The sequence below is a fragment of the uncultured Microbacterium sp. genome, assembly GCF_947488465.1.
Taxonomy (GTDB): Bacteria; Actinomycetota; Actinomycetes; order Actinomycetales; family Microbacteriaceae; genus Microbacterium.
In genome coordinates, this window is sequence record NZ_CANKZA010000001.1 from 740162 (window position 1) to 855504 (window position 115343).

Genomic DNA, 115343 nt, shown 5'->3' on the forward strand with positions numbered 1-115343 from the left:
GACGACCCTCCCGCGACCCTGTGGCAGCTCTGGACAGGGCAGTCGGATGCCGCCGGCAAGCCGCTCCTGCAACCGCTCGCGGTGCTCGGCGACACGACCCACGGCATGGTCACGACGGGGGTCGTCAAGCTCGAACTGCCCACACTCCCCCGTTTGCGCACCCTCGGGGACGGAAGCACCGACAACCCGCCGCCCATCGACGACGAGGATCTACGGCAGCGGGTGATCGCCTGGCTGCGCGTGTCGCGCCCCGCGGGCAACGACGTCGGCGACGCGATCGGGAGGGTGCTCTGGGTCGGCGCCAACTGCGTCGCCGCCGAACAGGCGCGGACGGCCGCGCCCGAACTGCTCGGCAGCGGCACCGGGGATGCCGAGCAGCGGTTCCCTCTGACGCACTCGCCCGTGCTCGTCGGCACGGTGCACCTGCAGGTCGAAGAGGCCGACGGGTGGACGGACTGGGTCGAGGTCGAGAACTTCGCCCGCAGCGCGCTCGACGACCGCCACTTCACGGTCGACCACGAGAACGGCGCGGTGGTGTTCGGGCGCGCGCGGTTCCCGCAGCTCGGCGAGCGCATCCGCGTGCCGTCGTACCGATACGCCGAGGGAGCCAAGGGAAACCTGCCGCCGCGCGCGATCACCGCGCTCCCGCGGCATCCCGCCGTCACCGTCGTCAACCCCTTCGCGGCGGTCGGCGGAGCCGACGCGGTGCCGCTGCGCGAGGCGCTCGCGGCGATCCCCGCCGAAGTGCATCGACGCGACCGGGCGGTCACACCCGACGACTTCCGCGATCTCGCCGAAGAGATCGTCGAGGTCGCGCGCGCCGAAGCCCTGCCCACCTTCCACCCCGACACCCCCACGGTCGATGCGGCGGGCGTCACGACCCTGGTGATCCTGCCGAAGGTCGACGTGCGCAACCCCGACGCGCCCCTGCCCGACATCGGGCTGCTGCGGCGCGTCGCGACGTACCTCGAACCGCGCCGGCTCGTCACGGCGGAGCTGTACGTCATCCCGCCCGAGTACGTGCAGGTGGCGGTGTCGATCGGCGTCACGGTGCGCCAGGGCTACCAGGTCGATGCCGTCCGGCGCTGGGTCGAGACGATCGTGCGCCAGTACCTGGGCGCGGTGCCGTCCAACGGACCGGACGGCCGAGGATGGCCGCTCGGCCGTACGGTCCGGGCCGCCGAACTCGAGGCCATCGCCGTGCAGGTCGAGGGCGTCGAGTACGCCGAGGGCACCCGGCTCGCGCTGGTGACCCCCGCGACCGCGACCTCGCCGCGCTACGTCGTCGAGCGCGATGCGATCACCCTTCAGACGTGGCAGCTGCCCGAGGTGGTCGCGGTCGACGTCGCCCGCGGCGCTCCGCGCACCCCCGGAACGACCGCGGATCCGGCCGGCGGCCCCCTGACGCCGGTGCCCCTCCCGCCGGAGGTGTGCTGATGAACGGCGACCGCGGGATCGCCCTGCTGGCGCACGAGGGCCAGTGGGCGCGCTGCGCGCACGAGCACACGGTGCTGCTGCCCGGCGGCGGGGTCGGCCTCGACTGGGCCCCCGCGCCCGCAGCCCGGCCCTCGCGGTGGGATGCCGAGGGCGAGCGGTGCGTGCCGCCTCGCCCGCTCGCTCCGACGTGCCCGTCGGGCATCGCGCACGACCGCTGGTGCCGCACGTGGCGCACCCGCCCCGAAGAGGGCGTCGTCGAGGTGACGTCGCACGCGGCGGCGCCGGTCGCGAACTGTCCGGGAGGGCTGCGGCGCCCCACGGGCATCGGGATCGACAGCCTCGATCGCCTCTACGTCGCCGAGTCGGCGGGCCGCGCCGTCATGATCGCCGATCTGTGGACGGGCCGCGTGGTCCGCCGCATGACGATGCCGGGCCGTCCGGTCGACCTCGCGGTGAGGGACGTCGACGGGGAACCCGGCGCGGTCGTGCTCACCCGGTCACCGGCGCGTCTTGTCGCGATCGACGGGAAGCGGCGCCCCTGCGCCGACCTCCTCCCCCTGCGCCGGCCGTGCGCGCACCCCGGGCTCCGGCCCGCACGGGTCTGCTTCCTCTCGGGACGCATCGTCGTCCTCTGGCGCGGAGACGGCGAGGCCGTCATCGCCGACCAGAACGGCGCCGAACTGCTCGACGAGCCGAGTGCCACTGACATCGCCGGAACCCCCGCCGGGCTTCTGGTCGTCGCCTTCGCGCCGGGTTCTCCGTTCCGGCGGCTCCTCGAGCGCGACGGCGCGCTCATCGAGGACGAACCACTCGCGGCCGAGGACTACGACGGCGGTGCCGTCACCGTCGACCCCGCCGGCCGCGTCGTCTACACGACCGCGACGGGCTCGCGGTCGACACAGGGCCCGCGATCGCGCCATGCCCGCGAGGGCGTCGTCACGACGTACCGGCTCGACAGCGGCCAGTACCGCACCCGCTGGGGTCGCATCTTCGTCGACGCGTGTCTGCCGACCGGCACCGCGCTGTCGATCAGGATGCTGACCTCGGATGCCGATGAGGTGGACGATCCGCTCCCCGCGTCGGCGCCGGCTCGCGGCATCCCCCGCCTGCGCCACACCGACGACACTCCCCCGCTTCCCTCGGCGACGGCACTCGCGGACGCGCAGGTCCTCCGCGTCGTCCCCCGTGGAGAGGTCCCCGCGCTTGCCGCCGCCGACCCCTTCACCACGGGGACCGAATGGACGACGTACGAGACCGCGGTCGCGGCATCCCCCGGCCGCTACCTCTGGGTGCAGCTCGTCATGTCGGGAACCGAGCGCACCTCGCCGCGCGTCCGCGCGCTGCGGGTCGAGCGGCCCGGGCACGCGCTGCTGTCGAGCCTGCCGCGCATGTTCTCGAGCGTCGACGAGCAGGCCGACTTCCTGCACCGGTACCTCATGCCCGCCGAGGGGATGCTGCACGACCTCGACACGGCGGCCGCCGAGCGCCGCACGATCGTCGATCCCCGCACGACCCTCGACGAGTTCCTTCCCTGGCTCGCGAGCTTCGCCGGGCTCGTCCTGGATCAGCGCTGGTCCGAGGAGGCCCGCCGCGCGCTCGTCGCCGAGGCGTTCCCGCTCTTCGCGCGCCGCGGAACCATCGGCATGCTCGAGCGGATGCTGCGCCTCTACCTCGGACGCGACGCGCGGATCATCGAACGCTGGCGGCTGCGGGGCCTGGGCGGCGGGTTCCTCGGGTTCGACCCCGACGGCCGGCTCCACTCGCCCACCGTCGCCGGCACGACCGTAACCACCGGCATGCTCGGGCACTTCACGATCGGCGGCGCACTGCCCGACACGAGTTCGTACGAGCGCCTCGCCCACCGCTTCACGGTGCTCGTCCCCGGCTGCCTCGACGACGAGCAGCGCGAGGTCGTCGACGACCTGATCCGCGCCCACAAGCCCTCCCACACCCTCGGCGATGTATGCGAACTCGGAGACGGAATGCCGGTGGGCCGGCTGCGCCTCGGTCTCACCGCGTATGTCGCGCCGCCCCGCGGGCGATCGGTCAGCGTCGCGGGCCGCACCCGGCTCGGCCAGGGCAGCACCCTCGGCGAGAAGTCCCTCGCGGCGCCCGTGAGCGAGGCCAGGCTCGGGGGGGTGCGTGTCGGATGACCGATCTGCGCATCGGACGGATGACCACCTCCGTCACCGAGTGGCCCGATCCCGATCAGGTGCCGTCGATGCTCCGGCGCATCGTCGACGAGCGGCTCGATGACGCCATGCGGCAGCATCCCCTCCCCGACGGGGAGTGGTGCGTGCAGCGCCTCGACGTCGCCGTCGAGCTGGACCCCGAACGGCCGCTGAGCGCGCTCGAGACCAACTGGGCAGACCGCGTGCTGACGGCGCTGCGCCAGTCGCTCGTGGACGGGTCGACCGACGTCGTGCACTACCGGCGCCCCGAGGACGCGATCGACCACATGCTGGGCGGGCTCGTGGCGGGCGACCACGATCATGCCTGGGCGTGGCGCCTGGTCGGGCTCGTGGGACCGGGCGACCCCGAGCCGGCGGCGGACCCGTGCGGGCTGCTGCTTCTCGTGCTCGGCCGCCTCACGACCGGGGTCACCGGCGCGATCGCGCGGCTGATCGCACAGTCGGGCGTCGCCCGGGTGCACCGGATGCTGGGGAGCGAGGGGTGGCAGAGGCTTGCGAGGCTCGTCGCCGCCGAGGCGCAGAGCCCCTGGGATCCGGCGGCGACGGCGGACGGGCAGGGCGACCGCCGTGCTCCTGCGGCCGCCGTGGACGGCTCGAACACTGGTGCGGGTGTCGCTCGCGACCGTGCCGACGAGCGGCAGTGGTCTGACGACGCGGTGCTCGCGCGGCTGAGCACCTCGGTGGTGGGGCGGTCGGAGGTCGCGGCCGCCTTCCGCGCGTCGGGTCTGCGGGTCGACGCCGACACCCTGCGAGCGTGGAGCGTGCTCGCCCTCGCGGCCACGGATCCCGCACAGCTTCGCCGGTCGGCGGATCGCCTCGAACACCTTCTCGTCGCGGTCGCGGATCGGCTGCAGCCCGAGGCGGCGTCCGGCCTCGGGCTGGGCGCACGCGGCCCGCGCGCCGACGCCGCACGAAGCGCGGCGCGCGCGACATCCGTCAGCGGGTCGGGGTCGCCTCGCGCGGACGACGTCGAGGCGGAATCGCCTGACGAGGCGCCCGCGACCGAGGGACCGGCCTCCGAGTGGGGCGGGCTGCTGTTCCTGCTGAACACCGCGGCGGACGCGGCACTCCCCGACGCGCTCGACGACCGCCCCCTCGTCGATCGCACGGTCGGCTGGGTGCTGCACCGGGTCGGCCGTCGACTCGCGCCCGTCGACGTGGACGACCCTGCGCTCCTCGCCTTCGCTGCCGCCGACGACGTCCCGGTGGACGACGAGGATGAGGGCGAGGTTCCGGCGCTCGATGCCCTCGCACACCGCTGGGCGGCACGGACGGCCGAACTCCTGCGGGGCAGCGCGGCCGACGCGGCAGAAGATGCCGAGCTCGTCCGGCGCATCGCGCACCGCGGCGCGATCATCGAACGCCGACCCGGCTGGATCGAGGCGACCTTCCGCCTCGATGCCGTCGACCTCGACGTGCGCCGAGCCGGACTCGACCTCGACCCGGGCTGGGTGCCCTGGCTGGGGCATGTCGTGAGGTTCCGCTATGAGTGATCGCGGATACCTCACCGCTCGCGTGGGTCAGATGTGCCGACGGATCGCCGCCGTCGTCGACAAGAACTGCACGCCCGAATCCGGCGCGGCCGAGGCTGTCGGCTTCCTGCGCGACTGGGCCGACGCCGCGGACGACGGGGGCGCCCGCACCACTTCCGCCGCCGAGACGCCGCTCACCCGGATCGTGCGCGGGTTCGCCCTCACCGACCTCGAGATCGATCTGCTGATCCTCGCCGGCGTGCCCGAAGAGCACGAGGGGCTCGCGGCGACGCTGCGCACGCTGCATCCGACGGGCGAACCGCGACCGACCGCGGGGCTCGCCGCGCTGGTGTTCGGCGGCGACACCGACACCCGTGCGCACCTGCGCGAGACCTTGACCAGCGGGGCCGCTGTGCGGCACGGCCTGCTGAGCCTCGAGGGGAGCGGGCCGTACTTCGAGCGCTCGCTCGTCCTCGCCGATGAGTTGTGGCCGGCGCTGCACGGGCACGACGCGTGGCCCGCGAGCCTTCGCCGCGTGGCGACCGCCGGCGGTCCGGCGGGAATGGCGTCGTGGCTGATGCTGCCGGATGCGGCGGCAGGCGTGAGCGCCGTGCGGAACGACGAGCGCGCGCTGGTCGCCGTCCTGGACGAGGACCCGATCGTCGCCCGGGGTCGGTGCGAGACGATCGCGACAGCGGCGGGACGCGACCTCGTGGGGGCGACGCTCTCGGCGAGCAGCGCGGTGGCGGTGTCGCTCCTCGTCGCGCACGCCGTCGCGCGCGGCTCGGTCCCGCTCGTCGACATCGACCGCGCCGAGCAGCCCGTCGACGTGCCGCTCGGCGACTTCGCCGGGGCGGTTCTCGTCTCAGCCGCACCGGGGGCGCTCGCGCCACCCCGCGACCGCGCCCTCGTTCGCGTCGCGTCGGGCCCGGCGCCCCTCACGGCGATCCGCGATGCGTGGGCGGCCGCCGTGCCCGGTCTCGCCGATGACGCCGACACGCTCGCGGGACGGCATCCGCTCGATCCCGCGCTCACCGCGCAGGTCGCGCGCGACCTCGGCCTCTCGAGCGAGCCGCCCAGCACCCAGAGCATCACGAGGGCGGTGCGCAGCCGGGCGGCCGTGAACCTGCCTCCCGGAACGCGGCTCGTCGTGCCCGACATCGCGTGGGAGCAGCTTGTGCTGCCCTCCGAGGCGATGGCACTGCTGCACGCCGCGGTCGACCGGCTCTCGACGCAGGCGACCGTCCTCGACGACTGGCGCCTCGCGCAGCTCGCCCAGGCGACCCGCGGGGTGCGGCTGCTCTTCACGGGGCTTCCGGGCACAGGCAAGTCGCTCGCCGCGGCCGCCCTCGCCGCGGCGATCGGCACCGACCTGATGATCGTCGACGTCGCGCGGCTCGTCTCGAAGTGGCTCGGCGAGACCGAGAAGAACCTCTCGGCGACGTTCGACGCCGCCGAACGCACGCGGGCCGTGCTGCTGCTCGACGAGGCCGACGCACTCTTCGGCACCCGCACAGAGATCTCGGACTCGCACGACCGCTACGCCAATCTCGAGACCGCCTACCTGCTGCAGCGCGTCGAGCAGTTCCAAGGTCTCGTCGTTCTGACCAGCAACCTCCGTCAGAACATCGATCCCGCCTTCACGCGTCGACTCGACTTCGTCGTCGAGTTCCCGCTGCCCGACCTGCCGGCCCGGCGAGCGCTCTGGGATCACCTGCTGCCCGAAGCGCTCGGCTCGGTGCGCGGCGCCGACGTCGATCTCGACGCACTGGCCCGCATCTACCCCATTCCCGGCGGCTGGATCCGCAACGCCGCGGTCGCCGCGGCGTTCGCAGCGGCATCCGACGGCGGGATCATCACTCAGCGCAGCCTCATCGATGCGGTGCGCCGCGAGTACCAGAAGGCCTCGACCCCGTTCCCCGGGGAGCCACCAAGGAGACGAGATGACCACGATCGATGAGCGGGCGGGCACCGCCCGCACAGACGGAGTCTCCGACGCGTCCGCGCAGCTCTCGCGTTGGCCGTGGAACGCGCTGCGACCCACCAGAGGAATGCTGCTCGACAGCGACGACTTCGACGTCATGCTGGGCAATCCGCGCGGCAAGCACATGCTCCACAACGCCTGGCTGCACGGCAGCGGGGTGGCGTGGGGGTTCTCGGTCGAGACCAGCGGCGAGTGGGACCTCAAGGTGTCGCCGGGCCTGGGACTGGACGGCATCGGACGCGAACTGCACCTCGATGCACCGCGGTGCATCTCGGTGCAAGGACTGCTCGACAAGGCCGTCGCGGACTGCGGCGGGAGCACCGTCGAGTTCTGCCTGATGCTGAGCTTCGACGCGTGCCTCGACCGGCCCGTGCCCGCGCTCGCGGACCCGTGCGATGTCACCCGCGAGAGCCAGGAGTACTCGCGCATTAACGAACGGGCGCACCTGCACCTCGCCCCCGGCCATCATCGGCGGGTGCGCACCTATCACCGGGTGCGCGTGCTGCTCGGGCTCGATCAGGTCCGCGACGGCGACGAAGCGGGCCGCGAGGCCCTGGCCGCCCGCAACGAGGTGATGGCCGCGCCCGCGCACGATCGCGCCCCGCAGCTGCTGCGGTGGTTCCGCTGCCTCGCGGCACGGGACGCCGCCGACCTGAGCCCGAGCGGCGACGTCTGCGAGCCCGACCTCTTTCCCGTGGACGACGCGGATGCCGGGATCTGCCTCGCCTGCATCCGCGTGAAGGTCCGCGACCAAGGGGGCTGCGCCGAGATCGACGGAGAGATGTCGATCGACGACTGCTGCCGCCGGGCGTTGCTGCCGACAGCGGTGATCCAAGATCTGGTGTGCGCGCTCGCGCCCGGGCTCATCGGCGTCGGCGACCCGCTCACGGCCGTGGGGCCCCAGGCCGTGCCGGGGAGCGTCGAGTGGGGTCATCATCCGCGCGAGTTCACGTTCCGGGTCACCGCCGACGTGCTGCCGGCGACGCTGACCCGAGACTCGGTCGTCGTCAGCTCGCTCTCGCCGGCCGGGTGGGTCGTGGAGGACCTCGACCGGAGGCCCCGGTACGACGCCGATGACAACTCGGTCATCGTCCGGCTGGCTGACCGGCCGGCGCACCCGTTGATCAGGGTGCTGGTCGTCGGCACGGGCGTGACGCCGGTGTACGGCGCGGAGCCCCGGGTTCCCTTCGCGGGAGTGGTGGGCGATGACCCGGGGACGACCGGTCAGGGCCGGGATGCCGTGCTGACCGCGGAGAACCCGTACTGCGAGCGGCCGGAAGAGCACGAGCACGGTGGGCACGAGCACGACAAGCGCGAAGAGCGCGAAGAGCGCGGACGGCCGGAGCGCCGCCGAAACCCGAAGCCCTCCGATTACGAAGGAGATGATGACCGTGACGACCACCACGAGTGACTGTGGATGCCACGACAGCACCGCGTCCGGTTCGACGAAGCCGGCGGCGGCCGGCGTCGCTGCCCGACCGGTGTTCGTTCCGAAGGATGCCGTCATCGGTGCCACACCCGCCGCGCCCGCCGCATCGGCAACCACCGGCACGACCGTGTTCGGCGGGTTCCGCGGCCTCAACCCCCAGGACGGACTGTTCCTGCGCGGCGAGCACCTCGCCGCCATCCAGGATTACTCGCGCGCTCTCACCTCCGCGCTCGCGACCGCGAGTGGGACGGGCATCGTGCACGGGCTGGGCGTCGCCCTCACCGACGACGGACTCGTCGTCTCTCCTGGCCTCGCGATCAGTCCGCGCGGCGGGCTGCTGATGCTGCCGCTCGCGGTCACAATCCCGCTCGACGACCCGCCTCTGCCCGCGATCTCAGACGACGGGTTCTGGCGGGTCGAGCTCCACTGGGCCTCGCGCACGTCGGGATCCGTCCCGGCCTACGGCAGTCTGTGCGCGCGCGACTGCGGCACCGACGGGGCGACGATCCGTCCGTGGCGCGACGAAGGCGTCGAGATCCGGATCGTGCCCGACTCGCTCGACGGGTTCGGCGCTGTCTCGGGCGCTCTGCGGCGCGGCAACTGGCTCTCGTCGGCGTACTTCGAGCGGGAGCGGTCGAACGCACATCCGTGGCTCGTGCCCGGGACGCCCGACGCCGACATCCCCCCGGTCAGCGCCCGCGACTGGGCCGACGCGACGCCACTGCCCGACGAGAGCGGCGTCCCCCTGGGTGTCCTGTACACGAGCGACCCGTCCGAGAGCGGCGGCATCCTGCTGCAGGTCTGGACGGGGCGCCGGCTCGTCGACGGGCCCGCGGCGTCGGCACAGTGGAGGGCGCGGCTCGCCATGCGGCCGTGGCCGGTCTTCCTGGCGCAGATCCTGCAGTTCGAGACCGAGGTCCTCGGGGCGATCCGCTCCGTCGCGAAGCTCGACGCGTCGATCCGGGTGAACCTCGCCGCCACGCACGAGCGGATCGCGACCCTTCTCGACATGAAGACCTCCGTCGCCGAACTGTTCGACACGCTGCAGAACAAGTCGGTCGAGAACCACGCGGGCGTCAAGAAGCTCCACGGCGCGTACGAGAAGGTTCAGGATGCCGCCCCCGCAGAGGCCGACGATTACGCACTCCCGAAGGTCCTCGGCATCGGCGAACTCCCCCCGGCGGGGTATCTGCCAGTCCCCGAGCGCGGGGCTACCGCCGAGGTGCTCGCCGACTTCTTCGGTGACCGTGTCGATGTCGGCATCCGCCAGCTGCGCGCAGACCAGATCGCCGACGAGCTGCTCGCCGCGCAGCACCGCGACCGCATCCCACTGCATTCGTCGGGCGACCCGAAGGTGAAGGTGGACGTCCTCGTCCCGAGCGACCCCGCGGATCTGCCGGCACTGCGCACACCCGCGTACAACTGGGTCGCGTTCGTGCGACGGGGGCCTCAGGCCGAGCAGACCGAGGTGGACATCGAACCCGTCCCTGTTCACGTGAAGGACGTCGGAGAGTTCACCTTCGACGATCCGAAGGCAGTCGGGGCGCTGGCCGAGAAGCTCCGTGAAGACCCCGGCGACGCGATCGGCACCGTCGACTTTCCGATCGATTCGTGGGAGTGTCCGCGCGATCCGATCGCCGAGCGCATCCTCGATGCGCTCACCGGTTTCGACAACACGCCGCAGGCGCTCCTCGCCCTCACGACGGGGCGCCGCGAACTCGCCGCCGTCCGGGCGGGACTGCTATGGATGTCTGTGGACTCGGGCGCGCCGCGGCTTCCGATCCACGTGCACGAGACCGAGGAACCCGAGCGGATCATCATCCTGCTCGGACAGCGCCAGCGCCTGACCGACAACCCGATCGACTAGGGAGCCCTTTCCGTGACAACTGAGGCCGTCTTCGGCGTATGCACGCTGCGTGTCGAGGTGCAGCCCGAGCACCTCCTCATCACGATCACGACAAGTCGGGCATTCGATGCTAGTGCGCAGCGCATGTTCGTGTCCCGCCCCCGGCGGGTCGCCTCCACGCGCGAGGCACTGGAACTCACCGAGGACTTCCTTCACTCCTTCGGGGTTTGGGAGGAAGGACTCCACTTCCCGCGACCGCAGGGAATAGTAGTGCCCCATAAGGTGGTGTAGCCCGCGGTGGCCGGCCTCGTCTTGGACGTGGGCGCGGTCACCGTGTGATCCTTCGAGGAAACTCTCACATCCCACTCGAAAGGCATCATCACGATGACCGCACCTCATATTGTCGACAGTGAAGATAGACAACGTTCGCGGGGGACTTGGCACAAGGGATCTATGGCTTCGCTGGCGCGAAGCCGTCCGTCGTCGACTAAACGACTACCAAACATTCAAACTCCCTGTTCGGGGAGTGAAGTTTCGGTGCTTTACCGGGAGTTTTGGTGGACCTGAGGGGACTCGAACCCCTGACCCCTGATGCAGGTTCAATTCTCGTGCTGCACTAAAGGAGCGGTTGGCGCTTCATCTCCGTGGTCGGCGCGCGCCCGTATCGAAGAGCCGCTCCTTCCGCGACGAGCTCCGTCAGCGGTCATGTCCCACATCGCGCCGACGCTCGTCGCGGCGCAGTTCTATGCGCCCACGAACAAGCTCCCTGTAGACGCTTAGATCGCCGAGACGCCCAGGCACGCCATCTGCCGCCGCAACCTCCATCGGGTTCGAGAGGATCACGCCCTCGCCGACCGCAAAGTCGAGAAGCAACTGGATCGCGTCGCGCGAGGAGGCGGCGGCCTCCTCTGATGCGGCCCGCTGAGCAGCCAAGTGATGTTCGATCCGGTCCACGGTGATCTCGCCGATCGTCAAATCGCCGAACGCCGGCGTGAGCTGCGTTCGAACCACGCGTTCACACCGCGCGTACGTAGCCTCGCTCACATCGGAGAGCCACGCGAGGTCGCCGAGCCACACGTAGGCGAGCTCGTCGAAGGGGTCGTCGGGAGTGAGATAACGCCAGGCATCGAGCTCCGACAGCCGGAGTCGCTCCGCGATTCGGAGTTCCAGCCGTGCGCGGGCGTCCGTCGCGGTGTCTGCGGTGGCTGTGACTCGGTGGAGTTCTCCATCCCACAGCCGCAGTCGCGCGATGGCGCATGTGCGCCCATTGCCGACGGAGCGGGTGGTCATCGTGCCGTGTGTGCCGAGTTCGAGCGGCGGTCGCCCTGTTCGCATGTTGCACCTTCCCTGCCTGTCAGGATCCGAGAACTTCGTCGAGGATGTCGATCGTGATCGGGTCGACTTCGACGGCGCAGACGCCGTAGCTCGCGCGCGTGATCTGCTCGTTCGAGTGGCCGAGCAGCCGCGAAGCGAGTGTGATTCCGGAGGGGCGCTCGACGAATGTCGCCGTCGTGCGTCGAACAGGTGTGCCGTGTAGTCGTCCACATCGACACCCCAGGCGGTGAGCGCCGCAGCGTTGTCGTCGACGAACGTGCGCAGCAGCGGCTCGTAGTTGCTCACAATCATGCGTTGTCAGGTCTCCCTCTTCGCGGCCTTTCATGCGTCAATGCCTGCGAACACCTCATCGAGCGCGTCGGCCGCGATTTCGACAATGAGGTCGGGGCGCTTCGCGTAGTGGCCTTCGGTGATCGCCGCGTCACTGTGCCCGAGCAGATCGCGTGCGACTTCGACGCCGGCCGTGTCCGATACCGCCGCGGCGACGGCCTTGCGGAGGCTGCGGAAGGTGAGGTGCTCTGCGTCGACGCCGATAGCCGAGAGCTCCGGGTCGAACTCGCGGCGGAACATCCGCAGCAGCTCGCCGACTGCGCTGGGGTCGCGCGGACGGCCGCGCTCGGTGATGAACAGCACGTCGTCGGGATTCCGTTCGGGATCAGGAACGTGGCTGGCCACGAGTTCGCTCAGCACCTTGGCCGCGAACTTCGGAACGCGAACCCAACGCTTCTGCCGCTCCGCCTTGGGCGAGTCCTGACGGAACAGGCCGCGGGACTTCGTACGAACCATCGTCCCCCCGACCCAGACGAGCGCCTCCATCGTGAGGCTTCCGTCCGGCTGTTCCACCGCCTCGAACCGCACGTCCTGGAACCGGATCGCAATCGGCTCCGCGGTCCTCTGGGAGGTGCCGAGCGTGATGAGGATGTAATCGGCGAGCAGCTTGTAGTTGGGCCACCGGCCCACGGGATACCGAGCTCGGTGTCGCTCCGGCCACACGTCGCGGATGAGGTGGAGGATGTACTTGACCTGCACCGCGTCGAGTTTGAAGTACATCGTGTCCGGCTCATCCGCTCGCCGGGTCGCGCGGATGGGGTTCGCCACGACGACCGCTCCATGCCGTGTCTGCTGGATCGACCCGGCAGCCGAGAAGTGTCCCTGCTGGATCGCCCAATCGAACATGAGCGACATCACGTTCCGAACCTTGTTTGCGGTCGTCACCGATTTCTCCCGCGCGATGTCCATGAGTAGTCCGTCGGCGCGATCGGCGGTGATGTCGGCGATAGGGATGGCTCCGGCGCGCGCGGTGACATGCGCTCGGACCACCGATGCGTAGCCATCGACGGTCTGCTCGCGGCGTTGGCGCAACACTCGCGGGTCGTCGTCGTGATACGCCGTCTTGAGCCACGCCGTCGCCAACTCCGCTACAGTCATGACCTGCGTGCGTCGTGCCAGGGCTCGACCGACGGCAACATCGGCCGCTTCCTGCAATGCGGCCAGCGCCTCGGCTTCGGTCGCGCCGCGGCCGCTCGGACGACGCTCGCGCCCGTTACCGTCGTAGACGCGTCCTCGCGCGATGACGAGACCGCTCGGCTCAACGGTGTAGGTCACCTTGCCGAGTTCGCCAAGTGCGCGCTTCGGCCGCGCCATCAGTCGGCCATCCTGTCCATAGGAGCCACGATCCGGCCTGCGATGAACGCCTCGATATCCTCATCGCGGTAGCGGACGTTGTGCGCCGAGAGTGCGACGAACGGCAATCCGAGACCTCGGCTGCGCGCGCGCTCCGTCCGCCAGTCAGCGAGAGTCCTGATGGGGATGCCCGTATAGTCGGCAAGCTCCTGCGGAGTCCAGAGGCGAGTGCGGTCGGCGCTCATATCAAACAGGTAGGCGGCACCTCCCGTAGACCCCCAGGAAGACCCGTAGGTCGGCCAAGAATCGGCAAAACGGACAGGTTCTCGGACAGCCGCAGCAGCGACCCACCCCATGCTCAGCATCGCACTTCCCTTACTTCGCAGGGGAGTACGATCCTGTGGAACACCCTCCGAACCTCAGATCCTGAAGCCGAGCTGTACTTCGGCGTTTGACGCCTCGCCCGAAGCCCCGGCATCTCTTTTCGGATGTCGGGGCTTCGTGCGCGCGCGGGTGGCGCGACGCGCGCAGAATGACCCGATCTCCGCAGAGATTCGCCGTATGGGTGCGGAAAAGTCGACAATCTGCGGAGATCGCGCCACGGGCGGGATGCCGCGGCTCAGCCGTAGAAGAGCTTCTCGAACGCGCGGCGCGCGCGGCGCGACGTCCGCATCCATTCCTCCTCGACCCGCGTCGCCGAGCGCGGGGGGTATTCCAGGAGCCGGCCGATGCCGTCGAGCTTGCCGCGGTCGGTCGGTAACACATCGCTCGTCTGACCGGACAGGAGCGTATTCGCCGAGCGCAGACGGCTCGCGAGACGCCACGCGTCTGCCAGATATTCGGCCGCAGACTCGGGGACGAGCCCTGCGTCGCGCGCGGCGCTCAGCGCCCCGATCGTCGAGGTGGTCCGCAGCGCCGGAATCTCGTGCGCGTGGGCATGCTGCAGAAGTTGGACCAACCATTCGACATCGCTCAGACCGCCCGGACCGAGCTTCAGATGGCGGGCGCGATCGGCGCCCTGAGGCAACCGCTCATTCTCGACGCGCGCCTTGATCCGCTTGATCTCGCGAAGCCCGTGTGGATCGACCTGGGCGGGATAGCGGACTTCGTCGGCCATGGCGATGAACGCCCGAATCAGCTTGACGCTGCCCGCGACGCCGCGGGCACGAAGAAGCGCCTGCGCTTCCCACGACAGCGACCAACGCCGGTAGTACTCGGCATAGGACTCGAGCGAGCGCACCATCGGGCCGGTGCGACCTTCGGGGCGCAGATCCGCGTCGAGGTCGAACGGCACTCGATGGTCTTCCGAGTGGGTGCGCAGCCCTGCGACGATCTGCAGGGCCAGCGCGTTGGCCCGTTGGGGATCGATGCCGTTGGCGTCATAGACGTAGATGATGTCGGCATCCGAGCCGAACCCGAGCTCACCACCACCGAAGCGGCCCATCGCGATCACGGAGAAGTCCAGCGCCGCATCGTCCGGCGGGACGATCTCGCGGCGCACGGCACGCAGCGTCGCCTGGATCGTGACTTCGCTCACCGTCGTCAGTCCGGCGGCGATCTCTTCGATCGTGGCGGTGCCGAGCACGCCCGCAAGCGCCAGTCGGAGGAGCTCGCGCCGCCGCAGCACGCGCACTGACCGCATGGCGTCGGTCACCGTCTCATGGCGGGACTGGATCGCCCGGGCCTCCTCCTGGAGCAGAACGCCACGCCGCGGGCGCAGCTGCTCGTCGGAATCCAGCCACGCGACCGACTCCGGAATCCACTCCATCAGCTCACCGATGTAACGAGAACCCGACAGCACGCGCGTCAGCCTCTCGGCCGCGCCCGACGAGTCCCGCAGCATGCGCAAGAACCAGGGAGTGTCCCCCAGCCGCTCGCTGATGCGGCGGTAGGCGAGCAATCCGTAATCCGGATCGACGCCGTCGGCGAACCAGCGGATCATCACCGGCATGAGGTGGCGTTGGATCGTGGCCTTGCGGCTGAGGCCCCCCGTGATGGCACCGATGTGCCGCAACGCGCCGGCCGGGTCGCGGAAGCCGATCGCTGCGAGGCGATCCGCGGCCTGACCCTGCGAAATCTGTTGCTCGTCCGCGGGAAGGGCGGCGACCGCCGACAGCAACGGCCGGTAGAACAGCCGCACGTGGACTTCGCGCACATCGCGCTTGACCGCTTCCCAGAGCGTCCACACGGCCGGGCCACTCTCGGCCAGTCCGGACGCGCGGGCCAGAATCCGCAGGCCCTCCGGTGTCGTGGGCATCAGATGAGTGCGCTGGAGGCCGCGCAACTGCATCCGGTGCTCCAAAACCCGAAGCACCCGGTAGTCGCGAGCGAACACAGCGGAGTCCGCGCGGCCGATGTACCCCGCGTCGACGAGGGCCTCGAGGGCGTCGAGAGTGCCACGCTGATGGATGCTGGGATCGCCGAGCCCATGCACGAGCTGCAGCAACTGGACGGTGAACTCGATGTCGCGGATTCCGCCGGGTCCGAGTTTGAGCTGATACGGGATATCGGCCGGCGGAATGTGCTCGGTGACCCGCTCGCGCATCCGCTGGACGCTGTCGACAAAGTTCTCGCGCGCGGCGCTCATCCAGATCTTCGGCTGCACCGCCGCGACGTACGCGTCGCCGAGCGCCCGGTCACCCGCGATCGGGCGCGCTTTCAGGAGCGCCTGAAACTCCCAGCTCTTGGCCCACCGGTCGTAGTACGACAGGTGCGAATCGAGGCTGCGTACGAGGGCGCCCTGCTTTCCCTCCGGACGCAGATTCGCATCGACGTCCCACAGCGGCGGCTCGATCTCGATCCCCGAAATACCCCGCATCGTCTGGACCGCGAGGCGTGTCGCGATGTCGATGGCACGGCTCTCGCCGATCTCCTCGATCGTCGCTTCATCCGCGCCGCCGACGAAGATGACGTCGACGTCGCTGACGTAGTTGAGCTCGCGGGCCCCGGTCTTACCCATTCCGATGATCGCGAGTTGCGCACCAGCCACTTGGGCCCGCGGGAAGAGCCCTGCGCCCGCGTTGCCCCCCGCGACTCGGGTGCGGGCCACGCACAGCGATGCCTCCAGCGCAGCGCCGGCGGCATCGGCGAGGGCCGCCGCGACGGGCGCGAGGACATCCACGGCATCCGGCACGCCAAGATCGAACGCCGCGATGCGCGCCAGCATCCGTCGATAGCGCACACGCAAAGCGACCCAGGCGCTCTCCTCTCCCGTGGCGGCGAACCCCTCGGCATCGGCGGCGACCGCGTCGAGCAACTCGTCATGGAGCTCCTGCGCTGACGGCAGCCCGCCGCCGGCGCGGGTGAGGTCCTCGAGCTCGCGCGGATGCCGCAAATAGAACTCGGCGAATCCGCTGGAGGCGCCCAGCACCCGCCACACCGTCGCACTGGCGCGGGTGAGCGCGTCACCGACCGCTGCGGCGTCGCGACGTGCGACGCGTACGAGCGCGGCCAACGCCTGATCCGGGTCGGCGGCCAACTCCGCCGACCCGAGCAGATTCGATCGCTCGATGCCGGTAAGCTCCGTGAGCTCTCCCACGAGGACGTCGGCTGCACCGAGATCACCGAAGCCGAGTCGGGCGAGTCCGGTCAGAGCCGAGGAACGCGCGCCGGTCGACATGATGCCTAGAGCATCTCCAGGTTGCTCTTCAGCTCGAACGGCGTGACCTGGGCGCGGTACTCCTGCCACTCGCGACGCTTGTTCAGCAGCACATAATTGAAAACCTGCTCACCGAGGGTCTCGGCGACGAGCTCCGACTCTTCCATGTACTCCAGCGCGTGGTCCAGGCTCGCCGGCAGCGACGCGTAGCCGAGCGCGCGACGCTCGGCGTCGGTCAGCGACCAGACGTTGTCCTCCGCTTCGGGTGGAAGTTCGTAGCCTTCCTCAATGCCTTTGAGGCCCGCCGCCAGCATGAGGGCGAACGAGAGGTACGGGTTCGCCGCAGAATCCAGGGCTCGGTACTCCACCCGCGTGGACTGGCCCTTGCTGGGCTTGTACATGGGCACGCGCACGAGCGCCGAACGGTTGTTGTGGCCCCAGGTGACGAAGCTGGGTGCCTCGTCGCCGCCCCAGAGCCGTTTGTAGGAGTTGACGAACTGGTTGGTGACCGCCGCGATCTCGTTGGCGTGCCTGAGCAGGCCGGCGATGAAGTGGCGCCCGGTCTTGGAGAGCTGGTACTGCGCGCCAGCCTCGTAGAACGCATTCTGATCGCCTTCGAACAGCGACATGTGCGTGTGCATGCCGCTTCCGGGCTTGCCGCTCAGGGGCTTCGGCATGAACGTCGCGTAGACGCCCTGCTCGATCGCGACCTCTTTGACCACGGTGCGGAAGGTCATGATGTTGTCCGCTGTGGCGAGCGCGTCCGCGTAACGCAGGTCGATCTCGTTCTGACCGGGGCCGCCCTCGTGGTGGCTGTACTCGACCGAGATGCCCAGGTCCTCCAGCATTCGCACACTGCGACGACGGAAGTCGTGCGCGGTGCCACCGGGCACATTGTCGAAGTACCCCGCCGAGTCCACCGGCTCGGGGCCGTCGGGACCGTAGGACGAGGACTTCAAGAGGTAGAACTCGATCTCGGGGTGCGTGTAGAACGTGAAGCCCGCGTCGGCGGCCTTCGCGAGCGTGCGCTTGAGGACGTGCCGGGGGTCTGCGACTGCGGGCTGACCGTCCGGCGTCGTCAGATCGCAGAACATCCGCGCAGTCGGGTCGATCTCGCCCCGCCAGGGCAGCGTCTGGAATGTCGTGGGGTCGGGGTGAGCGAGCAGGTCCGATTCGTAGGAGCGCGTCAACCCCTCGATGGCCGAACCGTCGAAGCCGATGCCCTCGGTGAAGGCCCCCTCGACTTCGGCGGGTGCGATCGCGACCGACTTCAGGGTTCCGGTCACGTCGGTGAACCAGAGTCGGACGAACTTCACCCCGCGCTCCTCGATCGTGCGCAGTACGAAGTCCCTCTGCTTGTCCATCGCGTCCTCTCCACAACCGGTCGGAAGGCGAAGCCGGTCCGAAGGCCAGACTATCGGCCTGCGTCGCCCGTCGCTTCGCCCGACACGTCGGCGTCCGAGCCCCACGCGTCGTCGCGGGCTTCGTCTTCCGACCACGCGCGGGAGCGCGCAGCAAGGAGAGCAGGCGCGTTCGCTGCCTCTTCTTCCGTGTCGAAGGGACCGGCGCGGTCGACGGCCGGCGACTCGAAGCCGCGCTCGACCGCGTGCGTCGTGAGGTTGTACCAGTACTTCTCTTCGGACATCTGGGCCTCTTCTCTCGCCTCGCGCCTGGCGTCGGCACGGTCTGGCTTGATCCTAGGCTTTCGAAGTGGCTGGGCGCTCCTCGGTAGGGTGGGAGCATGACGACGAATGCGGCACGGGCTGTCGGTGTGGACATCGGTGGAACGGGCATCAAAGGCGCCCTGGTCGACCTGAAGGCGGGCGTGCTGCTCAGTGACCGCGTGAAGGTGGCGACGCCCAAGGGTGCCGAGCCGGAAGACGTGCTTGCCGCCGTCCGCGTCGTTCTCGACACGCTCGGTGTGACGGATGCCGATGTCCCGCTCGGCGTGGCTTTCCCGGCGATCGTGAAGAACGGCCGCACCCTCTCGGCGGCGAACGTCGCCGACACGTGGATCGGGTTCGAGGCCGAGAAGTTCTTCGAGGACGGTCTCGGCCGTGAGATCCACTTCGCGAACGACGCCGACGTCGCCGGCGTCGCCGAAGTCCGCTACGGCGCGGCGCGCGGCGTGCAGGGGTTGGCGCTTCTCACGACCCTCGGCACCGGCATCGGCACCGCGATGCTGCACAACGGCATCCTCATCCCGAACTCCGAGCTCGGGCACCTGCAGCGGGCCAGGAAGGACTCCGACGCCGAGGCATGGGCCGCCTACTCGGCCGTCGAACGCGAAAGTCTGAGCTGGGATAAGTGGGCCAAGCGGCTGCAGTGGTACTACAGCTACCTCGAATTCCTCTTGAGCCCCGACCTCTTCATCGTCGGCGGCGGCGTGTCCAAGCACGCCGACCAGTTCTTGCCGCTCCTGGACCTGAACACGCCGATCGTCCCGGCCGTGCACCGCAACAATGCGGGGATCATCGGCGCGGCAGCGCTCTCGGTGCGCGTCACCGAGGCGCAGCCGGCTTTCGACGCCTGACGGCGGTTCAGAAAGGGCGAATGGGCCGGCCTGTACGCCGGGTTCTGTCCGGGGGCCGAAGCCCCGTGGACGGTCATCTCTCTCGGCGACACGTTGCCGTGCCGCTCTAGCGGTCTACCCGAGGACTCAGCGGGCCGCGTCATCATCCTCTGTCTGACCTTGCTCCGGACGAGGTTTACCGTGCGGACCGTGTCACCACGGTCCCGGTGGTCTCTTACACCACCCTTTCACCCTTACCGGGGTCTCCCCCGGCGGTCTGCTCTCTGTGGCACTGTCTCGCGGATCACTCCGGGTGGGGGTTACCCACCGTCCTGCCCTGTGGAGCCCGGACGTTCCTCGGTGCGGTTTCCCGCCACGCGACCGTCCAGCCGACCCATTCGCGATTCGAGTCTACGTCGCTGATCGCCGGGGTCATTGTCCCCAGCGGATGCGTGTACTACTGTCAGCAACAGAAGTGGGCACGGGGGTGTCCACGGGTGAGAACACGGGGGTGTTCTCATAGAGGAGCACGGGGGTGCTCGCACCGTAGGACACGGAAGTGTTCTGCGTCGGACTTTGGGGGGTCTGATGAACGGTCGATTGTTGGCAGTGACGGTCATCGTCGGGGCGATGGTGTTCGGCGGCGCGGCAGCGAGTTCCGCGGCCGAGGTGCCGCTCGTCGCCGCGCAGGGGACGCCGACCGCGCCCCCCGACTACACGCCCGACGAGCCCGTAGAACCGACACTGTCGGGATCGACGGTCGTTCCGGCGTGCGCACAGGATGTGCCCTGGCTCACGTACCGGGTGCAGATGCTCGATCCACAGGCGCGGTCGACCGGGAACACGGCCCGGCTCATCCTCACCGACGGAACGAATTCCGTCACCCTCGCGCTCGGCACACTCCGCGCCGACGGCACGCTCTCCGGACGGATCCTGTGGCCTGGAGCGACTATCGGAGCCGACGGGCGCGGCACCGGCTGGCCCGGATGGGAGACGCGCGGCGGCCAGCTGGTCGAGACGACCGGTAATTACGCCTGGACGCGGGGGAACATCACGGCGACCATCGAGGTCAATCCGACGCTCGCCGTCGCCGTCTCCTACCCGCCGTCCACCCCCCAGTGCGCCACGGCGCCGCGCGCGCAGTTGAGCGCCGCGGGACTGCCCGCGACGGGTGGCACGCCGCAGACGCTCCTCGTGGCGGGGGCGATCGGTATCGCCGGGCTCGGGCTCGGCATCACGGCCGTCGTCCTGCGCCGACGCCGCCGTGTCTGAGGTCCGCGCTTCGTCGACGTCTCCGCGCCGCGTCGTCATCGCGTGCGTGGTGCTGCTCGTCGCGCTGGCGCTCACCTTCGGCTGGATCGTGTCGCGGGTCGCGGTCACTGCCATCGAACTCACTCGGCTGGAAGGCTCGGCCCGCACGCTGATCGACGCGGCGGCGTCCGGCGATGCGGGCGCGGTGACGTCGGGGGTGCACGATCTTGTCGCGCACGCGGATGCCGCGGGCGGCGCGGCATCCGACCCCCTCTGGCCGGTGGCCGAGGCTTTGCCCTGGGTCGGTGACGATGTGGCGGCCATCCGAACGGTGGCTGTCCACGCAGCCGCCGTCGGGCAGGCGCTGCTCCCCGTGGTCGACGCGGCGGCCGGTGGCACGGACTTCACGTCTGATCTCCCGGGCATCCATCAGCACCTCGCCACCGCCGCGGGCGTGCTCGCCGACGCCGAGAGTGCCCTGGCAGACGTGCAGGCCCGCGACCTCGAACCGAGAATCGCCGACGCCGTGCAGCAGCTCCACGCGCAGCTCGCGGCCGCGACGCCCACCGTGCGCACCCTCGCCGGTGCGACCGCAGCCCTCCCCGAGCTCTGGGGACTGGACGGCGCGCGTTCCGTGCTCGTCATGATGCAGAACTCCGCCGAAGCGCGCACCGGCGGAGGGATCACCGGCTCGTTCGCACTGCTCTCCGCCGACGCCGGGGGCCTGACCCTCGTGACGCAAGCCGATTCGTCGAGCTTCGATGGCGTGCCGATGCCGAGCGTGGAGACCGCGGCCTCATCGAAAGCGCTGTACGGCGACATCATCGGGCGGTACGTGCAGAATGCCTCGCTCACGACCGACTTCGATCTCACCGCCCGTCTCGCTTCCGCCTGGTGGGTCACGCTAGGTCATCCCGCTCCCGACGCCATCGTCTCGGTCGACCCGCTCGTCATGCGCGCACTGCTGAGTGTGACCGGTCCGGTCACACTCGCCGACGGCTCGACCCTCAGCGCCGACACGCTCGTGGAGCGACTGTTGATCGAGCCCTACATGACGCTCGACTCTGCGGGCCAAACCGCGTTCCTGCAGTCAGTGACGTCCGCCGTCGTCGCGGCGTTGGCGACCGTGCAGGCCGACCCGCTGACCTGGGCGCGCGCCGTGGCGGCACCGCTCGCGGGCGGGAGCGTGTCGATCTGGACCGCGGATGCCCGGGTCCGCGACGCGCTCGCAGGCACGTCCCTCGCCGGGCCCGCCGCTCGCCACGCCGCGGTAGGTCCCGGCGGCTTCGCGGTCTACGTCAACGATGCGACGGGCGGGAAGCTCGACACGTTCCTCCATCTGGCGATCGCGTCGGAAGTGTCCTCCTGCCGCGCCGACGGCCGAACCGACACCCTCATCCGCGTGACGATGAGCAGCTCGCTTCCGGTGGATGCACACTTGCCGGGATCGATGACGGGCGATGGCCGCTACGGCACCGGCATCGGCGACATCGGGACGAGCATCTCGGTGGCCGCTCCCCCGGGAACGTTCTTCGGTGGGGTGCAGAAAGACGGTGTTCCCGAGGTGTCGGTGGATGTCGACGACAACGGTTTCCCGACCAGTCTGGTGAGAGTGAATCTCTCCCCCGGCGAGGTCAACGTGATCGACTTCCGGTTCGTCTCTGCCGAGGCCGGAACCCCGACCCCCCAGATTCTGACGACGCCTCTGCTCAACGCCGCCGAGATCCAGCCTCCGGTCGTGCTGCCCTGCGCGTGATCAGCTCTTGGCCGCGTCGCTCGTGATCCGCAGATCGAGCGGGAAATCGATGGGGAACGTCCCGAACAGCAGGGTCGTCGCGCGCTCGGCGGCGGAGCGCACCGCCGCGGCCGCTCGGTCGGCGTGCGCCCGCGGCGCATGCACGATGATCTCGTCATGTAGGAAGAAGGCGAGGTGCGCGCGCGAGCCGAAGACGGCTCCGGATGCCGGCGCTGCGTCGCCGGCATCCACCCTCGGAAACGCCGCGAGTTGAGCACGGAGGTCGGCGAGCCAGGCCGCAGCCCACTCGGCCGCGGTGCCCTGAACCACGAAGTTGCGGGTGAAACGCCCGCGGTCGCGCGCGGAGCGCCGCGCGCGCAATCGATCGGCCTCCGAGGCGTCGGAGGCACTGGCGGCCGATTGCACCTCGCGCCATTCCGGCGAGGGCGGCGGGCTCGATCGGCCGAGCCATGTCGTCACGATTCCCCCCTCGTCGCCGATGCGGGCGGCTTCATCGACAAGACCCATTGCCCGCGGATAGGCGCGCCGGAGGGCCGGTACGAGTCGTCCGCTGTCCCCCGTCGTCGCGCCGTACATCGCGCCGAGGACGGCGAACTTCGCCTCTTGGCGTGTCGCGACGACGCCACCGGCGACGATTCCCTCGTAGAGGTCGGTCCCGCGCGCCGCTGCCGCGAGCGACTCGTCTCGGGCCATCGCGGCCAACACGCGGGGTTCGAGCTGCGCGACATCGGCGACGATCAGCATCCATCCCGGATCGGCGTGCACGGCAGGCCGGAGCTCTCGGGGGAGCTGGAGCGCGCCGCCGCCCGATGACGCCCACCGACCGGTGACGACGCCTGCCGGCACGTAGACGGGACGGAAGCGCCCGTCGGGCGCCCACTCGTCCAGCCAGGCCCACCCGTTCGCGCTGAGCAGGCGGGTGAGCTTCTTGTACGCCAGCAGCGGCTCGATCACCGGATGGTCGATTTTCTCCAGTTCCCATTTACTGGTGGACGTTGCCAGGACACCCACGCGATGGAGCGCACGCAGGAGCTTCGGCTGCGAATCCAGACTCGCGGCCGAGTCGTTCAGCGCGGCGCGGACCTCCGCGGCCAACACCTCCACGCGCGACGGCAGACGCCCCTGGGCCGGCCGCGCGCCGAGGCGTTCGGTGAGAATGCCGTCGTGGACGGAGCGACTCCACGGCAGACCGGCAGTGTGGAGTTCGATCGCGAGGAGGGCGCCGGCCGATTCGGCCGCGAGCAGGAGCCGCAGCCGATCCGGGTCGGCGGAGGCGGCAACCGCGGCCTGTTGCCGGGCGAATTCCGCCCGCACCGAGGCGAGATCGGACGGTACGCCCCGTCCGGCGCGAGAGCCGGGCTCCTCGTCGACGTCGAAGAGAGTTGCCGCGGCATCCGGCGCTGCGACGAGCGTTTCTGCGTCCGCGACATTCCACTCGGTAGCCGCACGCAGCGGGCTCGGATCTGTGACACGGTCGCTGGTGCGGAGGATCGCGTGCGCGAGACGGAGATCGCGGCAGCGCGCGACCTCGATGCCGGCCGCGAGGAGATCGGGGTACCAGCGACGCGAGTCATCCCACACCCAGCGGGTGCGCGGATCGGCGTCGCGCACGGCGCGGTGCCACTCGGCCGCGGTCAGCCGCCGGAGCGGGGTGTCGTCGCCGTCCGCAACGACGATGACGTCACCGTCACGTGCGACGCACAGCCAGTCAGAGACCGGATTCACCGGTGCGCACGAGGATGCATCCACACTCGGGGCACATCACGACATCGTCGTCCTCAGCACGCCGCAGCACCTGCAGATCGGTGCCCGAAAGCACCATCCGGCACCCTTCGCAGGTCCGCTGACGCAGGGCACCCGCGCCGACACCGCGGTCGGCGAGCCGCTCGTAGAGGGCGACGAGGTCGGCCGGCACCTGGGCAGCCACCGCGGATCGGTCGCGCGTGGCGCTCTCGATGCGAGCGGTGGCGTCGGCGACGGCCGCCTTGCCCTCGGCGCTCAGACGCGCGCCTTCGGCGTTCGTCGCCGAAATGAGCTCCTCCTGGCCGGCAACGGCGGCATCGGCCGCTTCCAGGCGTTCCATGATCTCGAGCTCGGCGTCTTCAAGGTCGCTCTTGCGCTTGGTGAGCGAGACAATCTCGTGCTCGAGGGCCTGCGCGTCCTTCGCGTTCGAGGTGGCAGCCAGGCGACCCGCATCGCGGGCGGCACGCGCATCCACCAGCGCGACGTCCGACTCGATCCGCGCGAGCTCCGCCTTCGCGTCGTCTCGCGCCCCGAGGAGTCCGGTCAGTTCGGCCGACTGCGCCTGGCGAACCGCGAGGAGTTCCTTCACCCGTTCGGTGTGGGCGGGGTTGCGACGCGCGTGTTCGGCGTGCCGGATGCCGGCGTCCAGAGCGGCGAGCTCGAGGAGACGAGCCTGGTCGGAGGGGCTGGCTTTCACCCCTCCAACCTACCGCGTACCGGCGACGCCAGACGGGCCCCTCTCCCCCGGGCGCACCCATGCCGCTACCATGTGGCATCTGTCGCGCCATCGTCCCTGTGCCCGAAAGAGGTCTTTCATGAGCGTCATGCGCACGAAATCCGTGGAACGGTCGATCGCCGACACCGAGGAGCCGGAGTTCCGGCTGAAGAAGTCGCTCTCCGCGCTCGATCTCACGATCTTCGGCGTGGGCGTCGTGATCGGCGCGGGTATCTTCACCCTCACCGGCCGCGCGGCGCACGAAGTCGCGGGGCCCGCGATCGTCATCAGCTTCATCGTCGCGGCGATCGCGTGTGCCCTCGCCGCGATGTGCTACGCCGAGTTCGCCTCGACCGTACCCGTCTCCGGCTCGGCCTACACGTTCTCGTACGCATCGCTCGGCGAACTCTTCGCCTGGATCATCGGATGGGACCTCATCCTGGAAATGTTCCTGGGTGCGAGTGTCGTGGCGCAGGGCTGGAGCGCCTATCTCGGGGTCTTCCTCGGGCAGCTCGGAGTCGAGCTTCCCCCCGAGATCAGCTACGGCGGTGTCGTGGACCTCCCGGCCGTGCTGCTGGTGCTGCTGCTGGGTGGCCTCATGACCTTCGGCATCCGCGAGTCGATGCGGGTGAACCTCGTGCTGGTGGCCGTCAAGCTCTTCATCGTGCTGTTCGTCATCGTGGCCGGCATCCAGTTCATCAACCCGGCCAACTACGTGCCGTTCGTTCCGGACACCGCACCGCGCGAATCCGCGACCGGTCTCACGCAGCCTCTCCTGCAGTTCCTCTCCGGCGCGGAGCCGATGGCCTTCGGGTTCGGCGGAATCTTCGCCGGTGCGGCGCTCGTCTTCTTCGCCTACATCGGGTTCGACGTTGTCGCGACGACGGCGGAAGAGACCAAGAACCCCCAGCGTGATCTTCCGATCGGGATCATCGCATCGCTCGTGATCTGCACGATCCTGTACTGCGCGGTCGCACTCGTGGTGACCGGGATGGTGTCGTACGCCGATCTGGATCCGGCCGCCGCACTGGCCAACGCGTTCGCGTATCACGGGCAGACCTGGATGGCCACGGTCATCGCGGCGGGCGCCGTCGCGGGGCTCACGACTGTCGTGCTCACGCTCCTCATCGGCGCCACGCGCATCATCTTCGCGATGTCGCGCGATGGCCTGCTCCCGCAGCGGCTGGCGAAGGTGCACCCCACCTGGCGCACGCCGTGGGTCATCTCGATCATCGTCACACTCATCGTGGCCGTCGTCGCGGGCTTCACCCCGATCGGCGTTCTGGAGGAGATGGTCAACATCGGCACACTGTCCGCGTTCGTGCTGGTCTCGGTCGGCGTCATCGTGCTGCGCCGCACGCGGCCTGATCTGAAGCGCGGGTTCCGGGTGCCGCTGAATCCCTGGCTGCCCGGGATCTCGGCGCTCATCTGCGTGTACCTGATGCTCAACCTGACGGTGGAGACCTGGCTGCGCTTCCTCATCTGGCTCGCGATCGGCTTCGCGATCTACTTCGCCTATTCGCACCGCAGTTCGCGGCTGGGGAAGGATGCCGGGCTCTCCCTGAATCCCGCCGCACCGCGCGTCGTCGGTCGAGAGGAGTGACGTGATCGAAGACTGGGTGCGTCTCGGCGCACTGCTCGAGGACGATCCGGAGGTCGGCAAGGCGATCCGGCACGCCGGACGCGACGGCGGCGATGTGCGCGCCGCGCTCTTCGACGCGCTGGACGATGCCGGCGCGCTCGCCTACATGGAGTGGTCCGACTCGGGCGTCGAACTGGCCGACGCCCTGGCGCAAGTCCCGCGGGTCTTCCAGACCGGTGCTGACCTCGACGAGGTGGGAGACGTCGCCGGAGGGCTCACCGAGGCGATCGCACGAGCCGACGGCATCCTGTCGGCGCACGACCTGCGTACCGTCTATCTGGACGAGGGGTCGGATGCGTGTCCGCTCGTCGTGGTCGCCAGCGGCGACGTGGAGGAGATCACGGCACTCGCCGCGCGACTGTCGTTCACCGCGCGCACGTTCTGAATCTGACGTGGTGGGCCCAGAGAGACTCGAACTCCCGACCCCCTCGGTGTAAACGAGGTGCTCTAACCAACTGAGCTATAGGCCCGACACGATCATTCTACGAGAGCCGGAGGAGTCGCCTGGCGACAACCGGATATGACTAGGCTGATCCAGGATGTGTTGTGTCCGCTGAACAAAGCGCGCACGCATCCGAAGCCCATTCCTGGCACGATCTGCCAGACGACGAAAGGTCTCCCGTGACTGTCAACGATCAGGATCCGTACTCGCAGGGCCCGCAGGACAGCGATCCCGATGAGACCTCCGAGTGGCAGGAATCCCTGCATCAGCTGGTCGACAACAAGGGCGCCGGCCGCGGACGCGAGATCATGCTCAGCCTCCTGCAGACCTCGCGCGAGCTTCAGCTGAACGTGCCCCAGGTCCCCACGACCGACTACATCAACACGATCGCGCCCGAGAATGAGCCTGAGTTCCCCGGCGACGAAGAGCTCGAGCGCCGCTACCGCCGGTGGATCCGGTGGAATGCGGCCCTGACCGTGCACCGTGCGCAGCGGCCCGGTATCGGTGTCGGTGGACACATCTCGACCTACGCGTCGTCGGCGTCCCTGTATGAAGTCGGGTTCAACCACTTCTTCCGGGGCCTGGACGCACCCGGCGGCGGAGACCAGATCTTCATCCAGGGTCACGCCTCCCCCGGCATCTACGCCCGATCGTTCCTGGAAGGCCGGCTCTCGGCGGACCAGCTCGACGGATTCCGTCAGGAGAAGTCCAAGGGTGAGCTCGGCATCCCGTCCTACCCGCACCCGCGGCTCATGCCGGAGTATTGGCAGTTCCCGACGGTGTCGATGGGACTCGGCCCGATCAACGCCATCTACCAGGCGATGACGAACAAGTACCTCACGAACCGCGGCATCAAGGATGCCTCGGACTCGCACGTGTGGGCGTTCCTCGGCGACGGCGAAATGGACGAGGTCGAAAGCCGCGGACAGCTGCAGGTCGCGGCCAACGAAGGACTCGACAACCTGACCTTCGTCGTCAACTGCAACCTCCAGCGCCTCGACGGTCCGGTGCGCGGCAACGGCAAGATCATCCAGGAGCTCGAGAGCTACTTCCGTGGCGCCGGATGGAACGTCATCAAGGTCGTCTGGGGTCGTGGCTGGGACGAGCTGCTCCAGGCCGACCCCGACGGCGCGCTCGTCAAGCTCATGAATACGACGCCGGACGGCGACTTCCAGACCTACCGTGCCGAGGACGGCAAGTTCATCCGCGACCACTTCTTCGGCCGCGATGAGCGCACCGCATCCATGGTGTCGGACTGGTCCGATGAGGACATCTGGGGCAAGCTCCGCCGCGGCGGCCTCGACTACCAGAAGCTCTACGCCGCCTACAAGGCCGCCGCCGAGCACAAGGGTCAGCCGACCGTCATCCTCGCCAAGACGATCAAGGGCTACGGCCTGGGTCACCACTTCGAGGGTCGCAACGCGACGCACCAGATGAAGAAGATGACGCTGGAAGACCTCAAGCACTTCCGCGACTCCATGCGCATCCCGATCACCGACGCGCAGCTCGAAGAGAACCCCTACGCGCCGCCGTACTACCACCCGGGTATGGAAGACGAGACGATCCAGTACATGGTCGAGAAGCGTCGGTCGCTGGGCGGATTCCTGCCCGAGCGCCGCACGCACCACGTGCCGATCACGCTGCCCGACGACAGCGCGTATGCGCTCCCGAAGAAGGGTTCGGGCACACAGGAGATCGCCACGACGATGGCGTTCGTGCGTCTTCTGAAGGATCTCCTTCGGTCCAAGGACTTCGGCCACCGGATCGTGCCGATCATTCCGGACGAGGCGCGCACGTTCGGTCTGGATGCGTTCTTCCCGACCGCGAAGATCTACAACCCGAACGGGCAGAACTACACCTCCGTCGACCGGGAACTGCTCCTGGCCTACAAGGAGAGTCCGCAGGGCCAGATCCTCCACGTCGGCATCAACGAGGCAGGCGCCGTCGCGGCGTTCACGAACGTCGGCACGTCGTACTCGACGCACGGCGAGCCGCTGATCCCGGTGTACATCTTCTACTCGATGTTCGGCTTCCAACGCACGGGTGACGCCCAGTGGGCAGCCGGCGACCAGATGGCCCGCGGCTTCATCATGGGCGCCACGGCCGGTCGCACGACGCTGACCGGTGAGGGACTCCAGCACGCCGACGGACACTCGCACCTGCTGGCCTCGACCAACCCCGCGACCGTCTCGTACGACCCGGCCTACGGCTACGAGATCGCCCACATCGTCCGTGCGGGCATCGAGCGCATGTACGGCGGCAACCACCCCGACCCGAACGTCATGTACTACATCACGTTGTACAACGAGCCGATCGTGCAGCCCGCCGAGCCGGAGAACGTGGATGCCGAGGGCATCGTGCGCGGTCTCCACCGCGTCGCTGTGGGCGAGGGTGACGGCCACCGTGCCCAGCTGCTCGCGTCCGGAGTCGGTGTGCCGTGGGCCCTCGAAGCTCAGCAGCTGCTGAAGGACGACTGGGGCATCGTGTCCGACGTGTGGTCGGTCACGAGCTGGACGGAGCTGCGCCGCGACGGACTCCGCGCCGACGAGCACAACTTCCTCTACCCGCTCGAAGACGCGCACACCGCCTACGTCACCGAGAAGCTCCAGGGCACCGAGGGACCCGTGATCGCCGTCAGCGACTCGATGCAGGCGGTCCAGGACCAGATTCGCCCCTGGGTGCCGCGTCGCTTCGCGACCCTCGGCGCAGATGGGTTCGGATTCTCCGACACGCGTGCCGCCGCTCGCCGGTTCTTCAAGATCGACGGCCCGTCGATCGTCGTTCGCACGCTCCAGGCGCTCGCGGACGACGGTCTCGTAGACCGTTCTCTCTCGGCCCAGGCGATCGAGAAGTACCGCCTGTACGACGTGACGGCCGGAACGACCGGAAACGCCGGCGGCGAGAGCTGACGCGGCACATGCCCGCCCGCCCCACCGCACAGGAGAAGGCGGAGACACTCGCGTGGCTCCGCCGGATCTCCGGTGATCTGGCCACCGCAACGATCAAACGCCTCGACGACTCTCTGCCCTGGTATGCGGAGATGCCGCCGGCGCGACGATCGGCGGTCGGTCTCGTGGCGCAGGCGGGCATCGCGTCGTTCATCCAGTGGTACGAAGACCCCGGCTCGACCCCCTGGATCGCCGCCGACATCTTCGCCGCCGCCCCTCGAGAGCTTCTGCGCAGCGTCAGTCTGACCCAGACGTTGCAGCTCATCCGTGTGACGGTGGCCGTCACCGAGGAGCGTGTGGCGGGACGCGCCGAAGATCTGCGCGAAAGCATCCTGCTGTTCTCGCGTGAAGTGGCCTTCGCCTCGGCCGATGTCTACGCGCGCGCCGCGGAGGCCCGGGGCCTCTGGGATGCCCGGCTGGAAGCGCTCGTTGTCGACTCGATCCTCACGGGGGAAGCCGACGAAGAACTTCCCAGCCGCATCGCGGCGCTCGGCTGGCATGGACACGGCGAGGTCGCGGTGCTCGTGGGCACGACCCCGCCGCAGTTCGATGTCGACCAGCTCCGGCGGATGGCGCGCAAACTCGGGGTCGACGTCCTCATCGGCGTGCAGGGGTCGCGCCTGGTCCTCGTCATCGGGCGCGCCGAGTTGCCCGCGCGCGAGGAGACCGAGACGGAGCTTCCGTTCCGGGAGATCGCCCGAAGACTCGAGCCCGGCTTCGGTGTGGGGCACCTGGTGCTCGGACCCACCGTGCCCGCGCTCGTGGATGCCGGTCAGAGCGCCCGCGCGGCGCTGGCCGGCTTCGCCGTGGCAAAGGCCTGGCGAAACGCCCCGCGGCCTGTGGAGGCCGACGAGCTCCTCCCGGAGCGCGCGCTGGCAGGCGATGCGATGGCGAAGGCGACGCTGGTCGAGCGCATTTACCGTCCGTTGCAGGCTCATTCCTCCGATCTCGTCACGACGCTCTGGAGCTACCTCGACAACGGCCGGTCGCTGGAAGCGACCGCGCGGGAGTTGTTCGTGCATCCGAACACCGTCCGCTACCGCCTCAAGCGCGTGTCGGACGTGATCGGCTGGGATGCCACCGGCCCCCGCGAAGCGTTGATCCTGCAGACCGCGCTCATCATCGGTTCGATCGGAACGGACGTCACGCGGCGTCGCTCGCCGATCGCACGCCGCGCGTGACGGTTCATTCGTGCTGTATGACACACACAAGGCATCGCTACTTTCTTGTGCCACGATCGCCAGCGGGCGCCGCGGCGATGTTGGGAGGATAGGGACGTGATCATCACTGTCTTCCCCGGGCAGGGCTCTCAGACCCCCGGGTTCCTGTTGCCGTGGCTCGACGTCCCGGGCGTCCGCTCCGCACTCGAGCGATATTCGGATGACGCGCAGGTCGACCTCATCGCCGCCGGTACCGAATGGGATGCCGATCGCATTCGCGACACCCGCATCGCGCAGCCGCTCATCGTGGCCGCCTCGCTCGTTTCCTTCGCCGCGCTGACCGAGGCCGGCACCGACCCGGCTGGCGTCGCCGGCCACTCCGTCGGTGAGATCGCCGCGCTCGTCGCGGCGGGCGTGCTCTCGGACACCGACGGCATGTCCCTCGTGGGCATCCGCGGCCGGGCCATGTCCGAAGCTGCCGCGATCGAAACGACCGGAATGAGCGCCATCCTCGGCGGCGACCAGGATGCTGTCCTCGCCCGCCTCGCGGAACTCGACCTGACACCGGCCAACTTCAACGGCGGCGGCCAGATCGTCGCGGCCGGCGCACTGCCGGCTCTCGCAGAGCTCGGCGCCGATGCTCCGAAGGCCACTCGGGTCATCCCGCTGCAGGTGGCCGGTGCGTTCCACACGCGCTTCATGGCGCCCGCTGTCGAGACGCTGCGCGCCGCGGCGGCCGATGTCACGGTCGCCGATCCCCGCGCCACCCTCTGGACCAATAACGACGGGTCTGCGGTCACCGACGGCCGGACCGCTCTGAACCTCGTGGTCGACCAGGTCGCCTCACCCGTGCGGTGGGACCTCTGCATGGCCTCGTTCGCCGACCAGGGCGTTACCGGCATCATCGAACTCGCCCCCGCGGGAACGCTCGTCGGTCTCGCCAAGCGTGCGCTTCGCGGTGTGCCCACGGTCGCCGTCAAGACGCCGGATGATCTGGCGGCCGCCACCGCCCTGCTGACAGGAGCCGACGCATGACCCCCACCCTCATTCAGCCCACCGGCGCGGCGCACACCCGCATCCTGTCGTACGGTGCCGCGCGCGGCGAGAACGCCGTGCCGAACGACGACCTGGTCGGACCGATCGACTCGAGCGACGAGTGGATCCGCCAGCGCACCGGCATCGTCACCCGCACCCGCGCGAACGCCGAGACCACCGCGATCGATCTGGCCACCGATGCCGCCGCCGAGGCGATCGCCGCCGCCGGGATCGATCCCTCGCTCGTTGACGCCGTCATCGTCGCGACGATTTCGAACCCCCGACAGACGCCGTCGGTCTCGGCGATCGTCGCCGACCGTGTCGGGGCCAACCCGGCCGCGGCCTATGACCTGAACGCCGCCTGCGCCGGCTTCGCCTACGGTGTCGCGCAGGCCGATGCCCTCATCCGTGCGGGCGCTGCGCACTATGCCCTCGTCATCGGCACCGAGAAGCTCAGTGACGTCGTCGATCCGACCGACCGTTCGATCTCCTTCCTCCTCGGCGACGGCGCGGGCGCTGTCGTCATCGGTCCGAGCGACTATCCCGGCATCGGCCCGACCATCTGGGGCTCGGACGGTTCGAAGGCCGACGCCGTCAGCATGAACCACACGCTCGTGGAGTTCCGTGACGGTCTCGCGCCGTGGCCCACCCTCCGCCAGGAAGGGCCGACGGTATTCCGTTGGGCCGTGTGGGAGATGGTCAAGGTCGCGCGTCAGGCTCTCGAGGCCGCCGGTATCGAGGCATCCGACCTCGCCGCCTTCGTCCCGCACCAGGCCAACATGCGCATCATCGACGAGTTCGCCAAGCAGCTCAAGCTGCCCGACAGCGTCGTGATCGGGCGGGACATCGAGACGACCGGCAACACGTCTGCGGCATCCATCCCGCTTGCGACGCACCGCCTGCTGAAAGAGCATCCCGAGCTCAGCGGTGGTCTCGCCCTGCAGATCGGGTTCGGCGCGGGGCTCGTGTTCGGCGCGCAGGTCGTCGTCCTCCCCTGACCGGGCGACCCTCACACCTAAACTGATTTCGGCCCGCTCGGGCCGGTGAACCGAAGAAGAAACAAGGAGAATCCCATGGCATTCAGCAACGACGAGGTCCTCGCAGGACTCGCCGAACTGGTCACCGACGAGACCGGCATCTCGGCCGACGAGGTCGCCCTCGAGAAGTCCTTCACGGATGACCTCGACATCGACTCGATTTCGATGATGACGATCGTCGTCAACGCCGAGGAGAAGTTCGGCGTCACGATCCCCGACGAAGAGGTCAAGAACCTCAAGACCGTCGGCGACGCCGTCACCTTCATCACCTCCCACCAGGCGTGATCAGCGATCCGGTGGGGGGCTCGCTCCCCCACCGGCGCGCCCCGTTTGCACGCTGAGGACCCCAGAGGAACACCATGAGCACACCGCGCATCGTCGTGACCGGCATCGGCGCGTCGTCCCCGATCGGCGGCACCGCGCCGGAGAGCTGGCAAGCGCTGTTGTCCGGCGCCTCCGGTACCCGCACCCTCGAGTACGACTGGGTCGAGCAGTACCAGCTGCCGGTGACCTTCGCCGCGCAGGCCGCGGTACGCCCCGACACGGTGCTCGAGCGTCCGATCGCCAAGCGCCTCGACCCCTCCTCGCAGTTCGCCCTCGTGGCGGCTCTGGAGGCGTGGAAGGATGCCGGCGAGCCCGAGGTCGATCCCGAGCGTCTGGGCGTCGATTTCGCGACGGGTATCGGCGGCCTCTGGACGCTGTTGGATGCGTGGGACACGCTCCGTGAGAAGGGCCCCCGCCGCGTCCTTCCGATGACGGTCCCCATGCTCATGCCGAATTCGGCCGCGGGCAACCTCTCGCTGCACTTCGGCGCCCGCGCCTACGCGCGGACGGTCGCCAGCGCGTGCGCGTCGAGCACCGAGTCGATCGTCAACGCGGTCGAGCATCTGCGCGACGGCCTGGCGGACGTCGCGATCGCCGGTGGCACCGAATCGGTCATCCACCCGGTGACGATCGCTTCTTTTGCGTCGATGCAGGCGCTCTCCAAGCGCAACGACTCGCCCGAGACCGCCTCACGCCCGGGCAGTATCGACCGCGACGGGTTCGTCATGGGCGAAGGCGCAGCCGTGCTGATCCTCGAGACGGAAGAGCACGCCAAGGCCCGCGGCGCGAGGATCTATGCTGAGGTCGTCGGCGGTGGCGTGACGGCGGATTCGTACCACATCACCGCGAACGACCCCGAAGGCACCGGCGCCGCCCGTGCCGTGCGCATGGCGCTCGAAGCCGCGGGCCGATCGGTCGATGAGGTCACCTACATCAACGCGCACGCGACCTCCACGCCGGTCGGCGATCCGAACGAGTACGTTGCGCTGAAGAGCGTCTTCGGCGACCGGATCGACGAGATCCCCGTCTCCGCCACGAAGGCCTCGACCGGCCATCTGCTCGGCGGCACCGGTGCCCTGGAGGCGATCTTCACCATCCTGGCGATCCAAGAGCGGGTCGCCCCGCCGACGATCAACATCACCGAGCAAGACCCGGCCGTGCCGTTCCGTCTTTCGGGCGAGCCGACACCGCTCGGCGCCGGCGATCAGCTCGCGATCAGCAATTCGTTCGGGTTCGGCGGGCACAACGCCGTCGCCGCGTTCGCCTCGGTCTGACCGTCAGGCCGAAAGAACCCCCTCCGCGAAGCCATGCGGAGGGGGTTCTCTTTCGGGTAAGGCGGCCGGTACGTGCTCTCGATCCCCGGGAAGCCATCCGAGGCTCGGTACGGGCGCTCCTGCGCCGCCTGGTCTGTGTGGCGGGTGTGGGGTCTCAGCCGACCTTGTGCAGCCAGACGACGGCTTGGTCATCGCTCGCGTGACGGAAGCTCTCGAGCTCCTCATCCCACGCGGACCCCAGCGCGACGCCGAGTTCACGCTGCAACTCGAACGCGTCGCCCGCCGCGATCTCCATGGCGTAGCGGATGCGGTCTTCACCGATGACGATGTTTCCGGCGGTGTCGGTTTGAGCGAAGTGGATGCCGAGACCCGGAGTGTGGAGCCAGCGTCCCCCGTCGCTGCGCGGGGTGGGGTCTTCGCTCACTTCGAACCGCAGGTGCTCCCACCCGCGGATCGCGGTCGCGAGCGCTGCGCCGGTGCCGGCGGGACCCTCCCAATAGAATTCGGCGCGGCGACTGCCGGCGAGCACCGGCTGGTCGGCCCAGTCGAAATTCACGGCACGCCCGAGGGCGCGCCCCACCGCCCACTCGAGGTGGGGGCACAACGCTCGTGGCGCAGAGTGAATGTAGATCACTCCACGCGCGGATGCTGTCGCCATCTGCTTCTCCGTTTCTTCAGGTACGTCTTCCCCTACGACCTGAACGGTGCGAATGCCGATGTGCGGCGAGTGCTATGCGGTTATGGGCCCATTATGACGGACGGCGCCCCGGAATCACAACCGTGTCATTCTTGGGCGTTGTAGGGCGGGTGGGACTTGAACCCACGATCGTCGGGTTATGAGCCCGCTGCCTTGACCAGCTTGGCCACCGCCCCCTGTCGTACGAGCCTACCGGGGGCCGCGCTCGTCCCGATCGCGTGTCGGCGGGTCGGGCCACACCTTCGACACGGCTTCGGTGATGCGGATCGACCCCGTGCTGGGTTGTCCGTCGCTCCCGCGCTGAATCGGGATCTCCTGGCTGTCGCTGACGATCTGCGGATGGTACCGGGCGAGCTGGAAGACACCGACGACCGCGAGGAGCCCGGCGACGCCGAAGCCGACGAATGCGCCCCACGGCGCGCGAGCCGCCTCCTGCAGCACGGTCAGACCGATGATGATCGCCACGATCGGATCGACCACGGTGAGCCCCGCGATGACGAGGTCCGGCGGGCCGGACGCGTACGCGGTCTGGACGAAGTAGGCGCCGACCGCCGTGCCGGTGACGAGAGCGATGACACAGACGACGGTCAACCACTCGAAGTCGCCCGACTGGATGCGACTGATCACGACCTTCGCGAGCGTTGCGACGAAACCGTAGATGATGCCGGCGCCGACGATGTAGAACAGCGCGTTCGCGCGACGACGGATCCAGAACCACAACGATCCCAGTGCGATAACGACGACCGCGAGGATCACGAGGATCGTGACGAGCTGACGGTCGCTGACGGGTGTCTCGGTGGCGTAGATGGCGGCGATCGTCACGAACAGGAAGATGCCGCCCACGCACAACGCGATCGCGCTGATCGAGCGCTTCGTCGGCGTGTGTCCGCTGATCCTGGCGTTCAGGAGCGTCGTGATCACGAGCGAAATCGCGCCCAGCGGCTGGACGAGGATGAGCGGAGCGAACGACAGCGCGGCCAACTGACAGACGATCGCGAGGCCCAACATGACGGTTCCCGCAACCCAGGACGGGCGTCGCAAGAGGTTGACGAGATGCGCACCGGTCAGCCCGTTGCCGCCGTTGATCTGCGTGAGACGTTCGACCTTCTGCACCCCACGGTGCTGGTACTGCGCACCGAACGACATGAACACAGCGCCGAGGAGCGCCAGGGGGATGCCGATGAGGATCTTGGGATCATCGAAGACACCGACGAGCTGATCGGTGACGTCTCCGATTGACGAGGCATCCATCATGCCTCGACACTAACCGCCGAAGGCGATCGGTAGGCTCAGGACGTGGCTGTTCTTCCGATTCGCATCATGGGCGACCCCGCCCTGCACTCCCCCGCTGCTCCCGTCGACGCGATCACGGATGAGATCCGCACGCTCGTCGCCGACATGTTCGACACGATGGATGCCGCGCCCGGCGTCGGCCTCGCCGCGCCCCAGGTGGGTGTGTCGCTGCGGATCTTCACCTACGCCTATCAGGACGACGACGGCGAGCCGTGGCGCGGCGTGATCGTGAATCCCGAATTGTGGATGCGGCCGCTCGAACCCGGCATCCCCGACCCGGATGAGGAGTCGGAAGGATGCCTCTCCTTCCCAGGAGAGCGGTTCCCCCTCCGCCGCTCCGACGAGGTTCTGGTCACCGGAACCGACCTCGATGGTCAGCCGGTGCGGATCGAAGTGGACGGCTGGCGCGCGCGGATCATGCAGCACGAGTTCGATCACCTCGACGGTGTCCTCTACATCGACCGGCTCGACGACGGCGACTGGAAGACGGTACAGAAGCTCTCCCGCAAACGCGGCTGGGGCAAGCCCGGCCAGGCCTGGACCCCGGGCATCGACGACATCGACGCGTGAGGGACTCCCCCGGGGAATGAAGAAGGGCCCCGGAGTGGAGTCCAGGGCCCTTCGCTCCCCGGCTTGGACTCGAACCAAGAACCTGCCGGTTAACAGCCGGCTGCTCTGCCAATTGAGCTACCGAGGATCAGTCACCCGCGAGCGGGCAACCAGATCATCCTAGCAAAGCTCGAGAGGTCCGCGCGACGCGAGGCGCACGTCGCGCGTGTCACGACGCGAGGCGGTCCCGGCCGTCCGGCGTCCACAGAAGCTCATCCGCACCGTGCCCGTACCCGACCGTGTGCCCGCCGTGCAAGACCAGGACGTCGGCATCGAGTTCGCGCACCGCGTCGGGATCGTTGGTGACGAGGAGAATGGCCATGCCGTCGGTGTCGCGACGGCGCAGCAGCGCGTCACGGGCGGCGCGGCGCACTTCGAGGTCGAGGTTGGCGTACGGGTCGTCACCGACGAACACCCGTGGCTGGAGGACGAGCGCGCGAGCGAGCGCGACACGCTGCCGCATGCCGGAGCTGAGCTCGTACGGATACTTCGCGGCCGCGCCGAGCGGGAGTTCGAGTTCGTCGAGGAGCCCGGCGACCCGGATCGCCAGGGCGCGGGAGTTCACCCGGCGGTCACGGGCGGTGATGGGTTCGCCGATGACGTCGGAGACGGTGAGCCGCGCGGGCAGGTTCGATCCGGCACCCTGGGCGAGATAACCCGTCACGTACCCCCGCACGCGGAGTTTGCGCCCGCCACGGCGCACCGAGATCCCTTCGACCGTCGCGTCTCCCCCGGCGACGGTGAGAGAGTCTTGACGGATGCCGGAGAGGATCGCGGCGAGGCTGGACTTGCCGGCTCCGGTCGGGCCCATGAGCGCCAGCGCCCCGCCACGCTCGAGCGTGAACGTTGCTCCGTCGACGACGCGCACCCCGCCGCGGGCGAGCGACAGATCGGTCGCACGGATCGCGGGGGCATCATCGTCGAGGCGAGGCATGGGCTTCATCCTGCCCGGTTCGCTGCCCCCGCGCTACTTCTCTTCGCTGAGGCTCCGGCGGCGCTGGTCGAGCTCGCGCAGGGCGACCCGCACCCGGCGCCCCTCTTCCGAATCCGGCGGTACTCGCTGGATGGCGCCGAGGAGGTCGAGCTTTTCGCGGTCGACGGCGCGCACCCGCAGTCGCAGGCACAGCGACCGCGCAGAGGCTTCCGCCTCAGCTTCGGTCAGGGCGGGGAAAGCGGCCGTCAACAACTCGACGGCGAGCGATCGGAACGGCTCGCGAGTGGCCTCGACGGCGGTTGATGCCCACCCGATGCGGGTGCGATCGGGGTGCGCGGCGATCGAGAGACGGACGGCATCCAGCGCCGGGTGCGACATGGGCACGGCGAGAGCGGCATCCGTCTCGGCTGCATCGAGCAGATGCCCGTACTGGAGCACCCCCATGAGCGCGTCGCGCTCGAGTGCCACATCCGCCGTCCGCGGGAGCGACGCGATCGTGACGCGCGTGAGGGCAGGCGTCTCCTCGCCGGGTGCCGCGGCGGGCATGTCGGCCGGCGCATCGGATGCCGCGCGCGCCGCGCGGGTGGCGCGTTCGACGGCCGGACGAACTTCACCGATGTCCATGCCGAGCTTCCGGGCCAGTACCCGCGTGTACCCGGGCCGCAGTGCGGGATCGCGGATGTCGGCGACGATCGGGGCGGCGGCGCGCAGGGCTCCCACCCGCCCTTCCACCGTGGCGAGGTCGTACCCCGAGAGGCGCTGGTCCATCACGAACTCGAACATCGGCGCCTTGTTCTCCATGATAGCCCGGACCGCAGCATCGCCACGGTGCAGACGCAGATCGCAGGGATCGAGGCCGTCCGGGCCGACGGCGACGTAGGTCTGTGCGGCGAATCGCTTCTCGTCGCCGAACGCGCGCAGCGCCGCCTTCTGGCCGGCGGCATCCGGGTCGAACGTGAAGATCACTTCACCGGACGCCGTGTCATCGCCCATGACGCGGCGGAGCACCGTGATGTGATCGGAGCCGAATGCCGTCCCACAGCTCGCGATCGCGGTCGTGATGCCGGCCAAGTGGCAGGCCATCACATCGGTGTACCCCTCGACGACCACGACGCGGTGCGAACGCGAAATGTCCTTCTTCGCGAGATCGAGGCCGTACAGCACCTGCGCCTTCTTGTAGATCGGCGTCTCGGGGGTGTTGAGGTATTTCGGGCCCTGGTCGTCGTCGTAGAGCTTGCGTGCGCCGAATCCGATCGTCTGACCCGTGACGTCACGGATCGGCCAGACGAGCCGGCCACGGAAACGGTCGTATACCCCCCGCTGCCCCTGCGACAGAAGCCCCGCTGTTGTCAGTTCCTCATCGGTGAAGCCCTGCGCCTTCATGGCGTCGCGGACGCCGTTCCAGCCTTTCGGCGCGTAACCGACACCGAAATGCGCGGCCGCACCCGCATCGAAACCCCGCTCGCCGAGGAAGCGGCGCGCGGCATCGGCCTCCGGTGAGGACAATTGGCCCCGGAACCACTCCGCGGCGGCGGAGTTGGCCTGGTAGAGCCGCGTCCGCCCACTGGTCTCCGGCGCTGCTCCCCCGTCTTCGTAATGCAGGGCGAATCCGATGCGCCCCGCGAGGCGCTCGACCGCTTCGGTGAAGGAGACGTGATCCATCGCCCGGAGGAACGAGTACACATCGCCGGATTCACCGCATCCGAAGCAGTGGTAGTAGCCGACCTGTGGGCGCACATGGAAGCTGGGGCTGCGCTCATCGTGGAACGGGCAGAGGCCCTTCATCGACCCGACGCCCGCCGATTTCAGGGCGACGCGCTCCCCCACGATGTCGGCGATGTTCGTGCGCGCCTTGACCTCGTCGACGTCGGCCTGGCGGATGCGGGCCATCAGTGTCCCTCGACCGCGGGCGACGCGCCCGCACTGGTGACCATGTCGTGACCCAAGCCTTCGATCGGCTCGGGAAGGGCGAACGCGTGGGAGGCCGTGACGCGCGTATCCGAGGACCACAGTCCGAGCTCACGAAGGTCGACGGGGCCGACGAGCCGCGCGTGCCACTCGATCGCAAAGCGGTCGGTGAGACTGGCGACCTGGTCGACGACGACGCGGCGGCGCGCAGAATCCGTCGGAGCGGCAACGAAGTCCTCCGCGTGCAACCCGTCGAGCTCTTCCGGCCGTTCCCACAGGGCTGTCGCCAGGCGCTTGAGCACCCGCCGCTGCTCCTTGTAGAGGCCCTTGCGCCCATCGATCGAGACGACGAATGCCCCGATGACGCCCTTGAGGACCGCCATTTCCACTTCGATGACGCGCGGGATGATCATGCGGCCGCCGAAGCGGGTGAGCACCGGAGTGGCGTAGTGCTCGCGCGTGGCGGTCGTCGCGGCGCGCGCGAAGCGTCCGATGAGGTCGCTCGTCAGGTTCTTCAGACGGGCCACCGCCGCGCGCGATCCGTCGAACTCGGTGATCCACTCCGGCAACCGGGTCAGGCGATAGAGCGCATCGCCGAGGTCGTCGCGCGAGAACCCGTAGCCGACCCAGGACTGGATCGCGGTGAGCAGGGCCTCGCGTTCACGCGCGTCGGACAGGCGGCGGGGATCGAGATAGCCGTTGAGGATCGCGTCCTCGAAATCGTGCACCGAGTAGGCGATGTCATCGGAGAGGTCCATGACCTCGGCTTCGATGCAGCGCAGGCGCCCCGGCGCGCCCTCGCGCATCCAGCGGAACACCGCCTCGTCCTCCGGGTATACACCGAACTTCTGGCGCCCGCCCGGGTCGGGAATCGCGTGCTCTACCGTCCACGGGTACTTGCAGGTCGCGTCGAGACTCGCGCGGGTGAGGTTGAGCCCGACGCTGCGACCTTCGCTGTCGATGACCTTCGGCTCAAGGCGCGAGAGGATGCGAAGCGACTGTGCGTTGCCCTCGAAACCGCCGATGTCTTCGGCCCAGTCGTTGAGCGCGCGCTCGCCGTTGTGACCGAACGGCGGGTGCCCGAGGTCGTGGCTCAGGCAGGCGGTGTCGACGACGTCGGGCGAGAGTTCGAGCGCGATGGCGAGCTCACGACCGACCTGGGCGACCTCGAGCGAATGGGTCAGGCGATTGCGGGCGAAGTCGGCGGGACTCGCGGGGCTCAGCACCTGCGTCTTCGCCGCCAGTCGGCGCAATGCCGCCGAGTGCAGCACACGCGCGCGGTCCCGCGCGAAGCCGTCACGCCGCGAGCGGTGCTGTTCGGGATGGAAGCGTGCGGCGTCGCGCTCGTCGTAGCCGGAGGGCCGGCCCGCGGAGATCCCGACGCCGCCCGCGTCAGCCGCCACTGGAATCCAGTTCGGCGTCGGCGATGGCGGACGACTCGGCGGCGTTGAGCTCGCGCGACTCCAGCCAGCGGTCCGGGAGAGCCGGCCGCTTGGGCGTGCCGGCACGTCCGCGCTGACCTTCGGCAGCGGCGCCGGGGTAGGGCGCGTCGAGATCGAGCGTCGCGAGCAGATCGTCGATCTCAGCGAGAGTGGATGCCGTCGCAAGGTCTGCCCGCGTCTCCCCTCCGACCGGATAGCCCTTGAAATACCAGGCGACGTGCTTGCGGATGTCACGGCATCCGCGGCCTTCGTCTTCGAAGAACTCCACGAGAAGTTCGGCGTGGCGACGGAACGCATGGGCGACGAACCCGAGGGTCGCATCGACCGGCGCACCGTGCGCGGCCTGCGGACCCCCGAGGGCCCGCGCGAGATCGCCGAACAGCCACGGACGTCCGAGGCATCCGCGCCCGACGACGACACCGTCGCAGCCGGTCTCGGCCATCATGCGCTCCGCGTCGGCGGCCGACCAGATGTCGCCGTTGCCGAGCACGGGGATGCCGGTGACCGCGTGCTTGAGCGTCGCGATCGCCTCCCAATCCGCCGTCCCAGAGTAGAACTCGGCCGCCGTTCGCGCGTGGAGGGCCACGGCGGCGACGCCGGCATCTTCGGCGATGCGGCCGGCATCCAGATACGTGAGGTGGTCGGCGTCGATGCCCTTGCGCATCTTGACCGTCAGGGGGATGTGCTCGGCGGCGCGAGCAGCGCGCGTGACGATCTCGCGGAACAGACCGAGCTTCCACGGAAGAGCAGCGCCGCCCCCTTTGCGGGTCACTTTCGGAACCGGGCAGCCGAAGTTCAGATCGATGTGATCGGCGTGGTCCTCTTCGACGAGAATGCGCACCGCCGCCTCGGTCGTGGCAGGGTCCACCCCGTACAACTGGATCGAGCGCGGCGTCTCGGACTCGTGATGACGGATGAGGCGGCGTGTCGTGGCATTGCCCTCGACGAGCGCGCGCGTCGTGATCATCTCGCTGACGTAGAGCCCCGCCCCGTACTCACGACACAGCCGGCGGAAAGCGGTGTTCGTGATGCCGGCCATGGGTGCCAGCACGACGGGCGCGTCGAGCGTGATCGGACCGATCCTCAAAGGAGCGGCCGGTGCAGGAGCGAGAGTGGTGGACATCCTCTCCATTCTCCCAGAGAAGACCGGGCCCGTCGCGCCGGTGCGGGCATATCGTGGAGAACATGCCTGAGACACCGACTGTGGATATCCGTGACATCGCGTTCCAGACCGCGGAGGGTAGCGAGCAGACGCTCGGCGCCTTCGGCGACAAGGCGATCCTGGTGGTCAATGTCGCCTCGAAATGCGGCCTGGCACCGCAGTACGAGCAGCTCGAGCAGCTGCAGCGCACGTACGGCGACCGAGGCCTGCAGGTCGTCGGATTTCCGTGCAACCAGTTCATGGGACAGGAACCGGGCTCGATGGAGGAGATCCTCGAGTACTGCTCGATGACCTGGGGCGTGAGCTTCCCCGTGATGGACAAGGTCCGCGTCAACGGGTCGAGTGCGGCGCCGCTCTACAAGGCATTGAAGAAGGCCAAGAACGCCGAGGGCGCCCGCGGCCCGATCATGTGGAACTTCGAGAAGTTCCTCGTCACCCCGTCCGGTGACGTGCACCGGTTCCGCCCGCAGACGAAGCCCGACGCCCCCGAGGTCGTGGCGGCGATCGAAGCGAGCCTGCCCGCCTGATCAGGCTTGCTGGCGCTCCGACCACACCTGCCGGGTGATCTGGGCGAAGGCGTCGGCGGGCTGTGCTCCGCTGACGCCGTACTTGCCGTCGATCACGAAGAACGGCACACCCTGGATGCCGTAGGACTGCGCCTGCGCCTGATCTGCGCGGACGTCCGCGAGATGCCGACCGGATTCGAGCGCCTCGCGCGCAGCATCCGCGTCGAGACCAGCCTCGGCGGCCAACGCGACGAGGTCGTCGACGCGGCCGACGTGACGACCCTCGGTGAAGTACGCGGCCATCAGGCGCTCGGCCATCGCGTGCTGCGCGCCCTGTGCCTTGGCGAAGTGCAGCAGCTCGTGCGCCTTGACCGTATTGGTGTGCTGGAGCAGGTCGAAACGGTACTCGAGGCCCGACCCGGCAGCGACACCGGTGACGTTGTTCAGCATCTCCTGCACCTGCTCACGCGGCATGCCCTTGTGTCCGGCGAGGAAATCGAGTTCATCGCCGTCGAAGTCGACCGGGGTATCCGGCGAGAGCTCATACGAGTGGTACGTCACCTCCACCTGCGGAGCATCGGCGTCGTCGGCGACGACCGCGAGCCCGTTCTCCAGGTTGCGCTTCCCGATGTAGCACCAGGGGCACGCAATATCACTCCACACGTCGATGCTAATTTTGTCGCGTGTCCCAGTCATGTGCGATCTACTCTCGTATCTCCGCCGACCCTGAAGGTAAGGCGATCGGTGTTGCGAACCAGGAAGCAACCGCCCGCCGCGTGGCTGAGCGTAACGGCCTCACTGTTGTCGCTGTCTACACGGATAACGATTCTTCGGCGTCGTCTAATTCCCGAAAGGTCCGCCCGCAGTTCGACGCGATGCTCGCTGCAGCCGACCGTGGCGAGTTCCAAGCCGTCGTTGCCTACTCGATGTCGCGCCTCACCCGACGTCCCGCCGAGTGGGAAACGCTGATCGACCTTGCCCGCCGCACGGGTATCGAGTTCTTCTACAACGTGAGCCCCCGCTATGACCTGAATACTGCCGATGGGAGGGCGACGGCGCGAACGGTGGCCGCGTGGGATGCTGCCGAGGCTGAGCGGACCAGTGAACGGCGTGCGCAGGGCAATGCGGCGAAGATCAAGAAGGGCTACCCGCTCGGTAGGCCGCGGGTGTTTGGCTTTGAACCGGATGGGATCACGCCGCGCGAGAGCGAAGCGGCAATCATCCGCGCCGCATACGACTCGATCATCGACGGCGCCACGGTCCACGCGATCACACGCGCATGGAACAACGCGGGAAGTCGGACAACGCGAGTGATGGGTGGCAAGAAGGCCGAAGAGGCGGAGGCTTTGCGACAGGCCGCGATCAGCAGGGGCCAGACGATCCCGTGGCACTGGGAACCCGTAGCGATCGGTGGCAAATGGTCTGTGGTCGCTGTCCGAAACACGCTTCTGCGCGAGCGCAACGCGGGCATCCTTGTGGCGAACGGTGAACGACAACCGGAATCGAAGATCACCGCGCTGGTGCCTATCGACACCTGGGAGACTGCGCGCGCGATCCTCACGACGTCGCGCCCGCAGCGGCAGGGTCGCGTGAGCGCTGATCGCTACCTCTCTGGTATCGCCGAATGCAGTTGTGGTCAGTCGATGGTGGTGGGCGCGTCCTGGTCCAAAGGCGTCTACTCCCCCGCCTATGTGTGCCGAGAGATCGCCCGAGCGGCACGCACTCCCGGCACCAAGACCCCGCCCGGACACGCTCGGATAAAGGCGGAGATCGCTGAGGCGGCGATTCCGCATGAAGTTGTCATGGCGCTCGCTCAGCGATCCCCTGCCGGGGGATCGACACCTGAGCGGAGAGCGCTTGTGGCTCAGCGTGCTGATCTTGCACAGCAGGCGGACCGCGCCAAAGCGCTCTACGCCGAGTTTGGAGGCGCCGAAGACATCGCGAGAGCACGCCGGCTAAAAGCCGAGCATGACGCGCTGAGCGAGCGGATCGATTCTCTCGCCGCGGATTCCGGGCACGCTCCACTTGTCGCCGCCGCGCGGGCCGTGCTCGAACGCGTGGATGCCGCGATCGAAGGCGTATTGTCCGACGCCCTCGCCGATGCAGAGTTTCAGTCCCGGCTAAGTGCTTTCGTCGGCGCTCAGGAAGCATTTGAGGCGCATTGGAAGGGTCTGGCCGCTGAGGACAGAAAGAACCTCGTGCGCGCGACTCTCGCGGTCGTGCGGATCAATCCGGCCAAGTCTGACCGGCCACGGCTCGAGACTGTGCCACGCGCTCTGTCGGAACCCAGATGAAGACTTCCCAGCATCGTGCTGGATGAAGAATGCCCCCGTCGAGATTGCAGCTCGGCGAGGGCGAAGACCCGAACACCCAACAAGGAGAACAGATCAACATGAAGACTACGCCCACCCGCAAGTACGCCGACTACACGACCCGGATCGGCGCTGACGGCACATTCACGAGCTTCGTCGAGGAGTACCCCGAAGGCTGGGCAAAGTTCTACTACCGCATCTACCGCGTCCCCTCACGCAAGGAGTTCGTCCTCCGCATGGCCGCGGACGCCAACACTCGGGAGCGAACTCACGCCGAGAAGGTCCTCGCGCAGATGCCATCCGGCGCCTGGGCGAAGTTCGACCCCAACAGCTGGTTCAAACACCGCGCGCAAGAGGGCTACTGGTACTGGAAACTGATCGGCGGCGATAACCTCGACGACCCGTTCATGCAGCTGGAACTCGAGATGATGATCGACCTCAGCGCGGAGGTCACCCGATGACCGTCGTCGACTCCCGCTTCTCGGGCGGACCAATCATCATCGACCACGCTGTCGACTGGCTCGACTCGACCCGTCGACTCGTCACGTTCGACGCTCCCGGCTTCGGGACCGGGTTGTTCCCCCACGAGGCGCGTGAGCTCGCCCAAGCCCTCCTCGACGCCGCTACGGATGCCGAGAAGCGCACCGTCCGTCTGCGCCGTCCACGGGCCGTAGACGAACACCTGCAAGTACTTGACGACTGAATCCAGCCAGAGGGACGCAACGAATGGAGAACCCCATGCAGAACGTTTTCATCTATTGCGATGACAAGTCGCACGCTCGCCGCGTGGCAGTCACGAACTTCCGATTGACGCCGATGGGCTGGGATGAGCGGGTATCGAGCAGAGCACAGTTGAAGCCGAGCGCGGGCTACACCTTGCACGGCGACACGGTGGACGCTGACGGCTGGGCGCTGGAAGAGGATTTACCGGCTGCACCTATGCGAGTCAACTTTGACCTTGTGTGTAGGAAGTGCCGTCGACCGTGGACACTGACCCAGGCGAAGCTATATTCGGCACTCGACGTCGTGAATGAAAGCGGCGTGTCGGAACTTTCGCTAGTGACACTTGCTAGTATCGTACGTAAGCAATCAGAGCGCTAAGCGCTCCGAGAACCCCGAGCCGCAGCAGGGCTAACTCCGGCAGCAAGCGCCTTCATGGGCGGGAGATTTCTCCACCCATGGAGGCATTCCTTGTCTACCCGTACACCTTCCCCATCAATCGCTAGTGCACGCGGGCGGATCGGCGGGCTTGTTCGCGATCGTCGCGCCGATGACCCTGAACTGATCGACGCTCGCCGCGATCTCGCCGCTGAGAAGATCGCCGCGTACATCGCGCGTGTTGTCGCTGAGGCTCCCCCGCTGACCGACACGCAGCGCTCTCGGCTTGCCGCGCTGCTCACTGCCGCGTCACCCGCTCCCCCGCGAACCGTCCGCCGTCCGGTGACGGTCGATGAGGCTCTGGCCGATGCGCCGGATCACGTCGCGCTCGTGTCTACTCCGGGCGGTGACGACCAGTGACCCAAAACGAAACGCCCCGCGGGAACGGGGCGATCGATGATCTGGCTGACGGGCTGATCGCTCCCAATTCTGCCACCGTCGCGACCGGGATGCGCGAAGAACGCTTGCGTGAATGGTCCCGCGGATTCAATGCGGCATGGGACTACCTCGCCCCGATGCTTGACCGTGCTGAGCGCGCCGCCGATCACTGGCATTTCGTCGCCAACAATCCCGCCGAAGCACAAGCCGCACGAGAGGCCAATCTCAAAGCGTTCGACATCGTTCTCGCACGCAAGCAAATGGGCCAGAAGTGGGCCGAGCTTGACCGGATCGCCGCCGAGCGAGCGGAGGCCGCGCGTGCCTGAAAACCTCTACGACGACGTGCCATTCGGCGTCACGGACCCCGACACCTTCGGCACCAGCACTCCGGCCACGAGGTCGGGTGAACAACACTCCGGCCAGGTCCGCATGGCCTACCGGCTCGCTCAGTCCCACAATCACCGGCTGCTGTACGTGCACGGTCTGGGCTGGCACTACTGGGACGGGAAGCGATGGGCCGAAGATCACGCGGGCCGCGCCCGTCGCGCCGTGCTGGAAGTCCTCGCGGATGCGCTCGCCGAAAGCGTAGGTGACAAGCAATTGCGGATGGACGTTTCCAAGTGCGAATCAGCGGCGGGCATCGAGGGTGTCCTCGGGATTGCGTCATCGCTTCTCGAGTTCGCGGCGACGGTGGAGATGCTGGACGCGGACCCGTACCTACTCAACTGCGCTAACGGCACCCTCGACCTCCGAACACGTGCTCTACGGCCTCACCTGCCCGCTGACCGCCTCACACGCATGGCAACGGGCGCGTACACAGAAACTGCCGATACGGGCGTCTGGGAGGCGTTTTTGAGTCAGGTGCTCCCCGACGACGCCGAACGCGCCTACCTGCAGCGGGTGATGGGTCAAGCCGTCTACGGGCGGGTACGGGAACACCTGTTCCCCGTCCTCATCGGAACCGGCGCCAACGGCAAAGGCACCGCGTACGGCGCCATCGTCCACGCGCTCGGCGACTACGCCACCGTCATCGACCCCAACATGCTCATGCAACGTGAGCGCGGCGGCATCGGCGGCCCCGAGATGATGCAGCTGCTCGGCGCCAGGCTTGTCGTCGGATCGGAAACCGAAGAGGGCCGCAAGCTCGATGAGGCGACGATGAAACGCCTCACCGGTGGCGACAAGCTCACCGCGCGGAACCTTTATCAGCCCCCGGTGACGTGGTGGCCGTCGCATCAACTCGTGTACGTCACGAACGCGCTACCCATGGTCAAGGGCAACGATCCCGCCGTGTGGCGTCGCATTCGTGTCGTTCCGTTCGATGTCGTCATTCCGCCCGCCGAACGTGACCCCGAGCTCGTGGAACGTCTGCAACTGCACGCCGATGCGGTCCTGTCGTGGGTTGTCGCCGGCCATTTCGACTACGAGGACAACGGCGGGATGCGTGAACCCGATTCCGTCGTCCACGCGACCGGCGAATATCAGGCCGACTCCGACGCCGTGGCCCGGTTCATCGATGAGCGTTGCACGACCGAGCGCGGATCATCCGCGACCAGCCGCCAACTGTTCGCCGCATGGCAAGGGTGGCAGATCGCCAACGGCACCGAACGCCTCACCGAGAAGGCTTTCGGCGCTGAGCTTGACCGACTCCGCTACCCCGCACGAAAGACCAAGTTCGGGATGCTCCGGGACGGCATCGGACTGCTCATCGAAGCCCCCGAAACCGAGCCGGGTGAAGGGTGGTGAAGGGTTTATGCAAACTCTACGCGTACGCACGCATAAGGAAAGTTGTCTACAACCCTTCACCACCCTTCACCTCCCGCGGAATCACGCGGAAATCGGGAGGTAACCGGTGAACGTGAACCGCTGCATTCGCGACTACGAACACGCATTCGACGCCGTTTCCGGTTGGTGCTGGCGGTGCGGTAAGACCCGAGCCGATGGGCGCCGTATCGGACGCCTCACAGACCGCTGGCCGCACACCGATCTGTCTGCCGTCGTAGACATCACCGAGCCCCGCAGAGGAACCGACCATGCCTAAGACCTCAGAGCCCAAAGGCACTACCGAGTTCGCCGCGCTCAGCGATGCGCTCGAAACGTACCGGCCACCCTGCCACGCAGACGACCGTTACACCGCCGACGACCTCACCCCGTCCACCCTCGCCGAGCTGCAAGCCGGATGCGACCTCTGCCACATCCGCACACTCTGCGCCGCATACGCACGCGCAGCACGACCCAAGATCGGCGTCTGGGCAGGCAAGCACTACCGACCCACCACACACCGCACGAAAGGAAACACCCATGACTGACACACCTACCGAGATCGTCATTCACACGCCCGCGGAGAAAGCCAGCGCCTGGGCATGGCTCGCCCTCAACGGCGGATACACCGTCTACCTCGGCCCCGACGGGAAGCTCCACGCACTCCCCCTCAACGTCTGAGCGCGCATTAGACCCAGCGACCGACCCAGCAAACACCACCGGCACACCGTAGGCCGCACGAAAGGAAAACGAACATGACTGACGACACACCCATGGCAACCCTGCAACGGCTCGGCCTCCAGCCCGGTTCATGGGCCACCCAACCCGGCACCTGCACGATCCGCGACGGTCGCCCCGTCTGGGATCTGCACGTCTCATGGGTCAACTCGGCCACGATCCGCGATCTCGCCTTCCTCCTCACGGAGAACTGGGACGTCAAGATCGCGCAATCAACGCGCGGACTGCGCATCAGGATCAACCGACCCAACACGACAGAGAGCACATCATGACCACCACAGAGCGCACATTCACCCAGACCGAAGTGGATGAGATCGTACGTAAGCGACTCGCGCAGCAAGCCCGCAACAGCCCCGACGCTGAGGCTCGGGCACGCACCTGGGAGACACGCGCAACCGAGCACCAGACGGATGCCGACACCTGGCGGCGAGAGTCCCGGAAATGGGAGGTACGCGCGAAACAGAACCTTGCCGTGATCCGCGCGCACGAGGACACCATCGCCCGATTCATCGACAAGCTCGACGACGTTCTCAGCGATGAGGCGCAGCCCGATGAGTGACGACATGGAAGACATGCGCGCTTTCGTCCGGCACCTGTTCGGCGGACCTCACCCACCGCGCGACATCGTGCCCGGTGAAGGACTCACCCGCGATGCGCTTCTCGAGCAGAACGCTGCTGCAGGGACCACCCGCACCGTGTTCATCCCCGGCACCGTGATGGAGGACGTCGACGGCGCCCCCATCGGGATCACCGAGGGCCGCTACGAAACGGTCATCGTCGGCGCGTCCGTCGTCACCGAAGCTCAAGTCACCGCCGCGGGCCTCACCTCCGACGATCTCCCCAACCTCCACATCACCGAACGAAAGGACAAGCCATGAGCGACACCACCACCACAGAGATCAACACCGAAGACCAGACCAACATCGAGACACCCGGTGACAACCCCGGCAGGGAGGCCGCAAAGTATCGGCGCCAGTTGCGGGACGTCGAAGCGGAACGTGACACCCTCGGCGCCACGCTCACCGACGCGAGAAACGCGATCCTCAAAGCCACCCTCACCGGGTACAGCGTCCAGGTAGACACCGGCAAGGGATACCAGAGCACCGTGACCCTCGCACCCACCGCGATCGATGACCTCGCTCTCGACCATGCGGAACTGTTCGAAGGCGCCACGATCAACACCACCCGGCTCGCCGAGATCATCACCGAGCTCGGCACCACCCGCCCGCACCTTTTCGGCCACGGCCCCCGCGCAGGAATCGCACGCCGAGAAGGGAACACCGCGACACCCTCACCCAGACGCGACGGATGGGCCGAAGCATTCGCCCCTGACGGCGCGTAGAATGGTGCGTGAGCCGGGTGGACACCCGAGGTGAAAGCACCGGCTCACGCAACCCCAGGAGGGGCGCACGGTAGGCCAGGAGCCGCCGCGCAGGAACATTCATATTCCTTCGTAGGCGGCTTTTCGTTTGCCGCCAGAAAGGAGAGCCGCCATGGCCTCCATTACCACCACCGACAGCGCCGCATCCTGGCGCCCCGACATCGCCGCTTTCGCACCCAGCGACGTCATCCCCGACGCGATCATCCTCAGCGCGGCGACCGTCGCCGGATCGATCGAAGGTGACGCGCCCATGCTCCGCGTCCCCTACGTCGACGACGACACCGCCGCGTTCATCGCGGAAGGCGACGAGATCCCCGAAGGTGACCCCGACCTGTCCGAAGTGCTCGTGGCAACCGCGAAGATCAGCCAGCTGCTCCGCCTCTCGCGTGAACAGTTCGAGCAGGAAGGGACCGCGCAGGAGCTCGGCGACAGTGTGCGCCGTGCGATCGTGAAGAAGGCGAACATCGCTTTCCTCACCCAGCCGGCCCCGACCAGCCCTGCAGTGACTCCGCCCGCAGGTCTGCTCAACGTCGCCGGGATCGTCAACGGCGGCGCAGTCGCCACGCACCTCGACGCGCTGATCGACGTCATCGCGACCCTGGAAAGCAACGGCGGCGCACCCACCGGAATCATCCTCGACCCGGTGGCATGGGCACGACTCCGCAAGTTCAAGACCGGCACCGGCTCCGCAGCATCCCTGCTCGGCGCGGGCACCATGGACAGCACCCGCATGCTGCTCGACCTGCCCGTCACCGTCACTCCGGCCCTCGCAGCCGGAACCGGGCTCATCGTGGACAGCGCCGCAACCGTCGCCGCAGCCGGACAGGTCCAGGTGGCACAGTCCACCGACGCCTACTTCTCCAGCGACAGCATCGCCCTCCGCGCCACCTGGCGCATCGGCTGGAACCTGGTCCGCCCCAACCGGCTCGCCAAGTTCACAGTCACCGCCCCCGCGTGACACACCGCGGGCGCGGTAGCTAACCCCTGCCGCGCCCGCACCCAACCCGGAAGGCCACCATGACCGTCACCCCCGACAGCATCGCCCTCGCGCTCGGACAACCCGAACCCGACGCGACCACCGCCGAGCAATGGCAGATGTGGATCAACGACGCGATCTTGCTCATCGAAGCGCGCGCCGAACTACTCCACCGCCCCATTCACCAGATCAGCGAAGCACCATTCGACTACGCAGTACGCGAAGCCGTAACAGCACACATCAAACACCCCGACGACAGCACACAAGTAACCGTGTCAGTCGACGACGCCACCACCTCACGCAGCTACAGCACCTCACAAGGCCGCGTCACCATCGCCCCCGAACACTGGGCACTCCTCGGACTCCAAGACGACAGTGGAGCATTCACAATCGACACCACCACTGCAACCCACCACGACCCCGTGAAAGCCTTCCTCACCGCCACCGATAGCGTCTGGTGACACCCAGGGCAGGGACCCCCCACCCCCACGCAGGAAACCCCTCCGGGGTCAGGCCGTCTCTGTCTCTACCTTTTTTTTCCACGTCGGCGCAGGGCTTGGACAAGTCAGAATTGACTAATCCACACGTCGATCTTGATGGCATCCGTCACGACAGGGGTAACGAGCGCAGGTGGCGGATCTATTCCCCGGTGGGGGTGTCGACCGCACCGCCGAACCGCCGGTCGCGCCGAAGGTACGTCTCGATCGCGCCCCACAGGTCGGTGCGCGAGAAGTCGGGCCAGAGCGTATCGAGGAAGACCATCTCGGCGTAGGCCGACTCCCACAGCAGGAAGTTCGAGGTGCGCTGTTCTCCGGAGGACCTGAGGAACAGGTCGACGTCGGGCATGTCCGGGATGTAGAGATGGCGTCGGATCGTCTTCTCGGTGATCGCCGAGGGCTTCAGGCGCCCGGCGGCGATGTCTTCGCCGATCCGCCGCATCGCGTCGACGAGCTCGATTCGGCCGCCGTAGTTGATGCACATCGTCAGCGTCAGCGTGTCGTTGTCCGCCGTCAGCTGCTCGGCGAACTGCAGTTCCTTGATGACGGAGCCCCAGAGCCTGGGCTTGCGCCCCGCCCAGCGGATCCGCACGCCCCACTCATTGAGCTGGTCACGTCGCCGGTGCAGCACATCGCGGTTGTAGCCCATCAGAAAGCGGACTTCTTCCGGCGACCGGCTCCAGTTCTCGGTCGAGAACGCGTAGACGCTGAGGTGCTTCACGCCCGCTTGGATCGCACCAGCCACGACATCCAGCAGCACTTCCTCGCCCGCCCGGTGCCCTTCGATGCGGGTGAGACCGCGCCGGTTGGCCCAGCGACCGTTGCCGTCCATGACGATCGCGACGTGCTCGGGCACCCCGCCCTTCGGGAAGTCCGGCGGATGGATGCCGGTCCAATCGAGCGCGCGATACGGCACGGCGTCGCGGTGCGTGTACGGCTTCGGCGTGCGGCCGGGGAAGATCATCGGGCACCCTCCAGGTGCGACAACGAGCGGATGCCGCGTTCGAGGTGGAACTGCGCGTAGGCGGCGATGAGCCCCGACGCCGACGCGGCGGTGGGGTCCGACGCGGAATCCACGGCATCCCATTCCCCTGCGATGAGCGAGCGCAGCAGGTCTCCCGTCTCGGGGCGCAGGCGCGCGGAACCCGCCGGAGCGCAGTCTCGGCACACCGTGCCGCCGAGCTGGGCGACGAAGAAGTCGTGCGGGCCGACCTGGCCGCAGCGCGCGCAGTTCCCGAGCCCCGGAGCCCAGCCGGAGAGCGCCATCGCGCGGAGCAGGTAGGAGTCGAGGACGGAACGGGATGCGTGGGCGCCCTGCGCGAGGGCGCGGAGCCCTCCGACGAGCAGCAGGTACTGCTGCGGCGTCGACTCCGCCTCGTTGAGCCGGTCGGCCGTTTCGACCATCGCGTGTGCCGCGGTGTACCGGTCGTAGTGCACGGCGATCTCGGCGCCGTACGACCCGAGCGATTCGGCCTGCTGGATGACATCGAGCGAGCGCCCTTCGTAGAGCTGCACGTCGGCGACCATGAACGGCTCCAGGCGCGCACCGAACCGCGATGAGGTCCGGCGGACGCCCTTGGCAACGGCGCGGATCTTGCCGTGACGACGACTGAGCATCGTCACGATCCGATCCGCTTCCCCGAGTTTGTGGGTACGCAGGACCACGACTTCGTCGCGGTAAGTGGGCACGTAACGATTATCGCCGCCACCGGGGACAATGGATGCGTGACAGAGCCGCTCTTCGTGATCCCCCTGTGGGCCGACCTCATCGCCGTCGGTCTCGGCGGCGTGCAGGGCGCCCTGTTCGCCTCAGGATTCGTCGGCCAACGCCGCCTCGATCTCCTCGGCGTCACGATCATCGGCATCGTGATGGGGATGGGCGGTGGTCTCATCCGCGATCTGCTGTTGAACGTCTCACCCGTGACGCTCCAGAGCAACTGGTATCTCCTGACGGCGGTGGGGGCTGCGCTCACCGGCATGCTGCTGGCGAACGTGTTCCAGAAACTCAACCAGGTGATCGTCGCGCTCGATGCTCTCGTGATCGGCCTCTTCGGTGCGTTCGGCACGGCGAAGGCGCTCGCCATCGGGCTGCCGGAGGTGCCCGCCGTGTTCGTCGGGGTGTGCGCGGCGGTGGGTGGCGGCATCCTGCGTGACGTCTTCATGGGGCTGCCCGTCGCGATCATGCACGTCGGTTCGCTCTATGCGGTCGCCGCCGCTGCCGGTTGCGTCGTGCTCGCCGGCGCCCACGCCCTCGGTGCGCCGCTGGTCGCCGCCGCGATCGCCTGCATCGTGGTGACCACGGTCATCCGGCTGCTGGCCGTGATGTTCGACATCTCCCTGCCCGAGCAGCGCGCCCTCTACCGCCGCAAGGTCGCGGTGGAGACGTCCGCGATCCCGATCATCCGCCCCTGACCGCGCCCCGCCCCGGCGCGCCGACCATCCGCGAGACACCGACTGTGCACCGAGACACCCGCTGAAATCAGGGGTCTCGGTGCACAGCCGGTGTTTCGGCGCCGGAGCGGGGGCCGCGAGGCCGGGTCAGACCGTAGCGAGGGCGGAGTGCTCGCGCGTGCGGATCGCGCGGTTGACGCACGACACGATCGCCTTGAGGGATGCCGTCGAGATGTCGCCGTCGATCCCGACGCCCCAGAGGCGCTCGCCGTCGACCTGCAACTCGACGTAGGCCGCTGCCTGCGCATCACCGCCGGCGCTGAGCGTGTGCTCGACGTAGTCATAGAGCGAGATGTCGAACCCGCGCTCCTGCAACACGCTCAGGAATGCCGCAACCGGGCCGTTGCCGTGTCCGGATGCGGGAACCTGATCGTCGCCGTCGCGCAGCGTCACCTCGAGCGAGACGTCACCGGACATGTCGCTCTGCGTGCGCGTGGAGAGCAGCTCGAAGCGCCCCCACTTCTCATCCGCGGTGGATGCCGGCAGGTACTCGTCGGTGAAGATCGCCCAGATCTGATCGCTCGAAACCTCGCCGCCCTCGGCGTCGGTCTTGGCCTGCACGACGCCGGAGAACTCGATCTGCAGCTTTCGCGGCAGGTCGAGCGCGTGATCGCTCTTCAACAGATACGCGACACCGCCCTTGCCGGACTGGGAATTCACCCGGATGACCGCTTCATACGACCGGCCGAGGTCCTTCGGGTCGATCGGCAGGTACGGCACCGCCCACGGGATGTCGTCGACCGACACACCGCGCTCGTCGGCGGTGGCGGCCATCGCCTCGAAACCCTTCTTGATCGCGTCCTGGTGCGAGCCACTGAACGCGGTGAAGACCAGGTCACCCGCCCACGGGCTGCGCTCCGGCACCGGCAACTGGTTGCAGTACTCGGCGGTGCGCTTGACGTGGTCGATGTCGCCGAAATCGATCTGCGGGTCGACGCCCTGCGTCAGCAGGTTGATTCCCAGGGCGACGAGGTCGACGTTGCCCGTGCGCTCGCCGTTGCCGAACAGACATCCCTCGATGCGGTCGGCGCCGGCCATGTACCCGAGCTCCGCCGCAGCGATCGCGGTGCCGCGGTCATTGTGCGGGTGCAGCGACAAGATGACGTTCTCGCGGTGCGCGAGGCGGCGACTCATCCACTCGATCGAGTCGGCGTAGACGTTCGGCGTCGCCATCTCGACCGTCGCGGGCAGGTTGATGATCACCTTGCGCTCGGGGGTCGGCTCGAAGACCTCGATCACCTGGTTGCAGACGTCGAGCGCGAACTCGAGTTCGGTGCCGGTATACGACTCGGGCGAGTACTCGTAGAAGACCTTCGTCTCGGGGATGCGCTTCTCGAACTCACGGCACAGGCGCGCTCCCTCGAGCGCGATGTCGATGATGCCCTGACGGTCGGTGCGGAAGACGACCTCACGCTGCAGCACGCTCGTCGAGTTGTACAGGTGCACGATCGCCTGCTTCGCCCCGGCGATCGACTCGTATGTCCGCTCGATCAAGTGCTCGCGCGCCTGAGTGAGCACCTGAATCGTCACGTCGTCGGGGATCGCGCCGTCTTCGATCAGGTGGCGGACGAAATCGAAGTCGGTCTGGCTCGCGCTCGGGAACCCGACCTCGATCTCCTTGTAGCCCATGCCGACGAGCAGGTCGAACATGATGCGCTTGCGTTCGGGGCTCATCGGGTCGATGAGTGCCTGGTTGCCATCGCGGAGGTCCACGGCACACCAGCGGGGTGCCTGCGTGATGCGGTTGCCCGGCCAGGTGCGATCCGGCAGGTCGACCGTGATCTGCTCGTGGAACGGACGGTACTTGTGGATCGGCATGGCCGACGGCTTCTGGTGATTGTCCATGATGTGTCGCTTCTATCTTTCGTCTGGTCGTAGGGGCCAACGACGAAGCTCCGCGACGAGGGAGGCCCTAAACCGAGGTCTCGTCGCGGCGGCTAAGAAGGAGGGTGCCGCTGAAGCGCATGCAGACAGGGTACACCCCGCGTGTCCGGTGAGACGAAAGCCGGGGTATCGACACTGTGAAGGTATGACCCCTCGCCTCGTGTTTTCGATTTCCGTCGGACTCGTCCTCTCCGGAGCGTTGAGCGCGTGCGCGAGCGTTTCGGATGCCGCCCCTGCCGGCCAAGGCCGCACCGCCGCACTCGGGGCGATCGCTCCGGCTCTGCCCGAAGGCGAAGTCATCGGTCAAGGCACCGTGATCGATCAGGCGGGGAGCGCCGAGCTCTGCCTCGGCGGGGTCCAGGAGTCCTATCCCCCGCAGTGTGCCGGTGTGCCGCTGTCGGGCTGGACGTGGGATGGACTGCAGGGCACGGAGAGCTCGGGCGACGTGACCTGGGGTGCGTACGCCGTGCAGGGAACCTTCGACGGGTCGGGGATCACGGTGACTCAGCCGCCGATTCTTCTCGCGCTGTACGACCCGATGGCTGTGGAGGATCCCACCGGGGGCACCGCGGGCGTCGGAACCGAGGCCGAACTCGTCGCCATCCAGGACAGTCTGGTCGACCGCCTCGGCGCGGACTACCTCTCCTCGGGGCCGATGGACGGGCGGCTGTGGATCGACGTCGTCTGGGACGACGGCACGTATCAGACAGCCGCCGACGCGGAGTTCGGCGCGGACATGGTCATCGTCCGTTCGGCGTTGCGACCGGTCGGGTGAGGTTTCACGCCGTCGAGGAAATCGGGTCGGCAGACCGGTCGAGCAACGTGAGCCGGTCGAGGAGGTCGGTGATCTGCACCTCGGTGAAGAGAGCCTCCGGCCCCTCCGGGGCGATCCCACTGAACGGGTCTTCGTAGAGCCGCCGCGTGTCGAGGCGCCCTTCGACGGTGAGCTCGGTGACCACCAGGTCGACGAACGCCTGCTGATTGCGCGTGAATCCGGGCGCTGCGATGAAGTCGCCGACGAGCTCTTCGGCGGCCGAGCGTTCGAGGCCGACGATCGAGCGGATGAAGCGGCCGAGGCCGTGTGCTTCTTCGGCGCCCGCCGAGAGCGCAGCGGCATCCACCCCACCCGTTTCGACGAGGATGCGGTGGAGCTCGGCGAGGTCGGCCTCGGTCAGCGGCCGGCCGGTGCGGAGCTTGTGGAGCGCCACGACGTGGTCGTGCTCGCGGAGGAACGCGAGCAATTGCGCCCGGATCGCGCGCCGGTCGAGGCCGACCGAGACGCGCGCGAACTCGAGTTCGCGCCGCTCCTCCAGCGTGTCTTCAAAGTCGGTGTACACCGGCGCCTGGTGTCGCACATCGATGAGCGCCAGCAGGCTCCGCAGGCGAACGCGCACGTCTTCGAGTTGCGTAACGGATGCCGACGCCCACCACTCCGGGTCGGCGAGGGCGTCGAGCAGCCACCGCTGCGCTTCGACGACAGGCACGCCGCGCTGCTCGGCGACGAGGCCCGCCAACTGACGAAGGCGCGCAACGAGCGCGGGCGGCACGGCTTCTCCCGCGGCGCGTGATTGCTGCGCCGCGATGATCAGCAGGTCGAAGCGCTTCGCCGCCTCATCGGTGTCGATATCGGCTGCCGAGGGCAGGGCCGCGAGCTCGTCGACGGCGGCGTGGTCTTCGGGCGTGAATGCGCGACGCCAGGCTTCCGCATCGGCGAACCGATCGACCGCCCGCAGGTGACGGCGCACGAGGAAATTGTCGCGGTTCATCCCGGCGACCCGCGCGTGGAGCCACGTGATGAGCGATTCGCGGAGCTCCACATCCGACTCGCCGAGCAGGCCCAGCAACGCGAATCGCTCCGATACGAGCCGCTCGCTCACGCCGCGCGGGCGGGTGGTAGATACCTCGGGCACCTCTTGGTTGAAGTATTCGATGTTGCCGCACACGTCGAAGACCATGAACTCGGACTTGTCGCGCCCGGGGCCGAACAGGTCGGGGCGCAGGCGGGTGCCGCGGCCGATCATCTGCCAGTACTTCGTCTGCGAGTGCACGGGCTTGAAGAAGACGAGGTTCACGACGTCGGGGACGTCGATGCCGGTGTCGAGCATGTCGACCGAGATCGCGAGGTGCGGGTCGGCTTCGGGCGTCGAGAACGTGCCGATCAGGTGGTGGGCGTACGGGCCCGAATGATGCGTGATGATCCTCGCGAAGTGCCCGCGAAGGTGCGGATAGTTGTCGTTGAACCGTTTCTCGATGAACTCGGCGTGGGCCTGACTCTTCGCGAAGAGGATCGTCTTGCCGAGGCGGTCTCCCCCAGCGACGCGGATGCCGTGCTCCATCAGCACCTCGAGCACCTTGTCAACCGTGTCGGCGTTGAAGAGCCAGCGGTTCATGGCCGCGGCATCCACTTCGTCGGGGATCTCGCCACCCTCCCACTCGAGGGCGTCCCATTCTTCTTGCTCGGCGGGGCTGAGCTGGTCGTAACGGATGCCGCGTCGAATGAACCCGAGATCAATCGGCCACGCGACCGGAGGGACGAGGTAGCCGCCCGCAATCGCGTCATCGAGCTCGAACGCCTCTGTGGGGACTCCGTCCTCCAGCTCGAAGAGGCGATAGGTGTTGTGATCGACCTCGGCGCGCGGTGTCGCGGTGAGACCGACGAGATGAGCGTCGAAGTAGTCGAAGATCTCGCCATACCGGTGATAGATCGACCGGTGGGCCTCATCGACCACGATGAGGTCGAAGTAGCCAGGGCCGAATCGCCGACGGTCGTCTTCGCCCGCATCGATGAGGCCCATGATGGTCTGGTACGTCGAGACGTAGACGCGGCCGTCGGTGGTCTTGTCCTCGACGAGGTTGACCGGCGCGCTATCGGGCAGGTGCGTCTTGAAGGCGCCGACCGCTTGCGTGACGAGGGCCGTACGATCGGCGAGGAACAGTACCCGCTTGATCCAGTTGGCCCGCTGCAGCACATCGACGAGCGAGATGACCGTGCGGGTCTTGCCGGTGCCGGTGGCCATCACGAGCAACGCACGACGACGCCCGTCCGCGAAGGCGTCGGTCACCGCGCGGATCGCCGCAAGCTGGTAGGGGCGCGCGGCGATGCTGCGGTCGATCGCCACGGTGGAAAACGGCTTGAGCGACGTCCGCCGTTGAATCGCGAGAACGAGCTGGTCCTTTGTGGGGAACCCGGAGATGCGGCGCGGGGCAGAGCGCCGGTCATCCCAGATCCAGTGCTCGTACCCGTTGGTGTAGAAGATGATCGGGCGCTGCCCGGTTGCGGCCTCGAGCGCATCGGCGTAGAGGCTCGCCTGCGTGCGTCCTTCCTTCGCGCTCGCGCGGGTGCGCTTGGCTTCGACGACCGCGAGCGGCTTACCGTCATCACCCCAGAGGACGTAGTCGACTCGTCCCGTTCCCGATGCGCTGGGGATGCCGGAGACCGGCCACTCCCGGTCTCGCGCATCGGTGAGCGGCCATCCCGCCTCGGCGAGCAGAATGTCGATCAGTTCGGTGCGTGTCTCGGCTTCGGTCGCGGTTGCCGGGTCGATCGTGCCCGCGTGGGTGATCGTGTTGGCCGCTTTGTTGCTGGCGAGTTCGGCGCGGAGCGCCTCCAGCTCGGCGCGAAGGGCGGCATCCTGCTCGCGCGCCTGGATGAGCTCCGCGTCGCGCCGCTCAAGTTTCTCCTGGGCCTTGGCCAGTTGCTCGCGCGTGCGAGTGATCACGAGCGCAGGAGCGGGAGGGACGGCGTTCCAGTCGAAAGCGGGTGGCTCGGCGGTGCCGGGATCACCGTAGGTGAAGTCCATCCACAGAAAGACGACGTGCAGCCCCTCGAGCGCGGTGCGTGCGGTCGCGTGCGAGACGTCCTCGTCGCGGTGGACCGCGCGATTGCCGATACGGCGGATCACCTCGAGCCGAGCACTGAGTGCCTTGCCCACGACCTCGATGAAGTCGTGGTCTTCGATCAGTCGGGCGAAGTTCGCATCGTAGGGGCGGGTCAGCCTCTCCACGTCGTAGATGTACTGCGTGAAGAGTTCCGCCGCTCGCCGGGTCTGTGCGGCAGCGGTCCGCGGATCGGCCTTGATGTACTCCTCGGCACGACGCGCTGCATCCCACAGCTGCGGCCACCGCTCCTTCGCGAAGTCGAAGTTCCCCACGCCTGACGCCGTCTTCCCACCCAGTGGCAAGGCCGGCCCCTGCCCGTTCTCCCGATGCTAGCGAACCCTGCCGACTCGCCCGGACGGCAGGCGGAATGCGGCGTTTTCACCGATCAAGCGGCACTTAGCGACCCATTTTGCGCAGGAGGTGTTTTTCAGCATCTATCTGGGGATAACACCCTCCCAATGTCGGAGGCCTCCCGTAAAATCGAACGTATGAACGAACTAGCTGCGACACTCGCGAAGCTCGATGAGCTCGCCGGTTCCGTCGCGGCTGCCGCCGTTTCCGGCCACGCTTTGCGACGGGCAGATGAAGACGAACTGGTCGCGGTGCTCTCCGCCGTCGGCCGCGTGCAACGACTCATCGACGCCGTGATGGTCGAGACGGTGGGCGAGATCGTCGAGCGCAACGACACGCCCGTCGGCGAGGTGCGGATGACATACCGCCTGGGGTGCAGCAGCCTCTCCGAGCTCGTCCAGCGGGTGACTCTCCTCTCGCCGGTCTCGGCTCGGCGCTACCTCACCGCGGCGAAGGCCGTGCACCAGCAGACCTCGCTGGTCTCCGGCGAGTTGTTGGAGCCCACCCTGCCGGCGATGCGAGACGCGCTCGGCGACGGGGCTGTCGGCCTCGACGGTGCGCTTGCCGTCGCTGCTCCCCTGATCACCTTGGGCTCCCGCGTCTCGCGCGACGCGCTCCTCGTCGCCGATGCGGTGCTGGCGGCCGAGGCACGTGGCGAGGGTCCGGATGCCGCGCCTCCCGCGTGCGCCGACCTCCTCCGGCTGCAGGCGCAGGTCTGGGCGGTCGCGCTCGACCCCGATGGCAGCGAGCCGCGCGAGTCGACGTCGATGCGCAAGCGTGGCCTCACGTTCGGCGTCGCCACCGATGTCGGCGTTCCGATCCGCGGCATGCTCATGCCCGAGGTCGCCGCGGAGTTCCGGCGCATCGCCGATGCGACGCTGCATCCGCGGGTCGACCCCGTGACGCTCCCCGGCGGTGTGCGGTTCGTCGAAGAGTCGCCCACTCCCTCCTCCGGCACCGACAACGGCGATCTCGAGTCGCTGACCGTCGTCGACACTCGCACCCGCGCGCAGAAGATGCACGACGTGCTGGCGATGGTGCTCGGTGTGGCGGCGGCATCCGAATCTCTGCCGACGATCGGCGGCGCGGCCCCCACCCTTGTCATCACCGCACGCGAAGAAGACCTGCTCGCGGGCCGCGGCAGCGCCTATCTCGACGGCATGGACTACCCGGTTTCCCTGAACGCAGCCACCCACGCCGGGTGCGCGGGGGTCATCCAGCGGGTGGTGTTGAGCGAGACGGGCCGCATCCAGTCGATCAGCACCGAGGATCGCGTGTTCAACCGGCACCAGCGGCGGGCGATCGCGGCTCGCGACGGCGGCTGCCTCATCCCCGGATGCGGAGTACCGCCGGCATGGTGCGAAATCCACCACGTGACCGAATATTCCGAAGGCGGGCCGACCGATACCGACAACGGCGGACTCTTGTGTTGGCCTCATCATCGGTTCTTCGATCATTGCGGTTGGCGCATCCGAATGAACCGCGGTGTCCCCGAACTTCTCGCACCCGCGTGGATCGATCCGCTCCAACGATGGCGGCCTGCGACCACGTCCCCCACCCGCCTCCTGAACGCCGTGCTGCAGACCTGACGGGGCGCAATGTCGGAGGTCTCCTGTGTACTGCTCTACTGGCCAACGGCCGGTGGCGCGATCCCTGGGGGACGCGCCTCGCACGAACAGAAAGCTCTGTCATGTCTGACAACATCACCCCGGCTTCGCCCCTGCCGCCCGCCGGCTGGTACCCCGACCCGCAGAACGCTTCGACGCAGCGCTACTGGGATGGCGCCCGCTGGACCGAGCAGGTGAACGCCGGCTCGGGCCACCCGGCCTCGACGGCACCGCACGGGTCTGCCCACCCCTCGACGCTCGCGAGCACTGCGGTCTTGCCGACCGGCGCCGTGGCCGTGGCCCCGAAGACCGGTCTCCGCGCGCTCAGATGGTGGCAGTGGGCGTTGATCGCGCTCGGTGCACTGCTGCTGATCGCCGCGATCGGTGGGGCGCTCGGCGGCGCGACAAGCACCGACGATCTCGCGGATGCCGACGCACCCGTCGCTGCCGTGTCGACGCCGACGGCCGAGCCCGTCGAAGAGGAACCCGACACGACTGTCGCGGTGCCGGAGGTCGGCGGCAAGACGATCGGCGACGCACGGGCGCTGATCGAAGGTGCCGGATTCACTCTGACCGTCGACGCCGGCGTGGGTGAAGACTGGATCATCACGTCGCAGAGTCCGACCGGCGGGCTGAAGGCCGAGCCCGGCACCGCGGTGTCGGTGACCGCCGAAGCCCCGAAGCCGGTCTACTCGCTGGAGCAGCAGAACGCGCTGAAGGAAGCACAGTCCTACCTCGACTACTCGGGCTTCTCCCGCCAGGGGCTGATCGACCAGATGTCGAGTGAGTACGGCGGGGGCTACCCCGTCGATGTCGCCACGTGGGCCGTCGACACGGTCGGCGCCGACTGGAACGCGGAAGCCGTCGAATCGGCGCAGGATTACCTCGACTACTCGTCGTTTTCTCGCCAGGGTCTCTACGACCAGCTGACGAGCGCGTACGGCGGCCAGTTCACGCCGGATGAGGCCAACCACGCGCTCGCGGCCGTCGGGTACTGACCTCGCGCCCTCGGTCTGGCGGAGCAGCGGTCATTCGGCGCTCCGCCAGACTCGGCACGGAATCGTGTTCTTCTACTCCGAGTATTCGACTCGGAGACCGGTGAATCGAGTGAACCCGCGATCAGCCGTGACGAGGGGAACATCGAGCGCGAGAGCCTGCGCGGCGATCAGCGCGTCCTTGGTGCGTACGGCGCCTTCGCTCGTCGCGACGAGGGTTGCATAGGCGTCGGAGTCGGCGGCGCCGAACGGCAACCAGAACCCCGGGAGCAGATCGAGTGTCTCGACGAGTTGGGTCCGGGCACGAGCAGCGTGCGCCAAACCCGGCGTGCGCGCGAAGCGCTCACGCCCGCGGAGCAATTCGGCACGCACGATGTAGGGCGCCGCGTACTCATCGATCGAGTCGATGACTTCCTCGCGAAGTGGTCCGATGAGCACACTCGTGTCCAGTACGGCTTTCATCGCGGATCACTCTGAACATCGGCGTCGCGAGCGGCGGCGAGATCGCGCCGCTCCTGCTCGACGAGATCGACGTCGTGCAGCGCATTCAGCAGTCGCAGCCTGGTCTTGATCTCGATCAAGCTCGGCGCGTCGGGCGCGACGATGGGCACCACGCGCATGCGGGCATGGTTGTGCACCATGACCACCGCGCCGGAGTCGGCGTAGGCGATCGGATTCGCTTTGAACGTGCTGATCGGTACTTCCGGCACGTGCTGTTGGGGTGAACGCGGCATTTCGGCTCCGATTTATCTAAACAGAGCCATTCTCACAGGTTGAGACCTCTGAGGAAAGATGGTCGCCGACACGCCATCGCGGCGCACGCTGGCCCGAGCGCCGTGAACGGATGCCGCTTACAGCTCTCCCCGGAAGGCGCGGTGCTGGAGGGAATCGAAGAGCGCATTCGCTTCGTGGAGCCTTCGATCGAGGTCTCGAATGAACGCCGAAGTTGATTCATCCAATACGCCCACCTCTGCCTCCAACTGTGCCGTAGGGCGCGGGATCAGCAATCCGCCCACAGCTGACTGACTGAGATTCAGCATGGTGACTCCCGAGGCCGCGGCCGTGAGTTCCGACACGTATCGTGGCGTCCGAAGCAGTCGGGCCAGGAGACCGCCGCTCTGTGAAGTCAATGGCGATCGGAGCACCATCGTCCCGGTACCACACAGTGCTGGGGCGTCGTTCGGCCGAACTACAGCCGCCCGCCCCATTTCGCCTCGCCTTCCAAGCACGACATCGCCGGGTTGAAGCGAGAACGCGCTCAGCTGCTCAGCTTTCGCGCCAGACACGGTTACCGACACGTCCGACCGAATATAACCGTCGACAATGTGACTTGGGTTAATCAGTGGGACGCCGCCGACGACGTAATCCTCCCGATGAACGCTGGAGCCAAAGGGCCCAGTGATGAGGGTCACCACCTGGCCGAGCGGCACGAAGTCTGCAGCGCCTTCCACGATGTGGTTGAAGAGTGAGTCTGTTAGCAACCGGGATCTCTGCCGCGCAGACTCCAACTGTGCGCGGAGCGCATCGGCCTCGTCGAGGATTGCGGCGATGCGGCGTTGTTCGGGGAGGGGTGGGAGCGGGATCTCGATTCGCTCCACTTCCGCTTTCGAGAGCTCGAGAAAGGTTGCGCCTCGGCCCTTGCTCTGCAGGAGTTTCGTGTGACTCTTGAGCCACCAGAACAAAAAGTTGGATTCGATCCGGTCCGACGGGATCAGGCTCTTAAAGCCCTGGTTGGTGCCGACCGGAATACGGTTGATTGCCACGAGACCGATCGGCGCTCGCGAGCTGAGGAGCACCGAACCCGTGGGCAAGATCTGAACTCCCGACCGAGAAAGCCCATCGCTGCTGATCGTGCGTTCAGTTGACTCGATGTAGTGACCGGACAGACGACTGATCTCGGCAGGCGTCACCCAAGGAATGTCGCCGTCCCAGTAGGCCGGCTCGCTCGTCTTCGGGGTTGCTCCACCGACCACTTGAGCGATCGCCCCCAGCCTGACCGTCTCCCACGTCACGCGAGCATCTCCCGCAAGCGCGCGAGGCCGGCCTGGATCTCGACCTCCAACGCGTCGAGTTCATTCAGAATTTCGGTCGGTGAGCGGTGCTCGACCTCCTCGATCTCGAGTTCCTTGTAGCGGTTGAGGGACAGGTCGTACGCGTTGTCGACGATCTCCTGTTTGGGCACGAGGAACGACTGGGCCGTCCGCGGGCGCTCGGCCTCCGCATCCCGCGTCTTCCAGCGGGCGACGATGTCGGGGTAGTCCGTCGCCTCGATCGGGGTGCGCTTGTCGTCGAGCGTGAAGCCGTCGGCGCGCACGTCGTAGAACCACACGTTGTGCGTGCCGCCAGAACTGGTCTTCGTGAACAGCAGAATCGCCGTCGACACCCCGGTGTACGGCTTGAAGGTGCCGGACGGCAGTTTGATGACGGCATCCAACTTCTGATCTTCGACCAGCATCTTCCGCACCGCCTTGTGCGCATTCGACGATCCGAACAGCACACCCTCCGGCACGATCACCGCGGCGCGGCCGCCGTTCTTCAGCAACTTGATCATGAGCACGAGGAAGAGCAGCTCGGTCTTGCGCGTCTTGACGGCCGTCTGCAGATCCTTCGCGACCGTCTCGTCGTCGAGCGAACCGGCAAACGGCGGGTTCGCGAGCACGAGCGAGTACACACCCTCCGACGGGTGCCCCTCCGACAGCGAATCGGCGCGCTCGATCGTCGGGTTCTCGACCCCGTGCAACAGCATGTTCATGCTCGCGATGCGAGCCATCGCGGCATCCGAGTCGAACCCCGTGAACATCTCGTTGTTGAAGTGCGCGCGGAAGGTGGCATCTGTCCACGCGTCGGCGTGGTGCTCGCGCAGAAACTCTTCCGCGGCGACGAGGAAGCCAGCGGTACCGACGGCCGGGTCGATGATGGTGTCGTCGATGCGCGGCTCGGTGAGGTCGACCATCAGCTGAATCACGTGCCGCGCCGTGCGGAACTGCCCGTTCGTGCCGCTCGTCGCGAGCTTCTTCAGCATGTACTCGTAGATGTCGCCCTTGGTGTCGCGATCATCCATCGGAATGTCGGCGAGCAGGTCGACGACCTTCGTCAGCAGCGCCGGCGTCGGGATCGTGAACCGGGCATCCTTCATGTTGCGCGCGTAGCTCGACCCCTCCGCGCCCAGGCGGCGCAGGAACGGGAAGACGTACTCGGCGACGACCTCGAACATCTCGCTCGGCGAGAAGTTCGTGAACACGCTCCAGCGCAGATCGGTGTACGGCCGTGGCGTGCGCGCCGTGTCGTCGAGCCCCTCCGGGAACACCGGATTCTCGATCGGCTGACCGGTGCGCGCCGCCTTCTTCTCGGCGAGCGTGTGCAGCTCATCGAGCCGGCGAATGAACAGCAGATACGTGATCTGCTCGATCACCTCGACCGGATTCGCGATGCCGCCCGACCAGAACGCATCCCAGACTTTGTCGACCTGAGGGCGCAGTTCACCTGTGACCACCGGGGTACTCCTTCGTCGTTGCGCGCGCGTCAGAAGCCGAGGCGGCCGAGCTGCTTGGGGTCGCGCTGCCATTCCTTGGCGACCCGCACGTGGAGCTTGAGGAACACCTTGGTGCCCACGAGCGGCTCGATCTGAGCGCGAGCGCGCGATCCGACATCGGCCAGACGCGATCCGCGGTGGCCGATGATGATCGCCTTCTGACTGTCACGCTCCACGACGATGTTCGCGAAGATGTCGGTCATCGATCCGGTCTGGCGGCGCGACATGTCTTCGATCGTCACGGCGATCGAGTGCGGCAGCTCGTCGCGCACGCCCTCGAGCGCAGCTTCGCGGATGATCTCCGCGATCCGGTCCTCGATCGATTCGTCGGTGACGACGCCCTCTTCGTAGAGGCGCGGCCCGCGCGGCATGAGCGCGAGAAGCTCGTCGGTCAGCACGTCGAGCTGCTCTCCGGCCACCGCCGACAGCGGAATGACGGCGACCCAGTCCTCGCGAAGACCGTCGATCTCCATCAGCCGCTCGGTGATCTGATCACGTGAGGCGATGTCGGTCTTGGTGACCAAAGCGATCTTCTTCGCCCGCGGAAAACCGTCGAGCGACTCAGCGATGCGGCGATCGCCGGGGCCGATCTTCTCGGTCGCCGGCGCGAGGAAGCAGATCACGTCGACGTCGCCGAGCACCTGGTCGACGAGGTGGTTGAGACGCTCGCCGAGCAGCGTCCGCGGCTTGTGGATGCCGGGGGTGTCGACGATGATCAGCTGTCCGGCGGGGCGATTCAGGATGCCGCGGATCGCGCGCCGGGTCGTCTGCGGCTTGTCGCTCGTGATGGCGACTTTCTCTCCCACGAGCGCGTTGGTCAGCGTGGACTTGCCGACGTTGGGGCGGCCGACGAACGTCACGAACCCCGATCGTGTTTCGGTCATCGGTGAAGGTTCCTTTGGATCTTGATGTTCCCGGTGGAGGTGTCCACGATCGGGTTCTCTCCAGTGCGCGACGCGCGGCCTCCGAAGGCCGCGTCGGCCGCCGCAAGGTGCGGACCGCGTTCGACGAACACCGTCGCGAGCCCGCGGCCACGCCCCCGCGACGTTCCCCCGGTGATGATGAGCCCACCGTACTCGGCGGTCGCGCCGGGCAGCGGCACACGCCCGAGGAGCTTGCCCAACAGTCCGCCGATCGAATCGACGTCCTCGTCTTCGAGATCGATGCCGAACAGCTCGCCGACCTCGTCGAGACCGAGACGCGCGCTCACGCGGTAGCGCCCCACCCCGAGGGCCACGATCTCGGTCGAACGCGGGTCGTACTCATCGGCGATCTCACCGACGAGTTCCTCGATCAGGTCTTCCAGGGTGACGAGACCGGCGACCCCGCCATACTCGTCGACCACGAGGCAGACGTGGACGGCATCCTTCTTCATCTGCTGCAGCAGAGTCTCCGCCTTCATCGACTCGGGCACGAAGACGGCGGGGCGCGCGATCGAGCTCACCGGCGCATCACGCCACGCGCTTTCGTCTCGGTACGCGAACTGGACCAGATCCTTGAGGTAGACGACGCCGGTGATGTCGTCGGCTTCAGCGTCGGCGATCGGAATGCGCGAGACGCCCTTGTCGAGGAACAGCTGCATCGCCTGCTGCGTCGTGTCGGAGGCATCCATCGTCACCATGTCGGTGCGCGGCACCATGACGGCGCGCACGAACGTGTCGGTGAAGTCGAAGACCGAGTGGATGAGCTCGCGGTCGTCCTCTTCGATGAGGTCTTTCGAGGCGGCCTCGTCGACCATGCTGAGAAGCTGCTCTTCCGACGCGAACGAGGTGCCGCGCTGCACGCCGGGGGTGAAGCGGTTGCCCACGACGACGAGCAGGTGCGCGATCGGACCGAGCACGACCCGCGCCCCGCGGATGAGCGGTGCGCACGCACGCAGCAGGCCCTTCGCGTGCTGGCGTCCGACGGCGCGTGGGCTCGCCCCGACCAGGACGAACGAGACGATCGTCATGAGGATCGCGGCGGCAAGCACCGCCCACCAGATGCTGTCGAACAGGATCGAGAAGGCGGCGGTCACGAGGACGGCCGCGGTCGTCTCGGCCAAAATCCTGATGAAGACCACCGCGTTGGCGTGCGGTTCGGGATCGGCAGAAATCCGCGCGAGTGCGGCTTCGTTGCGCCCGGTCACCGCGAGCTCGGCGATGTCGGCGCGCGAGGTCACGCTGAGCGCGGCATCGATCGCGGCCATGAGGCCACCGAGGGCCACCAGCAGGACGGCGGCGACCAGCAACAGCGATTCGGTCATGCGCGTCGTCGGCGTTCGGACGCCTGGAACGCCGTGATCAGCTCGCGCTGGAGTCCGAACATCTCACGCTCCTCCTCCGGTTCGGCGTGGTCGAACCCGAGGAGGTGCAGGAGCCCGTGCGTGGTCAGCAGAATGAGCTCGTCGAGCGTCGAGTGCCCCGCGGTCTGGGCCTGGCCCTCTGCGACCTGCGGGCAGAGGACGATGTCGCCGAGGAGGCCCGGAGGTGTCGGCTGCTCCTCGGTGCCGGGACGCAGCTCATCCATCGGAAAGCTCAAGACGTCGGTCGGGCCGGGCTCATCCATCCACTGGACGTGCAGGGCCTCCATCGCGCCCTCATCGACGAGGAGAATCGCGACGTCGGCATCGGGTGAGACGTGAAGCTCGCTGAAGTTGTGCTCCATCAGGCGCAGCAGCACGGTCTCGTCGGTGTCGACGCCCGACTCGTTGGTGATCTCGATGGTCATGATCGTCCTCGCTGGGGAAGGTGGTCGCGGGGGCCGCTCGGGCGGGAATGTCCGCGCCGCTCGGCACGGTTCGCGAATTCGGATGCTTCATCTCGCTCACGCCGCGACGCCAGCCGTTGTTCGTCATAGACGCTGTAGGCGTCGACGATCCGGCCGACGAGGTTGTGCCGCACGACATCCTCGCTCGTCAGCATGGAGAAGTGGATGTCGTCGATGTCCTTCAGCACCCGCGTGACGAGCCGCAGGCCCGACGCTCCCTGCGGCAGGTCGACCTGGGTGATGTCGCCGGTGACGACCATGCGGGTGCCGAACCCGAGACGGGTCAGGAACATCTTCATCTGCTCGGGCGTCGTGTTCTGCGCCTCGTCGAGCACGACGAACGAGTTGTTGAGGGTGCGGCCGCGCATGTACGCGAGAGGCGCAACCTCGATCGTGCCCGACGCCATGAGCTTCGGCACGAGCTCGGGGTCCATCATCTCGTTGAGCGCGTCGTACAGCGGCCGGAGGTACGGATCGATCTTGTCGGTGAGCGTCCCGGGCAAGAAACCGAGCCGCTCCCCCGCCTCCACGGCGGGTCGCGTCAAGATGATGCGGTCGACCTCTTTGCGCTGCAGCGCTTGGACGGCCTTCGCCATCGCGAGGTAGGTCTTGCCGGTGCCGGCGGGACCGATGCCGAACACGATCGTGTGGTCCTCGATCGCGTCGACGTAGTTCTTCTGTCCGACCGTCTTCGGGCGGATCGTCCGGCCGCGCGACGACAAGATCACTTCGCCGAGCACGTCGGAGGGGCGCGGGCCCGAGTCGTCGCGGAGGATCCGGCTCGACGTCTGCACGTCGGCCGGGTCGAGTCCTGCGCCCGACCGCGTCATCGCGATGAGCTCGTCCACCAGCCCGCGCGCCGCGCCCACGGCATCCGCCTCGCCCGTGAGAGTGACCTCGTTGCCGCGCACATGCACCTCGACCTGCGGATGCTCCCGCTCGACGACACGGAGCAAGCGGTCCTGCGGGCCCAGCAGCTGCACCATCGCGATGCCGTCGACGAGGATGCGGTGGGTGGTCGGTTCGTCGGTGTCAGCCACCGAGGCTCCCTTCGGCAAGTCCCCCGGCGAGGACGTGCGCGTGAACGTGGAATACGGTTTGCCCGGCTCCGGCACCGGTGTTGAAGATCAGGCGGAAGTCTCCGTCGGCATGCTCCGCGGCGAGGGTGTTCGCAAGCCCCACCATCTCGGTCAGCAGCGCCGGGTCACCGGCGGCCAACTCGACGACGTTGCGGTAGTCCTCAGTCTTCGGAATCACGAGGAGGTGCAGCGGCGCCTGCGGCGCGATGTCGCGGATCGCGAAGACGTTCTCGGTCTCGGCGACGATCTCAGACGGAATCTCTCCCGCCAGGATGCGGCTGAAGATCGACGGTTCGCTCATGTCCCCAGTCTATCCGGGGGCGCTTACCAGCGGCCGAGGTGAGCGCTCACGAGCGCCAGCGCAGCAGGGCCCGCCGTCGAGGTCCGCAACACGGTGTCACCGAGGCGCACGAGCGTGGCTCCCGCGGCCTCAAGGCTCGCGAGCTCCTCGGGCGCGATGCCTCCCTCGGGCCCGACGATCAGCACGATCTCCGACGCTCCGGTCAGGTCGATCTGCGAGAGACGGGCGGATGCCGTCGGCTCGAGAACGAGGAGGGTGCCCGCCCGCGCCGCCACCTGCGCGGTCGAGACCGGCGCCACGACGCCCGGCACCCACGCCCGGTGGGCCTGCTTGGCTGCTTCCCGGACAATACTTTGCCACCGCGCGACACCCTTCGGCGCCTTCTCGGCGCTCCACCGCGACACACTCCGACTCGCCTGCCACGGCACGATCTCATCGACCCCGAGTTCGGTCGCCGCCTGTACGGCGAGTTCGTCGCGGTCACCCTTCGCGAGGGCCTGCACAAGCACGAGGCGGGGAGTCGGCGCGGGCACGGCGGCGGCATCCGTCACCCGGATCACGACCTCTTTCGGCGCCGCCGCGACGACCGTGCCGGTGAGCCACGTGCCCGCGCCGTCGCCGACAGTCACGTCCTCACCCTCCCTGAGCCGGCGGACGACGGCGGCGTGGTGCGCCTCGGGACCGCGCAGAACGAGCTCGGCACCGACCGCCGTCGTGATCTCGTCGACCAGGAAGTGCAGCGCCACGTCAGCCCCGGAAGCGGTCGCGGAGCTTTGCGAACATGCCCTGGTGGAACTGCGAGAGCTGGGGTCCGGGGGCCTTGGTCTTCTTCGCGAAGTCTTCGATCAGTGCGCGCGACTTCGCATCGAGCTTCGTGGGAGTGACCACCTGCACCGCCACCTTCAGGTCACCACGCGTGCCGCCGCGGAGCGGAGTGATGCCACGTCCCTTGATCGTGAGCACATCGCCGGACTGGATGCCGGGCCGCACCTCGAGGTCGACATCACCGTCGAGAGACGTGATGGTCGTCCCGGTACCGAGGACGGCATCGGGCATCGAGACCTCGAGCGTCGCGAGCAGGTCGTCACCGTCGCGACTGAAGACGTCGTCGGGGGCCACCGTCACTTCGAGATACAGGTCGCCGTTCGGTCCGCCGGCGGGGCCGACTTCGCCGGAACCCGGGAGCTGCAGCCGGAGGCCGGTCTCGACGCCGGCGGGGATGTCGAGCGACACCGTCCGACGTGCGCGCACGCGACCCTGACCCTGGCAGGTCGAGCACGGATAGGGGATCGTCGTGCCGTAGCCCTGGCAGGCGTTGCACGGCTGCGAGGTGACGACGTTGCCGAGCAGGCTCCGGACGGTGCGCTGGATCTGTCCCGATCCGTGGCAGATGTCACACGTCGCCTCATGCGTGCCGGGCTGGCAGCACGAACCTTCGCACGTTTCGCAGAGGACGGCCGTGTCGACCTCGATGTCCCGGTGGATGCCGAAGACGACGTCCTTGAGCTCGAGCGTGACCCGCACGAGCGCGTCCTGGCCGCGCTCCCGGCGCGACCGCGGCCGGCCGGCCCGCTGACCGCCCGCACCCCCGAAGAAGGTCTCGAAGATGTCGCCGAAACCACCGAACCCGGCGCCGCCGAATCCGCCGCCATCGTCACCGCCGCGGTCGTAACGCTGGCGCTGTTCGGGGTCGCTCAGCACGTCGTACGCGTGGGTCACGAGCTTGAAGCGCTCCGACGCATCCTCCCCCGGATTCACATCGGGGTGCAGCTCGCGCGCAAGCCTGCGGTATGCCTTCTTGATCTCCTCGGGGGTCGCTTCGCGCGAAACACCGAGTACTTCGTAGTGGTCTGCCACAATCGCCTTCCTGCCCCTGCTGGGGGTGTGTAGGTGTCGAACCGTGCGCTCAGCGGGACGTGTCGTCCTCGTCGAGGAGCCGGCTCAGATAGTGCGCGACGGCGCGGACCGTCGCGAGGTTGGTGGGGTAGTCCATGCGCGTGGGGCCGAGCAGCCCGACGCGCGCCCGGGATCCGGTTGCGTCGTAGTCGCTCGTGAGGACGGATGCCTCACCCAACCCGAACGGGTCGTTTTCGCGGCCGATGCTGGCCGCCAGTCCGTGCTCGTCGGCGACCATCTCGCCCATGAGGCGCAGGAGGGTCACCTGCTCCTCGATCGCTTCCAGGAGCGGGTAGATACTCCCCCGGAAATCGCCTTCGCGTCGCGCGAGTGTCGCACTTCCCGCCATGACGAGACGGTCTTGGCGGAACTCGTCGAGTTCCTCCGCGACGATTCGGGCGACCGTGCGCACGGCGTCGTCGACGCGGGAGGGCGGACGCGTCTCGTCGGCGAGGAGATCGGCGATCGCCTGCGCCGCGTCGCGCACCGACGAGCCGGTGACGAGGCGGGCGATGGCCCCCTTGATCTCGTCGATGTCGCCGCCGAGCAGCTCGTCGCGGACGAACGCCACCCGTTGTGAGACCCGCCCGGTGTCGGTCACGACGATGATCACGACGCGCGTGCCCCCGAGGTGGACGACCTCGACGTGCGACACGCTCGCGCGGGCGAACGACGGGTACTGGACGATCGCGACCTGACCCGTCAACTGGGTGAGGGCGCGGACCGTCCGCACGAGGAGGTCGTCGAGGTCCACCGGATCGTTCAAGAACGACGAGATCGCCGACCGCTGGGCCGTGCTCAGCGGCCGGAGATCTGCGAGGTGATCGACGAAGACGCGATAGCCCTTGTCGGTCGGTACGCGACCGGATGAGGTGTGCGGAGCGGCGATGAGCTCTTCGTCTTCCAGCAGCGCCATATCATTGCGGATCGTTGCCGCCGAGACGCCGAACTGGTGACGCTCGACGATCGCCTTGCTCCCGACCGGCTCATGCGTGTCGACATAGTCCTGCACGATCGCACGAAGGACCTGGAGCCCACGTTCCGAGACCATGATCCTCCTCGCCCTTCCGCGCTGTGCTGGCACTCCCGATCCTCGAGTGCCAATCCTATCCCGCCGGCCCGTATGCGGCGGCAGAACCACGCTCTGTCAGACCGTCAGTGCGCGAACGACGGCATCCGCCAACAACCGCCCCCGCCGGGTGAGTACCACTCGTCCGCGGACGGCGTCCGCGCCCTCGATCAGTCCGTCGGCGATGAGCCCGGCGACAGCGCGGCGCCCTTCCCCCGTCACTTCCGACACCGGAAGCCCCTCGACGATACGCGAGCGCAGCAGAACGCTCTCGAGGCGCCGCGCGGCCTCGTCGGGCCGTTCGCGTCCCGCGCCGGGCGATTCACCGGCCGCAAGGCGTTGCGCGTACGCGGCGGGATGCCGCACATTCCACCAGCGCAGACCCCCCACGTGACTGTGGGCACCGGGTCCGTATCCCCACCAGTCTTCGCCCTGCCAGTACGCGAGATTGTGGCGTGAGCGTTGCGCCGGGGTCGTCGCCCAGTTGGACACTTCGTACCACTGGAAGCCTGCGGCTGCCAGCAGGTCGTCGGCCAGCTCGTACATGTCGGCCTGGAGATCATCCGACGGCGCCGCCACCTCACCGCGACGGATCTGACGTTCGAGCTTCGTGCCCTCCTCGATGATGAGCGCGTAGGCCGACACATGGTCCGGCCGCAGCGCGATCGCCGTCTCGAGCGACGTACGCCAGTCGGCGAGCGTCTCTCCCGGAGCACCGTAGATGAGGTCGAGGCTCACCGCGAGCCCGGCACGGCGCGCCGAGGCCACCGCCGTGGTCACCCGCTCCGGGTCGTGGGTGCGGTCGAGAGCGGCGAGCACGTGCGGCACCGCCGACTGCATCCCGATCGAGAGCCGCGTGACACCGGCGGCTGCGAGCTCGTGAGCGGTCGCATCCGTCACCGTGTCGGGGTTCGCCTCGACCGTGACCTCCGCTCCCGGCTCGAGTGCGAACGCCTCGCGCACGCCGTCGAGCATGCGCGCGAGGTCGCCCGGCGGCAGCAACGTCGGGGTCCCGCCGCCGAAGAAGACGGTGCGCGCGGGGCGGAGCGGCCCCGCCTGGGCGAGGACCTGTCGAGACAGCGCGATCTCGCGACGCACCTCGTCGGCGTACGTGTCTTGCCGGGCCCCGCGCAACTCGGTCGCGGTATAGGTGTTGAAGTCGCAGTATCCACACCGCACCCGACAGAACGGCACATGCAGATACACGCCGAAGGCGCGGTCGGGGTGTGTCGTGACGTCGTCCGGAAACGCGCCGTCCCGAGGTACGGGATCGCCGAGGGGAGCAGCCGCGCCCATCAGGCTGGTGTCGTGTACAGCGGTGAGATCGCGCGCAGATACCCCTGGAAGAGTTCGCGGCGGCGGCGCTTGAGCAGCGGCGGCAGCAGGCGGTAGAGCGCAGAGACGGGGCGGTCGAACGCGCGCACCGTGAACCAGACCTCATCGTTGTCGTACCACTCGACCACGAACGACTCCTCGCCGCTCACGGCCGAGTCCCCCACGGTGCCGAGCGCGAACCCGATCCGCCGCGGTTCTTCCGTCACGAAGATGACGCGCAGCTCGGCATCGGCGCTCTGGCCGCCGACACGCCCGTGCACGCGAATCGTGGTGCCGGCGCTCACATAGGGCGTGCCGTCAGCGTCGAAACGCTGGTCGGCTTCGAGCTTGCTCGGCACGACCGGAGCACCTTCCGCGTCGAAGCTCACGCCCGAGTACATCGGCCCGGCGGCCGGACGCACGTCGCTGACCGCAAGGCCGGCGCCGCGCAGCGCTGTCCACGACAACAGTGCCTCGCCGGACGAGGCGAAGCGCTCTTCTCCGCTGCCGATCCGCCACGACGCTTCCGCCGGCACACTGTGCTCGGGCGGGTAGCCCATCAGATCGTGCGCCTGCGTCGCCCCGACCGCGGCGTAGTCGACCGTGCCGTCCTGGAAGTTTCCACGACGCATCCGCTCCACCCTTCGCCGTTCTTCTACTTCTTCTCTTTGCCGTCCACGTCGCCGGACAGTGCCGCGATGAAGGCTTCCTGAGGCACCTCGACGCGCCCCACCATCTTCATGCGCTTCTTGCCCTCTTTCTGCTTTTCGAGGAGCTTGCGCTTGCGGGTGATGTCACCGCCGTAGCACTTGGCGAGCACGTCCTTGCGGATCGCGCGAATGTTCTCGCGGGCGATGATACGCGCTCCGATCGCGGCCTGAATGGGCACCTCGAACTGCTGACGCGGAATGAGTTTGCGCAGCCGCTCGGTCATCATCGTGCCGTAGGCGTAGGCCTTCTCGCGATGCACGATCGAGCTGAACGCGTCGACCTTCTCGCCCTGAAGGAGGATGTCGACCTTCACGAGGTCGGCCGTCTGCGTGCCGGCCGGCTCGTAGTCGAGGCTCGCATACCCCTGCGTCTTCGACTTCAGGTTGTCGAAGAAGTCGAAGACGATCTCACCGAGGGGCATGTTGTAGCGCAGTTCGACGCGGTCCTCGCTGAGGTATTCCATGCCGAGGAGGGTCCCGCGCCGGAACTGACAGAGTTCCATGACGGTTCCGACATAGTCCTTCGGCAACAGGATGCCGACCTTCACCACGGGCTCGGCGACCTCCGCGACACGCCCGTCGGGGTACTCGCTCGGGTTCGTCACGGTGACGAGGTCGCCGGTGTCGGTCGTGACTTCGTAGGTCACAGACGGTGCCGTCGTGATCAGGTCGAGGCCGAACTCGCGCGAGAGGCGTTCGGTGATGATCTCGAGGTGCAGGAGGCCGAGGAAGCCGCAGCGGAAGCCGAAGCCGAGCGCGACCGAAGTCTCGGGTTCGTACTGGAGTGACGCGTCGGACAGCTTGAGCTTGTCGAGCGCCTCACGCAGGTCGCCGTAGTCGCTGCCGTCGATCGGGTAGATCCCGGAGAAGACCATCGGCTTCGGATCGGTGTAGCCGGGCAGCGCCTCGGTGGCGGGCTTCCGATGATGCGTGATCGTGTCACCGACCTTGGACTGACGCACATCCTTCACCCCCGTGATGAGGTAGCCCACCTCACCCACGCCGAGGCCCTGGGTCGGCACGGGCTCCGGGCTCGACACGCCGATCTCGAGGAGGTCGTGGGTCGCACGCGTCGACATCATCTGGATGCGTTCGCGGGGCTCGAGTTTGCCGTCGATCATGCGGACATACGTCACCACCCCGCGATACGAGTCGTAGACCGAATCGAAGATCATCGCGCGGGCCGGCGCGTCGGCGTTGCCGCGCGGGGCGGGGATCTGCTCGACGATGCGGTCGAGGAGCTCCTCGACGCCCTGGCCCGTCTTCCCGCTGACGCGCAGCACGTCCTCGGGCTTGCCGCCGATGAGGTTCGCGAGCTCGGCCGCGAACTTCTCCGGGTCGGCCGCCGGCAGATCGATCTTGTTCAGCACCGGGATGATGTGCAGGTCGTTCTCCAGCGCGAGGTACAGGTTCGCGAGGGTCTGCGCTTCGATCCCCTGGGCCGCGTCGACGAGGAGCACGGCACCCTCACACGCGGCGAGCGACCGGGACACCTCGTAGGTGAAGTCGACGTGACCCGGCGTATCGATCATGTTCAACGCGTAGGCGTTGTCGGAGAGTGCCCACGGCATCCGCACCGCTTGCGACTTGATGGTGATGCCGCGTTCGCGTTCGATGTCCATCCGGTCGAGGTACTGCGCCCGCATATCGCGGTCGGAGACGACACCGGTCATCTGCAGCATGCGATCGGCCAGCGTCGACTTGCCATGGTCGATGTGGGCGATGATGCAGAAGTTTCGGATGAGCTCGGGCGGGGTGGCGGCAGGCTCGAGGGGCTTCAGGGCGCGCGGGGACATGTTCCGGCAAGTCTACCGGGCAGGTGCCCCCTGCTCCGGGCATGCGACACCGGCGAAGAGCCGCACACTAACCGACATCGGTCGAGACACGCCAGCGAACCGACTGATGAGAAAGAGTTAACCGTTTTGCCCCTTGCCAGGGCGGATGGATGCCACGAATGCTCAATGCTGTGGCCGGAAGCTGCGCGAAACCCCCTGTCGCGCCCGGACCGCTCGGAGACGAACGTGACGCACAACGCCCTGTCCCATCCGCCCCGCTCCCGCCGGTTGACCGCAACGCTGGCCGCGACCGCCCTGGTCGCCGGCGGTCTCGTCCTCGCACCCCTCCCTGCCTCGGCCGCCGTCTCTCCGACGGCGCCGCTCGTGATCTCGGAGGTGTACGGCGGCGGCGGCAACAACGGCGCGGCGTTCAACCGGGACTTCATCGAAATCGCCAACGTGAGTGCCGATGCCGTCGACCTCAGCGGCTACAGCGTGCAGTACGCCTCTGCGACGGGATCGAGCTGGCAGGTGACGACGCTCCGTGGATCGGTCCCGGCGGGTGGCCAGGTCTTGATCGGCGAAGCCGCCGGCGCCAACACCGCCCTCCCCGGGTTCACCGCGGACGTCGAGGGCGTGATCGCCCTGAGCGGGACGCAGGGCAAGGTCGCGCTGGTCTCGACGGCGACCGCGCTCAGCGGAGCCACCGGCATTCCCGCGTTGCCCGAGGTCGTCGATTTCGTCGGGTGGGGTGCAGCGGGCGACTTCGCCGGCACGGCCCCGGCGCCGGCGACCACGAACGGCACGAGCGTGTCGCGATCGACATCCTTCGCGAACACCACCGACAACGCGGCCGATTTCACACCGGGAACGCCCACGCCGACAGGTCTCGGCACAGCAGGCGAGCCCACTCCGACACCCACACCCACGCCCACCGAGACCGCGCCCACGGAACCTGCGACGGTGACCATCGCCGAGATTCAGGGCACCGGTGACGTGTCGCCGCTGGCCGGCTCGACCGTCACCACCACGGGCGTGGTGACCGCGCACTACCCCACGGGCGGATTCAACGGGTACGTCATCCAGACCCCCGGCACCGGCGGAGCGCTCGACCTCGGGGCACACACGGCATCCGACGCGATCTTCGTGTACTCCCCCGCCGCGACCGCAGAGGTCGCGCTCGGTGACACCGTCCGCGTGACCGGCGCGGTCTCGGAGTTCAACGGGCTGACCGAGATCACGGTCGCCGCCGGCGGCGCGGTGAAGATCGACGCGGCTGACCCGCCCGTCGCCGCCACGCTCCCCTGGCCCACCGACGCCGCGCAGCGCGAAAGCCTCGAGTCGATGCTCATCTCGCCGCAGGGGGCGTTCACGGTCTCGAACACCTACTCGACCAACCAGTACGGCGAGGTGGGCCTGGCCTCCGGCGACGCGCCCCTCCGTCAGCCCACCGATGTCGCCCGTCCGGGCACTCCGGAGGCGGCAGCGGTCGCGGCCGACAACGCCGCGCGTGCGGTCACGCTCGACGATGGCACCAGCACCAACTACCTGTCCCCCGCGAACGCCGCGCTGACGCCGGCCTATGTCTCGCTCGCGGAGCCGATCGTCGTGGGTGGTGGGGTGAGCTTCACTCAGCCGGTGATCGTCGATTACCGCAACAACGCCTGGAAGCTGAACCCGTCGCAGCCGCTCGCCGGTGACGGCTCCGGCGTCGACGGTGTCACGTTCACGAACCCTCGCACGACCGCGCCCGAGTCCGTCGGCGGCGATGTGCAGGTGGCATCCTTCAACGTGCTGAACTACTTCACGACGCTCGGCACCGACAGCCCGACGTGCGTGCCCTACACCGATCGCTTCGGTGACGGAGTGACCGTGCGCGAAGGCTGCGACCAGCGCGGCGCATGGGATGACGGCGACCTCGAGCGCCAGCAGGCCAAGCTCGTCGAGGCGATCTCGACGCTGGGCGCCGACGTCGTCGGCCTCATGGAGATCGAGAATTCCGCCGCGCTCGGCGAGCAGGCCGACGAGGCCACCGCGACGCTCGTCGACGCGCTCAACGCGGCGGATGGCGCAGAGACCTGGGCGTTCGTGCCCTCCTCGAGTGACCTCCCGCCCGCCGCTGAGCAAGACGTCATCACGAACGCGATCATCTACCGGACGGCGGCGGTCGACACGGTCGGCGCGGCGCGCGCGCTCGGCGACCAGAGCGCCGACGGCGAAGCCTTCGGCAACGCGCGCGAGCCCATCGGTCAGGTCTTCACGCCGGATGCCGGCGGGGCTCCTTTCCTCTTCGTCGTCAACCACTTCAAGTCGAAGGGGTCGGCGGGGCCGTGGCCGGGAGATGCCGACACCGGTGACGGCCAGGGATCGTCGACCGAGTCGCGCGTGCGGCAGGCGACGGCCTTGCGCGACTGGGTGGCCGGCATCCAGGGTGACGTGATGGCGGTGGCTCTCGTCGGCGATTTCAACTCCTACGGGCAGGAAGATCCGCTGCACGTCCTGTACGAGGCCGGCTACACCAACGCCGAGCTGGCGTTCGACGTCGACTCGTCGTCGTACAGCTTCTCGGGGCTGTCCGGCTCGCTCGATCACGTGTTGCTCAACGATGCGGCGCTCGGTCGCGCGACCGGCGCCGACATCTGGAACATCAACTCGGGTGAATCGGTGGCCCTCGAGTACAGCCGGTTCCGCTCGCACGGCACCGAGTTCTACCAGGACGACGCGTACCGCTCGAGCGATCACGATCCGGTGATCGTCGGGCTGGATGCCGAGGCTGCGCCGATCGAACTGACGCTCCTCGACATCAACGACTTCCACGGCCGAATCGACAGCAACACCGTCGCTTTCGCCGGCACCGTCGAAGAGCTGCGGGCCACCGCCTCCGGTCCCACCCTGTTCCTCTCCGCGGGCGACAACATCGGCGCGTCCCTGTTCCCCTCGTCGGTCGCGCAAGACCAGCCGACGATCGATGTGCTCAACGCCCTCGGGCTCCAGGCATCCGCCGTCGGCAACCATGAGTTCGACCGCGGCTTCGACGACCTTGCCGGTCGCGTGAGCGAAGCCGCCGACTTCCCGCAGCTCGGTGCGAACGTCTACCAGGCAGGTACCGAGACGCCGGCGCTCGACGAGTACGCGCTGCTGGATGCCGGTGGCCTCACCGTCGGCGTGATCGGCGCGGTGACGGAGGAGACGCCGTCGCTCGTGTCTCCCGCGGGCATCGCCGACCTCACCTTCGGCGATCCGGTCGCCGCGGTCAACCGTGTGGCCGGCGAGCTGAGTGACGGGGATCCCGCCAACGGAGAGGCGGATGTGCTCGTCGCGCTCTACCACGAGGGTGCGGGCGCGGGGACGCCGGACGGCGCAACCCTGGAGGAGGAACTCGCCGCGGGCGGCGCGTTCGCGGCACTCGTGAACGACACCTCGAGCACGGTCGACGCGATCTTCACCGGTCACACGCACAAGGAGTACGCCTGGTCGGCACAGGTCCCCGGCACCGACCGCACCCGCCCGGTCGTGCAGACCGGTTCGTACGGAGCCAACGTCGGAAAGATCACGCTCACGATCGATCCGGCCTCCGGCGACGTCTCGGCGCACACCGAGACGAACGTGGCGCGGACGACGACCGCTCCCGCCGACCTCGTCGCGGCGTACCCGCGGGTTGCGGCCGTGAAGTCCATCGTCGACGCCGCCCTGGCCTCGGCCGCCGAGATCGGCAACACCGCCGTCGGCGAGGTCTCCGGCGACATCACCACGGCCTACGCCGGCGGCTCGTTCCAGAACGGCGTATGGTCTGGCGGAACCCGCGATGACCGGGCGAGTGAGTCGACACTCGGAAACGCCGTGGCGAACATGCTGCGTGATTCGCTCAGTGCCCTGCCGAGCGGAGCCGACATCGGTGTGACCAACCCGGGCGGCTTGCGGGCAGACCTCTGGGACACCCAGGCCGAGTTCGGGTCGACCGCGATCGCGGGACTCGCCGACGGGACGGTCTCGTTCTCGCAGGCGAACGCCGTGTTGCCGTTCACCAACACCCTCGCCCTCGTCACCCTCACGGGAGAGCAGTTCACGACTCTGCTGGAGCAGCAGTGGCAGCGCAACGCCGACGGCACGGTGCCCTCGCGGCCGTACCTGCAGCTGGGCGTCTCGGACAACGTGACCTACACCTACGACGCCGCACTCCCCGAGGGGTCGCGAATCACATCGGTCATGATCGACGGTGAGCCGCTCGATCCTGCCGCTTCGTACCGCATCGGCACGTTCTCGTTCCTGGCGACGGGTGGCGACAACTTCCGCGCCTTCACGCAGGGCACGGACTACGTCGACACCGGCCTGCTCGACTACGAGGCGTGGGTCGACCACATCGCCGAAGGGTCGCCCCTGGCGCCGGACTACGCGAAGCACGCCGTCCAGGTCTCCGGCGTTCCCGAGACGGTCGCGGCCGGCAGCGCGGTCACCTTCACGGTCGCGGGACTCAACCTCACGAGCCGCGGGGCGCCCGAGAACACGACGCTCCAGGTGTCGCTCGGCCAGACGGCGCTCGGCGAAGTCGCGGTGGCGGCAGGGGCTGCCACCGTCACGGTGACGCTCCCGGCGGGAACACCTGCAGGGGATGCCACGCTCACGCTCACCGCTCCGGCCTCGGGCACGGTGGTGCAGGTCCCGATCACGGTGGAGGCTCCCGCCGAGCCGGCCGCGGCGACCTCCACCCGGCTGATCGCCATCCTGCCCATCCACATCAACCGCCTGGTGCCGTCGACGCTCGTCGCCTCCGTGCAGCAGGAGGGTGGCCAGGCGGAGGGCGCGGTGGAGTTCCGCGAGGGCGACACGGTCGTGGCGACCGTCCCGGTCAGCCGCGGGCTGGCAACGCACACCCTCGGCCGCCTCAGCCGCGGCACGCACACCTATACCGCGGTGTTCGTGCCGGCCGATGACGCCGTGGCCACGGGGTCCACAAGTGGTGCAACGAAGGTTCGCGTCCTGTTCTGACGCGGCGACGAGGTCCGCGAGCGTGTCCCGAAGGCGCGCTCGCGGACCTCGCCTCTCTAGGCTGGGGTCATGTCTGTCCACGTCGTGATGGTCCACGGCATCCGCACCTCCGCGACGATGTGGCGGGCGCAGGTCGAGCATCTGCGGGCGCGCGGAATCTCCTCCACCGCGGTCGACCTTCCCGGCCACGGGGCCCGGATGGACGAAGAGTTCACGCTCGACGGAGCTTTCGCCACGATCGATCGCGCGGTGCGCGCGGCCGCGGAATCGTCGGACGTCCTGCTGGTCGGCCACTCGATGGGCGGACTGCTGTGCATCGAATACGCGGGCGCAGAGACCCCTCCGCCGATCGCAGGATTCATCGCCGCATCGTGCACCGCGATCCCCCGCGGCGTCGCGCTGCGCACCTATCGCACACTCGCGCGCGGGGTCGACCGCTTGCCCCGGCGCGGCGCGTGGCTCTCCGAGCAGATGCTCGACCGCACCCTCCCGCCCGAGACCCGGAGGGACTTCGGCGCCGGCGGCTACGCGTACGACGCACAGGATGTCGCTCTGCGGAGCCTGTCGGTTCTCGACCTCTTGGCGGCGCTCCGCCGTATCGATGTCCCGCTCTGGTTCGTGAACGGGCAATACGACCAGTTGCGGGTGAATGAGCGGCTGTTCACCCGGGTCGCGCCCGATGCCGAACTCATCGTGGTACCGCGGACGACGCATCTCGTGACGGCGATGCGGCCACAGGTGTTCAACGCGGTCCTGGACCTTGCGATCGCGACGATCGAGGCCTCCCCGTCCGATGGAGTCAGCCCGCGCTGACGACCTCGGTGCGCCGACGGATCGCGAGCGTGAGAAGCCCGCCGACGATCGACAGCACGCCACCGACGACGAACAACAGCGAGAAGCCGCCGACGAGGGCGACGAGCCCCGCGCCGATGAGTGGGCCCAAAAGCTGGCCGAGGCTCGCTGAGACCGTGACGAAGCCCAGGTCGCGCGCATGGTCGGCCGCGGAGGGCAGCAGATCGGTGCCGAGCGCCAGGCCGACAGCCATGTACGCCCCGTAGCCCGTGCCGAGCACCGCCGCGCCGACCAGTGTGATCTCGAACGACGGGATCACCGCGATCAGCAGCGCCGCGACCCCCTGCACGATCGCCGAGACCACCACGATGCCGACCCGGTGTCCGGTGCGGTCACTGACGGCTCCCGCGATGATCGACGAAGCGACGACGAAGACCGTGTAGACGAGGATGAGCAGCAGCAGGTCATCCTCTGCCCCCGCAGGGTCCCGTCCGAGCCCGTACATGAGGAAGAAGAGCAGGAGCCCGGTTCCGAGCGCGTTGCCGATGTTGACGACGAGGCGCCCCGCGAGCAACCAGGCGAAGTCGCGATCACGCAGTGCAGCGAGCCGATGCCTCAGGCGACGCGGCGTGCGGGCCCCCGCAGAGAGCGCCGGTGCGGGCGGGTCGGGAAGCAGCAGAGCGGCGGTGACGCCGACGACCGCCAAGAAGGCCGCCAGCACGAGATAGCCGGCGACAGTGCCGAGCTCGAGCAGGACGATGACCCCGACGCCGACGATGATCCCGAGCGCCTGCGAGGACGAGACCGCGGCAGAGGCCGCGCCGCGCTGCGTGGTGAGCTGGTCGGCGATCAGCGCGGTGAAGGCCGCCGACGCGACCGCGGTACCGACCGAGACGCCGACCCACGCGATCCCCACTCCCCACGGACCCTCGGCGAAAGAGAGCGCGACGAGGGATGCCGTGGCCACCGCGACGCCGGTGAGCGCCCACGGGCAGCGACGGCCGAATGCGCCGCGGGTGCGGTCCGACAGGCCACCCGCGAGCGGTCCGGCGATGACTCCGGCGATCCCCCCGGCGGCGAGGACGAGTCCCGACGAGACGACTCCGGTGATCCAGCCGTTCGCGTCGTCCGGTGTGTTCAGTTGCAAGGGGATCAGCAGTTGCAGCGGGGTGAGCTGCACCGTCCAGATCACCAACCACGCGAGCGTGAACAGCACAAACCAGCGCGAGCCGACCCGCGTGCCGCGGTTCATGCGCGCGACCCGCGACGCGGCGGATGTACCGCGGTGAGGCGTCCGGAGGGAAAGGCTGGCACATCGGCCCCTTCGTCGAGCGTGATCACCGGTCGGGAGCCGGTGAGGATGATCATGCCGCATGGCGACGGCCGCCGACCTGATAGACTCGGTGATTGGCTTGCGTGGGAGTCCCACACCTCACACGACAGTCGCGAGGCGCCCCTCTACCGTCTTGCGACACTCTCCCAACGAAAAACTCCGAACGAAAGACGTCGACGTGGCGAATATCAAGTCGCAGATCAAGCGCAACAAGACCAACGAGAAGGCGCGCGAGCGCAACAAGTCCGTGAAGAGCGAGCTGCGCACCGAGGTGCGTCGCACGCGTGAGGCCATCGCCGGTGGCGACAAGGCCGCTGCCGAGAAGGCACTGCTTCGCGCGACCAAGAAGCTCGACAAGGCCGTGAGCAAGGGTGTCATCCACGAGAACCAGGCCGCGAACCGCAAGTCTTCCATCGCGAAGCAGGTTGCCGCGCTCTGAGCGTAGCTTTTCTGGCAAGGCCCGCCCCTACGGGGGCGGGCCCTCGTCGTTGGCGCGGCTGCCCTCGCGCCTCCCACAGGTTGCGGGGTCAGTTGGTGCCGCATCCGCACCTGGATGCGGCACCAACTGACCCGCGAACGCGGGTTCGCGCCCGTGAAACGACGAAAGCCCCGCCGAGGCGGGGCTTTCGTGTGGGGGCGAGCTCAGTTGCTCGAACCACCGAAGTTCTTGAAGCGCTGGTTGAACTTCTCGACGCGACCGGCCGAGTCCATGATGCGCTGCTTGCCCGTGTAGAACGGGTGCGAAGCCGAGGAGATCTCGACGTCGATGACGGGGTACGTGACACCGTCGAGCTCGATCGTCTTGTCGCTGGACACCGTCGAACGGGTCAGGAAGGTCTCGCCCGAACCGAGGTCACGGAACACGACCGCGTTGTAGGTGGGGTGGATGTCAGTCTTCATTGGGATCCTCACGAAGTGCCCTGGATTTTGCCAGCGGCGGTGGAAGTCTGCGGTGCGCGTGCGGACGCGCGCACACCAAGGACCGATTCTATCAGCCCGGAGAGCCGATCACGAACCTGCCTGGATCACGAACCTGCCTGAGCACGCGCGGCGTAACGGCCGGCATCCTCGTGCAGCACGATGTCAGTGCCGAACGTGGTCGACAGGTTCTCGGCCGTGAGCGCCTCGGCCAACGGCCCCTGCGCGACGATCTCCCCGTCGCGCAGCAACAGCACATGGGTGAAGCCGACCGGGATCTCTTCGACGTGGTGGGTGACCATGATCATCGCGGGCGTCGTGGGCTCCTGCGCGTACCCGCCGAGCAGGCCCAGCAGTTCCTCACGCGCGCCGAGATCGAGACTCGCCGTCGGCTCGTCGAGCAGCAGAACCTCCGGGTCGGTCATGACGGCCCGCGCGATCTGCACGCGCTTCTGCTCACCGTCCGACAGCGTGCCGAACGTCCGCTCGGCAAGGTGCTCGAGCTTCCACTCGGCCAGCACGCGGCGGGCACGCTTCTCGTCGATGCCCTCGTATTCTTCGTTCCACCGACCGAGTACCGAGTATGCGGCCGTCAGCACGACGTCCAGCACGGTCTCCTCGGCGGGAATGCGGCGCGCCATGGCAGAGGAAGCGAACCCGATGCGCGGACGCAACTCGAACACGTCGGTGCGACCGAGGGTCTCATCGAGGATCGTGACCCGCCCCGACGTGGGGTGCAGGAGCGTCGCGGCCAACTGCAGGATCGTGGTCTTTCCTGCGCCGTTCGGGCCCAGGATCACCCACCGCTGATCGTCGGTGACTGTCCAGTCCACATGATCGACGATGTTGCGGGAGGTGCGGCGGACGACGACATCGGCGAATTCGAGGACCTGCGGCATGCGTCCAGCCTAACGGGCGACCACTTCAGTTCCTGGTCACCTCGCGGTAGAGAGCCTCGGTGGCGTCGGCGATCGCCTGCCAGCTGAACTCGTCGGCGGCGCGGCGGCGGCCCGCCTCGCCGTAGGCGCGGGCGCGGGCGGGATCTGAGACGACCTCGGTGAGGACAGCCGCAAGATCGGCGACGAACTTCTCCGGATCCACCGGCGTACCGGTACCGTCCTGCGCCTGCTCGATCGGCACGAGCCGGCCGGTCACTCCGTCGACGACGACCTCGGGGATGCCGCCCGTCGCCGTGCCGACGACGGCCGCGCCGCAGGCCATCGCTTCGAGGTTCACGATGCCGAGCGGTTCGTACACGGACGGGCAGACGAACGTGGTCGCGGTGGTCAGGAGCGCACACAACTGATCACGCTGCAGGAACTCGTCGATCCAGACGACACCCTCCCGGCGAGTCTGCAGGTCACGTACGAGGCCTTCGACCTCCGCCATGATCTGCGGGGTGTCGGGCGCTCCGGCGCACAGGACGACCTGCACCTCCGGCGGCAATAGAGCCGCGGCGCGCAAGAAGTACGGCAACCCCTTCTGCCGCGTGATGCGTCCGACGAAGACGACCGACGGCGCAGCCGGATCGATCCCGTAGCGCTCGAGGAGCGCGGCATCCTCGGTCGGGCGCCACGATTCGACGTCGATCCCGTTGTAGATGACCCGCACCTTGTCGGGATCCAGCGTCGGATAGCTGCGGAGGATGTCCCGCCGCATCCCGTCACTGACGGCGACCACAGCGGCGGCGCCCTCGTAGGCGGTCTTCTCGATATAGCTCGACACGGCGTACCCGCCGCCGAGCTGCTCGGCCTTCCACGGCCGCAGCGGCTCGAGTGAGTGCGCCGTCACGATGTGCGGGATGCCGTGCAACAGCGAGGCGAGATGACCGGCGAAGTTCGCATACCAGGTGTGCGAGTGCACGACATCGGCACCGGCGACATCGCCCACGATCTCGAGATCGACGCCGAGGGTCTGGACCGCGCCGTTGGCGGCCGCCAGCTCGGCGGGCACCTCGTACGAGGTCGTGTCCGTCGCGTCACGCTCGGCGCCGAACGCGCGCACCTGCACCTCGATGCTCCGCCGGAGGGCTGTGACCAACTCGGTGACGTGGACTCCTGCCCCGCCGTAGATCTCCGGCGGATATTCCTTCGTGACGATGTCGACGCGCATGTCGTGAACGCTAGTACAGACGCCGATCTCGGGCATAGTGTGGTGCCATGCCAGCAGCGCCGAAGGTATTCGGAATCATCCTCGCCGGCGGCGAGGGAAAACGACTCATGCCCCTCACCGTCGATCGGGCCAAACCAGCGGTTCCGTTCGCGGGTCAGTACCGATTGATCGATTTCGCGATCTCGAACCTGATCAATTCAGGTCTTCGCCAGATCGTCGTGTTGACGCAGTACAAATCACACAGCCTCGACCGCCATGTCTCGCAGACCTGGCGCATGTCGGCTCTGTTGAACTCGTACGTCGCCTCGGTGCCGGCGCAGCAGCGTCTCGGCAAGCGCTGGTTCTCGGGTTCGGCCGATGCGATCCTGCAGTCACTCAACCTGATCCACGACGAGAAGCCCGACATCGTCATGGTGATCGGCGCCGACCACGTCTATCGCATGGACTTCGAGCAGATGCTCGAAGCCCACATCGCGTCGGGCGCGAAGGCGACGGTCGCCGGCATCCGTCAGCCGATCGAACTCGCCAATCAGTTCGGCGTCATCGACCTGGACCCCGCCGACAACATCACGATCCGCGAGTTCCTCGAGAAGCCGGAGAACCCCACCGGGCTCTCCGACGCCCCGCACGAAGTGCTCGCCTCGATGGGCAACTACATCTTCGACACCGACGCCCTGATCGCCGCGGTCGAAGCCGACGGCGAGTTGCCCGGATCCGACCACGACATGGGCGGCGACATCATCCCCTATTTCGTCGGACGCGGCGAGGCCGCCGTCTACGACTTCATCCGCAACGACGTGCCCGCATCGACCGCGCGCGACCGCGACTACTGGCGCGACGTAGGTACCATCGACTCGTTCTTCGACGCGCACATGGATCTGATCTCCACGCTCCCGGTCTTCAACCTCTACAACATGGACTGGCCGATCCACTCGCAGGCGGTCAACTCGCCGCCGGCGAAGTTCGTCCGCGACAGCGTCGGGCGCATGGGCAATGCGATCGATTCGATCGTCTCGCTCGGGTCGGTGCTCTCCGGCACGCACCTGGAGCGCAGCGTCGTCGGACCGTGGACGCTCTCGGGCGGAGGATCGACGATCACCGATTCGGTGCTCTTCGACCACGTGAACGTCGGGCCCGGCGCCCGCGTGCACCGGGCAATTCTCGATAAGAACGTCGTGCTCGATCCGGGCGCGACGGTCGGTGTCGACCGGGAGCGCGACCTCGCGCGCGGCTTCACGGTCACCGATTCGGGGATCACGGTCGTCGGTAAGAACGTTCACGTCACGGGCTGAACGTTCGGCCCGCTACGGTGGACGGGTGCCTGACGCCCGGTTCCTCGTCGTGTTCGACGCCGATTCCACCCTCATCCGCAACGAGGTCATCGAGCTGATCGCCGACGAAGCGGGCCGTGGGGTCGAAGTCGCTGCCGCGACGGAGGCCGCGATGCGCGGGGAAATCGATTTCGCGACGAGTCTGTGTTCACGCGTCGAGGCCCTCCGCGGGGTGCCCGTCACCGCGTTCGCGCGGGTGCTCGCGCGCATCGATCCGACACCGGGCGTGCGCGAGCTGATCGCCGAGATCCACCGTCGGGGCGGCATCGCCGCCGTCGTCTCGGGCGGATTCCACGAAATCCTCGACACGGTCGCCCCGGATCTGGGCGTCGACGTGTGGCGGGCCAACCGCTTGACCGTGGCTGACGGCGCCCTCGCCGGGACGGTCGACGGCGACATCGTGGATGCCGGTGCCAAAGCCGCGGCGCTGCGGGAATGGGCGTCTGCGCACGGTGTGCCGCTGTCGCGCACGATCGCGATCGGCGACGGCGCGAACGATCTCGTGATGATGGATGCCGCCGGCCTCGGCTTGGCATTCAACGCGAAGCCCGCCGTGCGCGCGCAGGCCGACCTCGTCATCGGGCCGGTGGACCTGCGCGAAGTGATCCCGCTCCTCCCCTGATCGCGCCCCTGTCGCGGGTCGGCGGCGGCGCGTAGTGTCGCCGCATGGACGTCATTCTGATCCCCGGCCTCTGGCTCGATGCTTCCTCCTGGGCTGAGGTGACACCCGCCCTGCGGAAGGCCGGCCTGAACCCGCGGCCGCTCACCATGCCCGGCGTGGGCGCCCCCGCCTCGGCGAGCTCCGACATCGGTATCGCCGACTGGGTGGCCACCGCCGTGACGGCGATCGACACCGCCGAAGGCCCGGCCGTCGTCGTGGGGCACAGCGGCGGCGGAAACGTCGCCTGGGGAGCGGCGGATGCCCGGCCCGACCGCATCGCGCGGGTGATCCTGATCGACACCGCCGTCCCCTTCGACGGCGGGATCATCTCGGAGTTCGAAAAAGTCGATGGCGTGATCCCGTTTCCCGGATGGGAGTTCTTCGACGACGAGGACGTTGCCGACCTCGATGCAGCCACCCGCGCGGCAACGGCTCCACGCACGCGCAGCGTGCCGGCGCGTGTGCCGACCGACCCCATCGCACTGCGCGACGAACGGCGCTACCGGGTCCCCGTGACGGTGTTGTCGGGGCGGTTCGACGACGCCGCCTTCCGCGACTTCCTGTCGCAGTGGGGTCCCGCTGCCGCCGAGTTCGAGGCAATCGACAGCACCGACATCGTCACACTCGACACCGGCCACTGGCCGCAGTTCTCGCAGCCCGCGCGCCTGGCCGCGGCGATCGTGGCGGCCATCCGTCGGTCCTGACTCAGTGCCCCATCCCGAGGCCACCGTCGACCGGAATGACGGCACCCGAAATGTAGGCCGCGTCGTCGGATGCCAGCCACGTCACCACACCGGCGACCTCGTCGGCGGTGGCGAACCGACCGGCGGGAATGGTGCGCTTGTACTCGGCCTGGGTGTCTTCCGGAAGCTCCGCGGTCATGTCGGTCTCGATGAAACCGGGCGCCACGACGTTCGCGGTGATGTTGCGGCCGCCGAGCTCACGGGTGAGCGAGCGGGCGAAGCCGACGAGAGCCGATTTCGATGCCGAGTAGTTGATCTGGCCGGCGGAACCGTAGAGGCCGACGACACTGGAGATCAGGATGACCCGGCCCCACTTTGCCCGCAGCATCCCCTTCGATGCGCGCTTGACCACGCGAAACGTGCCACCGAGGTTCGTCGCCACAACCGAGTCGAAGTCGTCTTCGGTCATGCGCAGCAGCAGGGTGTCCTTCGTGATTCCCGCGTTCGCGACGACGATCTCGACCGGCCCGAGGGTCTTCTCGACCTCGGTGAAAGCGGCATCCAGCGATGCCGCGTCGGTGACATCGGCACGCACTGTGAGCGTGCCCTCCGGGCCTTCACCCGAGCGGGCCGTGACGGCCGTGCGATAGCCCTCGGCGACGAAGCGTTCGGCGATCGCGCGGCCGATACCGCGGTTTCCGCCGGTGACGAGGACGACGCGATCGGTGGACATGATGCTCCCCGGGTAGGCGTGAGTGGATCCGCACCAGCCTAGTGCGCGGGCGCGTCGGCCACCCGGATAGGCTGGAGACGTCTTCGAGAAGGAGTATCCGTGAGCGATCCCACGCCCCCGCAGCCGCCCACCGACGGTCCAGCACTTCCGCCGCCCCCTCCCTACGCGACCGCCCCGACGTATCAGCCGCCGGCCTACCCTGTCCAGCCGCCCGCGTATCCCGGCCCGCAGCCGGTGCAGCAGTACCCCGGCGCCGCTCCGACGTATCCTTCCGCGCCCTACGGGTACGGTGGCTACGCTCCCGCACCGCGCACGAATGTGCTCTCGATCGTCGCGATGATCGCGTCGATCCTCGGCTTCATCTGGGTCTTGCCGTTGGTCGGGTCGTTGGCCGGCGCGATCATGGGACACATCTCGTTGAACCAGCTGAAGACCTCCGGCGAGAAGGGCCGCGGCATGGCCCTCGCCGGAGTGATCGTCGGCTGGATCGGTTTCGGGATCATCCTCCTGTTCGGGATCTTCTTCTTCCTCCTGATCGGCATCGGCGCCTCGAGCGGGAGCTACGCCTGATCGCAGCGCCCGCACGAGCCGGGGGCATCGCCGCAGGCGTACCCTGGGAGGACCGTGAAGAACCCCGCACCCCCGCAGTCAGCGACCTCGCTCCCCCGCGCACCGCGCGACGAGGCGCAGACGCGCATGCGGAAGTACTTCATCATGATGAGCATCCGTGTGATCTGTTTCGTGCTCATGGTGGTCATCACGCCCTACGGCTGGCACACGTGGGTGCTCGCGGTCGGCGCGATTTTTCTGCCGTACTTCGCGGTCGTGATCGCCAACGTCTCCTCCTCGAGCACCGACAGCCGCGCCGTGCCCCCGGAACGCGCGCTTCCCGCCACGGCTTCCGAGGCGCCTCCTTCGGCGGAGTCGACCGGCGTCATCCGGCTGCACGAGTCGCCCGCCGTCAGCTCCGCTCCTCAGAGCGACCGGCCCGGGGAGACCGTGTGAGCGATCGGGTCTGCTCACGGGCGGGATGCCGTGCGGACGCCGGGTGGCAGGTCGTGTGGCGGAACCCCCGCATCCATGCCGCCGATCGGCGAAAGATCTGGGCCGCGTGCCCGGAACACGTCGACTATCTGCGTGACTATCTCGCGGCGCGGGACTTCCCCGTCGAGGTCGTCGCGTTCGAGGCCTCTGCATGAACGGTCGCACCGCGCTGCGATGGAGCGGATACCTGGCATTCGCGGTCGCCTTCGCGATCGCCTGCGCATTCCTGTCGAACTGGCAGTTCAGCCGCAACTCCTGGCGAGAAGCGCAACTCGAACTGATCGCGGCCAATTATGACGCCGAGCCCGCACCCCTGGCCGATGTCATCCCGGCCGGCGGCGCATTCAACGCATCCGACGAGTGGCAGCCGGTGATCTTGGAGGGGAGCTACCTCGCCGATCAGACGCTTCTCGTCCGCAATCGCGCCCACGGCGGAACCAGCGCCTTCGAGGTGTTGGTTCCCTTCCAGACCGACGATGGCCGCGTGTTCATCGTCGACCGCGGATGGTTGCCGCCCGCGGAGGACTCTCCCGAGCCGGCCGCGATCCCCGCGCCGCCGAGCGGTGAGAGTACCGTGATCGTGCGGCTGCGCCCGGGCGAGCAGCTTCCCTCCTCGGGGCGCTCTGCTCCCGAGGGTCAGGTCCCCACGATCCATCTGCCGCTGATCGGCGAGACGATCGGGACCGATGTCATCGACGACGCGTATGGCCTCATGGTCAGCGAGGATCCCGCTGTCACCCCGACACCACAGCCGCTCAGGTCACCTTCCGAAGACCCCGGCCCGTACCTGTCCTATGCGATTCAGTGGATCCTGTTCGCGGTGATGGGATTCGCGTTCATCTGGTACATGATCCGCACCGAGATTCGGCACCGCCGAGAGGATGCCGAAGAAGCAGCCGGCGGCGAATCTGCGGCATCCGCCCGTCGCCGTCGCGCGGACGACCGCCGAGACCGCGACATGCGGGACGAGGATGCCCTCGTCGAAGAGCTCACCGCGCGCTGAGCGCCCACAGCATCAGGCCAGGCTGACGAGATCCGCGTAGTCGCGACCCCAGATGTCCTCGACGCCGTCGGGGAGGATGAGCACGCGCTCGGGGTTGAGCGCCTCGACAGCTCCTTCATCGTGCGAGACGAGGACGACAGCGCCCTCGTAGTGGGCCAGCGCCCCGAGGATCTCCTCGCGGCTGGCCGGGTCGAGGTTGTTCGTGGGCTCGTCGAGGAGCAACATGTTCGCGGACGAGACGACGAGCGTCGCGAGCGACAGTCGCGTCTTCTCTCCACCCGAGAGCACCCCCGCGGGCTTGAGCACGTCGTCACCTGTGAACAGGAACGAGCCGAGCACCTTGCGAGCCTCGGTCGCCGTGATGTCCGGTGCCGCCGACATCATGTTCTCGAGCACCGAGCGGTGAACATCGAGGTTCTCGTGCTCCTGCGCGTAGTAGCCGATCTTCAGACCGTGACCCGGCTGGAGCTCGCCGGTGTCCGGCTGGTCGACGCCGGCCAGGATCCGCAACAGGGTCGTCTTGCCGGCACCGTTGAAACCGAGGATGACGACGCGTGATCCGCGGTCGATCGCGAGATCGACGTCGGTGAAGATCTCGAGCGACCCGTACGACTTCGACAACCCCGTCGCCATGAGCGGTGTCTTGCCGCACGGCGCGGGCTTCGGGAACCGCAGCTTCGCGACGCGCTCTTCCTGACGCACATCATCGAGACCGGAGAGCATCTTCTCCGCGCGAGCGACCATCTGGTGCGCAGCGGCGGCCTTCGACGCCTTCGCACCGAAGCGGGCGGCCTGCATCTGCAGCTGCGTCGCTTTCTTCTCGACGCCGGCGCGCTCCTTCTTGCGACGTTCTTCGTCGGCGACCCGCTGACGCAGGTAGTTCTTCCAGTTCATGTTGTACGTGTCGATGACCTGACGGTTCGCATCGAGGTAGAACACGCGGTTCACCGTCTCGCCGACGAGTTCGACGTCGTGGCTGATCACGATCAGCCCGCCCTTGTAGTTCTTCAGGAACTCGCGCAGCCACACGACGCTGTCGGCGTCGAGGTGGTTGGTGGGCTCGTCGAGGATCATCGAGTCGGCATCGGAGAAGAGGATGCGGGCCAGCTCGATGCGCCGGCGCTGACCGCCTGACAGCGTCGACAGCGGCTGGTCGAGGAGACGGTCGGGAAGTGAGAGGTTGTGCGAGATCGTCGCCGCCTCGGCCTCGGCCGTGTAGCCGCCGAGGGCTTCGAAACGCTCGGTGAGGTGCGCGTAGCGCTTCATCGCTTTGGTGGCGACCTTCTCATCGGCATCGCCCATGGCCGTGGCGGCCTCGTTCATCTCGATCGCCAGGGTCCCGAGTCCGCGCGCGTCGAGGATGCGGGTGCGGGCAAGCATGGACGGATCACCCGAACGCGGATCCTGCGGGAGGTAGCCGAGTTCGCCCGAGCGTTCCACCTTGCCGTCGGCGGGAGGGAGGTCGCCGGCGAGCACCTTGGTCAGCGTCGTCTTGCCGGCCCCGTTGCGCCCGACGAGGCCGATCTTGTCGCCCGCCGACACGCGGAACGACACGTCCGACATGAGGACACGGGCGCCCACGCGGATCTCGAGGTCGTGTACGGCGAGCACGGCGGACGTCCATTCTGATGTCGTGCGGGATGCGGCCGAATGGCCAGCGACCCAGTCTACCGGTCGGTTCGCGTGCGATCTCCGGCGGCGCGTCTTGTCCCGCGGCCACAGCAGCCGGCGCCATCTTCGGTAGACCGCGTCCAACAACTCTCGGAACCCACCCCCTAGGCTGATCCACGACGCCCCGGCCGATCGGCCGCTTCGCCCAAGGAGATGCATGTCCCTCTCTACCACCGCCCGCCGCCCTGTTCTGGCCGACCTCATCGTCCGCCCCACCGATCGGGCCCGCGCTCTGGCCCTCGACGCCGCGCTCGTCGTCGCCGGCGCGACATTCGTCGCCGCGCTCGCCCAGGTCGAGGTGCCGCTCTGGCCCGTGCCGATCACCGGTCAGACCCTTGCGGTCGTCGTCGTCGGCGCCGCCCTCGGTGCTCGTCGGGGCGCCGCTGCCCTCGTCACGTATCTTCTGGCGGGGCTCGCGGGGCTTCCCGTTTTCGCCGGCTTCACGGGCACGATCGCGGCCGTCGCCAAGCCCAGCTTCGGCTTCGTCCTCGGCTTCATCGTCGCCGCCTTCGTCGCCGGGTGGTTCGCCGAGCGTGCCTGGGATCGAAAGCCGCTGCTGGCCTTCGTCGGATTCGTGGCGGCAAGTGCCATCCCGTTCGTGTTCGGCATCCCCTACATGGCGTTCATCCTCAACGTCGTCGGAGGCGGATCGTTCGGGATCAGCGAGATCCTGGCGTTCGGCCTGTGGCCGTTCGTCGTCGGCGGCCTCATCAAGGCAGCCATCGCCGCGGTCCTGATTCCCGCCGCCTGGGCCGGAGTGCGCGCGGTCGACCGGAGCAAGAACGCCTGACCACGCAGAATCTGCTCGCCCCGCTCCTCGCACACTGCCAGGGGCGGGGCTTTTTCGTGGCGCCCCAACCTTCAGTGTGACTGCAGTGAATTGGCATCCGATCGCATCAGCGAACTAAAGTAAGCCTCGCCTTACTTCAGCACCCCATCTCGCTTCACCGAAGGAATCCCGTGTCCCGAATTCGCACCGCCGCCGCGCTTGCCGCCGGCGCCGCGCTCCTGCTCTCCGGATGCGCCTCGTCCGCCGCCACCGACGGGTCGTCGACCCCGGGCGCGGCCGGCGACGCCGCCTTCCCCGTCACGATCACCCACGCGCTCGGCGAGACGACGATCGAGAGCACGCCCGAGCGCGTCGCCACGATCGCCTGGGGCAACCAGGATGTGGCGCTCGCCCTCGGCGTCGTCCCGGTCGGCATCGACTCGCAGGTCTGGGCCTGGTCGGGAGCTGCCGATCAGGGTGTCTACGAGTGGACGAGCGAGAAGCTCGACGAGCTCGGCGCCGACATGCCGGTGCTGTTCGATGTCACCGACGGACTCGACTTCGAGGCGATCTCCGACACCACTCCCGACGTCATCCTGGCGGCACAGTCCGGACTCACCGCGGAAGATTACGCCACGCTCAGCGACATCGCTCCGGTCGTCGCCTACCCCGAGATCGCCTGGTTCACGCCCTGGCGCGATCAGATCACGATCAATGCGCAGGCGCTCGGCCTGAGCGAAGAAGGCGACGCACTCGTCGCCGACCTCGAAACGCAGATCGCCGACGCGACGGCGGATGCCGGCCTGGAGGGAAAGACCGCCGCGTTCTTCTACGCCAACCCCACCGACCTGTCGACCGTGTCGTTGTACACCGGCGGTGACTCGCGGACCGCATTCCTGAAGGACCTCGGGTTCGACCTGCCCCAGGTTGCGATCGACGCCGCCGAGGAGGGCTCCTTCTACCTCGACTTCAGCGCCGAGAACGCAGATCAGCTGGCCGACGTCGACGTCATCGTGACCTACGGCGACGACACGCTGCTCGCCGCGATGCAGGCCGACCCGCTGTGGAGCACCCTGCCCGCCGTCCAGAACGGCGCGGTCGTCGCCGTCGGCGAAGGTGACGCGTTCAGCGCCGCGGTGACGCCCACCGCTCTGTCGATCCCGTGGGTGCTGTCCGACTACGTCTCCGTACTCACGGAAGCCGCAGCGAAGGTTCAGTGACTTCCACCCTTGCCACCGGGCGCCGTGTTTCCGCCTCTCCGGCGGGTGCACGGCGTCACGGCGTGGTTCTGGCCGCCGCGATCCTCGGCATCCTCGTCTCGGTCGTCCTCTCGCTGTCCTTCGGATCTCGCCCGGTCAGCGGCGCCCAGGTCATCGAGGGGATCTCCTCCTGGCTCCGCGGGGAGACACCGACCGACATCGGCGCGCTCGCCGTGCAGAGCCGCATCCCTCGGACGGTCCTCGCGCTCCTCGCCGGCGCGGCGCTCGCACTGTCGGGCGCCCTCATGCAGGCGATCACCCGCAATCCTCTCGCCGACCCCGGGATCCTCGGGGTGAACACCGGCGCTGCGTTGGCCGTCGTCGTCGGAATCGCCTTCCTCGGTGTCTCCAGCGCCCTCGGCTTCCTCGGGCTCGCCCTGATCGGCGCCTTCGTCACGGCGTTCTTCGTCTACTTCGTCGGTTCCGTGGGCCCCGGCGGTACGACACCGATCAAACTCGCACTCGCGGGGGCGGCCACCACCGCGGCGCTCGCCTCACTCGTCTCGGCGATCTTGATTCCGCGGCAGGCCGTGATGGATGAGTTCCGCTACTGGCAGGTCGGCAACGTCGCCCGCGCCGACTGGGAGACGATGGTGGCCATCGTCCCGGTGCTGATCATCGGCATCCTCATCGCGCTCCTGTCCGCGTCGTCGCTGAACGCCCTCGCGCTCGGCGACGAGGTCGCAGTCGGCCTCGGCGTCCACGTCGGACGCGTGCGCATCATCGCCGCGATCGCCGGCGTCGCCCTCTGTGCCGCGGTCACTGCTCTCGCGGGACCCATCGGCTTCGTCGGCCTCATGATTCCGCACGCCGTGCGACTGGTCTCCGGCTCCGACCAACGCTGGCTCCTGCCGCTGTCGGCCCTCGGCGGCGCGATCCTCCTCACCCTCGCCGACACTCTGGGTCGCGTGATCGGCTCGCCCGGCGAAGTCGAAGCCGGCATCATCACCGCGTTCCTCGGCGCGCCGGTGCTCATCATCATTGCCCGCCGCACCCGGATGAAGGCGCTCTGATGACGACGCTCACCGTCTCTACGGCTCCCGTGCATTCCGTCGCGCTCGATCGCGTGCGTGCAGGCCGACGTCACCGCGCCCGCCGCCGCCGCATCGCGCTCGGGGCCATGGCAGCGCTCGTCGTCGTCCTGTTCTGCGCGATGCTGATGCTCGGCAACACGATCTACCCCGCCTCGGACGTGATCGCCGTCCTCCTCGGCCACCAGGTCCCCGGCGCATCGTTCACGGTCGGGACGTTGCGCCTCCCCCGGGCACTCACCGGCATCCTGGCCGGAATCGCCTTCGGCGTGGCCGGAACCACGTTCCAGACGATGCTGCGGAATCCGCTCGCGAGCCCGGATGTCATCGGCATCACGTCGGGCGCGAGCGCAGCGGCCATTCTGTCCCTCGTCATCCTGCATTGGAACAGCGGCGCCACAATGGCTCTGGCGCTGGCGGCAGGTATCGCGACCGCGCTCATCATCTACCTCGCCGCGCGCGGCGGAGAATCCACCGGTGGCCGCCTCATCCTCATCGGCATCGGCGTCGGCGCCATGCTCGACGCGGTCGTGGCCTATCTCCTCCTCCGCGCGGCCGTCTGGGACCTGTCCGCGGCGGCGCGCTGGATGACCGGCAGCCTCAACGGCGCGCGGATGGATGAGCTCTTTCCCCTCGTGATCGCGGTGGCCGTCCTCGTTCCCCTCGTCCTTCTCCTCGGGCGCGACCTCAACACGCTCGAACTCGGCGATGCCTCAGCGACCGCGCTCGGCGTGTCGGTCGACCGCACGCGGGTCGTCCTGATCGTCTCGGCCGTCGCCCTCGCCTGCATCGCCACAGCGACCACCGGCCCCATCGCGTTCGTCGCCTTCCTAGCGGGGCCGATCGCCGCACGCATTGTCGGCCCGGGGTCCTCGACCGTCCTGCCCGCCGCCCTCACCGGCGCGTGCCTCGTGCTGGCCGCAGATCTGCTCGGACAGTTCGCGTTCGACACAAAGTTCCCGGTCGGCGTGATCACCGGCATCCTCGGTGCGCCGTACCTTCTTTACCTGCTCGTTCGAACCAGCCGCCGCGGAGGATCGTCATGACCGCCCTGCATTCGCTCCGCACCGAGAATCTCGTCTCGGGATACGGGCGCACGACCATCGTCGACGGGATCGATCTGGACATTCCCGCAGGCGGTATCAGCGTGATCGTCGGGGCCAACGCGTGTGGCAAATCGACCCTGTTGAAGACGATCGCGCGCCTCCTTCCCGCACAGAGCGGCACGGTACTCATCGACGGCACAGCCATCGGGCAGATCCCGACGAAAGAGCTGGCGCGCACTCTCGGTCTCCTGCCCCAGCAACCGATCGCACCCGAGGGCATCGTCGTGGCCGATCTCGTCGGCCGCGGCCGTCATCCGCACCAGAAGCTGTTCCGCGGCTGGACGGCAGACGATGACCGCGCCGTCGCCGAGGCGTTGCGCGCCACGGGAGTGCTCGACCTGGCCGACAGAGCCGTCGATGAGCTCTCCGGCGGCCAGCGTCAGCGGGTATGGATCGCGATGGCACTCGCCCAAGAGACCGACATCCTCCTGCTCGATGAGCCGACCACGTTCCTCGATGTCTCGCACCAGATCGAGGTGCTCGATCTCCTCGCCGATCTGAACGCCACCCAGGGCACCACGATCGTGATGGTGCTCCACGACATCAATCTCGCGGCGCGCTACGCCGACCACCTGTTCGCCCTACGGAGCGGGCGCCTGGTGGCGAGCGGGCCGCCGACCGAGGTCGTCACGAGCGCCTTGGTGCGCGAGGTGTTCGACCTCGACTCGCTCGTGATCGCCGACCCCGTCTCGGGAACCCCTTTGGTACTCCCCCGCGGCCGACACCGTGTGCTCCCGGCAGAGCACACCGCCCAGACCTTCGGACAGTCAGGAGAAACCGATGACCGATGAGCGACCGACCAGCAGGTTCTTCCGCGCGCAGGTGACCGCGATCACCGACATCACCCCCAGCTTCCGCCGCTTCACCTTCGGCGGCACCAACCTCGCCGACTACGGCGATCCCGGGCTCGATCAGCGCATCAAGATCGTCTTCCCGACCTCTGCGACATCGATCGACGACATGCCCACCGGCGACGACTGGTGGACGCTGTGGCGCGAGATGGACGAGGACCGCCGCCCGCCGTTTCGCACCTATACGACCCGCTACGTCCGACGGGATGCCGGCGAAGTCGACGTCGATATGGTCTCGCACGAGGTCGTGGGGCCGGCATCCGCCTGGATCGCGGATGCGCGGATCGGCGACGAGGTACTCATCTTCGCGCCCACCACCGCGCACTCCGGGGTGTCCTACGGCATCGACTTCGTGCCCCCAGCCCACGTCGACGACCTCCTGCTCGCCGGAGACGAGACGGCGGCACCCGCGATCGCCGTCATCCTCGAGCAACTTCCGCGCGAGGCCCGCGGGGTGGTCGTGCTGGAAGTCCCCGAGCCCGCCGACGCGGCCTACCTGCCCGCCCACCCCGGGTTCGACTACCGCGTCTCGGCGCGGCATGCCTCGACGCGGCACGCGCACCTCGTCGGTGCGGTCGAGGATGCCGCAGCAACGCTCGTGCCCGCAGGCCGCGGCGCCGAGGTCGAAGAAATCGACATCGATCACGACATTCTCTGGGAAGTCCCGCGTACGGCCAAGGGTGGCGCTGCACTCAAGCGGGCGCCCCTCTATGCGTGGCTCGCGGGCGAAGCGAGCGCAATCAAGACGCTCCGCCGCCATCTCGTGTCCGGGCTCGGTGTGGACCGCCGCGCGGTCGCCTTCATGGGCTACTGGCGTTTGGGTAAAGCCGAGGTCTAAGCCCGGTCAGGCCCGGGCGAGGGCGCCGATCCGTGTGATCGCCTCGCGCAAGACATCAGGCGAGCATCCGAAGTTGAGGCGTGCGTAGCCGGCACCTCCCGTGCCGAACTCGGGACCGTGGTGCAGCGCGACGCGGGCTCCGGCGAGCACCGCGCGCGCGGGATCGTCCCCCCAGCCGTAGGCCGAGAGATCGATCCACGCCAGGAACCCGGCCTCCGGAATCGCGAAGCGCGCGAGCGGGAGGTGTTCGGCGACGAGCTCGGCCAGCAGCATCCGATTCTCGTCCAACCGCGCCAGTAAGGCGTCGAGCCATGCGTCGGATGCCTCGTCGAACGCGGCGACGGCAGCGATCGCCCCGAACAAACCCGTGCGCCATTCGACCTCGCGCGGCAGCGATCGCACGACCGCCGTGGTCGCATCGGCGCCGGTGAGGATCAGCGCGCATTTCAGGCCCGCGAGATTGAATGCCTTCGAGGCACTCGTGACGGCATACCCGACGCCGGCAGCCGTCGCCGACACCGCCAGGAACGGGGTGAACCCGCTGCCGGGCTGCGCGAGCGGCGCATGGATCTCATCGCTGATCACGACCGCGCCGTGCCGCGCCGCGATCTCGGCGAGAGCAGCCAGGCTCTCCTTCGCGTGTGCGGTTCCGGTCGGGTTGTGCGGGTTGCACAACAGCACAGCACGGGCGCCGGCTGCCAGTGCGGCCTCGATTCCGTCGAGGTCGAGCACCCAGCCATCGTCGGACGCGAGCAACGGCACCTCCTGCGGCACACCGCCTGCTTCTTCGATGCAGAAGAAGAACGGCGGGTACACGGGGGGCGTGATCACCACCCGATCGCCGGGCGCCACGGTGGCGCGGAGTAGCTCGACGACGCCCATCATCACGTCGCCCGTCCACGCCACCCGCTTCGGCTCGAGCTCCCAGCCGAATCGGCGGCGCGCAAAGCCGACGTAGGCCGCGCGGAGCCCCGGGTCCGGCGGTGTGTATCCGGTGTCGCCGATCTCCACCGCATCGGACAGCGCCGCACGAATGGGCTCCGCCAGCGGGAAGTCCGTCTCGGCGACGAACAGGGGCAGCACGTCCTCAGGGAACGTGCGCCACTTCGTGCTCGAGCGTCGACGAAGCGCCTCCAACGGCAGTGCATCCAGCGGGGTGATCGTCACCTGACGAGCCTAGCGCCGAGGTGTCGATACGCGACGCTCCACGCCGCTACTCACCCTGAGTCGCAGACGCATCAACGCCGCTGCGCGGCATTGCTCCGTCTCGACTCAGATGGCGAAGCCGAGGGCCCGCATCATGTCGCGCCCGTCGTCGGTGATGCGCTCGGCGCCCCACGGCGGCATCCACACCCAATTGATGCGGAACCGGTCCACGACGTCGTCGAGGGCCTGCGCGGTCTGCTCTTCGAGCACGTCGGTCAGCGGGCACCCGGCCGAGGTCAGCGTCATATGGATGACGAGGGCGTCGTTCTCCTGGTCCCAACTGAGGTCGTAGATCAGACCGAGATCGACGACGTTGATGCCGAGCTCGGGGTCCATGACCTCTTTGAGCGCCTCGGTGACGTCGTCGTACTTCTCCGGGCTGAGCGTGTCCGTCATGACGTCGATCCTAGGCCTCGATCGGTGCAGCAGGGTCGAGGTAGCGGTCGTAACCTTCGCTCTCGAGACGGTCCGCCAGCTCGGGACCGCCCTCCTCGACGATGCGGCCGGCGACCATGACGTGGACGAACTGGGGCGTGATGTAGCGGAGGATCCGGGTGTAGTGGGTAATGAGGAGCACACCGAGATCGGTGGCGTCCTTCGCGCGGTTCACCCCTTCCGACACGATCTTCAGCGCATCGACGTCGAGTCCCGAGTCGGTCTCGTCGAGCACGGCGATCGCCGGTTTGAGGAGCTCGAGCTGCAGAATCTCGTGCCGCTTCTTTTCGCCGCCCGAGAAGCCTTCGTTGACGTTGCGCGCCGCGAACTTCGGGTCCATCCGGAGGTTCTTCATGGCCTCCTTGACATCCTTCGTCCACGCGCGGATGGCCGGAGCTTCGCCCTCGACGGCGGTCTTGGCCGTGCGGAGGAAGTTCGTCACCGTGACGCCCGGGATCTCCACCGGGTACTGCATCGCGAGGAAGAGTCCCGCGCGAGCGCGCTCATCGACACTCATCGCCAGCACATCCTCGCCGTCGAGCGTGATCGTGCCCCCGGTGACGGTGTACTTGGGATGACCGGCGATCGTGTAGGCGAGGGTCGACTTGCCCGACCCGTTGGGGCCCATGATCGCGTGGGTCTCACCCGTGCGGACCGTGAGGGTCACGCCGTTGAGGATGGGGGTCTCACCGGCATCCGTCGTGACCGTCACATACAGGTCGCGGATCTCGAGAACAGCCATGGTTTTCCTTTTCAGTTCACTTCTTTGGTCACGTGCGGGTCGATGAGGATGTCATCCCCGTCGATCGTGACGCTGTAGACAGGGACCGGCTCGTAGGCCGGGAGGTTGAGGGGGCGACCGGTGCGGAGCGAGAAGGCCGAGCCATGGGCCCAGCACTCCAACGTGTCGCCCTCGACGAAGCCCTCGGCCAGCGAAACGTCACCGTGCGTGCAGGTGTCGCCGATCGCGTGCACCTCACCTTCACCGTCGAGCACGACCGCCATGGGGACGCCGTCGATCACCACGCGCACGGCGGTGTCCTGTTCGAGCTCACTGAGCTGCAGGACCTTCTGCGCGGTCACGCGAGGTCCCCCGCGGCAAGCTCGGCCTCAACAGCGGCTGCCAGCTCGGCCTGAAGGTCCGGAAGATCGATGCGCTGGACGATTTCACTCAGGAATCCGAGGACGACCAGTCGCCGCGCTTCCTCTTCGGAGATGCCGCGGGCCTGAAGGTAGAACAGCTGCTCGTCGTCGAACCGACCCGTCGCACTCGCGTGACCGGCGCCGAGGATGTCGCCGGTCTCGATCTCGAGGTTGGGGATCGAGTCGGCACGTGCGCCGTCGGTCAGCACGAGATTGCGGTTCGCCTCGTACGAGTCCGTACCGGCGGCCTCGCGCCCGATGAGCACATCGCCGATCCAGACGCTGCGGGCGCTGTCGCCCTGCAGGGCGCCCTTGTAGAGGACGTCGCCGGTCGTGTGCGGTCCCTTGTGGTGCAGGTACACCTGGCTCTCCAGGTGCTGACCGGCATCGGCGAACGACAGCCCGTACAGGTAGCCGCGTGAGCCCGCGCCGGCGAGCTCCACCGACGGGTTCACCCGGACCAGCGCGCCACCGAGGCTGACCACGATGTGTGTGAGCGTCGCGTCACGATCCACCCGCGCTTGGTGGGCAGCCAGGTGTACGGCGTCGGCATCCCAGCGCTGCACCGAGATCACGGTCAGGTTCGATCCATCGCGGGCGATGATCTCGACGTTCTGAGCGTGGCGGGCATCCCCGTCGTGTCGGAGCACGATCGTGGCGCGCGAGTTCACCTGCGCTTCGATGACGACGTGGGCGTGTGCCACGCCGCCCGTGCCGGTCAGGTGGACGATGACCGGCTCGGTCAGCTCGACGCCCGCCGGAATGCGGATGAGCGGAGCGTCCTCTTCCTGCGTCCAGGCGATCGCGCTCGAGATGTCTTCGGGGCGGAAATGCTCGCCGCGGGGTGCGTCGCCGACTTTGAGTCGGAGCTGCTCCACTTCGGCCGGTGCACTCACCTCGACGGCCATGACGCCGTGCGGCGCCGGCTCGTCGACGAAGAGGTCCTGAGCCAGGGTCAGCGGCGTGTGTTTCCAGTTGACCTCGCGGCCCGTCGGCACGCCGAAGTCGGCGGCATCGAAGGAGCGCGGACGCTCGGAACGGGTCTGCACCGGCACGAATGCCGCGGCAGGGTCGATGTGGCCCTCCACCTGGGTGGGGGCCTCGGTTGTGGTCGTCATCAGCCGACGGATCCTTCCATGCCCATCTCGATGAGCTTGTTCAACTCCAGGGCGTACTCCATCGGCAGTTCGCGCGCGATCGGTTCGATGAACCCGCGGACGATCATGGCCATCGCCTCGTCCTCCGGCATCCCGCGGCTCATGAGGTAGAACAGCTGTTCCTCGCTGACCTTCGAGACCGTGGCCTCGTGGCCGAGCTGGACGTCGTCGACGCGGATGTCGATCGCGGGGTACGTGTCCGAGCGCGACTTCGTGTCCACGAGCAACGCGTCACACCGCACGGTGTTGGCCGAGTGATGCGCGTTGGCGTCGACGCGCACCTCGCCGCGGTAGCCGGCACGTCCACCGCCGCGGGCGATCGACTTCGAGACGATCGAGGACTGCGTGTACGGCGCCATGTGGATCATCTTGGCGCCGGCGTCCTGGTGCTGGCCGGGGCCGGCGAAGGCGACCGACAGGGTCTCGCCCTTCGCATGCTCGCCCATCAGATAGATGGAGGGGTACTTCATCGTCACCTTGGAGCCGATGTTGCCGTCGATCCACTCCATCGTCGCGCCTTCGTGGGCCACGGCACGCTTGGTGACGAGGTTGTAGACGTTGTTCGACCAGTTCTGAATCGTCGTGTAGCGCACCCGGGCGTTCTTCTTGACGATGATCTCGACGACTGCCGAGTGCAGCGAGTCGCTCTTGTAGATCGGCGCCGTGCAGCCCTCGATGTAGTGGACGTACGACCCCTCGTCGGCGATGATCAACGTCCGCTCGAACTGGCCCATGTTCTCGGTGTTGATACGGAAGTACGCCTGGAGCGGGATCTCGACGTGCACACCCGGGGGCACGTAAACGAACGAGCCACCCGACCACACGGCCGTGTTCAGCGCCGCGAACTTGTTGTCGCCCGCGGGGATGACCGTGCCGAAGTACTCCTCGAAGAACTCCGGGTGCTCGCGCAGCGCCGTATCGGTGTCCATGAAGATGACACCCTGCTTCTCGAGCTCTTCGTTGATCTGGTGGTAGACCACCTCGGACTCGTACTGCGCGGCGACGCCGGCGACGAGTCGAGCGCGCTCCGCCTCGGGGATGCCGAGCTTCTCGTACGTATTGCGGATCTCTTCGGGGAGGTCCTCCCACGTCTGAGCCTGCTTCTCGGTCGAACGCACGAAGTACTTGATGTTGTCGAAGTCGATCTCGGAAAGGTCGGCACCCCACGTGGGCATCGGCTTCCGCCCGAAGAGCTGATAGCCCTTCATCCGGTTCTTCAGCATCCATTCGGGTTCATCTTTGAGCGCGGAGATTCCGCGGACGACGTCCTCGTTGATTCCTCGCTGCGCGATGGCACCCGCGGCGTCCGCGTCGTGCCACCCGAACTCGTACACACCGAGTCCTTCGAGCTCCGGTCGGTCGATCAGCACATCCGACATGGCTTGCCTCCTCTTAGACCCAACGGGGTGATCCGTTCCGACATTCCTTGCCTCTCGGGAGTGAGCGAGGGGTGGGATGCCGCTTTCAGGGCTGTCTGCGTCTTGTCAGAGCGCACGGGTCGCGCGCCTAGACTGTGGGTGGGCGTGATGCGTTTCGCATCACTGTGCCCACCCCTCGAGTCTACAGGCAACGCCCCACCCCGGACGTGGCCGCCGCCCATTCGAGGCGCGCACCCAGGAGGCGACAGTCATGTCCTACGTCCCCACCGTCGACGTCCCGCCGACACCTCGGCCGACCGGTATCCGAGGCCTCTACGAACGGCTTCCCCGCAGGATCGGCCGCGGAACGCGTGTGCTCGCGTGGCTCGTTCTGATCAGCAACATCGTGATCGTGGGCACCGGCGGTCTCGTGCGGCTCACCGGTTCGGGGATGGGCTGCGAGACGTGGCCGTACTGCACCACGCAGTCGCTGACTCCGACCGAAGAGCTCGGCATCCACGGAATCATCGAGTTCGCCAACCGCACGCTCACCGGTGTGCTCGTGGTCATCGCCCTGCTGGCTTTCCTCTCCGTGGTGCGTCTGCGCGCCGAGCGGCCCGAGCTGATGAAGCTCACGCTCGCCAACGGAGTCGGAATCATCCTGCAGGCCGTCATCGGGGGGATCACGGTGTGGTTGCACCTGCACCCGAGCATCGTCGGCCTGCACTACCTGGTTTCCGCGGGGCTCGTGGCACTGTCGACCGTGTACGTCGCACGCGTCTACGGGCAGCCCGGTCCGAGGCGGGTGGCCGTCCCGCGCCGCTACGCGCTTCTGGTCCATCTCACGAGTGTGGCAACACTGCTCACGGTGGTCGTCGGCATCCTGCTGACCGGATCCGGTCCGCACGCCGGCGACGACGAGGCCGCGCGCAACGGCCTCGACCCGATCTTCTGGCAGCACGTGCACAGCTGGCCGGCCTACGTGTTGTTCGCACTCACGCTCGTGCTGTTCGCCGCATCGTTCCGAATGCCGAAAGTCCTCCGGCTCCCCCGATGGACAGGACTGCTGCTCGCGGTCGAAGTGGTGCAAATAATCGTGGGCCTCTGGCAAGCGCGCGCAGGGCTTCCGATCGCCCTGGTGAACATCCACATGGTGCTGGCGGTCGTCCTGGTCGCCGCGATGACGGCCGTCGTGGTGCACATCTCGGCGCCTCGCGCGGTCATTTCTTTCACCGAACCGTCCACAGCCAGTTCATAGGCTCCGCTGGGCACCTACACGGAACGGTCGACCAGGGTGGAGAAGTCGTGCGCTCGCACGGCGTGAATCCCGAGGAGTCTCCCCTATGACCATCACCCGCCCCCGCCTGACGCGCAGCGTCCCGTTCTGGATACTTCTGGGCGGTTCCGTCGTGTCGATCGGTGCCGGCGCCTTCGTGCTCGTCGAGAAGCTGGGAACCATGGCGGCCACCCTCGCCGACGGCACCGCGACGGGCGTCGAGGTCTACGCCGGACAGATCTGGGCCGTGCTCGGCGCGATCCTGGTCGGCGCGGGCCTCATCGGCCTGGCTCTTGCCGCCACGCTCGCGACGCTCCGCTCCTTCGCTGCAGTCGCACCGGTCGAGGTCGTCGACGCTCCGGCGTGGGCCGAGACCCACGAGCCGACCGTCCCCACGGACGAGCCCGCCACCGCGGAGCCCGTCACCGACGAGGCTGACGCCCCGATCACCCGCTGATCTCCGCCGTCACGAAGACCTGCACCCCGGCCCCGCGCCGGGTGCAGGTCTTCCGCATTCCCGGCCCCGGCATCCGCCTCACCACCGGGGACCACGGCACCCGCACCCGCATCCGCACCCGCTCCGCTCCGCACCAGAATCGGATGGACGCCGCAGAATCGGGCGAGGACAGCCGAATACATCCGAATCCGGTGACATCATCCGAATCCGATGAAGGCCGGCGAGCGGCGCAGGGTCAGAACGGCAGCAGTGGATCGACGGCGATCGCCACGAACAACAGCGTGAGGTACGTGATGGATGCGTGGAACACGCGCATCGGCTTGATCTGCTCGCCGCGCACGGCGCGGTTGTAGAGCAGGTGCGATTCGTACAGGAACCAGCCGCCGAAGACGAGCGCTGACACCGTGTAGACCACGCCCATCCCGGCCACGGGCACGAGAAGCAGCGAGCACGCGATCGTCGCCCAGGCGTAGAGGATGACCTGCAGACCGACCTGGATGCCGTCGCGCGTCGCGCCGAGCATCGGCACGTCGGCGTCGGCGTAGTCGCCCTTGTACTTCATCGACAGCGGCCAATAGTGCGGCGGGGTCCAGAGGAACACCAGCACGAACAGGATGAACGGCGTCCAGGTGAGCGATCCCGTGACCGCCGACCACCCGATGAGAACGGGGAAGCAGCCGGCGATGCCGCCCCACACGATGTTCTGCTCGGTGCGGCGCTTGAGGATGATCGTGTAGATGACGACATAGAAGAAGATCGCCACGACGCTAAGGCTCGCCGCCATCCAGTTGGTGGTCAGCCACAGCCACACGGTGGATGCGACCGCGAGCGTCCACGCGAACACGAGAGCGCCACGGGGCGAGACCTCGCCGGTGACGAGCGGCCGGTTCACGGTACGTCGCATCTGCGCGTCGATGTCGCGATCGATGTACATGTTGAATGTCGCTGCCGACCCGGCGCTCATCGCGCCGCCAATGACGGTGGCCAGCACCAGCCAGAGGTTGGGCATCCCACTCTGCGCGAGGATCATGACCGGAACGGTCGTGACGAGCAGAAGTTCGAGGACCCGAGGCTTCGTGAGCGTCACATACGCGCGGATCGTGCGTCCCACTGTGCGGGGAGAAGAAGCCTGAGAGACCTCGCGCGTCGTCGTCACGTTCATCGCCTCCGCCGCAGTCCAGTGATCCTCCTCAGTCTAGGACATCCACCCGATGGGACAGGCGCTCACAATCACTCCTGCACGCCCGTGAGGGAGTGGACCCCGGCGCGTCACAGTCCCGACACACCCGCCAGAGGCACGTGCGCAAGACTTCGTCACATCGAAGCGCGCATGGCCTGTGACGCATACCGCTTCGCTAAGCTGAAACCACAGGCGTCCCCGAGCGCCCGGATGAGCGCACTCCTCGCGGACGCCGCCGTCCGGTTGCTCTGTGTCGGATGCACTCCCCCTCTTGTGAAAGGGCACCACGTGTCGGAACTGCGCTGGGATGAAATCGATCGACGTGCGGTGGACACCGCCCGAGTACTCGCGGCGGATGCGGTGGAGAAGGTCGGCAACGGCCACCCCGGCACGGCGATGAGTCTGGCCCCGGCCGCCCACCTGCTGTACCAGCGGGTGCTGCGCCATGACCCGACCGACACCGACTGGCTCGGCCGCGACCGCTTCATCCTGTCGGTCGGTCACTCCTCGCTCACGCAGTACGTGCAGCTGTACCTCGGCGGGTTCGGGCTCGAACTCGAGGATCTCAAGGCGCTGCGCACCTGGGGCTCGCTGACCCCGGGTCATCCGGAGTACGGCCACACGAAGGGCGTCGAGATCACGACCGGTCCCTTGGGCCAGGGGCTCGCGTCGGCCGTCGGCTTCGCCTACGCGGCGCGTTACGAGCGCGGCCTGTTCGATCCGGAGGCCGCCCCCGGCACGAGTCCGTTCGACCACTTCGTCTACACGATCGCGGGAGACGGCGACCTGCAGGAGGGCGTGACGAGCGAAGCGTCGAGCCTGGCCGGACACCAGGAGCTCGGCAACCTCATCGCGATCTACGACTCCAACCAGATCTCGATCGAGGACGACACGAACGTCGCCTTCACTGAGAACGTCGCGCAGCGCTACGAGGCGTACGGCTGGCACGTCCAGACGGTCGACTGGAAGAAGACCGGTGAGTACGTCGAGGATGCCGCCGCTCTCTTTGCGGCGATCGAGGCGGCGAAGGGCGAGACGTCGAAGCCGTCGCTCATCATCCTGAAGACGATCATCGGCTGGCCGTCGCCCGGCAAGCAGAACACCGGCAAGATCCACGGCTCCGCCCTCGGTTCCGACGAATTGGCCGCGACCAAGAAGGTGCTCGGATTCGATCCGAAGCAGTCTTTCGTCGTCGCCGACGACGTCATCGCGCACACGCGCGGCCTCGCCGAGCGCGCCGCCGAGACGCGTGCGGCGTGGCAGGCGGACTTCGACGCCTGGGCCGCCGCGAACCCCGAGCGCAAGGCACTTCTTGATCGTCTCGAGTCCGGAGCGCTCCCCGAGGATCTCTCCGCGCCGACGTTCGAAGCCGGCAAAGCCGTCTCGACCCGCGCCGCATCCGGAACCGTGATCAACGCCCTGGCAGACCAGCTTCCCGAGCTCTGGGGCGGTTCGGCCGACCTCGCCGAGTCGAACCTGACGACTATCAAGAGCGCGAAGAGCTTTATCCCGGCCGAGTGGTCTACGCACGAGTGGTCCGGCGATCCGTACGGGCGGGTGCTGCACTTCGGCATCCGCGAGCACGCGATGGGCGCGATCGTCAACGGGATCAAGCTCCACGGCCCCACCCGCCCGTTCGGTGGGACATTCCTGATCTTCTCCGACTACATGCGCCCTGCCGTGCGTCTGGCCGCGCTGATGGACATCCCCTCGGTGTTCGTCTGGACGCACGACTCCGTCGCGCTCGGTGAGGACGGGCCCACGCACCAGCCGATCGAGCAGCTCGCGACCCTCCGGTTGATCCCGAACTTCACGGTCGTCCGTCCCGCAGATGCGAACGAGACCAGCGCCGCCTGGGTCGAGATCCTGCGCCGCCAGGGCGGGCCCACCGGCATCGCGTTGACCCGCCAGAACATCCCGGTCTTCCCGCGCGGTGAGGGCGGCTTCGCCACCACCGACGGTGTCGCGCGCGGCGCGTACGTGTTGGTGGATGCCGAGACGTCCACACCGGATGTCATCCTCATCGCGACCGGCTCCGAGGTGCAGCTCGCCGTCGAGGCGCGGGAGACGCTCGCCGCCGAGGGCATCCACGCCCGCGTGGTGTCCGCACCGTCGCTGGAGTGGTTCGACGAGCAGGATGCGGAGTACCGCGAATCGGTGCTTCCCGCCGCGGTGAAGGCCCGTGTATCGGTCGAGGCCGGCTCGACGCCACTGTGGCGCACGATCGTCGGAGACACCGGCCGTTCGATCGGCATCGACCACTTCGGCGCCTCGGCCGACTACCAGACCCTGTTCGAGAAGTTCGGCGTCACCGCCGACGCGGTCGCCGAGGCGGCCCGCGCAACTGTCAAGGAGAACGCATGAGCACGCCCACTCAAGACCTGTCCGCCGCCGGTGTCAGCATCTGGCTCGACGATCTCTCGCGCCAGCGCATCACCACGGGTAACCTCCAGGAGCTCATCGACTCGCACAGCGTCGTCGGCGTGACCACCAACCCGTCGATCTTCCAGGCCGCGATCAGCGCCGGGATCGGATACGAAGAGGCGATCGCCGCGCAGGCGAGCGCCGGTGCATCGGCGGACGACACCATCTTCGCCCTGACGACGACGGATGTGCGCGACGCGTGCGATATCTTCCGTCCGATCTACGACGCGACCGCCGGCGTCGACGGTCGCGTGTCGATCGAGGTCTCCCCCGATCTCGCGCACGACACCACCGCCACCGTCGCCGAAGCGAAGAAGCTCTTCGCGGCCGTCGACCGGGACAACGTCCTGATCAAGATCCCCGCGACCAAGGCCGGCCTCCCGGCCATCACCGAGGTCATCGCGGCCGGGATCTCGGTCAACGTGACGCTCATCTTCAGCCTGGAGCGCTATGCCGAGGTCATCGACGCGTACCTCGCCGGTCTCGAGCGCGCCCATGGCGGCGATGTCGATCTCTCGAGCATCCACTCGGTGGCGTCGTTCTTCGTCTCGCGCGTCGACACCGAGGTCGACAAGCGTCTGACCGCGATCGGTACCGATGAGGCCCTGGCGCTGAAGTCGAAGGCGGGTCTCGCGAACGCCCGACTGGCGTACGAGCTCTTCGAGCAGCGCTTCGGCGAGAAGCGCGCACAGGACCTCGTCGCCCTCGGCGCGAACGTCCAGCGTCCGCTGTGGGCGTCGACCGGTGTCAAGGACCCCGCACTGCCCGACACCCTGTACGTGACCGAACTCGTCGCTCCCGGCACCGTCAACACGATGCCCGAGAAGACGCTCGAGGCGACCTTCGACCACGGCGTCGTCACCGGCGACACGATCACCGGCAACTACGCTGACGCGCACGCCGTCTTCGACGCGCTCGGGGCGATCGGCGTCGACCTCGTCGACGTCACGCAGCTGCTCGAGGACGAAGGCGTCGAGAAGTTCATCGCCTCGTGGCACGACCTGCAGGGCACCGTGACGGCCGCCCTCGAGGGTGCGCCCGAGAGCCAGCGATGAGCTTTGAGATCCACGTCTCCGGCCATGTCAAGGACGTGGTCGCAGAGACTCTCCCCGGGCTCGTCGACGACCTCGTCGCGAGCGGGATCACCGCGGAAGACTCCGACCTCTGGGGTCCGGATGCGGCTGACGAAGCCTCCCGTCGGCTCGGCTGGGTGGGGGCCGTCACCGTCTCTCGTCCGCTCGTCGCCGAGATCGAGGCGCTCCGCGCCGACCTGGTGGCGCGCGGGATCACCCGCGTGGTCCTCGCCGGCATGGGCGGATCGTCCCTCGCACCCGAAGTCATCGCCGCCACGGCGGGCGTGCCGCTCGTCATCCTCGATTCGACCGCTCCGGGACAGGTGCTCGCCGCGCTCGACGGCGACGCCGAAACGGGCGACCTGACGAAGACCGTTCTCGTCGTGTCGTCGAAGTCGGGTTCGACCGTCGAGACCGACTCGGCGCGACGCGCCTTCGAAGCCGCGTGGACCGATCTCGGCATCGACCCCGCAGAGCGGATCGTCGTCGTCACCGACCCGGGCTCACCACTGGACGAATCCGCCCGCACCGCCGGCTATCGCGTCTTCCCGGCGGATCCGACGGTGGGTGGCAGGTACTCCGCGCTCACGGCGTTCGGACTGGTCCCCACGGGCCTCGCGGGTGTCGATATCTCCGAACTCCTCGACGAAGCCGAGGCGACGCTGCTGGAAGTCGCGATCGATGACCGACGCAATCCGGCACTCGTCCTCGCGGCCGCGATCGCCGGCGGCTCCCCCCGCCGTGACAAGCTCGGCCTCGTCAGCGACGGCACCCACATCGTGGGCCTGCCGGACTGGATCGAGCAGCTCGTGGCCGAATCGACGGGGAAGAACGGAACCGGCATCCTCCCGGTTGTTCTGCTGCCGGTCTCCCCGGAGGTCGACCAGACTCCCGCGGACCTGCAGATCGTGCGCCTCGTCGACGACGCAGTCCATTTCCAGATTCTCGAGCAGCACCCCGACGAGGTGCTCATCAGCGGATCGCTGGGCGCGCAGTTGGTCGTCTGGGAATACGCGACCGCGATCGCCGGCCGCATCCTGGGGATCAATCCGTTCGATCAACCCGATGTCGAATCGGCCAAGGATGCCACGCGAGGCCTCCTCGATGCCCGCCCCGGAGCCACGGCACCGGCCTTCTCGGCCCACGGGGTCGAGGTGCGGGTGTCCGACCCCGCGCTCGCGGCGTCGGGGACGTTGCCGGGCGTACTCGACGCACTCTGGGAGCGTGTCGGTCCGGACGGGTATGTCGCGATCCAGGCGTACGTCGATCGCCTGGCCCTGCCGCAGCTGGCGGGCTTGCGCGAACTCGCCGCGGCCGACAGCGGCCGCCCGACGACGTTCGGCTGGGGACCCCGGTTCCTGCACTCCACCGGTCAGTATCACAAGGGCGGACCCGCGAACGGGGTGTTCCTGCAGATCCTCGACGGCGGCGAGATCGACCTCGAGATCCCCGGCCGGCCGTTCACCTTCGGCCAGTTGATCGCCGCGCAGGCCGCGGGCGATGCCGCCGTGCTCACGGCACACGGTCGACCGGTCGTCACGCTCACCCTCACCGATCCTCAGGCCGAGGTCCTTTCGCTGTTCGAAGCAGCCCAGTAGGAGAATCACCCACCGATGTCCGTGGAATCCACGGGGCCCCGCCCCGACTCGCCCTTTCCGATCAGCCGTGGCAACAATCCGCTGCGCGACGATGATGATCGCCGTCTCAACCGCATCGCCGGCCCGAGTGCGCTCGTCATCTTCGGTGTGACAGGCGACCTGTCACGCAAGAAGCTCATGCCCGCCGTGTACGACCTCGCCAACCGAGGGCTCCTGCCCCCCGGATTCGCACTCGTCGGCTTCGCACGACGCGACTGGGAAGACCAGGACTTCGCGAACGTGGTTCACGACGCCGTCCGCCAGCACGCGCGCACGCCGTTCCGCGAAGAGACCTGGAAACAGTTGCTCCAGGGCATCCGCTTCGTGTCGGGCGAGTTCGGCGACGACGATGCGTTCCGCCGGCTGCGCGAGACCGTCGAGAACCTCGACGCCGACCGCGGCACAATGGGCAACCACGCGTTCTACCTGTCGATCCCCCCGCGTGACTTCCCCATCGTCGCAAAGCAGCTGAAGGATTCCGGCCTCGTCGACGACAAGTCCACGAACCCGGATGCGTGGCGACGTGTCGTGATCGAGAAGCCGTTCGGCAGCGACCTGGAAACGGCGCGCGAACTCAATGCCGCCCTCGAAGTGGCCTTCCCCGCTGACTCGATCTTCCGAATCGACCACTATCTCGGTAAAGAGACGGTGCAGAACATCCTCGCGCTCCGTTTCGCGAACGAACTGTTCGAACCGATCTGGAACGCGAACTACGTCGACCACGTGCAGATCACGATGGCCGAGGACATCGGTGTCGGTGGGCGTGCAGGATACTACG

The 115343-nt window shown here is 68.0% G+C and carries 106 protein-coding genes, 3 tRNA genes and 1 other RNA gene (2 of these 110 running past the window's edge); 59 read left to right on the forward strand and 51 right to left on the reverse strand.

The window, feature by feature from the left end; all coding sequences use genetic code 11:
- The 6 genes in view from Q0653_RS03585 to Q0653_RS03610 are tightly spaced (each overlapping or abutting the next) and all read left to right on the forward strand, a layout consistent with a single transcriptional unit that may run on beyond the window.
- On the forward strand, window positions 1-1437 hold the 3' portion of the coding sequence (locus tag Q0653_RS03585; RefSeq protein WP_298942617.1) for a putative baseplate assembly protein. The gene continues 714 nt to the left of window position 1, outside the view; only the last 1437 of its 2151 coding nucleotides appear in the window; its start codon lies off the left edge, out of view; the stop codon is at window positions 1435-1437.
- Window positions 1437-3590 (forward strand): phage tail protein, encoded by a 2154-nt coding sequence (locus Q0653_RS03590; protein WP_298942619.1) that lies wholly within the window; start codon window positions 1437-1439, stop codon window positions 3588-3590. Before Q0653_RS03585 ends, Q0653_RS03590 begins: the two co-directional genes overlap by 1 nt.
- The gene (locus Q0653_RS03595) at window positions 3587-5122 is read left to right on the forward strand and encodes a hypothetical protein (protein ID WP_298942621.1); all 1536 of its coding nucleotides are present in this window, start codon (window positions 3587-3589) and stop codon (window positions 5120-5122) included. The genes Q0653_RS03590 and Q0653_RS03595 overlap by 4 nt, the downstream gene beginning before the upstream one ends.
- Window positions 5115-7061 (forward strand): ATP-binding protein, encoded by a 1947-nt coding sequence (locus tag Q0653_RS03600; RefSeq protein ID WP_298942623.1) that lies wholly within the window; start codon window positions 5115-5117, stop codon window positions 7059-7061. The genes Q0653_RS03595 and Q0653_RS03600 overlap by 8 nt, the downstream gene beginning before the upstream one ends.
- Window positions 7045-8496, forward strand: a complete 1452-nt coding sequence (locus tag Q0653_RS03605) for a hypothetical protein (RefSeq protein WP_298942625.1) — start codon at window positions 7045-7047, stop codon at window positions 8494-8496. Before Q0653_RS03600 ends, Q0653_RS03605 begins: the two co-directional genes overlap by 17 nt.
- Complete coding sequence (locus tag Q0653_RS03610; protein WP_298942627.1) at window positions 8477-10381, forward strand: hypothetical protein; 1905 nt, start codon at window positions 8477-8479, stop codon at window positions 10379-10381. The genes Q0653_RS03605 and Q0653_RS03610 overlap by 20 nt, the downstream gene beginning before the upstream one ends.
- Window positions 10382-11056: 675 nt before the next feature.
- Here Q0653_RS03610 and Q0653_RS03615 read toward each other — a convergent pair.
- The 6 genes from Q0653_RS03615 to Q0653_RS03640 all read right to left on the reverse strand — a co-directional run bounded on the left by Q0653_RS03615 (window position 11057) and on the right by Q0653_RS03640 (window position 18561).
- A complete protein-coding gene (locus Q0653_RS03615) occupies window positions 11057-11650 on the reverse strand; it encodes a hypothetical protein (protein ID WP_298942629.1) in 594 nt (197 codons plus the stop codon).
- Window positions 11651-12016: 366 nt separating this feature from the next.
- Window positions 12017-13339, reverse strand: a complete 1323-nt coding sequence (locus tag Q0653_RS03620) for a tyrosine-type recombinase/integrase (RefSeq protein ID WP_298942631.1) — start codon at window positions 13337-13339, stop codon at window positions 12017-12019.
- On the reverse strand, window positions 13339-13563 hold the full coding sequence (locus Q0653_RS03625) for a hypothetical protein (RefSeq protein ID WP_298942633.1): 225 nt from the start codon (window positions 13561-13563) through the stop codon (window positions 13339-13341). Before Q0653_RS03625 ends, Q0653_RS03620 begins: the two co-directional genes overlap by 1 nt.
- 374 nt (window positions 13564-13937) lie before the next feature.
- Window positions 13938-16937, reverse strand: a complete 3000-nt coding sequence (locus Q0653_RS03630) for a bifunctional [glutamine synthetase] adenylyltransferase/[glutamine synthetase]-adenylyl-L-tyrosine phosphorylase (protein WP_298942635.1) — start codon at window positions 16935-16937, stop codon at window positions 13938-13940.
- A gap of 5 nt (window positions 16938-16942) precedes the next feature.
- A complete protein-coding gene (gene glnA / locus Q0653_RS03635; RefSeq protein WP_298942637.1) occupies window positions 16943-18280 on the reverse strand; it encodes a type I glutamate--ammonia ligase in 1338 nt (445 codons plus the stop codon).
- A gap of 50 nt (window positions 18281-18330) precedes the next feature.
- Window positions 18331-18561 (reverse strand): SPOR domain-containing protein, encoded by a 231-nt coding sequence (locus Q0653_RS03640; RefSeq protein ID WP_298742315.1) that lies wholly within the window; start codon window positions 18559-18561, stop codon window positions 18331-18333.
- A gap of 96 nt (window positions 18562-18657) precedes the next feature.
- Between Q0653_RS03640 and ppgK the strand changes: the two genes are divergently transcribed.
- Window positions 18658-19449, forward strand: coding sequence for a polyphosphate--glucose phosphotransferase (gene ppgK, locus Q0653_RS03645; RefSeq protein ID WP_298742314.1), 792 nt, complete (start codon window positions 18658-18660; stop codon window positions 19447-19449).
- Between the two features lie 17 nt (window positions 19450-19466).
- On the opposite strand, the gene rnpB is transcribed toward ppgK, so the two are convergent.
- Window positions 19467-19825: RNase P RNA component class A (gene rnpB, locus Q0653_RS03650), an RNA gene on the reverse strand.
- Window positions 19826-20016: 191 nt separating this feature from the next.
- On the opposite strand from rnpB, the gene Q0653_RS03655 reads away from it, so the two are divergent.
- Complete coding sequence (locus Q0653_RS03655) at window positions 20017-20700, forward strand: LPXTG cell wall anchor domain-containing protein (RefSeq protein WP_298942639.1); 684 nt, start codon at window positions 20017-20019, stop codon at window positions 20698-20700.
- Window positions 20693-22435, forward strand: coding sequence for a DUF4012 domain-containing protein (locus tag Q0653_RS03660; protein WP_298942643.1), 1743 nt, complete (start codon window positions 20693-20695; stop codon window positions 22433-22435). The genes Q0653_RS03655 and Q0653_RS03660 overlap by 8 nt, the downstream gene beginning before the upstream one ends.
- On the opposite strand, the gene Q0653_RS03665 is transcribed toward Q0653_RS03660, so the two are convergent.
- Together Q0653_RS03665 and Q0653_RS03670 are read right to left on the reverse strand one after the other, a co-directional pair.
- Window positions 22436-24160: a bifunctional 3'-5' exonuclease/DNA polymerase gene (locus Q0653_RS03665; RefSeq protein WP_298942645.1), complete on the reverse strand. Its 1725-nt coding sequence runs from the start codon at window positions 24158-24160 to the stop codon at window positions 22436-22438.
- The gene (locus Q0653_RS03670; protein WP_298942647.1) at window positions 24144-24875 is read right to left on the reverse strand and encodes a C4-type zinc ribbon domain-containing protein; all 732 of its coding nucleotides are present in this window, start codon (window positions 24873-24875) and stop codon (window positions 24144-24146) included. The genes Q0653_RS03665 and Q0653_RS03670 overlap by 17 nt, the downstream gene beginning before the upstream one ends.
- A gap of 118 nt (window positions 24876-24993) precedes the next feature.
- Between Q0653_RS03670 and Q0653_RS03675 the strand changes: the two genes are divergently transcribed.
- Together Q0653_RS03675 and Q0653_RS03680 are read left to right on the forward strand one after the other, a co-directional pair.
- Window positions 24994-26496, forward strand: coding sequence for an amino acid permease (locus tag Q0653_RS03675; protein WP_298942649.1), 1503 nt, complete (start codon window positions 24994-24996; stop codon window positions 26494-26496).
- Between the two features lies 1 nt (window position 26497).
- Window positions 26498-26920 (forward strand): hypothetical protein, encoded by a 423-nt coding sequence (locus Q0653_RS03680; protein WP_298942651.1) that lies wholly within the window; start codon window positions 26498-26500, stop codon window positions 26918-26920.
- Between the two features lie 8 nt (window positions 26921-26928).
- Here Q0653_RS03680 and Q0653_RS03685 read toward each other — a convergent pair.
- Window positions 26929-27005 (reverse strand) — tRNA-Val (locus tag Q0653_RS03685).
- Window positions 27006-27156: 151 nt separating this feature from the next.
- On the opposite strand from Q0653_RS03685, the gene aceE reads away from it, so the two are divergent.
- From aceE to Q0653_RS03715, 6 genes are all read left to right on the forward strand, one after another.
- A complete protein-coding gene (aceE, locus tag Q0653_RS03690) occupies window positions 27157-29886 on the forward strand; it encodes a pyruvate dehydrogenase (acetyl-transferring), homodimeric type (RefSeq protein ID WP_298942654.1) in 2730 nt (909 codons plus the stop codon).
- Between the two features lie 8 nt (window positions 29887-29894).
- Window positions 29895-31106 (forward strand): PucR family transcriptional regulator, encoded by a 1212-nt coding sequence (locus Q0653_RS03695; RefSeq protein ID WP_298942656.1) that lies wholly within the window; start codon window positions 29895-29897, stop codon window positions 31104-31106.
- A 96-nt stretch (window positions 31107-31202) separates the two neighbouring features.
- Complete coding sequence (locus Q0653_RS03700; RefSeq protein ID WP_298942658.1) at window positions 31203-32120, forward strand: ACP S-malonyltransferase; 918 nt, start codon at window positions 31203-31205, stop codon at window positions 32118-32120.
- Window positions 32117-33118, forward strand: coding sequence for a beta-ketoacyl-ACP synthase III (locus tag Q0653_RS03705; protein WP_298942660.1), 1002 nt, complete (start codon window positions 32117-32119; stop codon window positions 33116-33118). The genes Q0653_RS03700 and Q0653_RS03705 overlap by 4 nt, the downstream gene beginning before the upstream one ends.
- A 75-nt stretch (window positions 33119-33193) precedes the next feature.
- A complete protein-coding gene (locus Q0653_RS03710; RefSeq protein WP_203188147.1) occupies window positions 33194-33442 on the forward strand; it encodes an acyl carrier protein in 249 nt (82 codons plus the stop codon).
- Window positions 33443-33516: 74 nt separating this feature from the next.
- Window positions 33517-34755: a beta-ketoacyl-[acyl-carrier-protein] synthase family protein gene (locus Q0653_RS03715; protein ID WP_298942662.1), complete on the forward strand. Its 1239-nt coding sequence runs from the start codon at window positions 33517-33519 to the stop codon at window positions 34753-34755.
- Window positions 34756-34909: 154 nt separating this feature from the next.
- Here Q0653_RS03715 and Q0653_RS03720 read toward each other — a convergent pair whose 3' ends face one another.
- The 3 genes from Q0653_RS03720 to Q0653_RS03730 form a co-directional block, all read right to left on the reverse strand.
- Complete coding sequence (locus Q0653_RS03720) at window positions 34910-35413, reverse strand: DUF3145 domain-containing protein (RefSeq protein WP_298942664.1); 504 nt, start codon at window positions 35411-35413, stop codon at window positions 34910-34912.
- Window positions 35414-35554: 141 nt separating this feature from the next.
- Window positions 35555-35628: transfer RNA gene (locus Q0653_RS03725), tRNA-Ile, on the reverse strand.
- Between the two features lie 13 nt (window positions 35629-35641).
- On the reverse strand, window positions 35642-36706 hold the full coding sequence (locus tag Q0653_RS03730) for a DMT family transporter (RefSeq protein WP_298942666.1): 1065 nt from the start codon (window positions 36704-36706) through the stop codon (window positions 35642-35644).
- 42 nt (window positions 36707-36748) lie between these two features.
- Here Q0653_RS03730 and def point away from each other — a divergent pair, with 42 nt between their 5' ends.
- Window positions 36749-37315 carry a peptide deformylase gene (gene def / locus Q0653_RS03735; protein WP_298942668.1) on the forward strand — a complete coding sequence of 189 codons (567 nt, stop codon included), beginning with the start codon at window positions 36749-36751 and terminating at the stop codon, window positions 37313-37315.
- A 54-nt stretch (window positions 37316-37369) separates the two neighbouring features.
- Here the strand turns inward: def and Q0653_RS03740 are convergent.
- The 5 genes from Q0653_RS03740 to dusB all read right to left on the reverse strand — a co-directional run bounded on the left by Q0653_RS03740 (window position 37370) and on the right by dusB (window position 42761).
- Window positions 37370-37442 (reverse strand) — tRNA-Asn (locus Q0653_RS03740).
- Window positions 37443-37523: 81 nt separating this feature from the next.
- Entirely contained in the window at window positions 37524-38288 is a 765-nt protein-coding gene (locus Q0653_RS03745) for an ATP-binding cassette domain-containing protein (RefSeq protein ID WP_298742619.1), read from the reverse strand.
- A 33-nt stretch (window positions 38289-38321) separates the two neighbouring features.
- Window positions 38322-40178 carry a DNA primase gene (gene dnaG / locus Q0653_RS03750; RefSeq protein WP_298942670.1) on the reverse strand — a complete coding sequence of 619 codons (1857 nt, stop codon included), beginning with the start codon at window positions 40176-40178 and terminating at the stop codon, window positions 38322-38324.
- On the reverse strand, window positions 40178-41599 hold the full coding sequence (locus Q0653_RS03755) for a deoxyguanosinetriphosphate triphosphohydrolase (protein WP_298942672.1): 1422 nt from the start codon (window positions 41597-41599) through the stop codon (window positions 40178-40180). Before Q0653_RS03755 ends, dnaG begins: the two co-directional genes overlap by 1 nt.
- Window positions 41589-42761 carry a tRNA dihydrouridine synthase DusB gene (gene dusB, locus Q0653_RS03760; protein WP_298942675.1) on the reverse strand — a complete coding sequence of 391 codons (1173 nt, stop codon included), beginning with the start codon at window positions 42759-42761 and terminating at the stop codon, window positions 41589-41591. The genes Q0653_RS03755 and dusB overlap by 11 nt, the downstream gene beginning before the upstream one ends.
- A gap of 62 nt (window positions 42762-42823) precedes the next feature.
- Between dusB and Q0653_RS03765 the strand changes: the two genes are divergently transcribed.
- Entirely contained in the window at window positions 42824-43327 is a 504-nt protein-coding gene (locus Q0653_RS03765; protein WP_298742615.1) for a glutathione peroxidase, read from the forward strand.
- Here Q0653_RS03765 and Q0653_RS03770 read toward each other — a convergent pair whose 3' ends face one another.
- Window positions 43328-44002 carry a DsbA family oxidoreductase gene (locus tag Q0653_RS03770; RefSeq protein WP_298942678.1) on the reverse strand — a complete coding sequence of 225 codons (675 nt, stop codon included), beginning with the start codon at window positions 44000-44002 and terminating at the stop codon, window positions 43328-43330.
- Between Q0653_RS03770 and Q0653_RS03775 the strand changes: the two genes are divergently transcribed.
- The 14 genes from Q0653_RS03775 to Q0653_RS03840 all read left to right on the forward strand — a co-directional run bounded on the left by Q0653_RS03775 (window position 43990) and on the right by Q0653_RS03840 (window position 52471).
- Window positions 43990-45600, forward strand: a complete 1611-nt coding sequence (locus tag Q0653_RS03775) for a recombinase family protein (protein WP_298942680.1) — start codon at window positions 43990-43992, stop codon at window positions 45598-45600. The genes Q0653_RS03770 and Q0653_RS03775 overlap by 13 nt on opposite strands.
- Window positions 45601-45698: 98 nt before the next feature.
- Entirely contained in the window at window positions 45699-46079 is a 381-nt protein-coding gene (locus Q0653_RS03780; protein ID WP_298942683.1) for a hypothetical protein, read from the forward strand.
- The gene (locus Q0653_RS03785; RefSeq protein ID WP_298942685.1) at window positions 46076-46321 is read left to right on the forward strand and encodes a hypothetical protein; all 246 of its coding nucleotides are present in this window, start codon (window positions 46076-46078) and stop codon (window positions 46319-46321) included. Before Q0653_RS03780 ends, Q0653_RS03785 begins: the two co-directional genes overlap by 4 nt.
- A gap of 488 nt (window positions 46322-46809) precedes the next feature.
- On the forward strand, window positions 46810-47136 hold the full coding sequence (locus tag Q0653_RS03790; RefSeq protein WP_298942687.1) for a hypothetical protein: 327 nt from the start codon (window positions 46810-46812) through the stop codon (window positions 47134-47136).
- On the forward strand, window positions 47133-47480 hold the full coding sequence (locus Q0653_RS03795) for a hypothetical protein (RefSeq protein WP_298942689.1): 348 nt from the start codon (window positions 47133-47135) through the stop codon (window positions 47478-47480). The genes Q0653_RS03790 and Q0653_RS03795 overlap by 4 nt, the downstream gene beginning before the upstream one ends.
- A complete protein-coding gene (locus tag Q0653_RS03800) occupies window positions 47473-48900 on the forward strand; it encodes a phage/plasmid primase, P4 family (RefSeq protein WP_298942691.1) in 1428 nt (475 codons plus the stop codon). The genes Q0653_RS03795 and Q0653_RS03800 overlap by 8 nt, the downstream gene beginning before the upstream one ends.
- Window positions 48901-49187: 287 nt before the next feature.
- Entirely contained in the window at window positions 49188-49463 is a 276-nt protein-coding gene (locus Q0653_RS03805; RefSeq protein WP_298942693.1) for a WhiB family transcriptional regulator, read from the forward strand.
- Window positions 49456-49596, forward strand: a complete 141-nt coding sequence (locus Q0653_RS03810; protein WP_298942695.1) for a hypothetical protein — start codon at window positions 49456-49458, stop codon at window positions 49594-49596. Before Q0653_RS03805 ends, Q0653_RS03810 begins: the two co-directional genes overlap by 8 nt.
- Window positions 49597-49670: 74 nt before the next feature.
- Complete coding sequence (locus Q0653_RS03815; RefSeq protein WP_298942697.1) at window positions 49671-49925, forward strand: hypothetical protein; 255 nt, start codon at window positions 49671-49673, stop codon at window positions 49923-49925.
- A complete protein-coding gene (locus tag Q0653_RS03820; protein ID WP_298942699.1) occupies window positions 49922-50212 on the forward strand; it encodes a hypothetical protein in 291 nt (96 codons plus the stop codon). Before Q0653_RS03815 ends, Q0653_RS03820 begins: the two co-directional genes overlap by 4 nt.
- Complete coding sequence (locus Q0653_RS03825; protein WP_298942701.1) at window positions 50205-50531, forward strand: hypothetical protein; 327 nt, start codon at window positions 50205-50207, stop codon at window positions 50529-50531. The genes Q0653_RS03820 and Q0653_RS03825 overlap by 8 nt, the downstream gene beginning before the upstream one ends.
- On the forward strand, window positions 50528-50995 hold the full coding sequence (locus tag Q0653_RS03830) for a hypothetical protein (protein WP_298942703.1): 468 nt from the start codon (window positions 50528-50530) through the stop codon (window positions 50993-50995). Before Q0653_RS03825 ends, Q0653_RS03830 begins: the two co-directional genes overlap by 4 nt.
- A gap of 151 nt (window positions 50996-51146) precedes the next feature.
- Window positions 51147-51992, forward strand: coding sequence for a phage major capsid protein (locus tag Q0653_RS03835; protein WP_298942705.1), 846 nt, complete (start codon window positions 51147-51149; stop codon window positions 51990-51992).
- 59 nt (window positions 51993-52051) lie between these two features.
- Window positions 52052-52471, forward strand: a complete 420-nt coding sequence (locus Q0653_RS03840) for a hypothetical protein (protein WP_298942707.1) — start codon at window positions 52052-52054, stop codon at window positions 52469-52471.
- 178 nt (window positions 52472-52649) lie between these two features.
- Here the strand turns inward: Q0653_RS03840 and Q0653_RS03845 are convergent, their stop codons facing one another.
- Window positions 52650-53471 (reverse strand): isoprenyl transferase, encoded by an 822-nt coding sequence (locus tag Q0653_RS03845; RefSeq protein WP_298742613.1) that lies wholly within the window; start codon window positions 53469-53471, stop codon window positions 52650-52652.
- Entirely contained in the window at window positions 53468-54196 is a 729-nt protein-coding gene (gene recO / locus Q0653_RS03850; protein WP_298742612.1) for a DNA repair protein RecO, read from the reverse strand. The genes Q0653_RS03845 and recO overlap by 4 nt, the downstream gene beginning before the upstream one ends.
- Window positions 54197-54232: 36 nt before the next feature.
- Between recO and Q0653_RS03855 the strand changes: the two genes are divergently transcribed.
- Window positions 54233-54919: a TRIC cation channel family protein gene (locus Q0653_RS03855; RefSeq protein ID WP_298742611.1), complete on the forward strand. Its 687-nt coding sequence runs from the start codon at window positions 54233-54235 to the stop codon at window positions 54917-54919.
- A 126-nt stretch (window positions 54920-55045) separates the two neighbouring features.
- On the opposite strand, the gene leuA is transcribed toward Q0653_RS03855, so the two are convergent.
- Window positions 55046-56803, reverse strand: a complete 1758-nt coding sequence (gene leuA, locus Q0653_RS03860; RefSeq protein ID WP_298742610.1) for a 2-isopropylmalate synthase — start codon at window positions 56801-56803, stop codon at window positions 55046-55048.
- 184 nt (window positions 56804-56987) lie between these two features.
- Between leuA and Q0653_RS03865 the strand changes: the two genes are divergently transcribed.
- The gene (locus Q0653_RS03865; protein ID WP_298942710.1) at window positions 56988-57617 is read left to right on the forward strand and encodes a hypothetical protein; all 630 of its coding nucleotides are present in this window, start codon (window positions 56988-56990) and stop codon (window positions 57615-57617) included.
- Window positions 57618-57621: 4 nt separating this feature from the next.
- Here the strand turns inward: Q0653_RS03865 and Q0653_RS03870 are convergent, their stop codons facing one another.
- On the reverse strand, window positions 57622-60993 hold the full coding sequence (locus Q0653_RS03870) for a DEAD/DEAH box helicase family protein (protein WP_298942713.1): 3372 nt from the start codon (window positions 60991-60993) through the stop codon (window positions 57622-57624).
- A gap of 216 nt (window positions 60994-61209) precedes the next feature.
- Between Q0653_RS03870 and Q0653_RS03875 the strand changes: the two genes are divergently transcribed.
- The gene (locus tag Q0653_RS03875; protein WP_298942715.1) at window positions 61210-62661 is read left to right on the forward strand and encodes an HNH endonuclease signature motif containing protein; all 1452 of its coding nucleotides are present in this window, start codon (window positions 61210-61212) and stop codon (window positions 62659-62661) included.
- Window positions 62662-62762: 101 nt separating this feature from the next.
- On the forward strand, window positions 62763-63677 hold the full coding sequence (locus tag Q0653_RS03880) for an Ltp family lipoprotein (RefSeq protein ID WP_298942717.1): 915 nt from the start codon (window positions 62763-62765) through the stop codon (window positions 63675-63677).
- Window positions 63678-63749: 72 nt separating this feature from the next.
- Here Q0653_RS03880 and Q0653_RS03885 read toward each other — a convergent pair whose 3' ends face one another.
- The 15 genes from Q0653_RS03885 to lepA all read right to left on the reverse strand — a co-directional run bounded on the left by Q0653_RS03885 (window position 63750) and on the right by lepA (window position 78119).
- On the reverse strand, window positions 63750-64136 hold the full coding sequence (locus tag Q0653_RS03885) for a PIN domain-containing protein (protein ID WP_298942719.1): 387 nt from the start codon (window positions 64134-64136) through the stop codon (window positions 63750-63752).
- On the reverse strand, window positions 64133-64408 hold the full coding sequence (locus Q0653_RS03890; RefSeq protein WP_298942722.1) for a hypothetical protein: 276 nt from the start codon (window positions 64406-64408) through the stop codon (window positions 64133-64135). Before Q0653_RS03890 ends, Q0653_RS03885 begins: the two co-directional genes overlap by 4 nt.
- Window positions 64409-64525: 117 nt before the next feature.
- Entirely contained in the window at window positions 64526-65686 is a 1161-nt protein-coding gene (locus Q0653_RS03895) for a restriction endonuclease subunit S (protein ID WP_298942724.1), read from the reverse strand.
- Entirely contained in the window at window positions 65683-67167 is a 1485-nt protein-coding gene (locus tag Q0653_RS03900; protein ID WP_298942726.1) for a class I SAM-dependent DNA methyltransferase, read from the reverse strand. Before Q0653_RS03900 ends, Q0653_RS03895 begins: the two co-directional genes overlap by 4 nt.
- A 29-nt stretch (window positions 67168-67196) precedes the next feature.
- Window positions 67197-68090: a GTPase Era gene (gene era / locus Q0653_RS03905; RefSeq protein WP_298942727.1), complete on the reverse strand. Its 894-nt coding sequence runs from the start codon at window positions 68088-68090 to the stop codon at window positions 67197-67199.
- Window positions 68087-69451 (reverse strand): hemolysin family protein, encoded by a 1365-nt coding sequence (locus Q0653_RS03910; RefSeq protein ID WP_298942729.1) that lies wholly within the window; start codon window positions 69449-69451, stop codon window positions 68087-68089. Before Q0653_RS03910 ends, era begins: the two co-directional genes overlap by 4 nt.
- A complete protein-coding gene (ybeY, locus tag Q0653_RS03915; RefSeq protein WP_298742599.1) occupies window positions 69448-69915 on the reverse strand; it encodes an rRNA maturation RNase YbeY in 468 nt (155 codons plus the stop codon). Before ybeY ends, Q0653_RS03910 begins: the two co-directional genes overlap by 4 nt.
- A complete protein-coding gene (locus Q0653_RS03920) occupies window positions 69912-70940 on the reverse strand; it encodes a PhoH family protein (RefSeq protein WP_298943118.1) in 1029 nt (342 codons plus the stop codon). Before Q0653_RS03920 ends, ybeY begins: the two co-directional genes overlap by 4 nt.
- Window positions 70941-70986: 46 nt before the next feature.
- Window positions 70987-71334 (reverse strand): HIT domain-containing protein, encoded by a 348-nt coding sequence (locus Q0653_RS03925; protein ID WP_298742598.1) that lies wholly within the window; start codon window positions 71332-71334, stop codon window positions 70987-70989.
- 23 nt (window positions 71335-71357) lie between these two features.
- Window positions 71358-72080 carry a 16S rRNA (uracil(1498)-N(3))-methyltransferase gene (locus tag Q0653_RS03930; RefSeq protein WP_298742597.1) on the reverse strand — a complete coding sequence of 241 codons (723 nt, stop codon included), beginning with the start codon at window positions 72078-72080 and terminating at the stop codon, window positions 71358-71360.
- A gap of 1 nt (window position 72081) precedes the next feature.
- Window positions 72082-73191, reverse strand: a complete 1110-nt coding sequence (gene dnaJ, locus Q0653_RS03935; protein ID WP_298942733.1) for a molecular chaperone DnaJ — start codon at window positions 73189-73191, stop codon at window positions 72082-72084.
- Between the two features lie 49 nt (window positions 73192-73240).
- The gene (gene hrcA / locus Q0653_RS03940; protein ID WP_298942734.1) at window positions 73241-74281 is read right to left on the reverse strand and encodes a heat-inducible transcriptional repressor HrcA; all 1041 of its coding nucleotides are present in this window, start codon (window positions 74279-74281) and stop codon (window positions 73241-73243) included.
- Window positions 74282-74377: 96 nt separating this feature from the next.
- Complete coding sequence (hemW, locus tag Q0653_RS03945; protein WP_298942735.1) at window positions 74378-75595, reverse strand: radical SAM family heme chaperone HemW; 1218 nt, start codon at window positions 75593-75595, stop codon at window positions 74378-74380.
- Complete coding sequence (locus Q0653_RS03950) at window positions 75595-76245, reverse strand: DUF1990 family protein (protein ID WP_298942737.1); 651 nt, start codon at window positions 76243-76245, stop codon at window positions 75595-75597. The genes hemW and Q0653_RS03950 overlap by 1 nt, the downstream gene beginning before the upstream one ends.
- A 23-nt stretch (window positions 76246-76268) precedes the next feature.
- Window positions 76269-78119 carry a translation elongation factor 4 gene (gene lepA / locus Q0653_RS03955; RefSeq protein WP_298742592.1) on the reverse strand — a complete coding sequence of 617 codons (1851 nt, stop codon included), beginning with the start codon at window positions 78117-78119 and terminating at the stop codon, window positions 76269-76271.
- Window positions 78120-78413: 294 nt separating this feature from the next.
- On the opposite strand from lepA, the gene Q0653_RS03960 reads away from it, so the two are divergent.
- Together Q0653_RS03960 and Q0653_RS03965 are read left to right on the forward strand one after the other, a co-directional pair.
- On the forward strand, window positions 78414-83084 hold the full coding sequence (locus Q0653_RS03960; RefSeq protein WP_298943120.1) for an ExeM/NucH family extracellular endonuclease: 4671 nt from the start codon (window positions 78414-78416) through the stop codon (window positions 83082-83084).
- Window positions 83085-83153: 69 nt separating this feature from the next.
- Window positions 83154-83897, forward strand: a complete 744-nt coding sequence (locus Q0653_RS03965) for an alpha/beta hydrolase (protein WP_298742591.1) — start codon at window positions 83154-83156, stop codon at window positions 83895-83897.
- Here Q0653_RS03965 and Q0653_RS03970 read toward each other — a convergent pair.
- Window positions 83884-85128 carry an MFS transporter gene (locus tag Q0653_RS03970; RefSeq protein ID WP_298942740.1) on the reverse strand — a complete coding sequence of 415 codons (1245 nt, stop codon included), beginning with the start codon at window positions 85126-85128 and terminating at the stop codon, window positions 83884-83886. The two genes, Q0653_RS03965 and Q0653_RS03970, sit on opposite strands and share 14 nt — an antisense overlap.
- Before the next feature lie 259 nt (window positions 85129-85387).
- Between Q0653_RS03970 and rpsT the strand changes: the two genes are divergently transcribed.
- A complete protein-coding gene (gene rpsT, locus Q0653_RS03975; RefSeq protein ID WP_298742589.1) occupies window positions 85388-85648 on the forward strand; it encodes a 30S ribosomal protein S20 in 261 nt (86 codons plus the stop codon).
- A gap of 203 nt (window positions 85649-85851) precedes the next feature.
- On the opposite strand, the gene Q0653_RS03980 is transcribed toward rpsT, so the two are convergent.
- From Q0653_RS03980 to glgA, 3 genes are all read right to left on the reverse strand, one after another.
- Entirely contained in the window at window positions 85852-86109 is a 258-nt protein-coding gene (locus tag Q0653_RS03980; protein ID WP_261605757.1) for a type B 50S ribosomal protein L31, read from the reverse strand.
- A 125-nt stretch (window positions 86110-86234) separates the two neighbouring features.
- A complete protein-coding gene (locus Q0653_RS03985) occupies window positions 86235-87026 on the reverse strand; it encodes an ABC transporter ATP-binding protein (RefSeq protein WP_298742588.1) in 792 nt (263 codons plus the stop codon).
- A gap of 25 nt (window positions 87027-87051) precedes the next feature.
- Complete coding sequence (glgA, locus tag Q0653_RS03990; protein WP_298942743.1) at window positions 87052-88239, reverse strand: glycogen synthase; 1188 nt, start codon at window positions 88237-88239, stop codon at window positions 87052-87054.
- Between the two features lie 47 nt (window positions 88240-88286).
- Between glgA and Q0653_RS03995 the strand changes: the two genes are divergently transcribed.
- From Q0653_RS03995 to Q0653_RS04005, 3 genes are read left to right on the forward strand one after another with little or no spacing between them, the layout of a single operon-like run.
- A complete protein-coding gene (locus Q0653_RS03995; RefSeq protein WP_298942745.1) occupies window positions 88287-89531 on the forward strand; it encodes a glucose-1-phosphate adenylyltransferase in 1245 nt (414 codons plus the stop codon).
- 25 nt (window positions 89532-89556) lie between these two features.
- Window positions 89557-90192: a phosphoserine phosphatase SerB gene (gene serB / locus Q0653_RS04000; RefSeq protein WP_298942747.1), complete on the forward strand. Its 636-nt coding sequence runs from the start codon at window positions 89557-89559 to the stop codon at window positions 90190-90192.
- Window positions 90193-90236: 44 nt separating this feature from the next.
- The gene (locus Q0653_RS04005) at window positions 90237-90935 is read left to right on the forward strand and encodes an alpha/beta hydrolase (RefSeq protein WP_298942749.1); all 699 of its coding nucleotides are present in this window, start codon (window positions 90237-90239) and stop codon (window positions 90933-90935) included.
- 1 nt (window position 90936) lies between these two features.
- On the opposite strand, the gene fabG is transcribed toward Q0653_RS04005, so the two are convergent.
- Window positions 90937-91647: a 3-oxoacyl-ACP reductase FabG gene (gene fabG, locus Q0653_RS04010; protein ID WP_298742583.1), complete on the reverse strand. Its 711-nt coding sequence runs from the start codon at window positions 91645-91647 to the stop codon at window positions 90937-90939.
- Window positions 91648-91746: 99 nt separating this feature from the next.
- On the opposite strand from fabG, the gene Q0653_RS04015 reads away from it, so the two are divergent.
- From Q0653_RS04015 to Q0653_RS04030, 4 genes are read left to right on the forward strand one after another with little or no spacing between them, the layout of a single operon-like run.
- Complete coding sequence (locus Q0653_RS04015) at window positions 91747-92217, forward strand: DUF4190 domain-containing protein (protein WP_298942751.1); 471 nt, start codon at window positions 91747-91749, stop codon at window positions 92215-92217.
- Window positions 92218-92271: 54 nt separating this feature from the next.
- Complete coding sequence (locus Q0653_RS04020) at window positions 92272-92652, forward strand: DUF3099 domain-containing protein (protein WP_298942753.1); 381 nt, start codon at window positions 92272-92274, stop codon at window positions 92650-92652.
- Entirely contained in the window at window positions 92649-92846 is a 198-nt protein-coding gene (locus tag Q0653_RS04025) for a hypothetical protein (protein WP_298742580.1), read from the forward strand. Before Q0653_RS04020 ends, Q0653_RS04025 begins: the two co-directional genes overlap by 4 nt.
- Window positions 92843-93694 carry an SURF1 family protein gene (locus tag Q0653_RS04030; protein ID WP_298942756.1) on the forward strand — a complete coding sequence of 284 codons (852 nt, stop codon included), beginning with the start codon at window positions 92843-92845 and terminating at the stop codon, window positions 93692-93694. The genes Q0653_RS04025 and Q0653_RS04030 overlap by 4 nt, the downstream gene beginning before the upstream one ends.
- A gap of 12 nt (window positions 93695-93706) precedes the next feature.
- On the opposite strand, the gene Q0653_RS04035 is transcribed toward Q0653_RS04030, so the two are convergent.
- On the reverse strand, window positions 93707-95305 hold the full coding sequence (locus tag Q0653_RS04035) for an ABC-F family ATP-binding cassette domain-containing protein (RefSeq protein WP_298742578.1): 1599 nt from the start codon (window positions 95303-95305) through the stop codon (window positions 93707-93709).
- A gap of 217 nt (window positions 95306-95522) precedes the next feature.
- Here Q0653_RS04035 and Q0653_RS04040 point away from each other — a divergent pair, with 217 nt between their 5' ends.
- From Q0653_RS04040 to Q0653_RS04065, 6 genes are all read left to right on the forward strand, one after another.
- Window positions 95523-96155, forward strand: coding sequence for a biotin transporter BioY (locus tag Q0653_RS04040; protein WP_298742577.1), 633 nt, complete (start codon window positions 95523-95525; stop codon window positions 96153-96155).
- A gap of 170 nt (window positions 96156-96325) precedes the next feature.
- The gene (locus tag Q0653_RS04045; protein ID WP_298942759.1) at window positions 96326-97354 is read left to right on the forward strand and encodes an iron-siderophore ABC transporter substrate-binding protein; all 1029 of its coding nucleotides are present in this window, start codon (window positions 96326-96328) and stop codon (window positions 97352-97354) included.
- Window positions 97351-98406 (forward strand): iron chelate uptake ABC transporter family permease subunit, encoded by a 1056-nt coding sequence (locus tag Q0653_RS04050; protein ID WP_298942761.1) that lies wholly within the window; start codon window positions 97351-97353, stop codon window positions 98404-98406. Before Q0653_RS04045 ends, Q0653_RS04050 begins: the two co-directional genes overlap by 4 nt.
- The gene (locus Q0653_RS04055) at window positions 98406-99470 is read left to right on the forward strand and encodes an iron chelate uptake ABC transporter family permease subunit (RefSeq protein WP_298942764.1); all 1065 of its coding nucleotides are present in this window, start codon (window positions 98406-98408) and stop codon (window positions 99468-99470) included. Before Q0653_RS04050 ends, Q0653_RS04055 begins: the two co-directional genes overlap by 1 nt.
- Window positions 99467-100321 carry an ABC transporter ATP-binding protein gene (locus Q0653_RS04060; RefSeq protein WP_298942766.1) on the forward strand — a complete coding sequence of 285 codons (855 nt, stop codon included), beginning with the start codon at window positions 99467-99469 and terminating at the stop codon, window positions 100319-100321. Before Q0653_RS04055 ends, Q0653_RS04060 begins: the two co-directional genes overlap by 4 nt.
- Entirely contained in the window at window positions 100311-101219 is a 909-nt protein-coding gene (locus Q0653_RS04065) for a siderophore-interacting protein (RefSeq protein ID WP_298942768.1), read from the forward strand. Before Q0653_RS04060 ends, Q0653_RS04065 begins: the two co-directional genes overlap by 11 nt.
- 6 nt (window positions 101220-101225) lie before the next feature.
- Here the strand turns inward: Q0653_RS04065 and Q0653_RS04070 are convergent, their stop codons facing one another.
- The 6 genes from Q0653_RS04070 to sufB form a co-directional block, all read right to left on the reverse strand.
- Window positions 101226-102386 carry an aminotransferase class I/II-fold pyridoxal phosphate-dependent enzyme gene (locus Q0653_RS04070; protein WP_298942770.1) on the reverse strand — a complete coding sequence of 387 codons (1161 nt, stop codon included), beginning with the start codon at window positions 102384-102386 and terminating at the stop codon, window positions 101226-101228.
- A 105-nt stretch (window positions 102387-102491) separates the two neighbouring features.
- On the reverse strand, window positions 102492-102821 hold the full coding sequence (locus Q0653_RS04075; protein ID WP_298942772.1) for a metal-sulfur cluster assembly factor: 330 nt from the start codon (window positions 102819-102821) through the stop codon (window positions 102492-102494).
- 10 nt (window positions 102822-102831) lie between these two features.
- Window positions 102832-103602 carry a Fe-S cluster assembly ATPase SufC gene (gene sufC / locus Q0653_RS04080; protein WP_298742569.1) on the reverse strand — a complete coding sequence of 257 codons (771 nt, stop codon included), beginning with the start codon at window positions 103600-103602 and terminating at the stop codon, window positions 102832-102834.
- An 11-nt stretch (window positions 103603-103613) separates the two neighbouring features.
- Entirely contained in the window at window positions 103614-103943 is a 330-nt protein-coding gene (locus Q0653_RS04085) for a non-heme iron oxygenase ferredoxin subunit (protein ID WP_298742568.1), read from the reverse strand.
- Entirely contained in the window at window positions 103940-105121 is a 1182-nt protein-coding gene (gene sufD, locus Q0653_RS04090; RefSeq protein ID WP_298742567.1) for a Fe-S cluster assembly protein SufD, read from the reverse strand. Before sufD ends, Q0653_RS04085 begins: the two co-directional genes overlap by 4 nt.
- A complete protein-coding gene (gene sufB, locus Q0653_RS04095; RefSeq protein WP_298942775.1) occupies window positions 105121-106539 on the reverse strand; it encodes a Fe-S cluster assembly protein SufB in 1419 nt (472 codons plus the stop codon). The genes sufD and sufB overlap by 1 nt, the downstream gene beginning before the upstream one ends.
- Before the next feature lie 250 nt (window positions 106540-106789).
- Between sufB and Q0653_RS04100 the strand changes: the two genes are divergently transcribed.
- Together Q0653_RS04100 and Q0653_RS04105 are read left to right on the forward strand one after the other, a co-directional pair.
- Window positions 106790-107776 carry a COX15/CtaA family protein gene (locus tag Q0653_RS04100; protein ID WP_298742565.1) on the forward strand — a complete coding sequence of 329 codons (987 nt, stop codon included), beginning with the start codon at window positions 106790-106792 and terminating at the stop codon, window positions 107774-107776.
- 85 nt (window positions 107777-107861) lie between these two features.
- Window positions 107862-108251 (forward strand): dinucleotide-utilizing enzyme, encoded by a 390-nt coding sequence (locus tag Q0653_RS04105; protein ID WP_298742564.1) that lies wholly within the window; start codon window positions 107862-107864, stop codon window positions 108249-108251.
- Window positions 108252-108486: 235 nt separating this feature from the next.
- Here the strand turns inward: Q0653_RS04105 and Q0653_RS04110 are convergent, their stop codons facing one another.
- Window positions 108487-109413 (reverse strand): heme o synthase, encoded by a 927-nt coding sequence (locus Q0653_RS04110; RefSeq protein WP_298742563.1) that lies wholly within the window; start codon window positions 109411-109413, stop codon window positions 108487-108489.
- Between the two features lie 306 nt (window positions 109414-109719).
- On the opposite strand from Q0653_RS04110, the gene tkt reads away from it, so the two are divergent.
- The 4 genes in view from tkt to zwf are tightly spaced (at most 15 nt apart) and all read left to right on the forward strand, a layout consistent with a single transcriptional unit that may run on beyond the window.
- Window positions 109720-111795 carry a transketolase gene (gene tkt, locus Q0653_RS04115; RefSeq protein ID WP_298942778.1) on the forward strand — a complete coding sequence of 692 codons (2076 nt, stop codon included), beginning with the start codon at window positions 109720-109722 and terminating at the stop codon, window positions 111793-111795.
- The gene (tal, locus tag Q0653_RS04120; protein WP_298942780.1) at window positions 111792-112910 is read left to right on the forward strand and encodes a transaldolase; all 1119 of its coding nucleotides are present in this window, start codon (window positions 111792-111794) and stop codon (window positions 112908-112910) included. The genes tkt and tal overlap by 4 nt, the downstream gene beginning before the upstream one ends.
- The gene (locus tag Q0653_RS04125) at window positions 112907-114526 is read left to right on the forward strand and encodes a glucose-6-phosphate isomerase (RefSeq protein ID WP_298942782.1); all 1620 of its coding nucleotides are present in this window, start codon (window positions 112907-112909) and stop codon (window positions 114524-114526) included. The genes tal and Q0653_RS04125 overlap by 4 nt, the downstream gene beginning before the upstream one ends.
- 15 nt (window positions 114527-114541) lie before the next feature.
- Window positions 114542-115343, forward strand: the 5' portion of a protein-coding gene (zwf, locus tag Q0653_RS04130; protein WP_298742559.1) for a glucose-6-phosphate dehydrogenase. It continues 782 nt past the right edge of the window; only the first 802 of its 1584 coding nucleotides appear in the window; the start codon lies at window positions 114542-114544; its stop codon lies off the right edge, out of view.

Coding starts and splice junctions, on each gene's coding strand:
- Q0653_RS04065 (WP_298942768.1), top strand. CDS start 100,311: ATGACCGATGAGCGACCGACCAGCAGGTTCTTCCGCGCGCAGGTGACC.
- Q0653_RS03835 (WP_298942705.1), top strand. CDS start 51,147: ATGGCCTCCATTACCACCACCGACAGCGCCGCATCCTGGCGCCCCGAC.
- fabG (WP_298742583.1), bottom strand. CDS start 91,647: ATGTCCACCGATCGCGTCGTCCTCGTCACCGGCGGAAACCGCGGTATC.
- Q0653_RS03810 (WP_298942695.1), top strand. CDS start 49,456: ATGACTGACACACCTACCGAGATCGTCATTCACACGCCCGCGGAGAAA.
- Q0653_RS04125 (WP_298942782.1), top strand. CDS start 112,907: ATGAGCTTTGAGATCCACGTCTCCGGCCATGTCAAGGACGTGGTCGCA.
- Q0653_RS04105 (WP_298742564.1), top strand. CDS start 107,862: ATGACCATCACCCGCCCCCGCCTGACGCGCAGCGTCCCGTTCTGGATA.
- Q0653_RS03880 (WP_298942717.1), top strand. CDS start 62,763: ATGTCTGACAACATCACCCCGGCTTCGCCCCTGCCGCCCGCCGGCTGG.
- Q0653_RS04005 (WP_298942749.1), top strand. CDS start 90,237: ATGGACGTCATTCTGATCCCCGGCCTCTGGCTCGATGCTTCCTCCTGG.
- Q0653_RS03965 (WP_298742591.1), top strand. CDS start 83,154: ATGTCTGTCCACGTCGTGATGGTCCACGGCATCCGCACCTCCGCGACG.
- Q0653_RS03615 (WP_298942629.1), bottom strand. CDS start 11,650: ATGACCACCCGCTCCGTCGGCAATGGGCGCACATGCGCCATCGCGCGA.
- Q0653_RS03805 (WP_298942693.1), top strand. CDS start 49,188: ATGCCTAAGACCTCAGAGCCCAAAGGCACTACCGAGTTCGCCGCGCTC.
- Q0653_RS04060 (WP_298942766.1), top strand. CDS start 99,467: ATGACCGCCCTGCATTCGCTCCGCACCGAGAATCTCGTCTCGGGATAC.
- hemW (WP_298942735.1), bottom strand. CDS start 75,595: ATGGGCGCGGCTGCTCCCCTCGGCGATCCCGTACCTCGGGACGGCGCG.
- Q0653_RS03845 (WP_298742613.1), bottom strand. CDS start 53,471: ATGATCTTCCCCGGCCGCACGCCGAAGCCGTACACGCACCGCGACGCC.
- Q0653_RS03970 (WP_298942740.1), bottom strand. CDS start 85,128: ATGAACCGCGGCACGCGGGTCGGCTCGCGCTGGTTTGTGCTGTTCACG.
- Q0653_RS03745 (WP_298742619.1), bottom strand. CDS start 38,288: ATGCCTCGCCTCGACGATGATGCCCCCGCGATCCGTGCGACCGATCTG.
- Q0653_RS03715 (WP_298942662.1), top strand. CDS start 33,517: ATGAGCACACCGCGCATCGTCGTGACCGGCATCGGCGCGTCGTCCCCG.
- Q0653_RS03595 (WP_298942621.1), top strand. CDS start 3,587: ATGACCGATCTGCGCATCGGACGGATGACCACCTCCGTCACCGAGTGG.
- Q0653_RS03840 (WP_298942707.1), top strand. CDS start 52,052: ATGACCGTCACCCCCGACAGCATCGCCCTCGCGCTCGGACAACCCGAA.
- Q0653_RS03890 (WP_298942722.1), bottom strand. CDS start 64,408: ATGCCGCGTTCACCCCAACAGCACGTGCCGGAAGTACCGATCAGCACG.
- Q0653_RS03675 (WP_298942649.1), top strand. CDS start 24,994: ATGAGCGTCATGCGCACGAAATCCGTGGAACGGTCGATCGCCGACACC.
- Q0653_RS03695 (WP_298942656.1), top strand. CDS start 29,895: ATGCCCGCCCGCCCCACCGCACAGGAGAAGGCGGAGACACTCGCGTGG.
- Q0653_RS03655 (WP_298942639.1), top strand. CDS start 20,017: ATGAACGGTCGATTGTTGGCAGTGACGGTCATCGTCGGGGCGATGGTG.
- Q0653_RS03825 (WP_298942701.1), top strand. CDS start 50,205: ATGAGTGACGACATGGAAGACATGCGCGCTTTCGTCCGGCACCTGTTC.
- Q0653_RS03590 (WP_298942619.1), top strand. CDS start 1,437: ATGAACGGCGACCGCGGGATCGCCCTGCTGGCGCACGAGGGCCAGTGG.
- glnA (WP_298942637.1), bottom strand. CDS start 18,280: ATGGACAAGCAGAGGGACTTCGTACTGCGCACGATCGAGGAGCGCGGG.
- dusB (WP_298942675.1), bottom strand. CDS start 42,761: ATGTCCACCACTCTCGCTCCTGCACCGGCCGCTCCTTTGAGGATCGGT.
- Q0653_RS04075 (WP_298942772.1), bottom strand. CDS start 102,821: ATGACGGACACGCTCAGCCCGGAGAAGTACGACGACGTCACCGAGGCG.
- Q0653_RS03910 (WP_298942729.1), bottom strand. CDS start 69,451: ATGACCGAATCGCTGTTGCTGGTCGCCGCCGTCCTGCTGGTGGCCCTC.
- Q0653_RS03720 (WP_298942664.1), bottom strand. CDS start 35,413: ATGGCGACAGCATCCGCGCGTGGAGTGATCTACATTCACTCTGCGCCA.
- Q0653_RS03640 (WP_298742315.1), bottom strand. CDS start 18,561: ATGTCCGAAGAGAAGTACTGGTACAACCTCACGACGCACGCGGTCGAG.
- Q0653_RS03815 (WP_298942697.1), top strand. CDS start 49,671: ATGACTGACGACACACCCATGGCAACCCTGCAACGGCTCGGCCTCCAG.
- Q0653_RS03820 (WP_298942699.1), top strand. CDS start 49,922: ATGACCACCACAGAGCGCACATTCACCCAGACCGAAGTGGATGAGATC.
- Q0653_RS03950 (WP_298942737.1), bottom strand. CDS start 76,245: ATGCGTCGTGGAAACTTCCAGGACGGCACGGTCGACTACGCCGCGGTC.
- Q0653_RS03765 (WP_298742615.1), top strand. CDS start 42,824: ATGCCTGAGACACCGACTGTGGATATCCGTGACATCGCGTTCCAGACC.
- Q0653_RS03875 (WP_298942715.1), top strand. CDS start 61,210: ATGAACGAACTAGCTGCGACACTCGCGAAGCTCGATGAGCTCGCCGGT.
- Q0653_RS03710 (WP_203188147.1), top strand. CDS start 33,194: ATGGCATTCAGCAACGACGAGGTCCTCGCAGGACTCGCCGAACTGGTC.
- ybeY (WP_298742599.1), bottom strand. CDS start 69,915: ATGACCATCGAGATCACCAACGAGTCGGGCGTCGACACCGACGAGACC.
- Q0653_RS03885 (WP_298942719.1), bottom strand. CDS start 64,136: ATGAAAGCCGTACTGGACACGAGTGTGCTCATCGGACCACTTCGCGAG.
- Q0653_RS03730 (WP_298942666.1), bottom strand. CDS start 36,706: ATGATGGATGCCTCGTCAATCGGAGACGTCACCGATCAGCTCGTCGGT.
- tal (WP_298942780.1), top strand. CDS start 111,792: ATGAGCACGCCCACTCAAGACCTGTCCGCCGCCGGTGTCAGCATCTGG.
- Q0653_RS03630 (WP_298942635.1), bottom strand. CDS start 16,937: ATGTCGACCGGCGCGCGTTCCTCGGCTCTGACCGGACTCGCCCGACTC.
- Q0653_RS03620 (WP_298942631.1), bottom strand. CDS start 13,339: ATGGCGCGGCCGAAGCGCGCACTTGGCGAACTCGGCAAGGTGACCTAC.
- leuA (WP_298742610.1), bottom strand. CDS start 56,803: ATGGACAATCACCAGAAGCCGTCGGCCATGCCGATCCACAAGTACCGT.
- sufB (WP_298942775.1), bottom strand. CDS start 106,539: ATGTCGGATGTGCTGATCGACCGACCGGAGCTCGAAGGACTCGGTGTG.
- Q0653_RS04100 (WP_298742565.1), top strand. CDS start 106,790: ATGTCCTACGTCCCCACCGTCGACGTCCCGCCGACACCTCGGCCGACC.
- Q0653_RS03600 (WP_298942623.1), top strand. CDS start 5,115: ATGAGTGATCGCGGATACCTCACCGCTCGCGTGGGTCAGATGTGCCGA.
- Q0653_RS03865 (WP_298942710.1), top strand. CDS start 56,988: ATGACCCCTCGCCTCGTGTTTTCGATTTCCGTCGGACTCGTCCTCTCC.
- Q0653_RS03980 (WP_261605757.1), bottom strand. CDS start 86,109: ATGAAGACTGACATCCACCCCACCTACAACGCGGTCGTGTTCCGTGAC.
- era (WP_298942727.1), bottom strand. CDS start 68,090: ATGACCGAAACACGATCGGGGTTCGTGACGTTCGTCGGCCGCCCCAAC.
- hrcA (WP_298942734.1), bottom strand. CDS start 74,281: ATGGTCTCGGAACGTGGGCTCCAGGTCCTTCGTGCGATCGTGCAGGAC.
- Q0653_RS03920 (WP_298943118.1), bottom strand. CDS start 70,940: ATGGTGCAGCTGCTGGGCCCGCAGGACCGCTTGCTCCGTGTCGTCGAG.
- Q0653_RS03605 (WP_298942625.1), top strand. CDS start 7,045: ATGACCACGATCGATGAGCGGGCGGGCACCGCCCGCACAGACGGAGTC.
- Q0653_RS04040 (WP_298742577.1), top strand. CDS start 95,523: ATGTCCCTCTCTACCACCGCCCGCCGCCCTGTTCTGGCCGACCTCATC.
- sufC (WP_298742569.1), bottom strand. CDS start 103,602: ATGGCTGTTCTCGAGATCCGCGACCTGTATGTGACGGTCACGACGGAT.
- lepA (WP_298742592.1), bottom strand. CDS start 78,119: ATGTCCCCGCGCGCCCTGAAGCCCCTCGAGCCTGCCGCCACCCCGCCC.
- sufD (WP_298742567.1), bottom strand. CDS start 105,121: ATGACGACCACAACCGAGGCCCCCACCCAGGTGGAGGGCCACATCGAC.
- Q0653_RS04055 (WP_298942764.1), top strand. CDS start 98,406: ATGACGACGCTCACCGTCTCTACGGCTCCCGTGCATTCCGTCGCGCTC.
- Q0653_RS03985 (WP_298742588.1), bottom strand. CDS start 87,026: ATGCCGCAGGTCCTCGAATTCGCCGATGTCGTCGTCCGCCGCACCTCC.
- glgA (WP_298942743.1), bottom strand. CDS start 88,239: ATGCGCGTCGACATCGTCACGAAGGAATATCCGCCGGAGATCTACGGC.
- Q0653_RS04030 (WP_298942756.1), top strand. CDS start 92,843: ATGAACGGTCGCACCGCGCTGCGATGGAGCGGATACCTGGCATTCGCG.
- Q0653_RS03780 (WP_298942683.1), top strand. CDS start 45,699: ATGAAGACTACGCCCACCCGCAAGTACGCCGACTACACGACCCGGATC.
- ppgK (WP_298742314.1), top strand. CDS start 18,658: ATGACGACGAATGCGGCACGGGCTGTCGGTGTGGACATCGGTGGAACG.
- Q0653_RS03830 (WP_298942703.1), top strand. CDS start 50,528: ATGAGCGACACCACCACCACAGAGATCAACACCGAAGACCAGACCAAC.
- Q0653_RS03705 (WP_298942660.1), top strand. CDS start 32,117: ATGACCCCCACCCTCATTCAGCCCACCGGCGCGGCGCACACCCGCATC.
- Q0653_RS03925 (WP_298742598.1), bottom strand. CDS start 71,334: ATGAGCGAACCGTCGATCTTCAGCCGCATCCTGGCGGGAGAGATTCCG.
- Q0653_RS03785 (WP_298942685.1), top strand. CDS start 46,076: ATGACCGTCGTCGACTCCCGCTTCTCGGGCGGACCAATCATCATCGAC.
- Q0653_RS03995 (WP_298942745.1), top strand. CDS start 88,287: ATGCCAGCAGCGCCGAAGGTATTCGGAATCATCCTCGCCGGCGGCGAG.
- dnaG (WP_298942670.1), bottom strand. CDS start 40,178: ATGGCCCGCATCCGCCAGGCCGACGTCGACGAGGTCAAGGCGCGCACG.
- Q0653_RS04110 (WP_298742563.1), bottom strand. CDS start 109,413: ATGAACGTGACGACGACGCGCGAGGTCTCTCAGGCTTCTTCTCCCCGC.
- Q0653_RS03770 (WP_298942678.1), bottom strand. CDS start 44,002: ATGACTGGGACACGCGACAAAATTAGCATCGACGTGTGGAGTGATATT.
- Q0653_RS03625 (WP_298942633.1), bottom strand. CDS start 13,563: ATGAGCGCCGACCGCACTCGCCTCTGGACTCCGCAGGAGCTTGCCGAC.